Source organism: Lysinibacillus sp. NPDC093190 (assembly GCF_050280425.1).
Classification (GTDB): Bacteria; Bacillota; Bacilli; order Bacillales_A; family Planococcaceae; genus Lysinibacillus.
This window is the reverse complement of sequence record NZ_JBNNVG010000005.1, coordinates 1-115,343: the sequence shown is the minus strand read 5'-3', so window position 1 is coordinate 115,343 and position 115,343 is coordinate 1. Positions and strand designations below refer to the sequence as shown.

Below are 115,343 nucleotides of genomic sequence, written 5' to 3'. Positions count from 1 at the left end.
ATCACTGGTTTGTAAGTCGGAGATGTTTTGTCCTTCAAGAGATGGGTGAGTTTCTACTGTTCCGTCATCTTTAAATGCATAAAAGTAGAAGTTTTCACCGTATTTAACAGGGTTATCAATGGATCTTTTATTATCTTTAAGTTTATGGCCAACTATCTGTGTTCGGGCTCGTTCCTGGGCTTCTTCTAGCGTAAGTTTCCCTTGTTGAACCTCCTCATCCAATTGAGCAATTAATTGAATAATGCCTAATGTACCATTTCTAAGACTTTGTCGACCGACCTCATCAATTTCATTTTTTGCCAAAAAGTAATTGACTGTTCCGACCAGTGCTGTTGGAATCAAAATGACAATAATAGCTAGAAGGACAAGTTTGTTGCGGACTGATGATTTGATCATAGGCAAAACCTCCGTTCTTTTCTGCTTACAAAAAAAGCAAATTGTAAAGTTACTAATAGTATAATTATAATATAAAGTTTTCTAATTAAATAGAAAATTCTGAAAATAAATAGAAGATATGTCCAGTTTTTGAATGGTTTGGTTGTAGTTGGTTAGAGGTGGAATTAAGCAAAGGAATAAAATACGAATTTTTTTAGGGGAGAAAATGAACCTGCTCAGGAAGCATGAAGAAGTGATCGGAGGAGAGTCGAAACAGCTCGGGTAGCCCAAAGAATTGCTCCGCCAAGAGCCAAAATCGCCCTGATTCCCTGAAGAAACTGCTTCGCTAAGAACCACCAACACTCGATACTCTCGACCCTATATAACACCCCAAATTACTAGTAGAAAAACGGTATCAATTAAATAAGACCCAAACAAGAATTTACTCCATTCTTGTTTGGGTTTCCCTATTTTTTAGTATACTTTATCTCCATTAAAAATAGAGTTTTTTACAATTACATAATCTACATTTCGAATGGCATCTAGTTTATTGCCACCTGCATAGGAAATAGATGATTGAAGGTCTTGTTGCATTTCAACTAAAGTATCTTTGATGCTGCCTTTATGTTCAACATACATCTTTTTACCTTCAACATTTTTACGTTCGCCTTTTTGGAATTCAGAAGCAGATCCGAAGTATTCCTTCACAGTTTTACCGTCGACTTCGATTGTATTGCCAGGTGACTCTTCATGGCCTGCAAATAATGATCCAATCATCACCATTGAAGCACCAAAGCGAACAGATTTTGCAATATCACCATGTGTTCGAATACCACCATCAGCGATAATTGGCTTCGTTGCAGCTTTTGCACACCAGCGTAGTGCAGCTAGCTGCCAACCACCTGTACCAAAACCAGTTTTGATTTTAGTAATACATACTTTACCTGGTCCAATACCAACTTTTGTTGCATCTGCACCAGCGTTTTCAAGTTCACGTACGGCTTCAGGTGTACCCACATTACCAGCAATAACAAAGCTATTTGGTAAATGTTTTTTGATATGTTGAATCATACGAATGACAGCATTTGAATGACCATGTGCAATATCGATTGTAATAAAATCAGGCACTAAATTTGCAGCTGCTAATTCTTCAATAAATGTGTATTCTTCATCTTTTACACCAACGCTAATTGATGCGATTAATCCACGGCCTTGCAGATCTTTGATGAAATCGATACGTGTTTCAGGCTTAAAACGGTGCATGATATAAAAGTAACCGTTTTCAGCAAGCTTCACAGCAAGACTTTCGTCGATAATTGTTTGCATGTTTGCTGGTACAACAGGAAGTTTGAATGTATGGCCGCCTAAAGTTACAGAAGTATCACATTCTGAGCGACTTTCTACAATACATTTTGCGGGAATTAGTTGAATATCCTCATAGTCAAATACGTTATCCATTATAAACACTCCTAAAATACGAATATTTTTTAAGTTTTAATTTAAATCGTTCGTCATTTGGTAATTTACATTATTTTTGAGTAAATGTCAAAGCTTTTATCGAAATAAATAAAAAACTAGCAGGAAAGAACAGGAATTAAGTGAAATATAAAGATATACTATTTTTCCGTTATAGTATGGGAAGTAGGCTTTATGATGATTTTTTAAAAGAGGAAAAGTAGTTTTTTGATCGGTTTATCTAAAATTTGTATTATTATTTGTTACCCATGTAAAATAGAATTGTTTCGAAAAATGACAAAGGGAGTGTTGAAAATGGCAGTAGAGGTTTACTTAATTTTAAATGGAAATTGTCGAGAGGCTGTATCTTTTTATGAGAAAGTTTTTAATACGAATAAGCCTGAAATTATGACATTTGGAGATTCACCACAAAATCCAAGTTATCAATTACCGGAGGAAGCAAAAGATCTTGTGATGCATACGCGACTTTCGATTTTTGGCAGCACTGTAATGTTCTCTGATACATTTCCAGGTAACCCATTCACGATTGGAAACAATATAACGTTAGCCGTAGTCTCAGACGACGAGGCTCAGATGCGAAAAGCTTTTGACGGTCTTAAAGACGGTGGCAAAGTTAAAATGGAGCTGCAAGAAACATTTTGGAGTAAATGCTACGGCTCTCTTACTGATAAATTCGGTATTGAAGGGCAATTTAGTTATGAGGAAAATAAATAAAGATCAATTATGCCTCGGCATAATTACGTCCGGAATAAGAAGTTAATATTGAAAAGCACGATGTTTGGGAAATCTCCATTAACATCGTGCTTCTCTTTTTAGTATTTAAAACGATTCACATAGCTTTGTAATTCATCAGCCATATTGAGAAGTGCTTTTGCGGCTGTAGCCATTTCCTGCATCGAGGATAACGTTTGTTCGGTTGAAGCGGCAACTTCCTCTGACGCGGCTGCATTTAATTTAGCATGATCAGTTAGCTCGATCGCAGTTGCAGAAACTTCTTCGACTACTGCTGACATCTCCTGAGCAGATGCAGATATATCCTCCATTTTCGGAGCAATATCGTGTAGACTTTTAATAATGCTTGCAAATTTTTTGCTTGCATCTTCTGTTAGCTGTAAACCATCTTGGACATCTGTTGAAGCCTTAATCATTGTTTGAACAGATTTAGCCGTTTCTTGCTGAATGCCAGTAATGAGTGCAGCAATTTGCTCTGCTGATTGATGGGATTGCTCTGCTAACTTACGCACTTCATCAGCGACTACTGCAAAGCCTTTCCCATGCTCTCCAGCTCGCGCTGCCTCAATAGCAGCATTAAGGGCAAGCAGATTAGTTTGATCTGAAATAGCACTAATAATTTCTAAAATAGAACCAATTTCTTTTGTTCGATCATAAAGTGATTTAATCATCGTATCTGATTGTGTCACAGATTCATGAATAGAAATCATTTGATTAACAGTTTGTTCGACTGCTTGTCCGCCTTCTTCGGCCAATTTTATAGCATGGCTAGATAAATCTGAAACCTGCATAGAGCTATCAGCGACCTCGACGACTCCTTTTGCGATTTCCTCAATAGAAACAGCATTTTGATCAATACCGGTTGTTTGTTTTTCTGTACTGATAGCAACCTGTTGCATAGCTTCATTAACTTGCTCTGAAGCAGCTATATTTTGTTCGGCATTCGCAGATAATCCATGCGCCGAAGTCTGTACGTATTGGGAGCTTTGATCAACGTTACGAATAAGTTCTTTTAAGTTAGTCTTCATGGCGATAAAGGCTTCCCCAAGCTGTCCAATCTCGTCTTTAGTATGAATGTCAATAAACGCTGTTAAATCTCCCTCACTAATTTTTATAGCGCTTTGTTTAAGTCGATTGATCGGATTAACGATCGATTTCATCATGAATAGCATAAAAATAATGCCAACAATAATAGAAATAGCGATGATTAATAAGTTGATATTAAAGGTCGAAGCAGCGGCATTTGCAGCTTCGGCAGTAAACATTGTACCAACAACTTTCCAGCCTGTTAGCTTATTTGTAACAAATTGTAGCTGACGATCTTTTTCTATAATGCTACCACTATCTTGTTCATAGATTTTAGCAATATAACTTTCTGTTGCTTCAGCACCACTTTCTTTATCTGGTTGGGCGATATAAATTTTATTGCTATCTAAAAGTGAAGCAAAGCCAGTTTCTCCAATGCGTATATCATTCGTGATGGTACTTAGTGTAGATATATTTAAATCTAATCCTATTACCCCAGAGCCATCGGGTAAAGCTTGAGTAATCGTAAGAACGATATCACCTGTAGTCTGTGTAATGTATGGAGCCGTAATAGATATTTGGTTTTTGCTATCTAAAGCATGCTTATACCAAGGTCTCGTACGAGGGTCAAACCCACTAGGGTATTTTTGAGCAGGCTCATCCAGTAGTCTGCCATCAGAAGTTCCGATATAAATCAGTTCCACCTCTGGATGCATGTTCATGTATTCGTGGAAAAGAGATTTAAGTTCTGTATTTTGGGCTTCTTGTAAATAAGATTGATTGAGCTTTTTTGAAAAATATTGAATGTCCTTCACTTTTGGCTCAATCGTGTTGGTAATATTCGTATTAAGCGTGCGCACACTCTCGGTTGTACTTGCTTGTTGTTCTTTCGAAATTTGCTTTCCAGCACTTTGGTAAGACACAATTCCAATTAACAGTGTTGGGATGAGAAGTATTGCTAAAAATGAAAAAATGAGCTTTTTCCTTAAACTTAGTTGTTTCACTTGAATTATCCTCACTATAATTTAGTATTTTATACTTTGTCTTATCACCGAAAATCGAGGAAATAACGCCTTCGTGACCAACCTCCTACAGCTGCCGCTTCTCTTTCGCGCAAAAAAGATCTGCTGCCGCTTCGCTTTCGCACAGACAAAACCCGGTCGGCTGACGCTTCTCTTTCGCGTAAAAAACATCTGTCGCTACGTTAACACTACGCTTTCGCACAAAAAACATTTATTACCCTAAGAGGCTCATCGGATAATCGACACCCTATGTTATGGTGAAAAGTATATACTTTACCGATTAAGGCAAATAATAGACGACTAGGCTCATTTTATCAAAAATAAAATAAAAGTTAAGTATTTTGTAATAACTGTTCATTAATAGTAGATATCATCAACTAATACTTTTAATTTCTCCTAAAAAAGATTGACATATAAAGCTACTGTTTGATGTATACTAATGCTCAAAAGAGGAGGGAATTGCTTCATGATTCGACAAATTGGACAGGTAATGTTATATGTAAATGATCAGGATACTGCCGTGAAGTTTTGGACAGAAAAAATTGGATTTGTAGTAGTTGCTGACCAGGAAGAGGGCGGAGTACGTTGGATTGAAATTGCTCCAACTAAAGAAGCTCAAACTACCTTTGTTCTTCACAGTAAAGAAATCATTGCAAAAATGCAGCCGGAATTAAATTTAGGGACACCTTCTATTATGTTTTATGCAGATCATATAGAAAACTTATATCAGGATTTTCAAGCAAAGGGCGTAAAAGTAGGAGATTTAGTAATGATGCCAATGGGTAGGGTTTTTAATTTTGCTGATCACGAAAATAATTATTTTGCATTGGTAGAAAAATAAATCTTATAGTTACATGGATGTCTTATCAGTAGAAAAAGTTAACGGGGAATCTGTCCGATTTCAATTGTTCTGTGCTGAAATCGGGCAGATTTTTTTCTATATAAGTGCGTTGAATTGCAATTTACTTTAAATCTTCTCCAAAAATCCCTACAGTTTGACGGTCAATACTAAAGTCATTGCCATCCCATTTTAAAATATTTTCTACATAACCTAATCCATCGGCGTGAAATCTGCCTGCAATAGCCTGATACGCTAAAATCTCATATATTCCATCACGTTCATAGTCTACTGGATATAATCCGCTGATTGGATCCACCCATCCTTCAATAGGATGCTTTAGTGTACCGTCTTGATTATAAATTTCCGCTAAATAATCCGGACCCTTATATTGTAAATCGATGATGTATTGCTTTTTGGGATTCATGCTACGAACGGCTACTTTGTATTGATTTTGATAATTAACGGTGTACTTTAACTTATTATTAAATGATTCAGCATCAAAAATCGAACGTATTTTGCCGTTTATTGAGGCAAATATTTCGCCGTTAATAATACCTCCACTACCTCCTGTGTCAGAAATGGCTAAAATATCTTCTAGATGATTGCCGGTAAAGTCACTTAAAAATATAGTTGGGTTGTAGCCGACGCTTTGTTTTAACATTATTTTTTCGAATTGGTGCGATTGTCCGTAAAAAATAGCAAGCGTTAGGTTTTTCCACAAAGGGCTATCTGGCGTTTTAGTCCCCATCAGAAGAACAGTTTCAAGTAGGCCATCTCCATTAATATCTCCAAATTTCGTTTGAATAACCTGAGGGGTCATAGGTGAAATAGCCATATTATTCAAAGATGGATTCATATTATTAGTCATACATGCACCTCTTTCTTTAGTTTTAGCATATGTTGTAAACATGGCTTGGTGAAATAAAGAAGACGTGTTAGTAATGAATATAAAACTTATAAAAAAACTTATAATTAACCCATTGACATTTTTAAATGCGAAAAGTATCATAAATGTCAACGAATCAGAAAATTCAGTACCGATCATCATCTCTCTACTAAAAAGTAGGTAGAGATTTTTTTACAACATTAATTCTTAGTAAATATATATGTTTTATACATTTTGGGAAGAAGGAGATTTTCTTGAAGAATTTATTTATTAAAACAAAGCAGCAGCAGTATTGGCTAGATCAGCTAGCATCTATTTCTGAGTCAATCAAGGCTGAGGCTAAAGAGGTAGATGAACAATCTCGTTTTCCATTCGAAGCACATAAACTACTTTTGCAAATTGGTTATCCAAAACTAACTTTACCGAAAGAATATGGCGGTGAAGGATTATCAGTCTATGATATGGTACTCGTTCAAGAAACGTTAGCGAGCTATGACGAGAATGCTTCACTCTCACTAGGATGGACATTAGGCGTTGTAGGGGAACTATATGAGGAAAAGCTATGGGCAGACGATATGCTAAGTTCTTTTGCCCAGGAAATAATGAACGGTGCCATTATAAATAGGGCTGTAAGTGAAGCGGCAACTGGGAGTCCAACACGAGGAGGGCGACCAGGAACAAATGCTGTGTCAAAAGAGGCAGGTTGGCTCTTAAATGGACGTAAAATCTTTACGACAGCCTCCCCGGTACTAGATTACTTCTTAACATCAGCGTGGATTGAGGAGAAAAATCAAATTGGTTACTTCCTTATTCATAAAGATGCCCAAGGGCTTTCAATTGAAGAAAACTGGGAAATGTCTGCAATGCGAGGCACAAGCAGTCATGACCTAGTTTTAAAAGATGTGATAGTCCCTTCAAATCATTTAGTAGAGTTACCGGGTCACCCAAGTGGTGGCAAGATAAATGGTTGGATTCTACATATACCAGCAACATACTTAGGGATTGCACAGGCAGCTCGTGATTATGCACTGCATTTTGCCAATCATTATCAACCTAATAGCTTGAATGCTCCGATTAGTACTTTACCAAATGTACAGCAGCTTCTAGGTGATATTGAATTGAAGCTATATCAAGCGCGCTTTGTACTGTATGGGGTTGCCGAAGCTTATGATGACTCAGCTAGACGTGAGCTTTTGGCAAATGAAATGGCAGTTGCTAAGCATACGGTAACAAATTTGGCGATTGAAATCGTCGATAAGGCAATGCGTGTAGTAGGTGCGAAAAGTTTACAATTAACAAATTCATTGCAACGCTATTATCGAAATGTTCGTGCAGGACTTCATAATCCACCGATGGATGATATGACAATTATTAAATTGGCAAATGCCGCAATTGAACAGCAAAAATCGCATGAATAAGGGGAAATGATATATGTTTAAACATAAGAAAAAGATTTTTCAACTAGCCGCAATCGGGTTGGCTTCACTTGCTATTTTAGCGGGCTGTAATTCAGGTGAAGCTTCAGATAAAGATTCAGAGGATGGCGCGAAAGTACGTACAGTGAAGGTTGCATTTGACCAGGCATCTAAGCCAATTAGTTATCTAGATGATAACGGAAATCCAACAGGCTACGATGTGGAAGTTATGAAACTAGTGGATGTGATGTTACCTGAATATAAGTTTGAATTTGTAGGGACAACTAGTGATGATTTACTAATTGGTGTTGAGCAAGGGAAATATCAAGTAGGAATAAAAAATGCCTTTTTTACGCAAGAACGTACAGAAAAATTTATTTTCCCTAAAGAATTTTTAGGCTTAAGTAGTGCTGGTTTAGTATTACGTAAAGAAGATGAAGGTGTAAAAACATTAGCTGACTTTGCGAAAAAAGGTTATTCATTAGCACCAATCGCTGCGAATAATGCTCAATACACAATTATTGATGAATATAATAAAGCCAACCCAGACAATCAAGTGAAATTACAGGCTGGGGATGCGTTCACTGTCGATGTCGTGCAATGGGTAAATGAAAAACGTGTCGATGGCGGTATTATGATTGAAGGTCCATTTAAACAACAAGTTTTAGCAGAAGATGGCCCTTATCATAATTTAAAGGATGACGTAGTTTACAACGAATTTGCCGTTATTAAAACATGGCCGTTGTTCAATAAAAAGGAACAAGAATTTGCAGATGCTTACGATAAAGCTATAGCAAAAATTAAAGAGCAAAAGAAAACAAATGAATTAAGCACTAAGTTTTACGGTCGAGATTTATTTGAAGTGTTAGAAACTGTGAAGCGCTAATAGGCGGTAGCTGATTAAAGAAGACTCCTCTTTAGAAGAGAAAGTGTTAGCAGCTACTCCCCAATAAAAGGCTGTTGAGTCAGTATACTCAGCAGTCTTTATTAATACAGAGAGAACTATTACTTTTGCTGTAGTCCAGACATTTATATAAAAGTTGGTGAGGAAATGGAAAAGTATTTTGATGCATCATACATTTGGAACTCAATTCCTGTATTACTGCCGTTTTTAAAAGTTACCTTCTTAATTGCAGGGTCTTCCATTGTACTAGGCACAATATTTGGCTTACTATTAGCGGCTGCCAAGTTAAGTTCAATAAAATTACTGCAAACATTAGCGAATTTATATACTACGATTATGCGCTGTACGCCATCTATCGTTTTATTATTCCTCGTATATTATGGTGTTCCAGCGTTAGCGGAAAACTTCGGCATAAATCTCCATTCAATCGATACAGCCATTTTCGTAGTCGTGACGTTCACTTTACAATTTGCAGCGATTATGTCAGAGGTTATTCGTTCTGCCTATTTAGCCATAAATAAAGGGCAATTTGAAGCGGCTGTTAGTGTGGGATTGACTCCATTTCAAGCCTATCGACGTATTGTTTTCCCACAGGCACTCGTGATCGCTTTACCGAACTTTGGGAATGGAATGATTGCGTTATTACAAGAAGGGGCGCTCGCTTATACAATCGGTTTAATTGATATTGTCGGAAAGGCAAATTTAATTATCGCAAGTAATATTAATGCACATGCATTAGAAATATATATTGCTTTAGCGATTGTTTATTGGGTGCTGTCGATTATTATTGAAAAATTCTTCGCTATGTTAGAAAAGTTCTTTGGTAAGGGGAAAAAGACATTAGAAACAACGTAAGGAGGCGTAACCATGAATTATCAATTTTTAGTTGAAACATTTTTTGTTGCATTATCAGGTGTACCTATCGCACTCCTTGTGACAATTGTTGCTATGCTTGTTGCTTTACCACTTGGCTTTCTATTAGCACTAACACGGGTCAATAAAATCCCAATAATCCATCATATAGCAAAAATTTATGTCTCCTTTGTTCGAGGTACACCTATAATCATTCAAATCTTTATTATTTATAGTAGTATCCCATTACTACTTAAAATGATTTTTGAAAAATATAATATTGCCTATGATATTTATAAAATCAATCCGATTTGGTATGCATTTATCGTCTTCGCATTTAGTACAACGGCAATTTTAATAGAGGTATTTCGTTCTGCTTTAAGTACGATTGAAAAAGGTCAGCTAGAAGCTGCTCATGCAGTAGGCTTATCTACATTTCAAGCTTATCGCCGTATTATTATTCCACAGGCTTTAGTAGTAGCTATGCCTAATATTTGTACGGCTACAGTCAATCTCATTAAAGCGACGTCTTTAGGCTATGCAATGTCCTTACCTGAAATTACATTAAAGGCTAAGGTAGCTGCAAATGTTGGCTACAATTACGTAGAAGCATATATTGATATTTTCATTGTGTACTTAATTTTATGTAGTACGGTTGAATACATTTTTAAACGTTATGAAAAACATTTAAGTAAATTCAAAGTGGCAAAAGCCTAAGGGGTGAACGAGTATGTTAGAAATTAAAAATATCCATAAATCATTTGGTGACAATGAAATTTTAAAGGGTGTCGATTTAGCTATTGATAAAGGTGATGTTGTTGTTATTTTAGGTCCCAGCGGCTCAGGAAAAACAACATTATTACGTTGCATTAACTTTTTAGAGAAAGCTGACCAAGGACATGCGACATTTGGTGATATCCAAGTAGATTTTCAAAATGTGAAGAAGAAGGACGTACATTCCATTCGTCAACGAGTAGCCTTTGTATTTCAAAACTATAATCTTTTCACGAATAAAACAGCGCTAGAAAATGTGACAGAAGGGCTTATTATAGGACGTAAAATTCCAAAGGCAGAAGCGATTGAAATTGGCAAAAAGGCGCTTGATAAAGTAGGCTTATCAGAAAAATATGATGCCTATCCAAGTCAATTGTCTGGAGGTCAGCAGCAGCGAGTTGGTATTGCACGAGCAGTAGCGTTAAATCCTGATATTATTTTATTTGATGAACCGACTTCTGCACTTGATCCTGAACTAGTAGGAGAGGTCCTTCAGGTTATGAAGAACATTGCAGCAGAAGGAACAACGATGCTTGTTGTCACACATGAAATGGGCTTTGCAAAAGACGTAGCAAATCGTGTGATTTTTATGGATGGTGGTGTCGTTGTAGAGGAAGGAAGTCCTCATGATATATTTGTTAATCCGAAAGAGGAGCGCACGAAGAAATTCTTAAAACGTGTTATTCCAGAGGATTATACGTACTACATTTAAAGATAATAAAAAAACAAGAAGAGAATCTGCAATCCTACCATGGAGTGTCAATGGAAGCCTACAGATTCTCCTTTTGTAATGGTTAAAGCTTTAAAAAATGTGTTAACTCATTAATTGAGTAGATATGCAATTCGTGCATCGCTCGTGTACAAGCTGTGTAGAAATAATTACGTTCTGTTTCTCTAGAATAATTAGCTGCGGAGGCATTGTATAGCAAGACAGCATCGAATTCAATTCCTTTTGCCATATAAGCGGGTAACAGTAAAATACCTTTTTTAAATTGTGTTGTATGATGGGTAATGAGTTGGATATCTACTTGGTCTTTCATTTTATCAAAAACCTTCGTACACTCTTGCTCTGTTTTACAGATGACTGCAATCGTTTCGAAATTTTGGGACAAGTTGTTAATTTTTTCGACAAGCTGTTCAATTAAATCTATTTCATTCGGAACAATCGTGATAGTTGGTTCGGGACCAGTTCTATTAAAGGCTTCTACTTTGGCGTCCTCATGTAAAATCTTCGAAGTAAGGTGGATAATTTGTTTTGTTGAGCGATAACTTTTCGTTAATATCATTTTTTCTGCTTGTTCACCATACAATTGTGGTGTCAGCAGTGAAGGATTTTTAAATGTATGAGGATGGATAGTTTGATGTCCATCACCCAATATAGTCATACGTGCACGTGGGAATAATTGTTGTAATACAAATAGCTGAAATGGAGAATAGTCCTGTGCTTCATCAATTAAAACATGACGAATCATCGTATTTGTTCGTTGACCTTCTATCTTGTCCTGTAAGTATAAAAATGGAGCAGCATCTTCATACGAAATAATGCGCTTTGCTAAGTTAGGGAGTGTATGTTGACAGATTTCTTCCCATTGGTCGGGTAAAAAGTTCTGTAAGTACTGATGAAGAGTGTTGTTCATTTCAAACAATTGACGATAAATGCCTAACATATGAACGAACTTTAATTGTTTCACAGATTGACGAAGTGGCTTGAACTGCTTTTTGACAATTTGGATAGCTATTTTCTTACGCTCTTGCTCAAAATCATCAAAGGTGTTTTCTGTAAAACGACCTTCCTGTAAAAGCTCGCTATAGGTTTTTGTATACTCTTCAATGTCTAAAAGTTCACTAGCTTCTTCTACCCATTCTTTCGTACGTTCTGCTTTTTCAATTTTCGATAATTGTTGTAATAACCATTCTTTTACCAATTGTAGTCGATTTGGGATAGGAATTGTGGAATTGAACGAATAAAAATATTCAGCAATTTCTTGAGCGGTAATAATTCTTTCTCCGCGAAAAACAATATTTTTAAACAGCAAACCTTCATTTGCAAGATAATCAATATATTTGTCCATCAGTTCTCGATATTGGAGGCTAGCTTTAAAAGAAATAATCGTAAGCTTCGTTTGGTAGAGTGAGTCATCTTTCTCTGTTAAAAGTGACTCCAATTGTTCATAAGGATATTCCAATTGGAACTGTCGACCTAAACGTTTTGTTGCATATTCGGAGAAGGTTAATTGCTGCATATTATCTTCACCTAAATCCGGTAAAACCGTATTAACATATTGATTAAATAGCTGGTTAGGTGTAATCAATAAAATTTGATCTGCGGTAATCTGGTCTCGATAATGATACAACAAATAAGCAACACGTTGGAGAGCAACAGCCGTTTTTCCACTACCCGCGACACCCTCTACGATTAGATAAGGAGTGTTGACATGTCGAATAATTTGATTTTGCTCAGCTTGAATTGTTGCTACGATACTACGGATATGTTCGTTTGCATTTTGAGCGAGAATATCGAGTAATAAATCATCACCAATAGTTAAACCTGTATTAAACATTGATTGTAATTGACCATTTTTAATGATAAATTGCCGTTTTAAAAGCATCTCACCTTGGATTTCTTCAGTCGCCGTTTCATAAGTAGCTGGGCCAGGCGTGAAATCATAATACATACTTGATATCGGGGCTCGCCAATCATAAATTAATATGTTTTCGTTCTCTTCATCCATTAAGGTTGCTACACCAATATAAATATTTAAAGGTTCGTTATGACCATCCTGTAAAAAATCAATGCGAGCAAAATAGGGTGATTGCTGTAAACGGTCATAAATTTTTACATCCTTGATGACACGTTGCTGAGCATGCTGGGAATCAGATAAGAGCTCTGCCTGTTGTTTGATAGCATAAAAGGTTTCGTCTAGATCCTCAGGCGTATCTAAATTCACTCTAACGTCATCCCAAAAGGTTTTCTTTAACGTTAAAACATTGTCTTTAACAGTCTGTTCTTTTTGTAGTAATTCCTCTTTTTTGTGGCCAACTGTGTTTAAACAAAGAACAAGATACTGTTTTTCTTCTGTCCATTCATATTGCTTTTCCAATGTTACTCACATTCCTTTCAATATGGATTTAGAATCGGGAAATTTATCATACAGCTAGTTCAGAAAGAAGTATAGTCTAGTATTTTTGGCAAATTTATGATACAATAAACTTATAAGAGAAAATCAATTTTTTAATAAAAAAGACTGTTCCGCAAAAGGTGGAGCAGTCTTTTTTATAGTCAAATTTCCCCTTTTGAAGAATGTTGCTTTTTATGGATAGTCTCCGAAATTTTGGTATGACATCATGTATATAAGTGATCTCCGTTCCGGCCAGCGCTTTCCTTGGGCGTCCGATGAGCCACTTGGGCCGACGAGTGTTTTCTGTGCGAAAGTGTAGTGACTAACACAGCGTCAGCAGCAAATGTTTTCTCTGTGCGAAAGCAAAGCGACAGCAACACGACGATGTTGGTCACGAAGGTGTTATCGCAGGACGTGATGTTCTTAGTCTCCGTTCTAATACTCGCTCGATCCGGGGGCTCATCTGTGACCCGGGGAGATGCCTAGCCTCTGCTCCGTTTAACTTATATTCATGGTATACGTTTCAACAAATGTTATGTCCGACTTATATCATTTTAACCCTTAAAAATTAATCCCTATACTTTAGAGTTAAGTGGATGATTGATTTTTGATAAAAAACAGCTCCGCGAGTAAAAGGGATAGATGTTAATTGCTAACTAAAGAATATGTTTCTAGAAACGATATAGACACTTGAAAGGGGGTGAGAAAATGAAGGTGATATTTACGGTTGGGTTACCTGGAAGCGGCAAGAGCACGTTTGTTAGAGGGCTAGCGAAAAGCGAAAATGCAGTTGTTCTTTCAAGTGATGCCATACGTCAAGAGTTATTTGGTGACGTTTCAAGACAGAAATCGCGAATAGTATTTCGTGTTTTGTATGAGCGTTTAAATGAATTTTTGGCTAAAGGTCAATCTGTCATTGTTGATGCAACAAATATCGAACGGGAACGTAGGATATTTGCACTGGGTAAATTGTCTAGTGATGTGAAGGTGATATGCTATTATTTTGATGTACCTTATACGTTGTGTATAACAAGAAATCAACAAAGAAAGAGAAAAGTTCCGTTAGTGATAATGGATAAAATGAGGAAGAATTTAGAGTTTCCGATAGTGGGGGAAGGATTTGAAGAGGTACATATTGTACATGAAGCGAGTCCGTATGAAATCTCAAAAGAGCAATTTCTTTCACTAATCCAAAGCGAACCCACATATGATGAGCTTTTTCAAAAGTTGAGATCTGTCCAACCATTTAAAGAGGTTTATCAATTTAATCAAGAAAATCCTTATCATCAATTTTTACTTTGCCAGCATACGTATTTTGTTTATGAATATATGAACGAATACTATATGGAGAGTGACAAGTTAGCACTACAAATAGCTGCTTTATTCCATGATGTAGGCAAACCATTTTGTAAAAAATATAAAGAATTACAACAAAGATATGGATATTATGGACATGAAAATGTATCTGCTCAAATGGTATGCCATTTTTTATTAGAGCTTGGCTTTGAAGAAGACTTTGTTTTAAAGGTTGTTAATTTAGTGCAATTTCATATGTTAATTCAATATGGGGGCGATAAGGGTTCGAGTAAGATTTATCATTTATTAGATGGTGACTTATTAACAAAGCTTTATTTCTTTCGTGAAGCAGATCAATTTGCGAAGTAGACGTAAACAAAGGAAGTGAGTTTATGACCAATTTGATGAAATATCCAAGAAGCTTTCATTTGCCGTGGAGTAGAGGATATACACATGATGATAAGGTTGCTAAAAATGTTGATCATTTTATTGGAAAAGAGGTAGTTGTAACCGAAAAATTAGACGGGGAAGGAACAACACTTTATCAACACTATATGCATGCTAGAAGCTTAAATTCAGGAGATCATCCGTCGAGGCATTGGGTAAAAACGTTTCATGCTACATTTGCCTTCCAGATTCCAGAAGGTTGGAGATTATGTGGTGAAAATATTTATGCCAAGCACTCCATTTACTACAATGAGTTAACTAGTTACTTTTATTTATTTAGTATTTGGAACGAAAAAAATATTTGTTTAAGCTGGGATGAAACAGTCCGTTATGCAGCTGAATGGGGGATTGAAACGGTACCTGTATTATATCGAGGTATTTTCGATGAAGAAAAAATAAAGAAGACGTTTACAGGAAAATCGCTTCTTGGGGGTGAGCAGGAAGGGTATGTTATTAGAAACGCGGCTGCCTTCCATCATGATGATTTTCGATATAATCTAGGGAAATTTGTGAGACAGAATCATGTTCGAACAAGCGAGCACTGGTTAAATGAAGAAGTGATTCCTAATCAATTGAAATAAGCTTTATTTGAAAAGATTGAATCTACTATAAAACAAAAGGACTGAGAACAATGTAATTCTTTAACATGAAATTAATAATATATAATAAATATGAGGAAGTATGCAGTGGCAGCGAGTCCCTTTGCTGAATAGGGACTTACAGGTTCGATTCCTGTCAACCTCACTAAATGAAAAGACATAATAGAATTTATTCCCTCTAAGTAGACAATGTAAAAAGGATACTTAGGGGGTTTTTCTATGAACAGGATAGATTAACCTTCTGCTTCGTGGGGATTCGTGGGGAAGTATTACATTTTTTAAATAAATAATTTAGTATAGCTACCATCTTTTAGACTTTTTCCTCAAAAACTAAACGCACTCCCATTTGTCACTTTTATTATTTAATTTTTTTAGATCGGAATGGAGAATAGAAAAATCGTACTATACGTCATGGGAAACATGATATAAGATAAAATATAGTAATTATTATAAATAGGAGGTAAAAATGGTGAAAAATGTTTATTTGTCGATAATTAGTATTTTAGCATGCTGTTTTTTACTTCTGTTACCGTATACAGCAAGTGCCCATCCAGGCAGAACTGATAGCAATGGAGGACATACCTGTCGAACTAACTGCGCAAAATGGGGATTAAAAAATGGAGAGTATCATTATCATAATGGCGGTAGTACATCCAACGGTAGTAGTGGTGCATCCAGTGGTAGCAGTAGTACATCAAAGCCTGCCCCAACAAAATCTGTAACCTCAACGCCAGAGCCAAAAGTGGATGAGGATCAAGTGAAGGCGGAAAACTATTACACAACAGCAACGGATTTATATAATAGTGGAGATTATAAGAAAGCTATTACTGAACTTGAAAAGATTTATGAATTGAATAAAAGTAGTAGTAAGACAGATAGTCTTATTCAAAATTCTATGAATGCTATTTATCAGTTGGCTGAATCTAAGGGTAATGCAGGGGATTATTCAATCGCTAAAGATTATGCGATTTATATAAAAGAAAATCGACATGCTAGCGACGAGATAAAGCTAAAGGTTAATGGTTTATTAAAACAAATAGAAGAGAATGAGAAAATCAATGAATTGCTTAATAAAGCAACAAATGCTAGAGATGAAAAAGATTACGAAAAAACTTTCGGCTTTATCCAAGAGGCTCAGAAGATAAAAGATTTAGATAAAATTAAATCTTTTTATAATGAAACGGTAGAGTCTTTAACGAGTGATGCAGAAGAAGCATTTCACCAAAAGCAGTATGGGGATGCTAAAAAGCTTTATAAATTATTGGTCAAAAAAACAGAAACGCCAACATTAATCTCACAATATCAAAAGAAAATCCAGCGAATACAAGGCGAACAATTACTACAAAAAAGTTTTGATATTAAGACAACTGATTTTGAAGGGACGTCTCTTTTTAATTATTTAATGGAAGATGAAAACAACGCACCTTATGATGAAAATATTGTAAATATATTAAAAGACTCCTTACATGAGGGTACAGATAATACTAGGAAATTTATATTTAATGTTAACATTGAAGAATTGTTAAAGGGGGGAAAGAAAGATGCTGCATAAATCAGAGTTAAAACTTAGAACCCCGATTTTTAAAACAGCTTGGTTTATGTGGTTTTGGTTAATTATTTTTCCTCCTTTGGGTGTATTTCTTATGTGGAAACAGGGACGGCTTACTAAAATGAAACGTACTATAGCTACCGTAATAGCCGGTGTCTACTTTGTCTCTCCGATGATAATTGGAATGGCAACAACGCTGCCTCTTTATAATAATCAAGAAGAATTTATAGAGGTATTCAATAAAGAAGTAAAAAAACTAGACTTCTCATATTCTCTTGAAAATATAAAAAAAGAAGAAGAAACAATTACTTCGAAATTGGGTAAGGATATTACTTTAATTGAAAATATTGATGAAAAAGGCGCAGTACATGAGTTGGTTATGGTGGGGCAAGGCGAAGGAATGGATATCATACTTTCTATGGGATTGTTAATTGGTATGACAAACCCTGACTTAAACCCAAACGGGATAGGCGCTGTTTTGAAGGATTTACGTTTGTTTGACGAAAGTTATGAATATCAAAAGAATGAAACAACTGTAGAGAAAAATACGATTCGATATAATTTAAAATATGATCAAGCTGCTGGTGTAATATTTAGTGTTTCAAAAGTGAATTAATATATAAAACTAATGAATATTTTAGTAAAAAAAGTGCGAGCAACCAGCTCGCACTTTTTTGAAAATTATTTAGTATAGTTATCGAAATAACCTTGTATATAAATCATCGGTGTTCCTTTGTCACCTGAACCTGAAGTTAAATCTGAAAGAGAGCCAATTAGGTCTGTTAAACGACGAGGCGTTGTACCTTGAGCAGCCATTTTCCCAGTTAAATCTTCATCTTTGTTTTGGATATACTCAGAAATTGCTGCTTTTAATTCTTCGCCGCGAAGATCGGCAAAATCGTTATCTGCTAAGTATTTTAGTTTTACTTCGTTTGGCGTGCCATCTAATCCAACAGTGAAAGCGGGTGAAACAACCGGGTCAGCTAACTCCCAAATTTTACCCACTGGATCTTTGAATGCACCATCACCATAAACCATTACTTCAACTGTTTTACCAGTAGCTTCTTTGATTTTTTTTTGGATGCCATCAACAATCGGTTGGCAAGTATGTGGGAATAGTTTTACGCTATCTTCAGTAGCTTTATTTGAACCAAGTAGACCATACTCCGCATTAAAGCCAGAACCATTATTAGATTCAGATAAAATATTATCAAGACTGTATACTTTTTCAGCGCCATTTGCCATTAAAATACGTTTTGTACGTAAGCGTGTATGAATATCACAAGTTAAAACACTCTTCGTAAAAGCTAAAATTGTTTTTGGGTTATTTGAAAAAATCACTTCACAAGAAGCGCCTTCAGCTTCGATTAGTTCTTTATAATATTCAATATAATCTACACCTGTAAATGTATGTTTTTTATAGCCGAAATGCTCACGGAATTCAACCTCAGTTAAAGTATCTGTCCAAGGATTGATCCCTTTTACATCTAGCTCATCGATATCAACTAGGTGATTTCCAACCTCGTCAGATGGATAGCTAAGCATAAGAACAACTTTTTTTACGCCTTTAGCAATACCACGTAAGCAGTTAGCGAAACGATTACGGCTTAGAATTGGAAAAATAACGCCAACAGTATCGTCACCAAATTTAGCAGCTACGTCAGCTGCGATATCATCAATGGATGCATAGTTACCTTGTGCACGCGCTACGACAGATTCTGTTACTGTGACAATGTCACGATCTTCAATGGAATAACCTTCAGTCTTTGCTGCATTTAATACTGTATCAACAACGATTTGCTCAATATTATCGCCTTCGTTAATAATTGGACCACGAAGACCTCTTACTACTGTACCAACTACACGTTCCAAAATAATCTCTCCTTATTAAATAGGTAAATGTATGTTAAATAAAACCAATATGGTTTTACTATACGCTCCTTTAGTGATATAAGTAAAATTAATAGTTCGTATAATAGCTATAAGGAGTGCTTATATGATAGGGAAATTAGATTTATATCGCGTTTTTAGTATTGTTGCTAAAAATAATAGCTTTTCAAGTGCGGCTAAAGATTTATATATGACTCAACCAGCTGTTAGCCAAGCCATGATGCAATTAGAAAAGGAGCTAGGTACACGTCTCTTTAATCGCACACCTAAAGGGGTGACATTAACAACTGAGGGTAAACTTTTATATGAGTATACAAATTCAGCGTTAGGCCTTTTAGATGCTGGTGAGGAGAAGTTGCTAGAATTCAAAAATTTAACAACAGGTCAGTTGAAAATTGGGGTAGGGGACACTATTTCTCGTTTCTTTTTAATGCCTTATCTAGAGACGTTTCATACAATGTATCCAAATATAAAATTACAAATGTTAAATGGAACGACTTCGGAAATTTGTAACTTTATTAAATCTGGTGAGGTTGATATAGGACTTTGTAATTTCCCGATAGAAGATCAGACATTACAGTTAACCGCTTGCACAGAGGTTCAGGATATTTTTGTATGCGGCGAGAAGTACAAAACGTTGGCATCAAAAAGCTTAAGCTTTGAGGATCTGTTAAAGTTTCCACTTATTTTTTTAGAGAAAAAATCAAATTCAAGAAAGTATGTAGAAGATTATTTATTTGCAAGAGGGATCTTCATTGAACCTGAGTTCGAGCTTGGTTCACATGATCTAGTGCTGGAATTTGCACGCAGTAATTTAGGGATTGCTTGTGTAACGAAAGAATTTTCTAATGATTATTTGCAGCGAGGACTTTTATATGAGCTAACATTAACAGAAAATATACCAACACGAAGCATTGGCATGTGTTATTTGAAAAGCGTACCTTTATCTCGAGCAGCATTGAAATTTGTAGAAATTATTGAGCATAAGCAGGAACGTAAACGTCTAAATCCAAGAATTATAAAGTGAGCTTAGCGAGTAGTGTTGAAAACCAAAATGGTGAAGGGAATCTATGTCACATTAAATAAAGTATGGCTCTTCTGCAAAACGAGAGGTTGATTTCCGTTCCGACTGGGCGCTTTGTTGCTGCCGCTTCGCTTTCGCACAGAAAACATTTGCCGCTGACGCTTCGCTTTCGCGCAGAGCAGAGCTTCCTGGGGGCGTCCGATGAGCCGCTTCGCTTCGCTGCAGGGTCTCATCTGTGACGCTGATCCCCAAGGAGTCGCCCAGTCGCCACTCCAATCAACCACTTCACATAGTATATATCTTCTGACACATAATAGCTTTTCAACAACATGAAGCTTAGCGAATTACTAGTCGCTAAGCTTTTTTTAATAGTGCCTCTATAAGAATGTCAACATTGCGTTTATTTTTCATCGTAGGTGAGTACAAATATGAAAATGTTCGTATAAAATGCTGGTCCTCGAGAGGTAAGATTTTTATATCGCCATTTTTTAATTCACGCTCAATGACACTAGCAGACAGTAATGAAAGTCCTAGCCCTTGAATAACACTTTCTTTCACACCTTGATTACTACTAATAGTAAGAAGTGAACCTACTTGGAGCCCATTTGCTCTAAATAAATGGTCTAAATAATAACGTGTGCCAGAGCCTTCTTCACGTGCGACCCAATTTTGTTGCTGTAAGTCCGCGACCGTAATAGTTGATTCCTTTGCAAGAGAATGATTACTCGCGCTGACAATAAATAACTCATCTTGCATAAACGGTTTAATAAAAAGTTCATGGTCGTGTGCCTGTCCTTCAATAAGACCGATATCGACTTGTAACAATTTTGTATATTGAATGATTTCTTTCGTATTGCCAATAATAACTTGAAGCTCTAGCTGAGGGAATTGCTGCTGCAAGCTCGCTATGATAGGAGGCAATATATATTCGCCAATTGTAAAGCTAGCGCCAATTACAAGTGTACCTTGAATTTCATGATGATAGGTTAAAATATCTTCCTTTGCCGCCTCTGTGATTGCCATCATTTGCTTAGCTCGTTTATATAAAATTTCTCCAGTTGGTGTAATTTGTACAGATTTTGGTGAACGGATAAATAAGGTCGTTTGAAATTCTTGCTCTAAGTTTTTAATGTGTAAACTGACACTTGGCTGTGAAATATGAAGTATTTCGGAGGCCTTCGTAAAATTATTGACCTCCACCAATGTGATGAACGTTTTTAAAGCATCAAATTGCATATCATCACTCCTATTATTAGAAATATTAATAATTACGATTATATATATGTATTTTACTGATGATTAACTTTTTAATAAAGTAATAATCATCAAGGATGAAAGAAGTGAACAACATGGATAATGGCCAGCATAGGTTAAAAAGTTTCCTAACCTCAGCGTTTATGAAGGGGATATTGTTGACACTCATTATTGCCTTAGTAGCAAAGTATATTTCTACATTTCCGTTTTTCTCAATATTAGGGCAGCTTGTCATTGCAATTATATTAGGTATGGCTTGGAGAGCAGCCTTTAAGGTGCAGGATTCTTGGCAAACAGGCATAACATTTTCAAGTAAAAAATTATTACGCCTCGGCATTATTTTTCTGGGTATGCGTTTAAATTTAGCGGATATTTACAATGCTGGAGCGAGTGTCTTTCTTATTGCGTTTATTAATCTGGTATTTGCTTTAGTGGTTGTCTATGGCTTAACGAGGGTATTTCATGTTGATAAGAAGCTAGGCATATTAACAGCTTGTGGCACAGCTATTTGTGGGGCTGCTGCTGTTGTCGCTATTGCTCCTCAAATTAAAGCAAATGAAAAAGAAACGGCAGTGGGCGCAGCGATAGTCGCATTGCTAGGGACTGTATTCACATTAGTCTACACGGTGTTATACTCGGTATTTAACTTAACTCCTACTGAATATGGTATTTTTGCGGGGGGTACTCTACATGAAATTGCTCATGTCATTGCAGCGGCCTCAGCTGGTGGAAATGAAGCGATTGATATGGCAGTTATTGTTAAGCTAACACGTGTCGCATTGCTTGTACCCGTAGCTATTGTCATCGGTATTTTATATCGGAGAAATGAAAAGGAACAGGAAAAAGAAGGGTTTTCACTGTCGATAATCCCGTGGTTTATTCTTGGATTTTTAGCGATGAGTGCTATTAATTCGTTAGGGATAGTACCAGCTAATGTAGCGCAAACATTTGTAAATATCGCTTATATTTTAATTGGGATGGCGATGGCTGGACTAGGTTTAAATGTAGATATAAAAACCTTTAAACAATTAGGCGTAAAAGCGTTTATTGCAGGACTTATCGGTTCGGTTTGTTTATCAATACTTGGCTATGTTTTAGTTGTTTTCATGTAATCAAGAATAAAAAATCCTGCATTTTCGAAAATGCAGGATTTTTTTAGATAGAATCAGAAGATGTTTTAGTTTTTATCCCACTACCTCATAAATAGTGGAGTTATGGTATACAAATCGAAAGTTAGCGTGATGCTTCAATTGAAGAAGCTAATTCAGCTATTACTATTTTGCTACCAATCATTGGACTGTTTTCAGGTTTTCCTCCCTCAGAGCCTTGTCCAGGACGGTGATGAGCTGCAGCGAACGCATCGCTGTTACGCCAAGCTTGGAAATGTTCCTTAGACTCCCAGTACATATTGACGCTCATTTCGTCATAAGTCGGATCATCAGTTGAAACTAATACCTCCACTTTATGGAAGCCTTCAAACTGCTGTAGAGGTCCTGGCTTTGTAAAGTTCGGTGCCATTTTTGCAGCAAAGCCGGGTTTTACTTGAATACGATTTGTAACAATAATCATGCTTTCCCCCCCTAATCATTTTTTAGTTAACTATATGAATGAATTATCAATGATTATCATTCGCAATCAATGATAATTCGCCTAGGAAGACATTGTCAATAGAAGAACAATGTAAATTGCAAATAGCTCGATATTTAAAATGTATGAACCAAGACCTAAATAAAGAAATATACGCCACTATAAGAATGAACAGACTCATTAGGTCCTGACATTTAACTGACATAATCCGATGATATAATGAAAATACGAATGAACTGGTGACGAGGTGAAAGGCCATGGCAAAAATATTAGTAGTAGAAGACGAATATGCAATAAGCCAAGTTTTGAAGGCATATTTGAAAAAAGTAGGCTATGATGTTATGCAATGTTTTAATGGCAGTCAGGCATTGGATATATTTCAAGAGGTTCAGCCTGATTTAGTATTACTCGATATCATGTTACCAGAAAAAAACGGCTGGTTAATTTTAAAGGAAATTAGAGAAATTAGTTCTTGTCCAGTTATCATGCTAACAGCATTAGGCGATGTAAATTATCGATTAGAGGGCTTCGATCAAGGAGCAGACGATTATATTGCAAAGCCATTTATAGCTGATGAGGTAGTGGCAAGAGTAAAGGCAGTTTTAAGGCGCGCTAAAGGAAGCTATGAATCTTCAGGAATAAAACGCTTTGGTGGGCTAGAGGTTGATATGAAAGCCCATCGAGTGCTACTTAAGGGAGAAGAAATCATCTTAACGCCTAGAGATTTATCTGTACTTTTATTTTTGGCCGAACACCCAAACCAAACATTTACACGTGATCAACTTATAGATCAAGTTTGGGGCTGGGAGTATGAAGGTAGTGATAGAGCAGTGGATTTAGCAGTGAAGCGACTAAGAAGGGTACTTAAGGAATGGAATGAGGAAGAGGGAGAAATAAAGACACTACGTGGATTGGGGTATCAGCTAAGTGTTCAAAAAAAATAAGCGAATATCTTTACGCAATTATTGGACAAGCCGCTATTTATTAACTCTCTTTGTAGGTCTAGCCATTATCTCTTTTATTTCTGCTGCATGGATTCGACATACGACGTTTCAAAATCGACTTGAGATGATGGAATTTATAGCAGACGAGACTGTATTTCGCCTAACAGATACTTCTGGCCAAAATAATGGACCTATGAGCGGTATTCCGGGGTTTATTGGTAATCGTGAGCGATCTACTATGCGAGAAATTGATCCCGTTTTATATGTTGTAGATACGGCAGGCAATATAGTAAGTAGCAATCGACCGATGCCGCCAGGGAGTGAAAAAAATGTTGCCAACTTACTGGATGGAGAAGAAGGGACAAAGAAAATAACTGTAACGAGTGAGGGGCAAGAGTTAGTTCAATATGTCGTAAAAAGAAAACTTGAAAGGGACAATAAGGAAGTTGGCTGGGTGCTTGTCTTAGAGAAAAAGGAGAATTTAACGAAGGTTAACCAAGCATATGGACTACTGGCATTACTTATTGGGGCACTTGCTGTATTGGGGTGGGGTGCTATTTATTTTTTATCAAAACGTTTAGCACATCCAATAAAACAAGTCGCCGAAGCCGCAAAGCAAGTGCAAGAAGGAAACTATACAGTTGACTTGCCTCAAAATATTAAGGAAGAAGAAATTTATGAGCTCGTTACCTCCTTTAAGGAAATGGCGAATAAGCTAGAACAATTAGAAAAGACTCGAACAGAATTATTAGCAGGCGTCACCCACGAGCTAAAAACACCGGTCACGTCAATTAGTGGATTATTGCAGGCAGTAAAAGATGGAGTCGTTACAGGGCAGGATGCTAGTGAATTTATTCAAATGGCACTAGTAGAAACGACGAAAATGAAAACGATGGTTGGTGATTTGCTAGCTTTTAATCATTTTGCGGTAGATGCAATCCCAGTAAAGATTGAAACAATGAATGTTAATCAGTTAGTACGTGATGCTGCAGCACAATGGGAAGTAATGCAGGATGACGAAAATGTAAAAATACAAATGGATTTCCTCGCACAATCCGTTGAGGTTCAGGTAGATGTTGTAAGAATACAGCAAATTGTTACGAATCTATTAACGAATGCAAAGCAGGCCATGGTGGAAGGGATTGTTACCATAACGCTGAAAGAAATGGCGGATGATGTTTTAATTTCTGTGCAGGACACCGGATACGGTATCCCTCAAGAAGATCAAGCATTCATTTTTGAGCGTTTTTATAGAGGAGAAAATAAAAAATATCAGGTCCGTGGATTAGGCTTAGGATTATCACTTAGTAAAATGATGGCGCAATCTATAGGCGGTGATTTACGACTAATTGACAGTAATTCATCAGGAACATGCTTTGAAATAATACTAAAAAAGGCTACTACGCTCTAAAAGGCGTGGTAGCCTTTTTGTAAAGATTTTTTGAAGGAAATGTAAAGCTGACATCTGACTGACACATTAGGCCTTTATAGTAAGCATTGTAAACGAGAAACCAAAAGAAAGGATGGGTTCAAGGATGACCGCAAACAAAAGATTTCTCAGAACGATGGCCTTACCCGCTGCATTATTAATGCTATTAGCTGGATGTGGTGAGAGTAAAGATTATGTGGCGAAGGTTGATGGTGAAAAGATTTTACAAACAGAGTTAGATGACGCATTGCGTGAACAATACGGTACAGAGGTACTAGATACACTAATTACCAATAAAATAGTTGAGCTAGAGGCGAAGAAAGTGGGTGTTTCTGTATCTGAGGACTCTATTCAAGAAGAATATGAGAATTTAGCGGAGTCTTATGGTGGAGAGGAATTGTTAAAAACGACACTAGAGGAAAACGGACTGACGGAGCAAAGTGTGAGGGATAATATCCGTATGTATCAGCTTACAAAAAATGTAATCGCTGAAAGTATCGACATATCAGATGAGGAAGTAGCTCAATATTTTGAAGACAATAAAGATAACTATGGACAAAAAGAAGAGGTTCTAGCCAGCCATATTTTATTAGAGGATGAGGCAACAGCAAAGGATGTGCTAGCCAAAATAAAAGCTGGTGAGGATTTTAAAGAGCTAGCAAAAACATATTCAATCGATTCATCAACGAATGAGGGTGGCGGGGAAATTGGCTATATTAATCGAGGACAAATGGATGAGAAATTTGAAGAAGCCGCATTTGGCCTTGAAAAAGGTAGCATCAGTGACATTGTTCAAACGTCAGATGGTTATCACATCATTAAAGTAACTGAAAAAGTACCTGCAGAAGAGGCCGTATTCGAGGATATAAAAGATGAAGTTTATGCGACTGTACTTGAAGAACGCATAAATGACGAATACACGTCTTGGTTAGCTGAAAAACAAGAGCAATACAAAATTGAAAAAATGTAGGGAGTGAACTATATGCCTAATATTACTTCGTTTAATCCTAACGGTCGAAAGGAGATTAAACAGGCTATCTCCTATCCGGACTATGCATTACTAAAAACTAAGCTACGGCATGTAATGCAGTTAGACAAGAATGCTGGGACGAATGGTAAGTATTTAATTCGCAGCACATATTTCGATAACTTTGCAAACAAAGTTCTAAATGAAAAAAAAGAGGGTTATATCAATCGAGATAAATATCGAGTACGAATTTATGGAAAATCCACTACGACTATAAATTTGGAGCGAAAAAGTAAACGAAATAATTTAACCTTTAAAACGAAGTGTGCCATATCTCAAAAGGAATATGAAAAAATGCGTGGTGGGGATATTGCTTGGATGGAGGAAGACAAACGAGCGTTAATTCAAGATTTATATCAGGACATGAAGTATAACCAATTGAAACCAATGACAGTTGTCGATTACGAGCGGGAGGCTTACATCTATCCCTTTGGAAATGTGCGTGTCACATTTGATAGTAAAGTACAGTCGAGCCTACGTAATACAGATATGTTTAATCCGAAACTACCGATGGTTGATGTACTTGAGCCAAACTTAGTTATTTTAGAAGTGAAATATGATGAGTACTTACCGGATATTATTAAGTACTTATTACAATCAGTAGATACACGTGCTGAGGCATATTCGAAATATCAGCTTAGTCGTATGTACGGCTAATTGGCTATTTATAAAGGAGAGTTGAACAATGGATACTATAAAATATAGCGATATTTTTAAATCCAGCTTTTTAGAGAAAACAACATCATTTTCATTAATAGATTCACTGATAGGGTTAGTTGTAGCGTTCTTTGTAGGGCTGTTTATTTACGCTGTTTACAAGAAAACCTTTAACGGAGTGATTTACTCTCATTCCTTCAATATTTCACTGCTCATTATGACGATGGCAACAGCACTAGTGATTATGGGAATAAGTTCAAATGTGCTGTTATCGTTAGGTATGGTTGGTGCGCTATCAATTGTGCGTTTCCGTACACCTATTAAAGATCCTATGGATTTAGTATATATTTTCTGGGCAATAGTTTCTGGGATTCTTTGTGGTGCAGGATTTATTCCACTTGTTATAATCGGTGCCGTTCTAATTGGTCTTGTACTACTCGTGCTAGTGAACAAAATTACTGTGGAAAATCCATATTTATTAATTGTTAAATTTGAAGAAGATTTTGCTTGTGAGGAAGTGGAGCGTATTATTGCGGCACAGTCTAAAAAATTCGCTTTAAAATCAAAATCTATTATGTCGAATGTTGAAATCGAAACAACCTATGAAATTCGTGTTAAACAAAATGATACAAAGCTGATGGACAATCTTACAAAAGTACCTGGAGTAAAATCAGCAGTAATGCTTAGTTATGATGGTAATTTCACTGCTTAGTAACCACTTTAGAGGAGTTTTCTTACTATGAAGAGAGGTGCAGATAATGATTAAAACACGGGTTGTCTATATTTGTATGGCAATTCTGCTACTCCTCTTTGTTGTTGTATTTGCTGTGCTTCCAAACGCAGGCATTGAAACAAAAAATACCGAGTTTTCCTATGAGTCTATTGTGTTTAATGAAAATAAAGTAACAACGGTAGATATTGAAATAGCCGAGGAAGATTGGACAGACATGCTAGAAAGTGCAGCAGATAAGGAGTTGAAGCAAGCTAATATCACGGTAAATGGCAAGAGAATAGAGAATGTAGCTATCCGTACAAAAGGAAGTTCATCACTGAACTCGGTTGTAAATAGCGACTCGGATCGATATAGCTTAAAAATAGATTTCGATTATTACGATAATACACAAAGCTTATATGGCTTGAAAAAATTAAATTTAAACAATAATTTCAGTGATACAACATTAATGCGAGAATACATTTCTTATGAGCTCATGGAACAAATGGGATTACCTACACCCGCTCATTCATATATGTATGTCACAGTGAATGGTGAGGATCGAGGTTTATTTTTAGGGGTAGAAGCAGTGGATGAAACATTCCTGGCAAATAACTACGGCTCTAATGATGGATTTTTGTTTAAACCAGATGGGACAGGCAGTGATTTGAAATATATTAGTGATGATATTGCTGATTATACGGGAATTGGCTTAAAAACGAACGAAGGCAATGTCGATCAATCAAAATTCATTGAAATGGTTAAAGCCATCAATAATGGCGGCAATATCGAAAAATATATTGATGTCGATGAAATGCTGCGTTATTTTGCTGTAAACACGGCACTCGTAAATCTTGATAGTTATCAGGGAACTATGAAACACAATTACTATTTGTATGAGGAAAATGGTGTGTTTTCGATTATACCATGGGATTTTAATATGTCGTTTGGAGGCTTTGGCGTTGGTGGTAGAATGGGTGGCAACAATAAAATCCAAGACAATGCCGATATGAAAGCACCTAATGATGCACAGATAAATGATAAATTCGAAATGATGCCTCTGAGTAATGGTAAACAGCAACGACCAAATGCTGACCGGAATCAAGGTGGACTCGATATGGGATTTGGATTGTCAGGGGATCTGATGGATGATAGCGCTATTAACTTTAGTGTAACTACACCTGTATCTGGCACAACATTAGAGGAGCGGCCGCTATTAAACGCCTTACTTTCCAATGAAGATTATCGTGCTAAATATGAAGGCTATTTAGAAGAGGTAGCGACTAAGTACTTAACAGAAGATTACGTACAGAACATTACCAAAAAATTAGCATTGCTATTAACAACTTATGTGGAAGCAGACCCTACGAAATTTTCTACAACAGAACAGTTTATAGAAGCGGTAGAAGGGGAAAAAAGTCTTCCTGAATTTGCAAAGCAGCGCTCCGAATCTATTTTGAAGCAGCTGTCTGGGGAGCTTGTTGTGGAAGCAACAACACAAGGGAATATGGAAATGCCTAATCCAGACGAAATTGGTGACATGAATATTCCAATGCAAAGACCAGATGACTTTGATCCGAATCAAATGCCAGAGGATTTTGATCCTTCACAAGCCCCTCCATTTAATCAAAATGGCGATAATCAGGGAGAAAGACCAAATGGTGGTGGTCCAATGCAACGACCTGACCAAAATGGAGGACCTATGTGGCCTAACCAAGGCGACGAACTAAAGCAAGAAACCGTTATCGATAAAAATACAATTCTTACAGCGGTTGTTTACTTTGTCTTGTTAATAGTTGCACTACTCTTTGTTTTAAAATTCAAACGAAGAGGTCGTTAAAAAAAAAAATAACCATATCCAAAACTTTTGGGTATGGTTTTTGCTTTTCATCGTGCTAAAATTAATCATTCTTTTTTAGGAGTAATAGTATGAATGAACATCAATTTGATAAATATTTGCATATTAACACAGTCGGTGATCAATACGGCTTCCCTAAACTAGCTCATTATCATCGCTATGAGCCGACTCCGTATGTTGGCTTAGAACAATTATTTTTGGAGTATGAAATGCCTGATAATCCAGTGTTTATCGATATGGGATGTGGAAAAGGGAGAGTCCCTATTTATGTACATGATAAATTTCATATTCCGACAATTGGGGTAGAAATGGATGCAGGTTTTTATGCAGAGGCTGAGAATAATAAAAGGGGCTATCTTCAAAAAAAGAGTGCTCAAGCTCCGATTTCCTTTATTCATTCAATAGCGGAGGACTATGCTATTCAGCCATGCGACACGGTTTTCTTTTTTTTCAATCCGTTTTCAATCCATATTTTTCGGACAGTCATTCATAATATATGGGAGTCTTATGAACAGCATATGCGTGAAATTCATATTATTTTATATTACCCACCGTATGATTATTTACAGTTTTTACATCATGGGACGCCTTTTGAATTAATCCATGAGGTTCATCTTGAAAATGAAACAAATATTAACGAACGCCTCTGTGTGTTTGCATTGAAAAAAGCTTAGAGCTGTAGAAATAATCCAGCTCTAAGTTTTTTTAATAAGATTTAAAGACTAAGACAAATTAGAAAAAATAATCTTACTATGATCGAATGTTACTTTATTTACCTGGTAATAAATAGTTAATAGTAATTCCAAATTAATACTTCCCGAGAACGTTGTAGTGCCTTATATCCCAGAACTAGCAATTTTCGAAAAACGGACTTCTTGTAAGGAGATCTTATCGTAAAAAAAAAAATCGAAAATGCTAGTTTTATATTAATATTTATTTTAAATTAATAGATAATTCTTAAATTACTAATTATACAGAAAAATCACTCTAGACTAAATATAAAGAATGTTTTACAATGTAAAAGGTTTAATTGAATACTATATTGATTTAGTTATGGATACTTATAAATTATAATTTTGGATATTTTTGTTATTGAGGAAATGCCATTGATTGTTTATAATTATCAGAAATATCTAACATTTGAAAAAACTCAGGGGGAATAAAATTATGAGAGAGAACAAAAAGCTTAAAAAGTTTGGCTCACTTCTAGTTGCATCTTCACTACTTGCAGGCGTTCTTGCTGGCTGTGGTAACGGAGATAGTTCAAGTTCAGGAGGAGGATCATCATCAGGCGGTGGCGGTTCTTCTGACGGTGATACTATTAAAATCGGTGCAAACTTAGAGCTTTCAGGTAACGTAGCTTCCTATGGCTCTTCGATTGGTCTAGGTGCAGACCTTGCAGTGAAAGAAATTAATGATAAAGGCGGAATCGACGGTAAAAAAATTGATCTTATTAAAGTAGATAACAAGTCTGAAAATTCAGAGGCTACTGCAGCAGCTCTTAAACTAGCAACACAAGATAAAGTAGTAGCAATGCTAGCCCCAGCAACTTCTGGTAATACAGTTGCTACTGTTCAAATTGCGAATAAAAATAAAATCCCAATCGTTACTGGTTCTGGTACTGCTCCAAACATTACAGTGAATGATAATGGTAGCATTAATGAGTATGCATTCCGTACTTGTTTCATCGATCCATTCCAAGGGATTGTAGCAGCAAACTTCGCTTCTAATGAATTGAAAGCTAAAAATGTAGCTATTTTTGCGGACAATGCATCTGATTATGCAAAAGGTTTAGCGAAATCATTTAAAGAAACAATTACAAAAAATGGCGGGAAAGTTGTAAAGGAAGAAGCGTATGTAGCGAAGGATACTGATTTCCGTACACAGTTAACAAATATTAAAGGAGAGAAGCCAGACTTTATTTTTATCCCAGGATACTATGAAGAGGTCGGTTTAATTGTTAAACAAGCACGTGAAATGGGTATTGATGTACCACTGATGGGGGCTGACGGTTGGGATTCACCAACATTAGTAGAGTTAGCTGGTGCGAAAGCGCTAAATAACACGTACATCACCAACCACTACTCTGCAGAAGACCCAGATCAAAAAATTCAAGACTTCGTAAAGGCGTTTAAAGCAGCGAACAATGATAAAGCACCAGATGCATTCAATGCACTTGGCTATGACTCAATTTACTACATTGCTGATGCTATTAAACGTGCAGGCTCTACGGATGGGGAAGCAATTAAAAACGCATTAGCTGACACAAAAGATCTTTCTTTAGTAACAGGTACTTTCTCAGTTGACGAAAATCATAACCCAATTAAAACAGCAACAGTTCTTGAATTTGAAGACGGTAAACAGGTGTTCAACTCTAAAGTTAATCCTTAATGTTTTTTAGGCAAGGGGAGGCGGGGAAACACGCCTTCCTTTTTATGTTTTATCTTCATTCAGAAAAGACCCCACCATTGAAGGTGGTGAGATGAATGAGGATATGGTTCATCTACAGTGTCCAAACACCTACTGAAATAGAGGGACTCAGTCTAAGAGCGCCACGTCCTGTGGTGATGACTGAGTGACCAACATCATGTTGTTGCTGTCGCTTCGCTTTCGCACAAAAAACATCTGTTGGCCTATAGACTTTGGACGCAATTACGCTAAAGCGAAATTGATAGACCATGTAAAAAATTTTAAAAAAGGACACAATTTACTCAATTTTCAATAATAACATATAGAAGTAAGTCCTATTTTTGCATTTTTCAAAAAATAAAAAAGGAGTGAACGCTCATGGAATGGATACAGCAGCTTGTGAATGGTATTTCACTAGGTAGTATCTACGCATTAATAGCGCTGGGGTATACGATGGTATACGGGATTATTAAGCTGATTAACTTTGCCCATGGCGATGTCTTCATGATTGGGGCATTTATTGGCTTTTATGCAATTGCTAAATGGGAGCTTGGCTTCTTTCCAGCACTGTTATTGGCGATGGTGGTCTGTGCAATCTTTGGTGTTTTAATTGAACGTATTGCTTATAAGCGTTTGCGAAATGCCACACGTATTGCAGCTTTAATTACTGCAATCGGTGTATCACTATTAATCGAATATACTACTATTTTCTTCAGAGGTGCGCAACCGGCGGCATATCCTGATGTCATTACTAATAAATCATTTGATGTTTTCGGTGTTCAGATTAGTAGTACATCAATATTAATTTTATCTGTCGCAATTGTACTGATGGTTCTTTTACAATTCATCGTACATAAAACAAAAATCGGGAAAGCGATGCGTGCGGTTTCTCATGATGCCGATGCAGCACGTTTAATGGGCATTAATGTAGATAATACAATTTCAGCGACATTCGCAATTGGTTCTGCTCTAGCTGGTGCAGCAGGTGTTATCTTTGGTGTTTACTATACAAAAATCGATCCATTAATGGGTGTTATTCCAGGGGTTAAAGCATTCATCGCGGCAGTACTTGGCGGTATTGGTATTATTCCTGGTGCCATGGTAGGCGGCATGTTGCTCGGTGTTGTGGAATCATTAGTAAGTGCACTTGGTTTCTCTCTATGGCGTGATGCAGCGGCATTTGTTATTTTAATTTTAATTTTAATCTTCAGACCATCGGGTATCTTTGGTAAAAATGCCCGTGAGAAAGTGTAGGTGAGCGGTGATTATGAGAAAGTCTAAAGTTTTCTGGGGCTATGCCGTATTAGCGCTAGTCATCTATGCAGTTATTCAGGTGCTTATTTCAACGAACATTCTCGATATTTACTATCAAAATATGTTGATTACAATGTGTATTAACATCATGCTTGCGGTCAGCTTGCACATCGTCATTGGGATTACTGGTCAGTTCTCGATTGGGCATGCCGGTTTCCTAGCAGTTGGGGCATATATTTCAGCAATTATTACAACTAAGCTAATGCTTCCGTTCCCATTAGCTATTTTCTTAGGGGCACTGGCAGCAGCAGTAGCCGGTTTAATTGTAGGTATCCCGACGTTACGATTAAAGGGTGACTATTTAGCAATTGCAACGCTTGGTTTTGCGGAAATTATACGTATTATCTTTTTAAATACGGATTATGTTGGTGGCGCAGCAGGGATGCAGGTTGAATATTTATCTAATTGGACTTATGCATTTATAGGTGTTGTTCTAACAATTTTAGTAATCTCGAACTTTACGAATTCTCGTCATGGACGCGCATGTATTTCGATTCGTGAGGACGAAATTGCGGCAGATGCGATGGGTATTAACACAACCTACTATAAAGTTGTAGCGTTCGCAATTGGTTCCTTCTTTGCTGGTCTTGCAGGTGCCATCTTTGCACATAATTTTTACATTATTCAACCGACAACTTTTGGTTTCTTAAAATCATTTGATATTTTAATCTATGTAGTTCTTGGTGGTTTAGGAAGTCTTTCAGGATCCATTATTGCTGCGATTTTCTTAACTGTAATCTCAGCTTACCTAGCAAACTTCCCAGAAACACGTATGATTATTTACAGTTTAGTATTAATAGTCGTAATGCTGTACCGTCCAACAGGCTTGATGGGAACAAAAGAAGTTACGGATTTATTTAAGTTTGGTAAAAAAGGAGGTACAAAATAATGACTGGAAACCTTCTTATCAATGTTGAAAATATGGGCATTCAATTCGGTGGTTTAAAGGCGGTACAGGGCGTTAATATGTACCTGAATCAAGGAGAACTAGTAGGTCTTATAGGGCCTAATGGAGCTGGTAAAACAACAAGTTTTAACATGCTTACGGGAGTGTATAAGCCAACTGAAGGTACGATTATATTTGACGGTACAAAGTTGAACGGGCTTGCGCCATATCAAGTAACACAAAAAGGTATTAGCCGTACGTTCCAAAATATTCGTTTATTTAAAGAGCTATCTGTTCTAGATAATGTTAAGGTAGCGAACCATTCGCTTGCAAAGCATTCCATGTGGTCTTCCATTTTCCGCTTGCCGAATCATTTTAAAGGTGAGGCAGAAATGGAGCATCAATCTATTGATTTCCTAAAAATCTTTGGCTTAGATGTTTATAAGGATGAGCTTGCGAAAAATTTACCTTATGGGATGCAACGCCGACTAGAAATTGCTCGTGCCCTAGCTGCGAATCCTAAGCTGCTTTTATTAGATGAGCCAGCAGCAGGGATGAACCCGAAGGAAACGCATGATTTAATGGAATTAATAGCGTTGATTCGTAAAGAATTTGACTTAACAATTCTTCTAATTGAGCATGATATGAGCTTAGTTATGGGGATTTGTGAACGTATATACGTGCTCGATCACGGTCAATTAATCGCTGATGGGACACCAGAAGAAATTCGCAACAATCCAAAGGTAATTGAAGCTTACCTTGGCGAGGAGGTTATCAGCTAATGCTAAAAGTACAAAATATAGATGTATTTTACGGTAATATTCAAGCATTAAAGGGCCTCTCTTTAGAAGTAAATGAGGGTGAAATTGTAACGTTAATCGGTGCAAATGGTGCTGGTAAAAGTACATTGTTAAAAACATTGTCAGGTTTATTAAAATCAAAGGGTGGAATCATTGAATATGAAGGCTTCTCTATCGCAGGGAAGGCTGCACAGACAATTGTAAAATCAGGCATTTCACATGTTCCAGAGGGACGTCGTGTTTTTGCCAATATGTCTGTTGAAGAAAACTTAGAGCTTGGAGCATATCTCCGTAGCGATAAAGCTGGTATCAAAAAAGATCTGGATCATGTGTATGAATTATTCCCACGTCTTTTGGAGCGTCGTAAACAGCAATCAGGTACATTATCTGGTGGTGAGCAACAGATGCTAGCGATGGGGCGAGCATTAATGGCAAAACCGAAATTGTTATTAATGGATGAACCTTCAATGGGACTTGCACCACTCATGGTAAAAAATATTTTTAATATTATTGAGCAAGTCAACAAAGAGGGTACAACCGTATTGCTTGTTGAGCAAAATGCTAATATGGCCTTATCAGTAGCGAATCGTGCGTACGTACTTGAAACGGGGCGTATAGTATTATCAGGTACAGCAAAAGAGCTTCAAGAGAGTGAACAAGTAAAGGCAGCTTATTTAGGTGGTTTATAGAAGGAGAAGGCGTCTCAATTTTCGAGGCGCCTTTTTTTATATGAGCGTAGGGAGTGAACAGACGTATAGATCTGTTAAAGTGAAGGAAAGAAAGACTAGAACGACGGATCGAACAGTCAAGGTGACGGAAAGCAAGGCCAAAACGACGGAAGGAATGATCAAAGTGACGGAAAGAAGTCAAAGCGACGGATAGAAAGGCTAGAACGACGGATAGATCAGTTAAAGCGGCGGATAAAAAGGGCAAAACGACGGATACACTTATCAAAGTGACGAAATAGCAGTAGCATTCGTCGTTTATTATTTGGTAATGTGGACGAAAGGAGTGATGTTTTATGAAGTATTCAGCACAATATTTTATTGAAAAATTAAATTTAGCAGAGCATCCAGAGGGAGGGTATTATATATCCTCATTTAGAGCAGCTGAGGATATGACTGTAAGAGATGTACAGAGGCCAATTTATACGAGTATTTATTTCTTACTTCGTTCACAGGATATATCGCATTTGCATCGTTTGAAATCGGACGAGCTTTGGTATTATCATGCTGGCAGTCCGCTAACAGTCCATATGATTTTCCCAGATGGTACATATGAGGCGAAGAAGCTAGGATTAAATGTTGAGGCAGGAGAAGTACCACAAATAGCAGTACCGAAAAATACTATATTTGGCTCATCTGTAGAGGATGCAGATACATTTAGTTTAGTGGGCTGTATGGTTGCACCAGGCTTTGATTTTGAAGACTGCGAATTATTTACACAGGATGAGCTTTTAACTGACTATCCACAGCACGAGGAAGTTATTAGAAAAATGGCTTACAAGAAAATTTAACTTATTTCAACAGGCTGAAATAAGTTAGCCTCCGGCGGATGTCACGGATTCGGCTTTATGCAAGTACAAAGCCGAATCCGGACGCAATTATGCCAAGGCATAATTGATTAGAAGAAAAATAACCGTCTCAAAACTAGTTGAGACGGCACTTTCTATTTACCACAAAATAGTTTCAGGATAATTAGCTTTAATTTCAATTTCATGTAACGATTTTTTTGTAGTAATTGCCGCTTCCATGAGTTGTGATTTTAGCATTACATATTCATCGTCTTCTAACATTAATCGGAGAGCAAATGCTGCTAAATGAGCTTTACGTTCCTCCAAACTTAGTTGAATATACTCTAAGTTCAAAACATCTACATACTGTGTTGCATAACGGAATGTTAATGGACTTTTAGTGTGTAGCATTCTTAAAAATACTAAGTATCCTTCCTCATTAAGCTCCTGCTCTAAGCAATCAGCAACCGCTGCCTGGAATTTACGAATGACGGCAACATCAATATTCCAATCAGAAGAATCAATTAGCTCTTGATGTAGGCGAATGAAATCATTTAATGCGATAGCAGTAAAAATCAGCTCAGGCCAAAGAACCTCTGCTGCGAAATAAACATTTTTGTTTGGGAAAATTAGTTCATGCTGTGTCAGAACACTTTTATTGAGGCCGTTGCTAACAAACTCAAGCTGTTGCTCCCCCTTGGCAGCTTGACGTAGATTATAACAAACACTAAGAATGCGAAGGCGCGCTCCTTGATAATCATAATACTTGTTTTCATCACCAGTTATTTTGTAAATAGCATTAATAAGCTCATCTAAATCCCAAAAATCCCCGCTAATACGTGCGCCAGTTAACTGCTCAGTACTTCGAATTGACAGCATAGTTCTATCTCCTTAAAGTGCTTTATTTTGGTGTGTATTTAAGTAGTCTGAATAGTTCTGTGCGTTCTTTATCTGTTAAATCGCGCCACTGACCAACCTTTAAATTGCCAAGCTTAATATTCATAATACGAATGCGTTGTAGACGCTTAACGGAGTAGCCAAGTGCCGAACACATACGACGTATTTGACGATTTAAACCTTGCTCTAAAACGATTTTAAAGACTTTATCAGATATTTTTTCAACATAACAAGGTAGGGTTGTAGTATCTAAAATATCTACACCAGCTCCCATTTTTTTGATGAATTGCTCTGTAATAGGTTTATCAACTTGCACGATATATTCTTTTTCATGATGATTTTCCGCTCGTAAAATTTTATTGACGATGTCACCGTCATTTGTCAGTAATAATAGCCCTTCTGACTCTTTATCTAGTCGTCCAATATGAAAAATGCGAAGAGGGTGATTGACAAAATCAACGACATTTCCTTTTATATGACGTTCAGTTGTGCTTGTAATTCCTACTGGTTTGTTTAAGGCAATATATACGAGCTGTTCTTCTTTTTTTACCTCTTTTCCATCAACACAAACCCTATCACCAGCCTCAACTTGACTGCCGACTGTAGCAAGTTCACCATTAATTGTTACTTTACCTTCCTCTACCCATTTATCCGCACCGCGACGAGATACGATGCCTGTTTCACTCAAATATTTATTAATGCGCATACTGTTCTCCTATACATTTATATTATTGTTTAGTATACATTATAGTTGGTCACACCGTGAATCCTAGAAGCTTTTCTAGCAAATATAACTCACTCCAGGAAAACAATTTTCGTGTGCCTCCTCGTCGCTCATACTTCGTTTCATGTGCGTTCATAGCAACCTACTTTCTTAATCATGAACAGATTTTAGTATTAATCTAAAAAAATTTTAAAAAGTTGAAATTATTTTTCGTTTCTGACAATATATTGTGTAAGAGGGTATCTATAAAAATATTGTTATTTCGATATAAAATGACGATATTTGTAGAATATTTTCTCATTATTTTGTGTAAAGGGGAGAAGTAAGATGGTTTATGCATTTCCAAACACTGAAGGGTCGGTAGTTCAATTCAAAGAGAAATATGATAATTACATTGGTGGGGAATGGACATCTCCAGTGAAAGGACAATACTTTGACAATGTTACACCTGTTACTGGACAAGTTTTTACACAAGTAGCTCGTTCTACTGCTGAGGATATTGAACTTGCACTTGATGCAGCGCATGCCGCAAAAGATGTATGGGGAAAAACATCCGCAACAGAGCGCGCAAACATTTTACTTAAAATTGCGGACCGCATAGAACAAAACTTAGAAAAGTTAGCCGTTGCCGAAACATGGGATAACGGAAAAGCGGTACGTGAGACATTAAATGCAGATATCCCTCTTGCAGTTGATCATTTCCGTTATTTTGCAGGAGCTTTACGTGCTCAAGAAGGCGCAGTAAGCCAAATCGATAATGATACTGTCGCGTATCATTTCCATGAGCCAATTGGGGTAGTAGGTCAAATTATCCCTTGGAACTTCCCGTTATTAATGGCTGTTTGGAAGTTAGCACCTGCACTTGCAGCTGGAAACTGTGTAGTGTTAAAACCTGCAGAGCAAACACCAACTTCGATTATGGTGCTCGTTGAATTAATAGAAGATTTATTGCCAGCAGGTGTACTAAATGTTGTCAATGGCTTTGGCTTAGAGGCAGGGAAGCCGCTAGCATCGAATCCACGCATCGGTAAAATTGCCTTTACTGGTGAGACAACGACAGGTCGCTTAATTATGCAATATGCTTCACAAAACCTTATTCCAGTTACATTAGAATTGGGCGGCAAATCGCCAAACATTTTCTTTGAGGATATTATGGACGAAGATGATGCCTTTTTAGATAAAGCAGTTGAGGGCTTTGTATTATTCGCATTAAACCAAGGTGAAGTATGTACATGTCCTTCTCGTGCATTAATTCAAGAATCTATTTACGATAAATTTATGGAGCGTGCCCTACAGCGTGTTGAAGCGATTAAAGTTGGGAATCCACTTGATCCGAATACGATGATGGGTGCGCAAGCTTCAAGTGAGCAAATGGAAAAAATCCTTTCTTATTTAGATATTGGTAAGCAAGAAGGTGCCGAATGTCTAATTGGAGGAGAGAAAAATAATGTAGGATCAGGCTTTGAAAATGGTTACTACATTAAGCCAACTGTCTTCAAAGGACACAATAAAATGCGTGTTTTCCAGGAAGAAATTTTCGGGCCAGTTGTTGCTGTAACAACATTCAAAACAAAAGAAGAAGCGTTAGAAATTGCGAATGACACATTATACGGTCTTGGTGCAGGTGTATGGACACGTGATATGAATACAGCTTATCGCTTCGGTCGTGGTATTCAAGCAGGACGTGTTTGGACAAACTGCTACCATGCTTATCCTGCACATGCAGCGTTCGGTGGCTATAAAATGTCGGGTGTTGGTCGTGAAAACCATAAGATGATGTTAGCTCACTATCAACAAACGAAAAACCTATTAGTTAGCTACAGCGAAAACAAACTTGGTTTCTTCTAATCAATAGGGAGGTGCATGAGCGTGGTTGAGCGTGTTATAGCAACAGAAGAAGCGCTAGCACTAATCGAATTATTGAAAGAAAAGCATGGACCCGTAATATTTCATCAATCAGGTGGATGCTGCGACGGCTCTTCGCCGATGTGTTATCCAGAGGGCGACTTACTATTAGGTGATCAAGATGTTCGCCTAGGAGAGATTGGTGGTGCTCCCTTCTATATGCATAAAAATCAATATGACTATTGGAAGCATACACAAATAATCTTGGACGTTGTCGATGGTAGAGGTGGTATGTTTTCACTTGAAGGCGTTGAAGGTAAACGATTCTTAACAAGATCGAGAGCCTTTTCAACAGAGGAGCTAAAGGAATTAGGGTTAATTTAAAGCTTTTATGGACAGCGGCAAAAAACATTGCCGCTGTTTTTCTATGTTAATTTTTGCGAAGTTTAGCTATATTGCTGTTTGATACAAGGCTTTCGCACAAAAAACATCTGCTGCCGCTACGCTTTCGCACAGACAAAACACGCTGCTGCCGCTTCGTTAGCACTACGCTAGACGGAATGGAAATCACTCCCCGTTATGGTGATGAGCCAAAATGGATGAATCCTTTTTTTGTTTTATTACGTAAATATGGAAAAGGAGCGTGTTAAACATGGACTTTGTAATGATTGAAAATCAGTTTACAAATACGGTGGAGGATGTCTCGAAGGCTGTTGGGCGGATGGTAGATCGTAAAATTGTGTTAGCCATTGCTAGCAAATATGTGGCATCTGGAAAACTTTTTGATTCCGTTAAATATAAAGAAGTATTACAAGAAATGAAAAAGCAAACGTCATGGACATCTCCGTTAAGAACAACGGTAGGTTATAGTATTGCTGCAAATTTGATGGAGCAAGAGGATACAGAACAAGCAGTAAAAAATTTACTGAACAACGTTGACATAATGAAGGAAGCAAAATTTAGAAGTGGGAATTTTAGTTTTATTGGTGCACAGTTTTTAACGGAAGAGGAAAGTGAGAAACGTGCACATGCACAGGCAGCACGTGCATTATTTGATGCAATACGTAAACATCATAAGTTTTTAACGTCATACGATGATATTCCTTATGCAGTATTGTTAAGTAGCCCATCTGATGATGTTGAGCTACGTGCGGAAACAATGCATCGTTATTATAAAGAATTACGTACGTATAATTTTAATGCGGGTAATGAGCTTCAATGGCTATCGCAAGTACTGACTTTCTTATCACCTCAATACGATAATAAGCTAGTGCCAAATGTTGTGACAATCCGTGATACATTAAAAAATCAGGATGTAAAGGTTAAGACGATGCACTATCCATTACTTGGCTTTTTAGCAATCCTTGAAGTGAATCAAGTACAGCTTCAACAGATTGTTGATTTATATGATGAGCTAAAGGGTATGAAACTTTTAAAATGGCATCGTGAATTTGTGTTATTTATGGCCCTACAAATTACAATTTATGATATGGTGCAGGTGCAACAATCCTTATCGATGACGATCATGTCATCTATTGAATTATTGATTCAAGCACAGCAAGCGGCGATGTTCGCGGCAGTTAGTGCAGCAGCTGTAGCATCAAGCTCTTCGTGATAAAATAAAGAAGAACTTGATTTTTGGAGGTGCATTTGAAGGATGAAGGAAACAAAGCTTTGGATTAATGGCCAGTGGCAGAACGCAAAGGCAACATATGAGTTGAAATCACCCTATAGTGGTGAGGTTATTGCAAAGGTAGCTAAGGCGTCAATTTCTGACGTTGAGCAAGCAATAGAAGGTGCACAGGAGGCATTCCAAACGTTTAAAAAGACAACAGCCTACGAACGTGCCGAAATATTATATAAAGTGGTCGACATCATGCGCCAGCGTAAAGAGGAATTAGCTGAAATTTTGGCCTTAGAGGCGAGTAAGCCAATATCAGCAGGTTTAACTGAAATAGAACGCACAATAGCAACCTATCAATTTGCTGCGGAGGGTGCTAAGCAAGCAAAGGGTGAAATGGTACCGATGGATGCTGCACCCGGGGCAGGGGATCGTATTGGCTGGACAAAACGAGAACCTCTAGGTGTAATTTCAGCCATTGCACCATTTAATTTTCCATTTAATTTAGTGGCACATAAATTAGGTCCTGCTTTTGCAGTAGGAAATACAGTAGTCTTAAAGCCAGCGACGCAAACACCATTAAGTTCGATCGTGATGGCGGAAATTTTCCAGCAAGCGGGGCTACCTAAAGGTGTGCTTCAAATTATTACAGGTAGCGGTGGGGAGCTAAGTGATACACTTGTGACCCACCCGCTTGTGAAAAAGGTAACATTCACGGGAAGCGGTAAGGTTGGATTGGGCATTAAAGAAAAAGTAGGCTTGCGTAAAGTCACTTTAGAACTTGGTTCCAATGCAGCAGTAATTGTCGAGCCATCGACACCAATTGATAAAATTATTTCACGTTGTGTCGGTGGTGCCTTTAATTTTGCTGGGCAAGTTTGTATCTCCTTACAACGTATTTATGTACACTCATCTATTATTGATGAATTTACAAAGGCGTTTGTAGCTGAGACAGAGAAATTAGTGGTAGGTGATCCACTAGATACAAATACGGATGTTAGTGCAATGATTAATCCAAAAGAAGTTGAACGTATTCGTCAATGGATTGAGGAAGCAAAGTCACAAGGTGCGGTAGTTGCAACAGGAGGAATATTTACGGAACGTACTTTAACGCCAACTGTTATGACGAATGTGACAGCGGATATGAAAATTGTTTGTCAGGAAACATTCGCGCCAATCGTCTCAATTGTTTCATATGAAACATTAGACGACGCTATTCGACTAGTGAATGAGTCGGAACTTGGCTTAAATGCTGGAATTTATACGAATGTGTTACAAGATGCATTACGTGCAGCGGATGAAATACAGGCAGGTGCTGTTATTATTAATGATATTCCGACATTCAGGGTTGATAATATGCCATACGGTGGCGTAAAAATGAGTGGCTACGGACGCGAAGGTATTAAGTGGGCAATCGAGGAAATGACAGATATGAAATTTATTACAATGAAAAAATCGTTCTAATTTGCATCAGCTCTTTTTCTGCGATACGATGACGAAAGAACATTCATGAAGGGAAGTTGCAAGAACTATGACAAACAACGCAATACCGATGGGCCAGTCACGTACTGTTCAAACGCGTCTCGTATTACCGCCAGATACAAATAATCACAACTCCATTTTTGGTGGAAGAGTGTTAGCTTATATTGATGAAATTGCCGCTATTACAGCAATGAAGCATGCAAAAGGGCATGTAGTTACAGCCTCTATTGATTCGGTTGATTTTTTATCGGCAGCACATGTAGGAGATATTTTAGAAATTGAAAGTATTGTTTCGTCAACGGGACGTTCTTCAATGGAAGTTTATGTTCGAGTTATTTCGAGAAATATTGAAACTCGTGAGGAAAAATTAACGACTGAGTCCTTTGTAACGATGGTTGCAGTAGATGATGACGGTAACCCTAAGCCAGTTCCAGCAATTTATCCTGAAACAGATGCTGAAAAACGTCTGTTTGAAACCGGCCCTGCAAGAAGAGAACATCGTAAACAAAAACGTGCATTACCGCATTAAAAATGAAAAGGGAAATTGACGTATACTGTCAGTTTCCCTTTTTCGTGCTTACATTTTTAACTCATTTACCACATTAATTAGTGAATCGGAAGAAGAGGAAACTAGTGTAGCCCCTTGTGACAATTCAGTAATCAAGTTAGAGATTGCTGAAATATCTCTTGATGTATTTACATACTGCTGTTGAATTCCGGAAACAGCATCGGCGATATCATTAAATGATTTAGATAAACTGTTTTGTGTATCTACGCTATGTTGAATCTTTTGATCAACGTTAATAACTGAATTCGACATTGTTGTAATATTACTTTCTGTTTCTTTAATAAGATGAGAAACATTTTGTACCGCATTTTTTGTTTCTTCTGCAAGTTTACGAACTTCCTCCGCAACTACTGCAAAGCCTTTACCATGCTCCCCTGCACGGGCTGCCTCGATAGAAGCATTCAATGCTAATAAGTTAGTTTGATCAGCAATTCCTGTAACCAGCCCTACAATCTCTGATATTTTTTGAGAAGATGTGCGTAACTGGTTCATCGTCACTTCGAGACTGTTTACGCTTTGCAAAATAACCTGTATTAAATCATTTTGATCTTGTAGCTGCTGCTGTCCACGTCTGGATTTTTCCTGTGTATCAGCAACGAAAGTTAAGCCTTGTTTAGTAGCTACTGCGATATCATCTGTTTGAGAAGAAATGACTAATAAAGAAGCGGCTGTTTCTTCACTAATCTCATTGAGTTCCTCTGCCGTTTTTTGAATGGTAGTAACAAGTGCATGTTTTGTGTCATCAGCTGCTGCACGAATGCGTTCTTCTTCTTTTTCATAGGCTTCGATTACAAGCTGCTGCTCGAAGTTAATGATTTTGCAAAAGGCATTGATAGCGCGTATTGCATCATGTTTCGATATATCTAACTCATTTGTAAAGCGTGTAAATGTCGTTGTTAATGACTGGAATGAGGCGATATACCACTTCGATTGAAGACCAATTCGAACATGGACTTCGGCGATTGCCTTCCGTTCATCAATATAAGAGTCATTAATATGACTTTCGAAAATATCACTCAAATGCTTATGTAAAGTAACTTTTAAACGATCGATTTGTGACGTTCTGTTTATAATATCTAACAAATCTTGGCTCAAACTAATGGCTGCATAAAATTGATCCACCATTTCAGGGACTAAATCCTTAGCTAAAGGCTGTAGTTGTTTAATGATGGCTAAATCCTCAATTGTTAAATCTAAAAGTTGCAACTGTTTTTGAAGTTTTGGATGGTTTGATACATCCAATTGTACGTTGTTCTTATAATTTTCAGGTGCTAATGTAATTGAGTAGCTAGAATCGTTCTTTTTTGTAAACCAACTCATTGTTGTTTGCTCCATTCTTTATAAATGCATAGTAAGATATAAAAAATCGAATTGCTTGGTTTGTTAATTTGCGAAAAATATGGTATTTAGTCTATTCTACTATTTTTTGTAGTAAATTTGGTTAAAATTTTAGTTTATTTCTTTATTTTTTTATAGGCATTATAGAGGATTGTCGATTAAAAGTCATGAAATAGACTATTAAAAAGGTAATAGGTAAATTGAATTTGAAATTGGAAACCTGTAAAATACGAACTGTTTAGATTGAACGTAACAATAGTTTTGAGGAGGTATTACATGGAGAAGAAACGTTTCAAATTTGTTATTCCGGTTATGGTAATTGTAGCAATTGGATCGGTTTATATGTTACGAAACTACTATGCTGAAGTACCAGAATTAGATCAACTATTAATTACTATCTGTGCAACATTAGTATCTGGGGTTCTCGCATACTTTTTATTTCCACAGCAAGGCGAACATAAAATTGATGATCGCGGTCCTTACTAACAGTAAAAAGGCACCTTAGAAAAATCTCTAAGGTGCCTTCAGCTTGTCGACAAAAGAATGAATATAAGCTGATTTCCAAACCGAGTGGACGCTTTTCCACGAGCTAGGCTTCAATTTCCACATCATCTGTGACGTTGGTCCCAAAGGAATCGCTATAGCAACATCACTATTAAGGTTTAAATAAACCGAACCATCCTTTAAGTTTAAAGACTCCCAACATAAATAAAACGATAAGAATCATAATTGCGAGTACAATAAAGTAGCTATATTTTCCGTGTAGCTCTGGCATATAGTCAAAATTCATTCCATAAACACCGGCAATGAATGTTAGGGGAATGAAGATTGTTGAAACAATTGTTAAGGTCATCATGATGCCATTCATGCGACTAGAGCTCATTGCCATATAGCTATCACGCATATCAGCAGTGAGCTCACGGTTGGATTCGATCATTTCGGTGAGTTTAAGCAGATGGTCGTAAATATCTCCGAAATAAGCTCGTTCTGATTTCTTAAGTGAAAATCGGTAAGAGTTAAGGATACGATATAATAGATCACGCATTGGTAAAATGGTGCGTCGTAGATCAAGCAAATCACTACGGAATTCAAACACGACTTTCATAGCATGGGGGTTACTTTGATAGGTAAGCTCATCTTCTAGTGCATTTAAATGATCCTCAATCTTATAGACAAGAGGGAAATAGCTATCAACGATTTTATCGATTACCTGGTATGTTAAATATACTGTGCCGCGTTCCCAATTCTTTGGCTGTTTTTCTAACATCATTTGTACTCGATCTATTTCCGGAGCTATGTTTTTATGAAATGTGACAATGAATTTATTAGAAACAAAAATGTTTACTTCCTCAGCTGTTAATTCTTCGTTAACTCTTTGGATAACAAAGAAATGGAAATCATCATAAAAATCGAGCTTTGGCCGCTGTAAACGCATTAAACAATCTTCTATAGCGAGTGGATGAAAATGAAAAAATGTATCTAACAGTAGTTCTTCCTCATCGGTCGGGCAATTAAAATCAACCCAGTACCATTCAAATTCATTTTTGTGTATATCTTCAAGCGGAAAGTCCTTTATAAGCTTTTGGTCTTTTGTAATTCCAATTGTGCGTATCACAGCATTCACCTCAATTCTGTTCATCCTATCCTAACAGGTGTATATATCTTCACTAGATATGTTCTTTAAAACATATCCAACCACCAAACAAAGTAGTAGCAAAGAATCTAGATGGTTTTGTAAAGCCTGCCTGCTGTAATAGTGATAAAATGTCCTCTTCACGCATAAATGAAAGAGAACGTATGGATTTCTCCATTTCTGCTACGTCTGATGGTGATAGCTTTGTATGCTGTAGCCAATAAGCACGCCATAAATCAAATTGTAGCTCAGTTTCTAAGGAACCGGGTTGCCCGTATTTTGAGACGAGGACAAATGGGGCACCAGGCTTTAAATTATTCGCTATTTCTTTTAATGTTGCAAGCTTCTCTTGATCATCTTGTATAAAATGAAGCACTAATACACAGCTTGCTGCATCAAACTTCACTGCAGGTAGCTGAGTATCTAGTATAGTTCCTTGATATAAAGAAATATTATTAGGTATGGATTTTAAACGTTCACCAGCTATTTGTAGCATCGCTTCCGATGGATCTATGCCAACAAATGACCAATGAGGTCTTTCCTCAGCGAGCTGTAAAATTTCATTACCGCTTCCGGAGCCAACTACTAAAAATTCAGCTTTTTCATGTAACGCACATTGGTAAAAGGTTTGTGTTAAACGTAGCAATGCATCATAGCTAGGTAGCGTGCGACGAATACCTTTTTCGTATTCATTTGCAAGTTTGTTATTAAATTCCATCGAGTATCACATGCCTTTCAAAAATAATTTATAAATCCAATTTATATTTGAAACTATTTAAGGAATAAGTCCGTAAATAGTAGTACATAAAATAAAAAAATTAAATGGAAGGGTTGATATAAATGGAAACTAAATGGTCTAAGGTAATCATACACGCAAGTGCGTTTTTTGCGCCATGGTTAGTACCAATTATATTTTTCTTAATTGGTTCGGATGAAGAGGTTAAGAGTATTTCTGTGCAAGCTTTATTGTTCCAAGTTGTGATGATAGTGTTACTTACAATTTCGGGTATTTTCAGCTTCCTAATCATTGGTATACCGTTCTTGATTGTATTTGGCATTATGTATTTTATTGCACCAATTATCGGTATTGTGAAGGCTTTATCTGATGAGCCTTGGCGTTATCCAATTGTTGGTCGCTGGGTATAATTTTTATAGACGCAAGTATATGCTAGTTGCATATGCTTGCGTTTTTTCTATTGTTGAAAAGGGTATCTTATAGCTAAGGACAAACGCTTTAACTTCTTTCAGCGGAATTCTCCCACCTCTATAGGTGGTGAGATGACGCCGAGGCATAATTGATTTTTTTTCTGTGTGCGGATTAATTGCAATTATTTTCAAGCGTTTTGTATAATATACTCAAAGAAAGTCAAAGATAGTCAAAGTCAGTGGAGTAAGCGAGGTGTATTCCTAAAATGCGTAATATATCAGACATCATAGAAGGCTACTTAAAGCAAGTACTTGAATTAGGTGGAGAAGGGCATATTGAAATAAAACGTAGTGAAATTGCAGATAAATTTCAATGCGTGCCCTCACAAATAAATTATGTAATTAATACAAGATTTACTGCCGAACGAGGGTACCTTGTTGAAAGCAAACGTGGTGGTGGTGGATACATTCGAATTTTACGTGTCCGCGCGAATTCACAAATTGATCTAATCGATGATGTCCTCAGGCAAATAGACGGTGGAGCATCACAAACAATGGCAGAAGATTTAGTTTATCGACTAATTGATGAGCAGGTAATTTCAAAGCGAGAAGCGAAAATAATGTTAGCAGCAGTTGATCGCTCAACTATCGATTTGCAACTCCCGCTACGGGATAACATTCGAGCAAAAATTTTACGAGCGATGCTAACAACGATTAAATATGAACAGCAAAAATAAAAGAGGTGATGGAAATGATATGCGAACATTGTAAGCAGCGTAATGCGACAGTTACCGTAACACAAGTTCAAAGTGGTCAAAAGGTGGAGCACCATTATTGTGACGTCTGCGCCTCGCAGTTCCATCCATTTCATGCTGAATTTAAGCAAGAGCCAATATCTATTCAACAGCTATTATCCAATTGGTTTGGCTCACCTACATGGCAGCAACAAAAAGTGGGTGAAAAACAGCAAGCACAACCACAACCGCAAACATGTCCACAATGTGGATTTACGTATAAACAATTTTTAAAAGAAGGTAAATTCGGATGCCCTAGCTGCTATGACACCTTTAGTGAGCATTTACCGAAGCTATTTAACCGTATACAGGCAGGTCCTCAACATATAGGGAAAATGCCCGGTGCTCGAAATAATGTTCATGTCATCAAAAAGCAAATTGAAGATATACGTAAACGTATGAGGATTGCTGTAGATGAAGAACAATTTGAAGAGGCAGCTAAGCTTCGTGATGAAGTGAGGGAACTTGAGAAGCAGCTACAATTTGAAGGTGGTGATGTGTCGTGATGATTGAACCGTTTTTAGAGCGTGCTACACCAATGTGGATGAGTGTGGAGGACGATTATTCAGATATTGTCATTAGTACACGCATCCGTCTTGCTCGAAATTTAGATGGTTATCGTTTTCCATTAGCCTTTACAGAGGATGAAGCATTACAGGTGGAACAGGCAGTTACACATGCAATCAAGGACAGTACAGAACTTCGAGAAAATTATTCATATTTTGCTATTAAAGATTTAACGTCTTTACAGCGTCAAATACTTGTAGAAAAACATTTAATTAGTCCTCAGCTTGCAAAGAAAGAGCGAGATGGTTCCATGCTCTTATCTGATGACGAATCAACTAGCATTATGGTGAACGAAGAAGATCATTTACGCATTCAATGTATGACGGCGAGTTTTCAACTTCAAAAGGCTTACGAGCAGGCCAATAAAATAGATCGTGCCTTAGAGAAAGCTTTGCCTTATGCATTTCGAGATACATTTGGTTATTTAACAAGTTGCCCGACAAATATTGGTACTGGTTTGCGAGCATCCGTCATGATGCACCTGCCAGCCCTTACACTTACGGGTCAGATGAATCAAATTATGAATGCAATGACGCGATTAGGAATGACGGTAAGAGGAATATATGGAGAGGGTAGCGAAAATATAGGGAATGTTTACCAAGTGTCAAATCAGATTACACTAGGTAAAACAGAGGATGATATTTTAGCGGACATCCAAAGTGTCGCTGAAAAAATAATTCAAAAAGAACGGCATGCAAGAGGAAAGTTAATGGAAAAAGCAGAACTTGCCTTAGAAGACCGTGTATACCGTGCTTTAGGTACTTTAACACATGCTCGAATTTTAACGAGTGAGGAAGCTGCTACTTGTCTATCCAATGTTCGTTTAGGGGTAGATTTACAGTTAATTGAAGGTATTAAAGCGACCAAATTAAACGAATGTGTAGTCAGTATGCAGCCTGGATTTTTACAGAATTATGCAGGGGACGTTTTGCCGCCTGCTGAGCGAGATCGCGTACGAGCTGAAATGCTTCGTGAGGCACTATCTCGAGAAAATATGAGTAAGCCTATTATTCGGGGAAAAGGAGAGGATTCATTTGATGTTTAATCGTTTTACACAACGCGCGCAAAAAGTATTACAGCTTGCACAAGAAGAGGCAATTCGTTGGAAACACGAATCAATCGGAACAGAGCATATTCTATTAGGGCTTATCCGTGAAGGTGGCGGTATTGCTGCAAAAGCATTAGAAGCCATTGATATTAGTCCTCAAATGATTGAAGCAGGTATTGAAGAGCTAGTAGGGAAAGGTAAAGAGGATGTTGGTCCAATAGTCCATTACACACCTCGAGCTAAAAAAGTAATAGAACTATCAGTCGATGAATCACGTAAATTAGGTCATTCCTATATCGGCACAGAGCATTTACTATTAGCGCTTATTCGTGAAGGTGAAGGTATAGCGGCCCGTGTATTAAATAATGCTGGTGTCGGATTGAATAAGGCTCGTCAGCAAGTGCTATTGTTATTAGGCAATAACGATAATGCTCAATCTGGTCAACAAGCTGCACAGGCTGCCAATACACCAACATTAGATAGCCTTGCGCGTGATTTAACGCAAATTGCTCGTGAAGGCACTTTAGATCCGGTCATTGGTCGAAGCAAGGAAATTACACGTGTTATCGAGGTTCTATCTCGCCGTACAAAAAATAACCCTGTATTAATCGGGGAGCCAGGTGTTGGTAAAACAGCTATTGCTGAAGGCTTAGCGCAGCAAATTATTAATAATGAAGTGCCAGAAATTCTTCGTGATAAACGTGTTATGACACTTGATATGGGAACGGTTGTTGCTGGAACAAAATATCGTGGTGAGTTTGAGGATCGCTTGAAAAAAGTAATGGATGAAATCCGCCAAGCAGGAAATGTTATTTTATTTATCGATGAATTGCATACATTGATCGGTGCAGGTGGTGCCGAAGGTGCCATTGATGCGTCAAATATTTTAAAACCATCTTTAGCACGTGGCGAACTTCAATGTATTGGTGCAACGACACTAGATGAGTATCGTAAATATATTGAGAAGGATGCGGCATTAGAGCGCCGTTTCCAACCAATTCAAGTTGATGAGCCAACTGTAGAAGAAGCGATTCTAATTATTCAAGGCTTACGTGATCGTTATGAAGCACATCATCGTGTGAAAATTACAGATGAAGCAATTGAAGCGGCAGCAAAAATGAGTGATCGATATATTTCTGATCGTTTCTTACCAGATAAGGCGATTGACTTAATCGATGAGGCGGGTTCTAAAGTACGCTTACGCTCATTCGCAGTGCCACCAAACTTAAAGGCACTTGAAGATAAGCTTGAAAATGTGCGCTCTGAAAAGAATGCAGCTGTTTCAGGTCAAGAATTTGAAAAGGCAGCGTCATTAAGAGATACAGAGCAAAAGCTAAAAGATGAAATTGAAACTACGAGAAAAAATTGGAAGGAAGAACAAGGCAAAGCCGAATCAAAAGTTACAGTGGATGATGTAGCAGCGGTAGTATCTATGTGGACTGGAATTCCAGTATCAAAAATTGCTTCAGAAGAATCTTCTAAGTTATTACAGCTTGAAGAAGAGTTACACAAACGAGTTGTAGGTCAAGGAGAAGCAGTAGAGGCGATTTCTCGCGCAATTCGTCGTGCAAGAGCTGGCTTGAAAGATCCGAAACGACCAATTGGTTCATTTATTTTCTTAGGTCCTACAGGGGTTGGTAAAACAGAGCTTGCTAGAGCATTAGCTGAGGTTATGTTTGGCGATGAGGACGCAATGATTCGCGTTGATATGTCTGAGTACATGGAAAAACATTCGACTTCACGTTTAGTTGGTTCACCTCCAGGCTATGTAGGCTTTGATGATGGCGGTCAACTAACAGAAAAAGTTCGTCGTAAACCGTATTCAGTAGTATTACTAGATGAAATTGAAAAGGCTCATCCAGATGTTTTCAATATCTTACTTCAAGTACTTGAAGATGGCCGTTTAACAGATTCTAAAGGTCGAGTGGTAGATTTCCGCAACACGGTTGTTATTATGACATCAAACGTTGGTGCAGATGCTTTAAAATATCGTAAAAACCTTGGTTTCAATGTAGGTAGTACTGATACGAAGTATAAAGATATGAAAGGTACAATGCTGGAGGAATTGAAAAAAGCATTCCGCCCAGAATTCTTAAACCGTATCGACGAAATGATCGTCTTCCACTCACTAGAAAAAGAACATTTAAAAGAAATCGTAGCAATGATGGCGAATGCTTTAACAAAACGTCTAAAAGAGCAAGACATTTCGTTAGAGTTAACGGATTCGGCTCTTGAGAAAATTGCAGAGGAAGGCTACGATCCTCAATACGGTGCTCGTCCACTACGTCGTGCATTACAAAAACAAGTAGAAGACCGTTTATCGGAAGAACTGCTAAAAGGCAATGTAGAGAAGGGCAACCAAGTTATCATTGATTACGTGAATGATGAGTTTGTTGTGAAGAAAAAAGAGGGAGTTTCTACTTCTAAATAATTCTCCCACAACATGCGATTTAACTTTTTTCAGCAAAAGTCTCCCACCTCTATAGGTGGTGAGATGAATGAGGATTTAAGCTGCTTTTCAGTGGGTGTCCAAATACCCGCTGAAATATAGGAACTCAGTCTAAGAACGCCACGTCCTGTGGCAATGACTGAGTGACCAACATCGTGTTGGCCTAAAGCCTCCGGCGGATGTCATGGAATCGGAAAGGAGTGCTTAGGGGATGTTAGCCTAAAATCATCGCATCCATGCGATAACGGCTAACTGACCTGCATCGTGCAGGCCTAAGCACAAAGCCGATTCCGGACGCAATTATGCCGAGGCATAATTGATTAAGACAGCAAGGCTTTAAGTGCCAAGCTGTCTTTTTTTATGTACAATATTAAATATAAGAACAAATATTCGAGGTGGATGCAATTTGGCAAAGAAAAAAACAAAATTTGTATGCTCAAGCTGTGGCTATGAATCCGCAAAATGGATGGGAAGATGTCCAGGATGTGGAGAATGGAATAAAATGGTTGAAGAGATGGAGGTCGTTGCAAAAGGGCCACGTGGGGCATTCCAACATTCAGCTACGGTTACCCAAAAGGCTCTCCCTATTATGCAGATTGAAGCTGCTGAGGAATCACGAGTTGCAACAGAAATGGGTGAGCTTAACCGAGTGTTAGGTGGCGGCATCGTGCCGGGTTCTCTTGTGTTAATTGGGGGAGATCCTGGGATTGGGAAGTCGACGTTATTATTACAAGTATCTGCGTTGCTATCGAATAAGGGACATCGTGTGCTCTATATTTCTGGTGAGGAATCTATCCGTCAAACAAAGCTACGTGCAGAACGTTTAGGAGTGGTATCACAGGAGCTATATATATATTCTGAGACGAATTTAGAGTTTTTAAATCAGACCATTGACGATGTGCAGCCAAAGTTCGTTATTGTCGATTCTATTCAAACTGTTTTTCATCCGGAGGTAACGAGTGCACCTGGTAGTGTATCACAAGTGCGTGAATGTACCGCAGAACTTATGCGAATTGCAAAAACAAAGGGAATTGCAATTTTTTTAGTGGGACATGTAACAAAAGAGGGACAAATTGCAGGGCCACGTATTTTGGAGCATATGGTCGATACGGTATTGTATTTTGAAGGAGAACGACATCATAATCACCGTATTTTACGCAGCCAAAAAAACCGCTTTGGCTCTACGAATGAAATTGCTATCTTTGAAATGCTTCAAGGGGGCTTAAAGGAAGTGTTAAACCCGTCTGAGTTGTTCTTACAGGAGCGTTCACAGGGGGCGGCAGGGTCAACGATTGTAGCCTCGATGGAAGGTACACGGCCAATTCTAGTTGAAATTCAGTCGCTTGTAACACCAACAAGCTTTAATTATCCAAAACGAATGGCAACGGGTGTCGATCAAAATCGTGTGCAGCTGCTTATGGCAGTCCTTGAAAAGCGAATGGGCCTCATGCTACAGGCACAGGATGCATATATTAAAGTTGCTGGCGGCGTGAAGCTTGATGAGCCTGCAATTGATTTGGCTGTGTTGACAAGCATCGTTTCAAGTTTTAAGGATCAAGCTGTCAGAGCAACGGATTGCTTTATTGGGGAAGTAGGTTTGACAGGCGAGGTGCGTCGTGTATCACGTATTGAACAACGTGTGATTGAGGCAGCAAAGCTCGGATTTAAACGGGTCTTCATACCGGCCTCGAATATCGGTGGATGGGATTTTCCACAAGGTATTGAGATAGTTGGTGTAGAAACGATAAAAGATGCATTGAATGCTTGCTTTAGAGAGCAATAAAGAAGCTTGTGCATGTTGGACAATGTTCTGACATGCACTTTTAATTGCTTTTGTAATTCATAGATAGAAGGTAGGAAACTCTAAGAGGGGTAATGGCGTCTAAGATAACGTCTGTGAAAAGGCTTCTTTAATGCCTAGCAGATGCTTAAGCATTTCTAATTTGAGTGTGAGGGATTTCAATTATTGATTCTTCTCTTTCATTAGAATCGAAATGATCGATCAAAAGAAGAGATTAATGATACTTTGATGGGTTCATAAAAGATTTTCTACAGTAAACTATGTATAATTATATATTAAAAATGGGAGGTGACAGTTTATGAAAAAATTTGTTCAAATTGCTTTTTTACTGATTGGAGGAGCATTAGGCCTTGTTTTCTTACCGCCATTATACGAATTGCTTCATTTATCATCTAATCCTTGGCTGGATAATCCTTACGTATCAGTAGCTTTAGGAGCGCTTTTACTGTTTACATTATCGTTTGCCTTTTCAGATTATTTTGTAAGGCTCATTAGCTGGATGGAAGAGGTGTTATTTAAAGTACCTGTTGGGGATTTATTATTTGGTACACTTGGACTTATTATCGGATTAATCGTTGCTTATTTCTTAGGCTTTGCAATTGATAGTATTGATTTACCGATTATTACAAAGGTTATACCAATTATACTGTCATTTGTGCTTGGATATTTAGGGTTCCGTGTAGGCTTTAAAAAGCGAGATGAATTAATCCAGCTATTTACATTACGGGGTAACAATACGAAGAAAAAATTAACGGAAGGTGTAGAGCCGCAAGAAGCACGAGGAAACTATAAACTGTTAGATACTAGTGTTATTATTGATGGTCGTATTGCAGATATTTCTGAAACCGGCTTTATAGAAGGTACACTAGTTGTACCCCAATTTGTCCTTACTGAGCTCCAGCATATTGCTGATTCTTCGGATACATTAAAGCGTACAAGAGGTCGTCGTGGTTTAGATATTTTAAAGAAATTACAAGATGAGCGTTCGACGAAGGTTGAGATTACTGAAGAGGACTTTGAGGATGTGCAAGAGGTTGACTTAAAGCTAGTACGTCTTGCAAAGAAAAGGGGTAACGATACACAAATTGTTACAAACGACTTTAACCTTAACAAAGTTTGTGAGCTTCACCACGTTAAAGTACTAAACATCAATGATTTAGCAAATGCAGTAAAGCCTGTCGTTATTCCAGGTGAGGATATGCAAGTGATGGTCATTAAAGATGGCAAAGAGCATAATCAAGGGGTTGCTTATTTAGATGATGGCACAATGATTGTTGTTGAAGGTGGACGTAGCTATATAGGACAGGCAATTACGGTAACCGTAACAAGTGTTCTTCAAACATCAGCAGGTCGTATGATTTTTGCTAAACCAAAGGATGACTAGGAAGTGGGAAATGTGCAATATGAAGTAGTGTTGCCTGCTGCGGGAAGCGGAAAGCGAATGGGTGCAGGGCAAAATAAGTTATTTTTAAATCTTTTAGAAAAACCGATCCTCATACACACACTGGAGGTATTTGAACAGGACAGCCAGTGTACAGGTATTTGGCTTGCAGTGAAGCCAGAAGAGCGTGGATTTATTCAAGAAATGCTAGAGAGGTATGGAATTACTAAAGTTAAAGGTTTACCTGATGGTGGTGCAGAGCGACAGCATTCCGTCCATTCGTGCATGAAAGAAATGAAGCAGGTCGATATTGTGCTTGTGCATGATGCTGCGCGTCCATTTATTACGCATGACATTATTGCGAGTCTTGTACAAAGTGCGCATAAATTTGGCGCTGCGATTGCAGGAGTTCGTGCGAAGGATACGATGAAAAAAGTACGCAATGGTGTTATTGAAGAGACTATTGATCGAGAAAGCTTATGGATGATTCAAACTCCACAAGCATTTCAATTTGATTTAATTGTAGAGGCAGAGGATGTAGCTGAGAAGGTAGGCTTCCTTGGCACAGATGAAGCAATGCTTGTTGAACGTCTCGGTCATGAGGTGCATATTGTAGAAAGCAGCTACGAGAATGTAAAGATGACGACGCAAGAGGATTTAGTTTTTGGTGAAGCGATATTGCGTAAACGTGCTTTGAATGCGAGTAGTTGAAGTGAGACAATAGGTAAATGAAAAGGTAGCGGTTAGAGCAGCTAGACAAAATCCCGTAAAGAAGTAGCACTATAACTTCTTACGGGATTTTTATTTTAACTTCTTTCAGATTTTTTCTCTTCTTCTGCTTGACTATGGGCTGTTTCAGCAATGTTCTTAAATGCCTCAATTCCTCAAAATGTAAAGCTGTTAAGCAACTCTTTTTGCAGAGAAAATCCACTATTTCATAATACTTTTTAATTCCTCTATAAAAGCAGACCGTCTTGGGTAAGTTTGCAGTAAATCAGCAATTAACCGTTCTGCTTCTATGGCATAGCCAGCCTTACGCATAATATTGATAGAACGACAGACATCTTTATAATTTTTTCGATTAGTGGAAGATTGAGCATCGATAGTGATGGCGTCAATGAAGAGTGCACAAACTTCTTCATAGTACTGCTTTTTAATGAATTGATAATAGTCCTCTATTCGTGTTGGGTATTCTTTGCAATAGTCTAGAATACGTTTAGTTTGTTGTTCCTCTACAATAAGCCTTGCATATAAGTGCGAATTTGCAAGGCTATTTAATAATTCTTCTAGAACCTCCGGCCATTGATCAGTAGAGTGAAGAGCTTTGAATTCCTTGTAAAAATCATAATCACCCTGTTGTAATAGCGTTAAAGCTAATTCGCGCATCTCTTCTGTATGCCCTAAATGCTGATGAGCTAGAAAGGCATAGCGTTGCCACATGCTCACAATTCCTGGGAGTTGTTGATCTTGCTGAATTCCATCTGCTGTTAATTGTAATATTTTTTCATATTCACCGCGGTTAATGGCAGATTGAATAATTTGTTCACGCATATGGTAGTCCTCAATATGCTTCTCTAAAAATGCCTCTACTTCCTTACTGCTGTATTTATCCTGTAGTAAATGAAGTTCAATCTGTTTTAACTCTTTATTTATATATTGTGCATTCCAATCATCTGATGTACTTTCCATTGAATGAATAAGGGTTTTAAACTGCTCCTCAATATCATCATCCAAGCAAAGAGGAACACAGGCGTGGAGCAAATGAATTCGACAGTCTACCCAACCATCTAAATCGTGTTGCATTGCTTTTTGAATAACAAGTTCATATACTGTTTCATGCTGCTTTTTTGACCAAAGGCTTGTCCCTTCTTCAATTGCTTGATTAATTAATTCAAGACTTTCATTAATGGCATCACCGAAATGACCATCGGAGTCATCACCATATTGTAGTGCCTCTAATGCATATTGGAGGCACAGAAAACTAAGCTCAATAGCTGTAATATGATCCTCTTTGTCGATGTGTTCCTCAGCGTGCTGAAGTGTTGCGTAGACACCTTTTAGCGCTTTCGATGCCCGATGACGTGGGATAAAACCGCTACGCCCCTCTTGCTCAGCTTTTAGATGCTGGACAATTATTTTTTTAGCGGCCTTTACTATATCTGTTGGCTCCATTAGCCGCATTTCTAATTCTTGCAAAAAATTAGGGGAGTTCTTCCCAACTGTTAGAATTAGGCTTATTAAATCTTCTTTTGTTTGTGTTGTTAGCAATTGCTGTAATGTTGATTTTTTTGCTTTAGATGATTTAAATACTGATACAGGAGGATTGTTAAGCTGTTCCTTAATCGCGTATAGCACAGCGGCAATATGCTTGCAATCATCATCGTAAGGGCAGTCACAATTCGCATATGTAATATCGCCATTTGATGTGATGACGACATCTACAGTATACGGTTCAGTTCCTTCAACCTCTGCCTGCCAATTGCTATTGTCAATTTGCATAATATCAATGACATGATTTTTTACATAATAATCGTGCCCACGCTGTACAATTACTTTTTTAAACTGCTTTTCAAAAGTATTGATGTTCATTTTATTCCCGCCTTATCGTATTAGATTAATGCAAGCATAACAAAAAATACGAGGGAAATGAGAGCCCCATATTATATAGCTTTGCCGAGACACTCAATTTCCTAGGAAATATGTTAAAATGTGAGGGTATAATATAGAGTAAATATAAAAGTGAAGGAAGGTGAATGAGACTGCCTTATAAGCTGAATAGAAGCTTTTTAAGTCTGCATATTTTTTGAAGTAAATGAGCTTCAGTTGGTAGATTTTATTTATCTTATTAGACAGTCTCAAAATCATATGTTTCGAGTGGGACAAGGATTTGACGTGCATGCATTTGAAGAAGGGCGTCCATTAATTATTGGTGGTATAACAATTCCTCATGAAAAAGGGTTAGTGGGACATTCAGATGCAGATGTTTTATTACACACTGTAACAGATGCAGCGTTAGGGGCTATTGGTGAGGGAGATATCGGTCGTCATTTCCCAGATACAGACCCCGCGTTCAAGGATGCTGATTCAGCGAAATTATTAGAGCATATTTGGAAAATTGTTGAGGATAAGGGCTATGTTCTAGGTAATGTGGATTGTACGATTATGGCACAACGTCCGAAAATGGCGCCATATATTGAACAAATGCAAAATCGAATTGCAGAATTGCTTCATGCAGAGCCTTCTCAAGTTAATGTTAAAGCAACAACAACTGAGCGTTTAGGTTTTACAGGTCGCGAGGAAGGGATTGCTGCGATGGCGACAATCCTATTGAATAAGAAATAAAAGCAGGCTCTCAGTGCTTTTATTTCCTGTAACAGAGTGGTAAAATGAACAAAGTCAATTTTTTGATCGAAAATTTAGGAGGCTTTTAATTATGGCGAAAGAAGTTCGTGTTCGTTACGCGCCATCCCCTACTGGTTTCTTACATATCGGTGGAGCGCGTACAGCGTTATTTAACTATTTATATGCAAAACATCATAATGGTAAATTCATCGTACGTATTGAGGATACAGATATTGAGCGTAATGTAGAGGGCGGAGAAGCATCTCAGCTAGATAACTTAAAATGGTTAGGTATTGAATATGATGAGTCGATCGATATTGGTGGACCATATGCACCTTATCGTCAAATGGAGCGTCTTGATATTTATAAAGAGCACGCTGAAAAGCTATTAGAGCAAGGTTTAGCTTACAAATGCTTCTGTTCTTCTGAGAAATTAGAAGCGTCTCGTGAAGAACAAAAAGCTCGAGGTGTTGCAGCTCCAACTTATGATGGTACTTGTCGTCATTTATCGGCAGAGGAAGTTGCGGCTAAAGAAGCTGCTGGTGAACCATATACAATTCGTATGCGTGTACCTGAAAGTGTAACATATGAATTTGAGGATTTAGTACGTGGACAAGTATCATTTGAGTCAAAAGATATTGGTGACTGGGTTCTTGTTAAAGCAAATGGTATCCCAACGTATAACTATGCGGTAGTGCTAGATGATCACTTTATGGAAATTTCACATGTATTCCGTGGTGAAGAGCATTTATCGAATACACCAAAACAAATGATGATTTTTGATGCATTCGGATGGGAATATCCACGCTTTGGTCATATGACATTAATCATTAATGAAAACCGTAAAAAATTATCAAAACGTGATGAATCAATTATTCAATTCGTCACACAATATAAAGATTTAGGCTATCTACCTGAAGCGATGTTCAACTTCTTCGCTTTACTTGGCTGGTCTCCTGAAGGGGAAGAAGAGATTTTCTCAAAAGAAGAATTTATTAAAATCTTTGACGAAAAACGTCTTTCAAAATCACCATCTATGTTCGATAAACAAAAGCTTACTTGGATGAATAACCAATATATTAAAAAATTATCTTTAGAAGAAGTAGTGGTATTATCTTTACCGCACTTACAAAAAGCCGGTTTATTACCAGAAGAGTTAACAGAAGAAGAACGTGCATGGGCTACAGATTTAATCGCACTTTATCATGAGCAAATGAGTTTTGGTGCTGAAATTGTAGAACTATCTCGCCTATTCTTTAACGATCATATTGAATATGATGAAGAAGCAAAAGCAGTTTTAGCAGGTGAGCAGGTACCTGAGGTAATGGCTGCATTTAAAGCACAGCTTGAAGGTTTAGAGGAATTTACGCCTGATACTGTCAAAGCTGCTATTAAAGCTGTTCAAAAAGAAACAGGTCACAAAGGTAAAAATCTATTTATGCCAATTCGCGTCGTAACGACGGGTGAAACGCATGGTCCAGAACTTCCGAACGCGATTTGCTTAATTGGCAAACAGAAAATAATTGATCGTGTAGAAAAACTTGCGCAATAAGTAGAAATTGATTGACAATTTATCAGTTCGTTGTAAAATGTATTTACATTGAGAAAGCGTTGATAAGGAGAAGTAAGTGGCGCATGCTCTAAAGAGAGGACCATTACCGGCTGAAAGTGGTCTGAGCCTAGGCAAAACTGAAATGCACCTTTGAGCATAAAGCTGAACAAAAAGTAGGCTTTATCGATTCGTTCCCGTTACAGAACGTCCAGAGTGGAAGGCATTCGCCTTCAATCAGAGTGGAACCGCGCATATTTAGCGTCTCTGTCATCCCTTTTTTAGGGATGATAGAGGCGCTTTTTTTGTTTTCCAGACATGTGACTTGAAGCGATGGATGCGCCGAATTCTGCTCGACTACTCTGCGGTGAAATCAACATCAGCTATAGTATTTCAAAGGCCAGGGATGCAGTTGATTGTGTGGAATTTTCAACCAAAATGAAAAGGGGGAGCTTTTTGTGTTTAAAAGAATGAAGGAAGATGTAGAAACAATTTTTGAGAATGATCCTGCAGCGCGTAGTGTACTCGAAGTTATACTAACATACTCAGGTCTGCACGCTACTTGGTCACATCGAGTTGCCCATTGGTTCTTTAAAAAGCGTTTTTATTTTATAGCCCGTACCATTTCACAAATTAGTCGCTTCTTTACTGGAATTGAAATTCATCCGGGAGCGAAAATTGGCCGACGTTTCTTTATTGACCATGGGATGGGCGTTGTAATTGGTGAAACATGTGAGATTGGTGATAATGTAACGTTGTATCAAGGTGTAACTTTAGGTGGTACAGGAAAAGAAAAGGGAAAACGCCATCCGACATTAGAGGATAATGTACTAGTTGCAACAGGTGCAAAAGTTTTAGGTTCTATTACTATTGGTGAAAATAGTAAAATTGGTGCAGGCTCAGTTGTTTTAAAAGAAGTGCCACCAAATGCTACAGTTGTCGGTATTCCTGGTAAAATAGTGATTAAGGATGGAGTTCGTCTAGAGAAAAAACTAGACCACCAAAATATACCTGACCCTGTAGAAGAACGTTGTCAAGCTTTCGAGAAGCAGATTGCAGCATTGAATCAGGAAATCGAACGCTTACAAAAGGAGAGAGAAACACAATGAGTATTCAAATTTTCAACTCATTAACACGACAAAAGGAAACTTTCGTACCGCTGGAAGAAGGCAAAGTAAAAATATACGTTTGCGGCCCGACAGTTTATAACTACATCCATATTGGGAATTCACGTCCTGTAATTGTCTACGATACAGTGCGTCGTTATTTCCAATACAAAGGCTATGATGTGAAATTTGTTTCAAATTTCACAGATGTTGACGACAAAATTATTAAGGCTGCTAATGAACTTGGAGAAGAAGTTCATGAATTAACGGAGCGCTTTATTGCAGCGTACTTTGAAGATGTTACAGCGCTAGGCTGCAAGAAAGCAGATGTACATCCACGTGTCACAGAGCATATGGATGATATCATTCAATTCATTCAAGTTTTAATCGATAAAGGCTATGCTTATGAGTCAGCTGGTGATGTGTATTATCGAACTCGTAAATTTAATGGTTACGGTAAATTATCTCACCAATCGGTGGATGATTTAAAAATTGGTGCTCGTATAGAAGCAGGCGAGAAAAAAGATGATGCGTTAGATTTCGCTCTTTGGAAAGCTGTGAAGCCAGGTGAAATTTACTGGGAAAGTCCTTGGGGCAAAGGACGTCCAGGTTGGCATATTGAATGCTCTGTAATGGCACGTGAGCATTTAGGAGATACTATTGATATTCATGCTGGTGGGCAAGATTTAACATTCCCGCATCATGAAAATGAAATTGCACAATCTGAAGCTCATAATGATAAAACATTTGCGCGTTATTGGATGCACAATGGGTATATTAATATTGATAATGAAAAAATGTCCAAATCCCTTGGTAATTTTATACTCGTTAATGATATTCGTAAACAAATTGACCCACAAGTTTTACGCTTCTTTATGCTTTCTGTGCATTATCGTCATCCGATTAACTTTGCGAAGGATTTAGTAGATGCAGCCGCAAATGGGTTAGAACGAATTCGTACTGCCTACAACAATGCGAAACACCGTTTAACAGCAACTGCGAGCTTAGGCGATCACTCAGAAGAATGGCTTAAAAAAATTGCTGAACAAAAAGCTTATTTTGAAGAAGCAATGGATGATGACTTTAATACAGCCAATGCCATTTCTGTATTATTTGAATTAGCACGTATCGCAAATATTTATCTAAACGAAACGAATACTGATGAAAAGGTACTATTAAGTTTTACTGAAACTTTTGAGGTGTTAGGTGACGTCTTAGGTATTGAATTTGCAAAAGAAGAAGAGCTATTAGACGAAGAAATTGAAGCACTTTTACAGGAACGTGTAGAAGCACGTAAAAATCGTGATTTTGCTCGTTCGGATGAAATTCGTGACCATTTGCAAGCGCAAGGTATCATTTTAGAAGATACGCGACAAGGAACTAGATGGAAACGAGGGTAAGTAACTTGGATAAACTCCGCAACGAAGATGTTAAGCAATTAAATGCATTAGCGTTAGCCTATATGGGAGACGCAGTTTTAGAACAAAAGATACGAGAGCATTTGCTACGTGCCGGCCGTGTCAAACCTAACACGCTTCATAGAGAAGCGACACGTTACGTATCAGCGAAAGCGCAATCTATGATTGTACATCGAATGATGGATGAAGGTTTTTTAACAGAGGAGGAGTTGGCTGTGTTCCGGCGTGGACGTAATGCCAAATCCGGCTCTGTGCCAAAAAATACAGATGTTCAAACATATCGTAATAGCTCAGGTTTTGAGGCAGTGCTTGGTAGTTTATATTTATTAAATGAATTAGAACGCGTTTATGCAATCATTGCATACGCTATTCAAATCATCGAGGAATCGAAAGGAGTGTCGAATTAATGGCAGAGCAAAATGGTGAAATTATTGCCGGTAAAAACCCAGTGTTAGAAGCACTTCGTTCAGGCCGCGATATGAATAAAGTATGGATTGCAGAAGGTGTGAAAAAATCAGGGGTTAATGAACTTCTAGATTTAGCACGAGAACGTGGAATCATCGTTCAATTTGTCCCGAAAAAAAAGGTGGATCAATTATCAGATGCCAATCACCAAGGAATAGTTGCCTCTGTTGCAGCATATAGATATGCAGAGCTAGAGGATTTATTTGCTGCAGCGGCAAAAAAACAAGAAGATCCATTCTTCTTAATTTTAGATGAGCTAGAGGACCCGCATAATCTGGGCTCTATAATGCGAACTGCTGATGCGATAGGTGCGCATGGTATTATTATTCCGAAGCGCCGTTCTGTGAGTTTGACAGCTGTAGTGGCAAAGGCATCAACTGGCGCGATTGAGCATGTACCTGTTGTGCGTGTAAATAACCTAGCGCAGACGGTAGATGAGCTAAAAGAACGAGGGGTATGGATTGCAGGTACAGACGCCAAAGGTTCTGCAGACTATCGTAAAATGGATGCAACATTGCCACTTGCGATTATTATTGGTAGTGAAGGTAAAGGAATGGGCCGCTTATTAAAAGAGAAATGTGACTTTTTATATCATTTACCGATGGTTGGGCATGTCACATCACTAAATGCATCGGTAGCTGCTGCACTTTTAATGTACGAAGTGTATCGTAAACGTCAAGAAGCGAATGATTGACAATGAACAACATTCTGCTTGTTGATGGCTATAATATGATAGGAGCTTGGAAAGAGCTACGGCCATTACGAGATACGAATTTTGAAGATGCCCGTAGAAGATTAATTGAGCTTATGGCTGAGTATAAGGCAGCTATCGGGTGGCGCGTAATTATAGTTTTTGACGCCCATCTTGTATCGGGTGTGGAGCAAACTTATTTAGAAAATGATGTCGAAGTCATTTATACACGGAAAAACGAAACAGCAGATGAACGTATTGAAAAAATGACACACGAACTAAAAGCTAGAAATGTACAGATTCACGTAGCAACCTCTGATATGGCAGAGCAAAATGTTATTTTCGGTAATGGTGCTCTGCGAAAATCGGCAAGAGAGCTAGAAATTGATATGGGTATTATCCAGCATAAAATTTCTCATGATGTGAAACGAAAACAGGATAGCAAGCCGCCTTCTCGCATAGAGCTAAAGCCCGATGTTGCTTTGGCTTTCGAAAAATGGCGGCGTGGTTTGAAATGATTGATTGACGCGTATTTTCCAATTCCGTTATACTGTTCCTAATTATCTGTTGTGGCTGAGGTGATACCATGTTTAAAAATAGTATTGTACAAGTGACACAAGATTTTGAACGATTCAATGATGAAGAGCTTATTGAAATGGTGCATCAAGGTAATACAGATGCGTTGGATTATTTAATTACGAAATACCGTTTGTTAGTGAGAGCAAAGGCTAGATCTTATTTTTTAATTGGTGCAGATAAGGAAGACATTGTCCAGGAGGGCATGATTGGTTTATATAAAGCCATTCGCGATTTTAAGGGAGATAAGCTTGCTTCTTTTCGAGCTTTTGCTGAACTCTGTATTACAAGACAGATTATTACGGCTATTAAAACAGCTACAAGACAAAAGCATATACCACTAAATTCTTACGTTTCTTTGGACAAGCCTATTTTTGATGAGGAGTCAGATCGTACATTAATGGATGTGTTAACCGGAGCTATTATGGATGATCCGGAAGAATTAATGATTCATAGAGAAGAATTTGACTACTTAGAAGAAAAGATGGGTGAGATTTTAAGTGAATTGGAGCTACAAGTGTTAGCTCTTTATTTAGATGGACAGTCTTATCATGAAATTTCCGCGAAATTAAATCGTCATGTGAAGTCTATTGACAATGCTTTGCAACGAGTAAAGCGTAAATTAGAGCGACATTTAGTTCTTGAAGAAATGTCTTAGCGGTTGTATGCCTTTATTGACATTGACAAATATAGGTGTTAGTCTTGAAAAGACAAAGTGCCGAAAAGGTGATTATATGGCAAAAAAAGTCGTTCTAAATTGCGAAAAATGCGGATCGAGAAATTATACGTTTCCAACTAAGGGAGATTCAACCGTACGCCTGGAATTAAAGAAATTTTGCTCGCATTGCAATGAACATACAGTGCATAAACAAACGCTATAAAATAATTTGTAAATAGACAGATATGATTGATTCGGAGGTTAGGCTAGAATGGGCAAGATTAAAGGCTTTTTCAGCAATGTAATGTCGGAAATGCGCAAAACAAGCTGGCCAAAAAGTAAAGAACTGACGAAATATACAGTCGTTGTAATTTCAACTGTTGTAATTATGGCTTTATTTTTTGTGGTAGCAGACTTAGGCATTTCATCATTATTCCGCTGGTATTTAGATCTATAATTTAGTAAATAGCATGTTAATACTTCTGAAATAGCCCGTCATTACAATAAACGGGTTTTTTCGTTTGTTTTATCTTCATTCAGCAGATGTTTCTTGTAGTGAAAGCAAAGCGTCAGCTACAGGAGACTCCCATCTCAATAGGTGGTAAGATGAATGCAGTTATAGTTCCTTTATGGTGGGCTGTCCAAACACCTACTGAAATAGAGGAACTCAGTCTAAGAACGCCACGTCGTGTGGCAACGACTGAGTGACCAACATCGTGTTGGCCTAAAGCCTCCGGCGGATGTCACGGATTTTTAAAGGAATGAATTGTGCAGGCACAATTCAAAATCCGGACACAATTACGCCAAGGCGAAATTGAAGAAGTAATCAGCAGTAAAATATTCTCAATATGATAAGTATGCTACTAGAGATAGTATGAGGGTAGCGATAGATGACTATGCTAGATTTGGTATATATCATCAGGCTTTTGCTAGCTATTAGCGAAAGCTACGTTTTTCTAATGAGCAGTTTGTGAAAAGAGTAAAGAATGCACTTAGCATATCCGAGTCATTTCACTTTTATTTGTAAGGGAGGGACGGACGAGAAGTCCTAGTAGTTATGGAGAAAAATTGGTATGTTGTTCATACGTATTCAGGATATGAGAACCGTGTAAAAGCAAACCTAGAGAAACGTGTAGAAACAATGGGTATGCAAGATAAGATTTTCCGTGTTATTGTGCCTGAACATGAAGAAACAGAAATGAAGGATGGGAAAAAGCGTACTATGATGCGTAAAGTTTTCCCTGGTTATGTTTTAGTTGAGCTAATTATGACAGATGATTCGTGGTATGTTGTACGTAATACGCCAGGTGTCACTGGCTTTATCGGTTCATCTGGTGGTGGTGCAAAGCCGACACCTTTGTTACCTGAAGAAGCGGATCGTCTACTTCAGCAAATGGGAATGACGGATACAATTGTCGAGATTGATATTTCTATTGGAGAAGCAGTAGAAGTATTAGAAGGGCCTTTTGCTCACTTCCAAGGACGTGTTGAAGAGATTGATACTGAAAAAGGAAAAGTGAAAGTTTCTGTCGATATGTTTGGTCGCGAAACAATTATGGAACTAGATTTTGAGCAAATACAAAAAATGTAGTTCTAGTAACTAAAGTGACTATGTCTAAGACGTATGTCGCAGATTTTATTAATTACTACTTGCTTAAAAAAATTAAAAGTGGTATCATTTCTAGGTCAGATTGTCATACTTTGGTTTGACGTCTGTATTGATAATTTTAATGTTATCGGCACTTAGCTGACAGACAGATATTGAGTGGGAGGGGCAACCCAATTACCACATCACGGACTTAAGGAGGTGTGTCTCGTGGCTAAAAAAGTTATTAAAGTTGTTAAACTTCAAATCCCTGCTGGTAAAGCAAACCCAGCACCACCGGTTGGTCCTGCATTAGGTCAAGCGGGTGTGAACATCATGGGATTCTGTAAAGAATTCAATGCGCGTACTGCAGACCAAGCTGGTCTTATTATTCCAGTTGAAATTTCAGTATTCGAGGATCGTTCATTCACTTTCATTACAAAAACTCCACCTGCAGCAGTACTACTTAAAGTAGCAGCTGGTATCCAATCTGGATCTGGTGAACCAAATCGTAAAAAAGTGGCAACGGTTAAACGTGATAAAGTTCGCGAAATCGCTGAAACTAAAATGCCAGACCTTAACGCTGCTTCAGTAGAAGCTGCTATGTTAATGGTTGAAGGTACTGCACGAAGCATGGGTATTGTTATCGAAGACTAATCCCATTACTTGATGATGTATTTGTTTTTTGGAAGGTTGCGGAGTTTCTTTGTGAACGCGCAACCTTTATTCGTGGGAGGTAAAATCCGCTATAACCACAATCAAGGAGGAATTATATAATGGCTAAAAAAGGTAAAAAACTGCAAGATGCAGCAAAATTAATCGACCGTAACGCATTATACGGCGCTCAAGAAGCAATCGAACTTGCTCAAAAAACTAGCACAGTGAACTTCGACGCTACTGTAGAAGTTGCTTTCCGTCTAGGAATCGATACTCGTAAAAACGACCAACAAATCCGTGGTGCAGTAGTGTTACCAAACGGTACTGGTAAAACTCAACGCGTATTAGTATTCGCTAAAGGTGAAAAACTTAAAGAAGCTGAAGCTGCTGGTGCTGACTATGTAGGCGATGCGGAATACATCCAAAAAATCCAACAAGGTTGGTTCGATTTCGATGTAATCGTTGCAACTCCTGACATGATGGGTGAAGTTGGTAAACTTGGTCGTGTATTAGGACCTAAAGGTTTAATGCCAAACCCTAAAACTGGTACAGTTACTTTCGATGTAACAAAAGCTATCGCAGAAATTAAAGCTGGTAAAGTAGAATACCGTGCTGATAAAGCTGGTATCATCCACGCACCTATCGGTAAAGTTTCTTTCTCTACAGAAAAATTAGTAGAAAACTTCTTAACTGTATTTGATGTAGTGCAAAAAGCAAAACCTGCTGCAGCTAAAGGTACTTACATGAAATCTGTAAACGTTACAACTACAATGGGTCCAGCTCTTAAAGTTGACGCTTCAAGCGTAGTAGTAAAATAATAAAGTTTTTATGTAAATCTGTTGACGGCACTGTCTATCTATGATAAGATGGTTGCTGTTGTGAATCATCCATTTGTACCGTAGACAGTAGGAGTGACTTGTCACTTAATGATCCTACCGAGGACATCGGAATTCGGATTCTTATTTTAAAGATGATGACTTTCAGCCTCTGTGTCTATATGACCCAGAGGCTTTTCTTTTGTCGGTATAAATGACCCATTCTAATAGGAGGTGTCATCATGAGCAAAGTTATCGAAAACAAACAAGCACAAGTTCAAGAGATTACTGAGAAATTCCAAAATGCTGCTTCTGTAGTAGTTGTGGATTACCGTGGTCTTAACGTTGCGCAAGTAACTGAACTTCGTAAACAACTTCGTGAAGCTGGTGTTGAGTTCAAAGTTTACAAAAACACTTTAACACGTCGTGCTACTGAAGCTGTTGGTCTTGAAGGAATCAATGACGTATTAGTTGGTCCTAACGCAATTGCGTTCTCAAATGAAGATGTTGTAGCTCCTGCTAAAATCATCAACGAGTTCGCTAAGCAAAATGAAGCTTTAGAAATTAAAGCAGGCATTATTGAAGGTACAATCTCTTCTGTTGAAGATGTTAAAGCACTTGCAGAACTTCCATCACGCGAAGGTCTTCTTTCTATGCTTTTATCTGTACTTCAAGCTCCAGTGCGCAACTTCGCACTTGCAACAAAAGCTGTTGCAGAACAAAAAGAAGAACAAGGCGCGTAATTTCGTACGTACTATAACTTCTGCGGCATGATCCGCAACAATAAAACATTATCCAATTAGGAGGAAATTATAATGAATAAAGAGCAAATCTTAGAAGCAATCAAAGCTATGACAGTTCTTGAATTAAACGATTTAGTAAAAGCTATCGAAGAAGAATTCGGTGTAACAGCTGCTGCTCCTGTAGCAGTAGTAGGTGCTGCTGCTGGCGCTGCTGAAGAAAAAACAGAGTTTGACGTAGTATTAGCATCAGCTGGTGCTGAAAAAATCAAAGTAATCAAAGTGGTTCGTGAAATCACTGGTTTAGGTCTTAAAGAAGCTAAAGAAGTAGTAGATAACGCTCCTAAAGCTCTTAAAGAAGGCGTTTCTAAAGATGAAGCTGAACAAATCAAAGCTAAACTTGAAGAAGTTGGCGCATCTGTAGAAGTTAAGTAATCTCGCGTTACTTTTAAACAAAAGGAAAGCTCGTCATTGTGGCGAGCTTTTTTTCTTCATTCTGAGGAGGCGTGAAAATGTCAGATCACTATTATACGAGTAAGCCTCAAACTGAGAGTAAACCTCGTCACTGGACATTCAAGTTGTTAGGGCATACGTTTTCCTTTGAAACGGATGCAGGTGTATTTAGTAAAAGCGAAGTAGATTTTGGATCCCGTGTTTTAATAGATGCTTTTCAAATGCCTGATATTGATGGTGCGATTTTTGATGTGGGGTGTGGGTACGGACCAATCGGATTATCGATTGCCAAAACAAACCCAGACCGTACCGTTTTAATGATGGATATCAATGAACGTGCTGTTGCACTCTCGCAAAAAAATGCGCAAGTAAACGGTGTTCAAAATGTACGGATATTTGTGAGTGACGGACTATCGATGGTTGACAATGATGTAAACGCCGCAGCTATTTTAACCAATCCTCCAATTCGCGCAGGAAAGGAAACAATTTTCCGCTTTTACGATGGAGCTTATGATAAGTTAGTGTCATCTGGTGAGCTGTGGGTAGTAATACAGAAGAAGCAGGGTGCACCATCAACGGTAAGTTACTTAGAAGAAAAATTTTCTGAAGTCGATGTTGTGGAGAAGAAAAAAGGGTACTGGATAGTACGTGCGAAAAAATAAGTGAAATATGCATAAATTATTGACTTGACAAATCGGCTATGATAACATGATACAATGCAAAAATATTATTTTGAGGTCGTATGCCCTTTTGTATATGATTGTTATAATGTGGGTATACTTGCCAAGATAAGTTTAGTTAACCGAAAATGAGATCTTTTTGAAGACTCGTTTTCTTTTTGTCTTTCGAAATCATACACTATTTGTATGATTTTGCAAAGACCTAATATCGCTTTATTGAGGGGTGAATGAGTTGACAGGTCAACTAGTTCAGTATGGACAACACCGCCAGCGTAGAAGCTTTGCGCGTATTAACGAGGTGCTTGAGCTTCCAAATCTGATTGAGATTCAAACGGCGTCTTACGAGTGGTTCCTTGAAGAAGGTTTACGTGAAATGTTCCGTGACATTTCGCCGATCGAGGACTTTACAGGCAATCTTTCATTAGAATTCATCGATTATTCGTTAGGAGATCCTAAGTATGATGTCGATGAGTGTAAAGAGCGAGATGTTACTTACGCAGCTCCATTACGTGTGAAAGTACGTCTTTACAACAAAGAAACAGACGAAGTGAAGGAACAGGATGTCTTTATGGGTGACTTCCCATTAATGACAGAGACAGGTACGTTCATTATCAATGGTGCTGAACGTGTTATCGTTTCACAATTAGTCCGTTCACCAAGTGTGTATTTCCATGATAAAACTGATAAAAACGGTAAGAAAGGTTTCGGAGCGACAGTTATTCCAAACCGTGGTGCATGGTTAGAATATGAAACTGATGCGAAAGATGTAGTATATGTGCGTATTGACCGTACTCGTAAGCTACCAGTAACAGTGTTACTTCGTGCGTTAGGCTTCGGTTCAGACCAAGAAATTATCGATATTATCGGTGATAATGAATATTTACGTAATACATTAGAAAAGGATAACTCTGAAAGTACTGAAAAAGCACTTTTAGAAATCTATGAACGTTTACGTCCAGGTGAGCCACCAACAGTTGAAAGTGCGAAGAGTTTATTATACTCTCGTTTCTTCGATGCAAAACGCTATGATTTAGCGAATGTTGGTCGCTATAAAATGAATAAAAAGCTTCATATCAAAAATCGTTTATTTAACCAAACGATTGCTGAAACGCTTGTAGACCCAGAGACAGGCGAAATTTTAGTAGAGAAGGGTACACTTCTTGACCGTCGTACTTTAGATAAAATCTTACCGTATCTAGAAGATACATCAAAAGGTATCGGTTACCGCACTTTATCACAAGTAGGTGGAGTGCTTGAGGATGATGTAACAATCCAGTCTATTAAAATTTATGCACCGAAAGATGAAGCGCAAAAAGAAATCAATATTATTAGTAATGCGTACATTGATGAAGAAGTGAAGAATGTTACGCCTGCTGACGTATTATCTTCAGTAAGTTATTTCTTCAACTTACTTTACCAAGTAGGGGCAACAGATGATATCGACCATTTAGGTAACCGTCGTCTACGCTCTGTTGGTGAACTTTTACAAAACCAATTCCGTATCGGTTTATCTCGTATGGAACGTGTAGTACGTGAGCGTATGTCTATTAACGATACAGCTGCTATCGTACCACAGCAATTAATTAATATTCGTCCGGTAATTGCGTCAATTAAAGAGTTCTTTGGTAGCTCTCAATTATCACAATTCATGGACCAAACAAACCCATTGGCAGAGTTAACGCATAAACGTCGTCTATCTGCATTAGGACCTGGTGGTTTAACACGTGAGCGTGCTGGTTTCGAAGTACGTGACGTTCACTATTCTCACTATGGTCGTATGTGTCCAATCGAGACACCAGAGGGTCCAAACATTGGTTTAATCAACTCATTATCTTCATTTGCCAAAGTAAATAAATTCGGATTCATTGAAACACCTTATCGTCGTATCGACCATGAAACAGGTAAAGTAACGGATCAAATTGATTATTTAACAGCTGATGAAGAAGATAACTACTATGTAGCACAAGCGAACTCACTATTAAATCCTGATGGTACATTTGCTAAAGAAGAAGTAGTAGGTCGTTTCCGTGGGGATAATACAGTATTTAATAAATCGCAAATGGACTACATGGACGTATCTCCTAAACAAGTAGTTTCAGCAGCGACGGCATGTATCCCGTTCTTAGAAAACGATGACTCGAACCGTGCGCTTATGGGTGCCAACATGCAACGTCAAGCAGTTCCTCTTCTTAACCCAGAAGCACCATTTGTTGGTACTGGTATGGAACACGTTGATGCGCGTGACTCAGGTGCGGCTGTAGTAGCGAAATATGATGGTATTGTTGAGCACGTTGAAGCTCGCTCTATCCATGTTCGCCGTATTGAAGTTGTAGACGGTAAAGAGGTTAAAGGCGATTTAACGAAATATAAATTACAAAAATTCATTCGTTCTAACCAAGGTACTTCATACAACCAACGTCCACTTGTAAAAGTTGGCGAACGTGTGAAACCTCGTGACATTTTAGCAGATGGTCCATCTATGGAAAATGGTGAACTTGCTCTTGGTCGTAACGTACTTGTTGCGTTCATGACTTGGAACGGCTTTAACTATGAGGATGCTGTTATCATGAGCGAACGCCTTGTTAAAGACGATGTTTATACATCTGTTCATATTGAAGAATATGAATCAGAGTCTCGTGATACAAAATTAGGACCTGAAGAAATCACTCGTGATATTCCAAACGTTGGGGAAGATGCGCTTCGTAACTTAGACGAACGTGGTATCATCCGCATCGGTGCAGAAGTCCGTGATGGTGACATTCTTGTAGGTAAAGTAACACCTAAAGGAGTAACAGAATTAACTGCTGAAGAACGCCTATTACATGCTATCTTCGGTGAAAAAGCTCGTGAAGTTCGCGATACTTCATTACGTGTACCACATGGTGCAGGCGGTATTATTCTTGACGTGAAAGTATTTAACCGTGAAGATGGCGATGAGTTGCCACCAGGTGTTAACCAATTAGTTCGTGCTTACATTGTTCAAAAACGTAAAATTCGCGTAGGAGACAAAATGGCCGGACGTCATGGTAACAAAGGGGTTATCTCTCGTATCTTACCGGAAGAGGATATGCCATTTATGCCAGACGGTACTCCTGTTGATATCATGTTAAACCCACTTGGCGTACCTTCTCGTATGAACATCGGACAAGTTTTAGAATTACACTTAGGTATGGCTTCTCGTTACCTAGGCGTTCATATGGCAACTCCAGTATTTGATGGTGCCAACGAGGAAGATGTTTGGGAAACGATGGAAGAAGCAGGTATGAACCGTGATGGTAAAACAATCCTGTATGATGGACGTTCAGGTGAACCATTCGATAACCGTGTATCAGTAGGGATTATGTACATGATCAAACTTGCTCACATGGTTGATGATAAACTTCATGCACGTTCAACGGGTCCTTATTCACTTGTTACTCAACAGCCACTTGGTGGTAAAGCACAGTTCGGTGGACAACGCTTTGGTGAGATGGAGGTATGGGCACTTGAAGCATACGGTGCTGCTTATACACTTCAAGAAATCTTAACGGTTAAATCCGATGACGTTGTTGGTCGTGTGAAAACATACGAAGCAATCGTTAAAGGTGAAAGTGTACCAGAGCCAGGCGTTCCTGAATCATTCAAAGTATTGATTAAAGAACTTCAATCTCTTGGTATGGATGTAAAAATGTTAACAGTCAATGATGAAGAGGTAGAGCTTCGCGACTTAGACGAAGAAGAAGATCTACAACCAGCTGACGCACTTAACATTGCACCACAGCAAGAAAAAGAAGAAGAGCCAGTAGAGTCTTTTGAATAATGGGAAACGTTAGTTCACACTTTTGTGAACACGGTCAAAGTTATTTTTCAAATTAGTCGGGCAGGATTTAACGCCCTGTCCGGCTTTTTCTTTTAACTTCTTTCAGCAGAAGTCTCCCACCTCTATAGGTGGTGAGATGAATGCGGATTTAAGCTTCTTTCAGCGAGTGTCCAAACACCCGCCGAAAGAAGTTAAAGCCTCCGGCGGATGTCACGGAATCGGCAAGGAATGCTTTGTGCAAACACAAAGCCGATTCCGGACACAATTATGCCGAGGCATAATTGATTAAATCATTCTATTTTTAATCTTTTGCCAAAGAGACATGATTCTTGCAAACGATTATCGAGCTGCGTAAAAGAGTCTTTATAAAGACCTATACTAGAGGGAGGTAGGCTCCTTGATAGACGTTAATGAATTTGAATATATGAAAATCGGTTTAGCTTCTCCTGACAAGATTCGTTCTTGGTCATACGGTGAAGTCAAAAAACCTGAAACGATTAACTATCGTACTTTAAAACCAGAAAAAGATGGTTTATTCTGTGAGCGTATTTTTGGTCCAACTAAGGACTGGGAGTGTCATTGTGGTAAATATAAACGTGTACGCTATAAAGGCGTAGTTTGTGATCGTTGTGGAGTTGAAGTAACACGCGCTAAGGTTCGTCGTGAACGTATGGGCCACATCGAATTAGCAGCACCAGTATCTCATATCTGGTACTTCAAAGGTATTCCTAGCCGTATGGGCCTTATTTTAGATATGTCCCCACGTGCACTAGAAGAAGTAATTTACTTTGCTTCTTACGTTGTAATCGAGCCAGGTGCTACAAACTTAGAAAGTAAGCAACTGCTTTCTGAAAAAGAGTACCGTGCATATCGTGAAAAATTCGGCAACACATTCGAAGCAGCTATGGGTGCGGAAGCAATTAAGAAATTGCTAGGCAAAATTGATCTTGAAGATGAAACTCATTCTTTAAAAGAAGAGTTGAAATCAGCACAAGGTCAACGTCGTACACGTGCAATTAAACGTCTTGAAGTTGTTGAATCATTCCGTAATTCAGGTAACTCTCCTGAATGGATGATTTTAGATGTACTACCGGTTATTCCACCAGAGCTTCGTCCGATGGTGCAATTAGATGGTGGTCGTTTTGCAACTTCTGACTTAAACGATTTATATCGTCGTGTAATCAACCGTAATAACCGTTTAAAACGTTTATTAGACCTTGGTGCTCCAAGTATCATCGTACAAAACGAAAAACGTATGTTACAAGAAGCTGTTGATGCATTAATCGATAACGGTCGTCGTGGTCGTCCTGTAACAGGTCCTGGTAACCGTCCATTAAAATCACTTTCACATATGCTGAAAGGTAAACAAGGTCGTTTCCGTCAAAACTTACTTGGTAAACGTGTTGACTATTCTGGTCGTTCGGTTATCGTAGTAGGTCCAAACTTAAAAATGTACCAATGCGGTCTGCCAAAAGAAATGGCAATTGAGTTATTCAAGCCTTTCGTAATGAAAGAGTTAGTAGAACGTGGTCTTGCTCATAATATTAAGTCTGCTAAACGTAAAATCGAGCGTTTAAACAACGATGTATGGGACGTTTTAGAAGATGTAATTCGTGAGCATCCAGTATTACTAAACCGTGCACCTACGCTTCACCGTCTTGGTATTCAAGCGTTTGAACCAACACTAGTTGAGGGTCGTGCTATTCGTCTTCACCCATTAGTATGTACAGCTTATAACGCTGACTTCGATGGTGACCAAATGGCGGTTCACGTACCATTATCAGCAGAAGCACAAGCAGAAGCTCGTCTTCTAATGCTTGCTGCACAAAATATCCTGAACCCGAAAGACGGTAAACCAGTTGTAACACCATCTCAAGATATGGTATTAGGTAACTACTACTTAACACTTGAGCGTGAAGCAGCTCGCGGCGAAGGAACAATTTTCTATGGACCAAACGAAGTATTAATTGCATATGATACAGGTAATGTTCACTTGCATACTCGTATTGCGATTAAAGCAAGTTCGTTAAATAACCCAACATTTACTGAGGAACAAAATAATATGTTCCTATTAACGACTGTTGGTAAAGTAATCTTTAACGAAATCTTGCCTAAATCATTCCCATACATTAATGAGCCAACTGCATTCAACTTAGAAGAAGAAACACCAGACAAGTACTTTGTTAAGTTAACAATTGATGAAGAAACGTTAAAAGAGCTTGAGGCAGATGCTGCTTATAATGGACTTGATGAAAAAGGTAAAGTTGATGCACAACGTACAGCTGTACTGCGCAAACACTTTGTATCAGTACCAGTCGTAAATCCATTCCGTAAAAAATTCTTAGGTAATATCATTGCTGAAGTATTTAAACGTTTCCACATCACTGAAACATCTAAAATGCTTGACCGCATGAAGAACCTAGGATTCAAATATTCAACACGTGCTGGTATTACTGTAGGTGTATCTGACATCGTCGTATTACCAGACAAAGGCGAAATTTTAGCGGTAGCTCAAGAAAAAGTAGATAAAGTTCAAGCGCAATTCCGTCGTGGTTTCATCACGGAAGATGAGCGTTATGATCGCGTTATCTCAAGTTGGAGTGCTGCGAAAGATGAAATTCAATCGAAGCTGATGAAGTCGCTTGAGAAAACAAACCCAATCTTTATGATGTCTGACTCAGGTGCCCGTGGTAACGCATCTAACTTTACACAGTTAGCAGGTATGCGTGGTCTGATGGCCAACCCGGCTGGTCGTATCATCGAACTTCCAATTAAATCTTCATTCCGTGAAGGTTTAACGGTATTAGAGTACTTCATCTCAACTCACGGTGCTCGTAAAGGTCTTGCCGATACAGCCCTAAAAACTGCCGATTCAGGTTACTTAACACGTCGTCTTGTTGACGTTGCACAAGATGTTATCGTTCGTGAGGATGACTGTGGAACTGACCGTGGTTTAACAATTGGTGCGTTAATGGAAGGCACAGAGCTAATTGAAGCGTTAGATGAACGTATTATCGGTCGTCATACGAAGAAAACAATCATGCATCCAGAAACAGGTGAAGTTATCTTAGAAAAAGATGGCTTAATCGATCAAGATATTGCTCGTGCAGTTATCGAGGCTGGTATCGAGGAAGTAACAATCCGTTCAGCATTCACATGTAATACAAAACATGGTGTATGTAAAAAATGTTACGGCATGAACTTAGCAACAGGTGAAGAGGTTGAAGTTGGAGAAGCAGTTGGAATTATTGCGGCTCAATCAATCGGTGAACCAGGTACACAATTAACAATGCGTACATTCCATACAGGTGGGGTTGCCGGGGATGATATTACACAAGGACTTCCACGTATCCAAGAGATTTTTGAAGCACGTAATCCTAAAGGTCAATCAGTTATTTCTGATATCGCAGGTACTGTTTCAGACATCACTGAAATCCGTGAAGGTCTAAAAGAGATTACAATTGAAGGTGAAGTAGAAACACGTAAATACGCAGCACCTTACAATGCTCGTCTAAAAGTACAAGAAGGCGACTTTGTAGAACGTGGTCAAGTATTAACAGAAGGTTCTATCGATCCAAAACAATTGTTAAAAGTTAAAGACGTTTCAACAGTTCAAGAATACCTGTTAAAAGAAGTACAAAAAGTATACCGTATGCAAGGGGTAGAAATTGGAGACAAACATATCGAGGTAATGGTTCGCCAAATGCTTCGTAAAGTACGTGTAATCGAAGCTGGTGATACAGAATTATTACCAGGCTCATTACTAGATATTCACCAATTCTCAGAAGCAAATGCAGATGCTGTGCTAAATGGCAAAAACCCTGCAACTTGTCGTCCTGTTATCCTAGGTATTACAAAAGCGTCTCTTGAAACAGAATCATTCTTATCCGCTGCATCATTCCAAGAAACAACTCGTGTGTTAACGGATGCTGCTATTAAAGGAAAACGTGATGAACTTCTTGGTCTGAAGGAAAACGTAATTATCGGTAAACTTGTTCCTGCAGGTACTGGTATGCAACGTTACCGTCAAATTCGTATTGAAAAAGATGAGCTTGACACAGAAGACCTAGTTTCTGCTGAATAATCATTAAAATAAGTGCCGAAGAGATGTGTTTTTATCATCTCTTCGGGCTTTTTAAAGATATTAGTTGACAGTCGAAATTGATAATGATAATATATTGAAGGTTGATAGTTAACTGTCTGTACTTCGGAGGATATGAAAATGTCTTATGATAGAGTAAGGGATAGTCAAACAATCATAGGTACAAAGCAAGCAGTAAAAGCAATGCGAGCCGGTTCAGTGAAAGAACTTTTTGTGGCACTCGATACAGACGATTGGGTAACCGATTCGGCCATATCTTTCGCGAGAGAAAACGGTATACCAGTTATTCTTGTTGAGTCAAAAAAGGAACTGGGCAAGGCCTGTGGAATCCATGTTGGAGCTGCAGTAGTTGCGATTACTGTAGAGTAGTTTTTGTGTATTAAACACAAAGACTTTGTTTTTACCCAAAAAATGAACCACCTGGATGTGTGGTATTAACAAGGAATACATGAAGGGAGGAAATACCGATGCCTACAATTAACCAATTAGTACGTAAGCCTCGTCAATCTAAAAGCACGAAATCAAAATCACCAGCGTTAAACAAAGGATATAACTCATTTAAAAAATCTTTAACTGATGTTAAATCTCCACAAAAACGCGGAGTTTGTACTCGTGTAGGTACAATGACACCTCGTAAACCAAACTCAGCGTTACGTAAATACGCTCGTGTACGTTTAACTAACCAAATCGAGGTTACAGCTTATATCCCAGGTGAAGGCCACAACTTACAAGAGCACAGTGTTGTTCTTATCCGTGGCGGACGCGTAAAAGACTTAGCGGGTGTTCGTTACCATATCGTACGTGGAGCTCTAGATACAGCTGGTGTAAACGGTCGTTTACAATCACGTTCTAAATACGGAACAAAGCGCCCTAAAGAAAAAAAATAATTTAACATTATTGAGCGTTGCTTAATAATGAGCCTAAGTAGTTGTCGCAAATTTCTAATCTCGCTAGCAGATTGGGAATTTGCGCGACAAATATGACAAGACAATTCTTATAAAATAAATCGATAACTATTCGAAAGGAGGAAAACACATGCCTCGTAAAGGTCCTGTTTCCAAACGTGACGTGTTACCAGATCCAATTTATAGTTCAAAACTAGTAACTCGTTTAATTAATAAAATGATGGTTGATGGTAAAAGAGGTACTTCTCAAAAGATTTTATACGGTGCGTTCGAACTTGTTAAAGAACGTTCTGGTGAAAATCCAATTGAAGTATTCGAAGCTGCTCTAAATAACGTAATGCCAGTTCTTGAAGTACGCGCTCGCCGTGTTGGTGGTTCTAACTACCAAGTGCCAGTAGAAGTACGTCCAGAACGTCGTACAACTTTAGGTCTTCGTTACCTAGTTAACTATGCTCGTCTTCGTGGTGAAAAAACGATGGAAGAACGTTTAGCTAACGAAATCCTTGATGCTTCTAACAACACAGGTGCATCAGTTAAAAAACGTGAAGATATGCACAAAATGGCAGAAGCGAACAAAGCATTCGCTCACTACCGTTGGTAATCTAAACATCGCATAAGCCCAATATGGAAGGAGAAATACCTTATGAAACGCGAATTCTCTCTAGAGAATACTCGTAATATTGGGATCATGGCTCACATTGATGCTGGTAAAACAACAACTACTGAGCGTATCCTTTATTACACAGGTAAGATTCACAAAATCGGTGAAACTCACGAAGGCGCTTCTCAAATGGACTGGATGGAACAAGAGCAAGAACGTGGTATCACAATCACTTCTGCTGCGACAACAGCTCAATGGAACGGCAACCGTGTAAACATCATCGATACTCCTGGACACGTAGACTTCACTGTAGAAGTTGAACGTTCACTACGCGTACTTGATGGTGCTGTAACAGTTCTTGATGCTCAATCTGGTGTTGAACCTCAAACTGAAACAGTATGGCGTCAAGCTACAACTTACGGCGTTCCACGTATCGTGTTCATTAACAAAATGGATAAAACAGGTGCAGATTTCCTATATTCCGTAGGAACTCTACACGAGCGTTTACAAGCTAACGCTCACCCTATCCAATTACCTATCGGAGCTGAAGATCAGTTCTCAGCAATCATTGACTTAGTTGAAATGAAAGCTACTTTCTACGGCGACGAAAAAGGTACTGCAGTAACTGAAGGTGAAATTCCTGAAGAACACCGCGCACAAGCTGAAGAATATCGTGAAAAATTAATCGATGCTGTTGCAAGTGTTGATGAAGAAATCATGGAAAAATATTTAGAAGGCGAAGAAATTTCTGTTGCTGAACTTAAAGCGGCTATCCGTCGTGCTACGATCGCAGTAGAATTTTACCCAGTAATCTGTGGTACAGCATTCAAACACAAAGGCGTACGCCCAATGTTAAATGCAGTTGTTGATTACTTACCATCTCCATTAGATGTACCAGCAATTAAAGGTACTGATGTTGATGGTGACGAGGAATTAGAACGTCATTCTTCTGATGAAGAGCCATTCTCAGCTCTTGCATTCAAAGTTATGACTGACCCATTCGTAGGTAAATTAACTTTCTTCCGTGTGTATTCTGGAACTTTAGAATCAGGTTCATACGTACAAAACTCTTCTAAGGGTAAACGTGAACGTGTAGGCCGTATCCTACAAATGCACGCAAACTCTCGTGAAGAGATTTCTAAAGTATTTGCTGGGGACATCGCAGCAGCAGTAGGTCTTAAAGATACTACTACTGGTGATACTCTATGTGACGAGAAAAACCTAGTTATTCTTGAATCAATGGAGTTCCCTGAGCCAGTAATTTCTCTTTCTGTAGAACCAAAGTCAAAAGCTGACCAAGATAAAATGGGTCAAGCTTTACAAAAACTTCAAGAAGAGGATCCAACTTTCCGTGCTCACACTGACACAGAAACTGGACAAACAATCATCTCAGGTATGGGTGAGCTTCACCTTGATATCTTAGTTGACCGTATGCGCCGTGAATTTAAAGTAGAAGCTAACGTAGGTGCTCCAATGGTATCTTACCGTGAAACATTCCGTAGCTCTGCAAAAGTTCAAGGTAAATTCACTCGCCAATCTGGTGGTCGTGGACAATACGGAGACGTAACGATTGAGTTCTCTCCAAATGAAGAAGGTAAAGGCTTTGAATTCGAAAACGCTATCGTTGGTGGTGTAGTACCTCGTGAATACATTCCTGCAGTAGAAGCTGGTCTTCGTGACTCTCTTGACCGCGGTGTAGTAGCTGGTTACCCACTAATCGACATTAAAGCGAAATTAGTATTCGGTTCTTACCATGACGTTGACTCGAATGAGATGGCGTTCAAAATTGCTGCATCTATGGCTCTTAAAGAAGCTTCGAAACAATGTGATGCAGTTATTTTAGAACCAATGATGAAAGTTGAAGTTGTAATTCCAGAAGAATACCTTGGTGATATCATGGGTAACATTACTTCTCGTCGCGGACGCGTTGAGGGTATGGAAGCTCGCGGTAACTCTCAAGTTGTTCGTGCAATGGTTCCTTTAGCGGAAATGTTTGGTTATGCAACAACTCTTCGTTCAGCAACGCAAGGACGTGGTGTATTCTCAATGACATTCGATCATTATGAAGAAGTACCAAAATCAATTGCTGCTGAAATCATCAAAAAAAATAAAGGTGAATAATTGAATTTTCATCTTGCATAAAGTATAACTAATTTGTAAGCTATGATTGTGGGATGGTGGATGGGCCCGTTCGCCATCAGCAATCATTCTATAAATTTTTTAAAAATATAAACATATAATTTTGAGGAGGCAATCTCTAATGGCTAAAGAAAAATTCGACCGTTCAAAAACGCATGCTAACATTGGTACAATCGGACACGTTGACCATGGTAAAACAACTTTAACTGCTGCAATCGCAACAGTTCTTTCTAAAAAAATGGGTGGAGAAGCTAAATCATACGCTGATATCGATAACGCTCCAGAAGAAAAAGAACGTGGTATCACAATCAATACTTCTCACGTAGAATACGAAACTGATACTCGTCACTATGCACACGTTGACTGCCCAGGACACGCTGACTATGTTAAAAACATGATCACTGGTGCTGCTCAAATGGACGGCGGTATCTTAGTAGTATCTGCTGCTGACGGCCCAATGCCACAAACTCGTGAACACATCCTTTTATCTCGTCAAGTAGGTGTTCCATACTTAGTAGTATTCATGAACAAATGTGATATGGTAGACGACGAAGAATTATTAGAATTAGTAGAAATGGAAATCCGTGACCTACTTTCTGAATATGACTTCCCAGGTGACGATCTTCCTGTAATCAAAGGTTCTGCTCTTAAAGCTCTTGAAGGTGAAGCAGAATGGGAAGAAAAAATCGTTGAATTAATGGACGCTGTAGATTCTTACATCCCAACTCCAGAACGTCAAACTGACAAACCATTCATGATGCCAATCGAGGACGTATTCTCTATCACTGGTCGTGGTACAGTTGCAACTGGCCGTGTTGAACGTGGTCAAGTTAAAGTTGGTGACGTTGTTGAAATCATCGGTATCACTGAAGAAGCTAAATCTACAACTGTAACTGGTGTAGAAATGTTCCGTAAATTATTAGACTATGCTGAAGCTGGTGACAACATCGGTGCTTTACTTCGTGGTGTAGCTCGTGAAGAAATCCAACGTGGTCAAGTATTAGCTAAACCAGGCTCAATCACTCCACACACTAACTTCAAAGCTGAAGTTTATGTTTTATCAAAAGAAGAGGGTGGCCGTCATACTCCATTCTTCTCTAACTACCGTCCTCAGTTCTACTTCCGTACAACTGACGTAACAGGTATCTGTAACTTACCAGAAGGCGTTGAAATGGTAATGCCTGGCGATAACATTGAAATGACAGTAGAACTTATCGCTCCAATCGCTCTTGAAGAAGGTACTAAATTCTCTATCCGTGAGGGTGGCCGTACTGTAGGCGCTGGCGTAGTTGCTTCTATCCAAAAATAATTTTAGCGCAAGCTAATTTTCCAAACCAATCTGTAGGGACGCTTACAGATTGGTTTTTTATGTTAAAATAAGAATATAATTATGGGTAATCTAGGATTAATTAGATTATTTTATGTATACATAATAGGTGAAATACCAAGAAAGTAGAAATATCCCAACACGATAACAGTGAGAATAGAAAGGAGAATTTGCAAATGGAGATGAAAATATTGCTGATTGAAGATGATTCATCGATTTTCGAAGTGATTCAGACACGTTTTGCACAATGGTCGCTTCAAGTTGTAGGTCCTAAAGATTTTCAAAAGGTGATGGATGATTTTATTGAACAAAAGCCGCAGCTTGTATTGATTGACATTCAGCTTCCGGCCTATGATGGCTTTCATTGGTGTCGTGAAATACGTCATATCTCAAAGGTGCCAATTCTCTTTCTATCTTCACGAGACCACCCAATGGATATGGTAATGGCAATGCAAATGGGTGCGGATGACTTTGTACAAAAGCCTTTCCATATGGAAGTATTACTAGCAAAGGTACAAGCAATTTTACGCCGTACATATGATTATATAGAAGAATCAATGGATGTTACACGGTTTAATAGTGCAGTTATTGACTATGCACGCAGTGAGATTATGTATGAGGGTAACTTTGCTTCGTTAACTAAAAATGAACTTTTTATTTTACGCATTTTAGTGGAGAAGGCCAATCAAATAGTTTCTAGAGATGATTTAATGAGAAAGTTATGGGATGATGAGCGCTTTGTTAATGATAATACATTGTCAGTAAATGTTAATCGATTACGTACGAAGCTTGAGGATATAGGTTTACAAGAAGTGATTTTAACTAAAAAGGGACTTGGTTATATGGCTGTAACACAAGGGACGTGAGTGACAGTGTTAATTTTGTTTTTAAGAGAACGCCTCGCATGGGTAGGCTTTGTCGTTTTTATCATGGTTATTATCAATGTTTTATTTTCTTTAGATGCTGGATTAGAGGGAATATCTATTGGGTATATGAATATTAGCGTGCTTATTAGTTTTATGATCTTTCTAATTTGGCGATATGTAGTAGAAGTAAGACAGCTAAATGATTTCCTGGGAAATGTGGAAAGCCAACTTGATGATGTGCATAGCAAAAATTTGACTTTATCACCTTTTCAAACGGCATACCTTACGAAAATTGAAGATGTTTTTTATGATAAGAACACAGAGTTAAATCAAGCAAAGGTACAGCTGCAGGAATATTCGGATGAACTCCTAGCGTGGGTTCATGAAGTAAAGGCACCTTTAACTTCAATTAATTTAATGCTGGATCACATAGAAGATTTGACACTACGTCGTAAATTAGAGACTGAGTGGCTAAGACTACATTTATTAGTTGATCAGCAGCTACACCAAACACGTTTAGCTTCTATTGAAAAAGATAATTATCTGACAGAGATCGAGCTAAAGACTGTGGTCTATAAGGAAATAAGAGCTATGCAGGCATGGTGTATTGAAAAAGGTATTGGTTTCGATGTTGCAGAGTTAACAGAGGCAGTGATGACGGATGGTAAATGGTTAGCCTTTATAATCCGACAAATTCTGTCTAATGCCATTAAATATAGTCCTACAAACTCAGAGGTATCGATTTTTACGGAAGTAGATGTAACTGGAGCAACACTACTACATATAAAAGATGCAGGTGTTGGCATTCGTAAGGAGGATCTACCTCGAATTTTTTATAAATCGTATACTGGGACAGCCGGAAGAGAATCAGCGCAATCGACAGGTATGGGCTTATATTTAGCCTATAATGTGGCGCAGAAAATCGGTGTTCGTATTACTGTTCAATCCAGTGTTGGTGAAGGCTCGATATTTACATTGCGTTTTCCATTGCAAAATGAATATGTCAAACTAACAGGTAGATGACGAAATTGTCACCTACCTTTTTATATTGTCATGTAAAACGCACGAATTAACGACATAGACAGGGTACACTTGAACTATAGAAAGGGGCGTTTACAAGTGGCGGTTTTAATTGGTCGTAAAGTAAAAAAAGTATATGGTAAAAAATCAACAGCCCAAGAGGTGTTAAAGGGTATTGATGTAGAAGTGAATCAAGGTGAATTTGTTGGCATTATGGGACCTTCAGGCTCTGGGAAGACAACACTCTTAAATGTTCTGTGTTCAATTGACTTTGCAACTGAAGGTGTTATTGAAATAAATGGTCAAAACTTACGTGGTATGAAGGAGAAGGCGTTAGCTAATTTCCGTCGTGAACAATTGGGATTCATTTTCCAAGATTATAATTTATTAGATACACTAACGGTGAAAGAAAATATTTTACTACCATTAGCTATTGGGAGGCTACCAAAGGCTGTTGCAGAGAGCCGTGTAAAGGAGCTTACACATTTATTAGGTATTGCTGAGATTTTAAATAAATATCCAAACGAAATATCAGGTGGTCAAAAGCAACGTACATCAGCGGCTCGGGCACTAATTACAAATCCTTCGCTTGTATTTGCTGATGAACCTACAGGCGCACTTGATTCAAAATCAGCTACTGCACTTTTAAAAAATCTACAAAGTATTAATGAGTCAAAAAAAGCAACGATTATGATGGTTACGCATGATGCAGTAGCAGCGAGTTTTTGTACACGTGTTTTATTTTTGAAGGACGGGCTTATTTATAGTGAGCTATATAAAGGAGATAAAACGAGACAAGCATTTTTTCAAGAGATCATGCATACGCAAAGTGTGCTAGGCGGTGACGGCTATGAGTCTTAGTAAACTCGTACTACGCAGTATGAAGAAAAATATGAAGCATTATTATTTATATTTTTTCGCACTTATTTTTAGTGTTACTTTATATTTTTCCTTTGTGACATTGCAAAATAATGCTGAAGTGTTGGCTACAGTAGACAAGAGCGGTACCGCCAAAGCGGGATTTGCTGCGGCAACCTATATGCTGTACTTTATTGTCTTGTTTTTCGTCCTATATGCCAACCATCTATTTATGAAGCGTCGCAGTAAGGAAATAGGCTTGTATCAGCTAATAGGGATGACAAAGGGGCTCATCGTACGCTTATTAGCGGTAGAAAGTATCCTCTTATTTGTAGGAGCAATCGTTTTAGGGATGCTTGCAGGGTTCTTTAGTTCGCGCTTATTTGCAATGATATTACTGCGGGTACTCGAAAAAGAGGCGCTTGTGACGATGACATTTAGTACAGAGGCATTACAGCAGTCTATCGTAGTATTTGCCATTCTGCTAGTAATTGTACTTGTGCAAATGGCTTGGATGATTTATCGCGTATCATTACTATCATTATTCAGTGCTTCCAAGCAAGCCGATGAGCGCGTAAAGCGTTTCAACCCATTACAAATGGTTATTGGTTTTTTAGGACTTGTATTTATTGCATATGGCTACTATGCATCAACGAAGCTTTTCGATATTAACTCTCAGGGTAATTTAACGCTTAATATGATTATTATTTTAACAACTACCATTGGTGGAACATTCCTTGTTTTCCGTTTCTCTGTAGCATTTATTATAAATTCAATTCGTCTTAAGAAAAATGGACATTTAACTGTCCGTGATGTATTAGCATTAACACCGATTATGCATCGTATGAAAGGCAATGCGAAATCCTTAACGCTTATTACGGTTTTAACGGGTTTTTCACTTGGGCTTACAACTTTAGCATATATTTCGTATTATTCATCAGAATCGTCGGCATATAGCCAAGTGCCTGGTGATTATGTATTACTTGAAGATAAGGGCCAGGAATTTTTAAAGAAGCTAGAAGAAAATAATATTGCTTTTGATAAAAGAGATTACCGATTACAGAGTGTTTCAGCTTCGTTTACACAATTATTATCTGATAGTCAGCAAAATGAGGATAATCCCCTTTTTGGTTTAGATGGAATCATTTATACAATTCCACTTTCTGATTATCAACAATTAGTTCCTGAAGCTTCCGTTTCGGATAATGATGTTATATTAACAAACTATGGTGGTTATATGGCAGAGATGTTTCCGCTTGAAAAGGATCGTGATGTAGTTGTCACACCAAGAGGTCCAGAGGGGACTAAGGAAGAAACGCTTCATGTTAAAGAGGTTCGAGATGAAAGTATTATAAGTGGTACTGTGACTTCTGGGCCGGGGGGGCCAATTTTTGTAGTTCCAGATGCACTGTTTGAAAAGTTAGCTGCTCATGATGTACCTGATATGTGGCAAAATCAAACTACTATAAATCTAAAGAATAAAAGTGATTTAGCTCTAGCAGAGAAATTATATATGCAATCAAATGGCGAAAACTTTATACAATCCTATGAAGAAGAGCGTAAGGTGAATATCGAAACGTTAGGAATAACGATATTTACAGTAGCATTTTTAGGCTTAGCGTTTTTAATGACAACAGGTAGTATTTTATACTTTAAACAAATGTCTGAGGCTGAAGAGGAGCGAGGTTCTTATACGGTATTAAGAAAGATTGGCTTCGCTGAAAAAGATATTATGAAAGGCATCTATATGAAACAAGCCTTTAATTTTGGTGTTCCATTAATAATAGGGCTGCTCCATAGTTACTTTGCTGTAAAGTCGGGCTGGTTTTTATTCGGCTCAGAGTTAACTGCGCCATTGTGGATTGCTATGAGCTGCTATATAGCGTTATACGCTATCTTCGCTATACTTTCCGTTGGCTATTATAAAAAAGTCATTCGTGAATCATTATAATAGGAAGAAACCTAAAAGCAGTATGATTATTTAAGATCATACTGTTTTTTTGTCGTTTAAATTAGGAAGATTATTATAGGGGCATAAAAATATCTTGACTTTCAATTATTAGACGGTTAAAGTTTAACGTATTAGTAATCTAGTGTACGAAAGTGAAGTGTTGGAATGAACGCAGTAATTGTGGCAGTAGCTGTCATGTTAATATTAAGCTTGCTCCGTATCAATGTTGTTCTTTCTCTTGTGTTGGGGGCCTTTGCGGGAGGTCTAACAAGTGGCATGGGCATTGAAGCAACTGTAAAATCATTTACAGAAGGATTAGGAGCAGGGGCAACTATTGCTTTAAGCTATGGGTTGCTTGGTGGTTTTGCTATCGCCATTTCAAAAACAGGAATTCCTGAATTAATGATTGCAGGGATTTTAAAGATATTAAATAAAAACGGTACAAGTAATCGAAAAGGTTTAGTAAAGGTTTTAATTTTCCTACTGATCTTTATGATGTCTATTTTCTCACAAAACTTAATTCCAATTCATATAGCCTTTATCCCATTATTGATACCTCCAATCTTGAAGGTTTTAAATATGCTAGAGGTTGACCGACGAATTATCGCAACATTAATTGCTGTTGGTTTAATAGGGACATATAGTTTCGTTCCTGCTGGCTTCGGAGCTATATTCCAAGATATCGTTTCTACGCAAGTATCTAAGGCAGGGATGGAGGCATCTTCACGTGATGTACCAGTAGCGATGGCTATACCTGTTCTGGGGATGTTAATTGGATTATGTGTAGCCTTTTTCGTTTACCGGAAACCTCGACAATATAAAAATAATGATGTAGAGACAGAATCTTTAAATGTTAATGTCAGTAAGTTCGTGATTTTTTCTACGACCGCGGCTTTAATTGTCTCTCTATGCGCACAAATTTATACTGATTCGATGATTGTAGGTGCTTTTGCAGGCATTATGATTATGTATTTTACTGGTGCACTTAATTGGAAAGAGGCAGATGAGATTCTTTCTGAGGGAATGAAGATGATGGCCTTTATTGGTTTTGTGATGATTGCTGCAAATGGTTTTGCATCTGTTATTAACGCTACGGGTCATGTAGATAGCTTAATCTCGAACTCATTAGCAATTCTTCAAGGAAATAAGAGTCTAGCTATATTTATTATGTTGGTCATTGGTTTAATAGTGACGATGGGGATTGGTTCATCCTTTGCGACAGTACCTATCATTGCAACTTTATTTGTTCCTCTTGCACAAGGGTTAGGAATGAGTCCTTTGGCGATTATTTGTCTTATAGGTACAGCAGGTGCTTTAGGTGATGCAGGCTCTCCTGCTTCAGATTCTACTCTTGGACCAACTGCGGGTTTAAATGTAGATGGACAGCATAATCACATTTGGGATACATGTGTGCCAACGTTTATTTTTATTAACATCCCACTTATTATATTTGGCTGGGTTGCATGTGTGTTCTTCTTATAAACTGATAGAATGAGCGGTTTCTAAAATATTAGAGGCTGCTTTTTTTACTGTTAAATATAATTGCCGCAAAAACTGAGGGCATTGTGTTTTTGTCTAGAATAAAGTGTTACAACCTCGAAGTGAGTGCACCAGCGCTTTAGTGAACTCTTTTTTTTGATCAACTAATTGTTTGAAATATTCAAAAACGTTGATATAGCAGTCTTAAGTGTTGCAATGTGCACGGGAATTTTATATACTAGTAAACGGCTTAGATAAGCGAGAAATATTAGTAGTAAGAATATCTGCAACATTTAAAAGAATTTAGCGAAAAGACTTGCTTATTCTTTTTTTATTGTGTATAATGTTGAATGTTGGTCTTTGACTGCGATGAAACGAGAGGTTGCCGACACACCCGGCCGCTTTGCCATGGCGGTGTGTAGGAGAATTTTCGTGGAGAATGTCTAGAAAATAGGCGAGAAGGAGGGAAAATAATGGCAAAACAAAAGATTCGTATTCGTTTAAAAGCGTATGATCACCGTATTTTAGATCAGTCTGCTGAAAAAATTGTGGAAACTGCAAAACGTTCAGGTGCAAGTGTATCAGGTCCGATTCCACTTCCAACTGAGAAGTCTGTGTACACAATTCTTCGTGCTGTTCACAAGTACAAAGATTCTCGTGAACAATTCGAAATGCGTACGCATAAACGTCTGATCGATATCGTTAACCCAACACCACAAACTGTTGATGCGTTAATGAAACTTGATTTACCATCTGGCGTTGATATCGAAATCAAACTTTAATGGTAAAAAATATAACTTTTTTAAAACTTACAGGAGGTGTGACAAATGGCTAAAGGAATCTTAGGTAGAAAAATTGGTATGACACAAGTTTTCGCTGAAAACGGCGATTTAATTCCAGTAACAGTTATCGAAGCTACTCCAAACGTAGTACTTCAAAAGAAAACTGCTGAAACAGACGGCTACGAAGCGATCCAAGTTGGTTTCGAAGACAAGCGTGTTAAGCTTTCTAACAAACCAGAACAAGGTCACGTAGCAAAAGCGAACACTGCTCCTAAGCGCTTCATTCGTGAATTCCGCAACGTAAACGTTGGAGAATACGAAGTTGGTCAAGAAGTCAAAGTAGAAATTTTCGCAGAAGGCGATGTAATTGATGTAACAGGTGTTACTAAAGGTAAAGGTTTCCAAGGTGTAATTAAACGCCATGGTCAATCTCGTGGTCCTATGGCCCACGGTTCTCGTTACCACCGTCGTCCTGGTTCAATGGGTCCAGTTGCTCCGAACCGCGTATTCAAACAAAAGAAATTACCTGGTCAAATGGGTGGCACTGTAGTTACAATCCAAAACTTAGAAATCGTGAAAGTTGATGCGGAACGTAACTTACTACTTGTTAAAGGTAATGTTCCTGGTTCTAAAAAAGCTCTAGTTACAGTTAAAACTGCAATTAAAGCTAAGTAATCACCTAAGGAAAGGAGGAAACAGGAATGACAAAAGTATCTGTACTTAGTCAAACAGGTGCTTCAGTTGGTGAAATCGAATTAAACGATGCGATTTTTGGAATCGAGCCAAATGAAGCAGTATTATTCGACGCTGTAGTAGCACAACGCGCTTCTCTTCGTCAAGGTAATCACAAAGTTAAAAACCGTTCTGAAGTTGCTGGTGGTGGTCGTAAGCCATGGCGTCAAAAAGGAACTGGTCGTGCTCGTCAAGGTTCTATCCGTTCTCCACAATGGCGCGGTGGTGGTATCGTATTCGGTCCAACTCCACGTAGCTACTCTTACAAATTACCTAAAAAAGTTCGTCGCTTAGCTCTTAAATCTGCTTTATCAGCTAAAGTAGTAGAACAGAACTTCTTAGTTCTTGATGCTCTTTCTCTAGCAGCACCAAAAACAAAAGAATTCACAAAAATCCTTAAAGATCTTTCTTTAGAGAAAAAATCTTTATTCGTTACTGCTGACCTAGATGAAAATGTAGCATTATCTGCTCGTAACATCCCTGGTGTAACAGTTTTAACTGCAAATGGAATTAACGTTCTTGATCTATTAGGTCATGATAAAGTTGTATTCACAAAATCTGCAGTAGAAAAAGTTGAGGAGGTGCTTGGATAATGGAAGCACGTGATATTTTAAAACGTCCAGTCATTACTGAGCGTTCTTCAGAGCTTATGGCAGAGAAAAAGTATACTTTCGAAGTAGACACTCGCGCTAACAAAACTCAAGTAAAAGACGCTGTAGAAGAAATCTTTGGCGTAACAGTTGAGAAAGTAAATGTTCTTAACTACAAAGGTAAATTCAAACGCGTAGGCCGTTACGGTGGTTACACTAACAAACGTCGTAAAGCGATTGTTAAATTAACTGCTGATAGCAAAGAAATCGAATTATTCGAAGTGTAATCCTTTATGGATTTATGATTTGAACACTCAAGAAGGAGGGAAACACAATGGCGATTAAAAAGTATAAACCTACCTCTAATGGTCGTCGTAATATGACGTCTTTAGACTTTGCGGAAATTACAACTAACAAGCCTGAGAAATCATTGCTTGAACCAACTAAACGCAAAGCTGGTCGTAACAACCAAGGTAAAATCACTGTTCGTCATCATGGCGGTGGACATAAGAAGCAATACCGTGTTATCGATTTCAAACGTGTAAAAGATGGCATTCCGGCTAAAGTTGCTACTATCGAATATGATCCAAACCGTTCTGCGAATATCGCATTAATCAACTACGCTGATGGAGCAAAAGCTTACATCTTAGCACCAAAAGGTCTAGAGGTTGGTCAAACAATCGTATCTGGTCCAGATGCTGATATTAAAGTAGGTAACACATTACCATTAGCAAACATTCCAATGGGTACTACAATCCATAACATCGAGTTAAAACCTGGTAAAGGTGGACAATTAGTACGTTCTGCCGGTACTTCTGCTCAAGTACTTGGTCGTGAAGACAAATACGTAATCGTTCGTCTACAATCTGGTGAAGTACGTTTAGTGTTAGCTACTTGCCGTGCTACAATCGGTCAAGTTGGTAACGAACAACACGAACTAGTACACATCGGTAAAGCAGGTCGTAGCCGTTGGTTAGGTAAACGCCCAGAAGTTCGTGGTTCTGTAATGAACCCTAACGATCACCCACACGGCGGTGGTGAAGGACGCTCTCCAATCGGACGTAAATCACCAATGACTCCTTGGGGTAAACCAGCACTTGGTTACAAAACTCGCAAGAAGAAAAACAAATCGGATAAATTCATCATCCGTAGTCGTAAAAAATAAAGTGGTTAAACTACGGTTCTATGTGAGAGCCGTGGTGGAATCACGAAGGGAGGTTCCTACATGGGTCGCAGCTTGAAAAAAGGACCTTTTGTTGATGACCACTTAATGAAAAAAGTGGAAGCACAAGAGGCTTCTGAGAAAAAACAAGTTATTAAAACTTGGTCACGCCGTTCTACAATCTTCCCGAACTTCATCGGTTTAACGATTGCTGTTTATGATGGACGTAAACACGTTCCTGTATACGTAACAGAAGATATGGTTGGCCATAAACTTGGTGAGTTCGCACCGACACGTGCTTACAAAGGTCACGGTGCAGACGACAAGAAAACAAGACGCTAATTTTGAGAGGAGGTAAATCCTAATGACACAAGCTAAAGCTATCGCTCGTACTGTTCGCATTGCTCCTCGTAAAGTCCGTCTAGTAGTAGACTTAATCCGAGGCAAGCAAGTTGGTGAGGCAGTTGCAATTTTACGTCATACTCCAAAAGCGGCGTCTCCAGTCGTTGAAAAAGTATTAAAATCTGCAGTTGCTAACGCTGAACACAACTACGATCTTGACATCAACTCTTTAGTAGTTTCTGAAGTTTTCGTTGATGAAGGTCCAACATTAAAACGTTTCCGTCCACGTGCACAAGGACGTGCAAGCGCAATTAACAAACGCACAAGCCACATTACTCTAGTGGTATCTGAGAAGAAGGAGGGTTAATCCGTGGGTCAAAAAGTACATCCAATAGGACTACGCGTTGGTATTATTCGTGACTGGGAGTCAAAATGGTACGCTGAAAAAGACTATGCAACTCTACTTCACGAAGACATTAAAGTGCGTAAATATATTGAAACGGCTCTTAAAGACGCTTCTGTTTCTAAAGTTGAAATTGAACGCGCTGCAAACCGTGTAAACATTACAATTCACACTGCGAAACCAGGTATGGTAATCGGTAAAGGTGGTTCTGAAGTTGAGAATCTTCGTAAATACCTTAGCGATTTAACTGGTAAACGTGTACACATCAACATTATCGAAATCAAACGTGCTGATCTTGACGCTCGTCTAGTAGCTGAAAATATCGCTCGTCAATTAGAAAATCGTGTATCATTCCGTCGTGCGCAAAAGCAAGCGATCCAACGCACAATTCGTGCTGGTGCAAAAGGAATTAAAACACAAGTATCTGGTCGTTTAGGTGGCGCTGATATCGCGCGTGCTGAACACTATAGTGAAGGAACTGTTCCACTTCATACTCTACGTGCTGACATCGACTATGCACACGCAGAAGCTGACACTACTTACGGTAAATTAGGCGTTAAAGTATGGATCTACCGTGGTGAAGTTCTTCCTACGAAGAAATCTGTGGAAGGAGGCAAATAATATGTTATTGCCTAAACGCGTAAAATACCGTCGTGAACACCGCGGAAACATGCGTGGCGAAGCGAAAGGCGGTAAAGAAGTATCTTTCGGCGAATGGGGCTTACAAGCTCAAACAGCTAGCTGGATTACTAACCGTCAAATCGAATCTGCCCGTATCGCGATGACTCGTTACATGAAACGTGGCGGTAAAGTTTGGATTAAAATCTTCCCGCACAAACCTTACACTAAAAAACCTCTAGAAGTCCGCATGGGTTCTGGTAAAGGTTCTCCTGAAGGTTGGGTTGCAGTAGTAAAACCAGGAAAAGTAATGTTCGAAATCGCTGGCGTATCTGAAGAGATCGCACGTGAAGCACTTCGTTTAGCATCACATAAGCTTCCTGTTAAATGTAAGATCGTAAAACGTCAAGAAACTGGTGGTGAATCTAATGAAAGCTAATGAAATCCGTGACCTTGCCACTTCTGAATTAGAATTGAAAGTGAAATCACTGAAAGAAGAGCTTTTCAACCTTCGCTTCCAATTGGCGACTGGTCAATTAGAAAACACAGCTCGTATTCGCGAAGTGCGTAAAGCAATCGCGCGTATGAAAACTGTTATTCGTGAAAGAGAAATCAGTGCAAATAACTGATAAAGGAGGTTTTCAAGTATGACTGAGCGTAATCAACGCAAAGTTTACACGGGCCGCGTCGTTTCAGATAAAATGGACAAAACTATTTCTGTTTTAGTTGAAACTCACAAAAAGCACAAGCTTTATGGTAAACGTGTAAAATACTCTAAAAAGTTTAAGGCTCATGACGAGTTAAACACAGCGAAAATCGGTGATATCGTACGTATCATGGAAACTCGCCCGCTATCAGCAACTAAACGTTTCCGTCTAGTTGAAGTTGTAGAAAAAGCGGTTATTATTTAATAACTATTTCGGAACAACCAATTTCCGAAGGGAGGTAACCTAAGTGATCCAACAAGAAAGTCGTATGAAAGTTGCTGACAACTCAGGTGCACGTGAAGTTCTTACAATTAAAGTCCTTGGTGGCTCTGGCCGTAAAACTGCTAACATCGGTGATATCGTTGTTTGTACAGTTAAGAAAGCAACACCAGGTGGCGTTGTTAAGAAGGGTGACGTTGTTAAGGCTGTTATCGTTCGTACTAAATCAGGCGTACGTCGTAAAGATGGTACGTACATCAAATTTGATGAAAATGCTTGTGTAATTATTCGTGATGATAAATCACCACGCGGAACTCGTATTTTCGGACCTGTTGCACGTGAATTACGTGACAGCAACTTCATGAAAATCGTTTCTCTAGCTCCAGAAGTTCTTTAATTTCATGATAGTGCCAATCAAGGAGGTGCGACAGCATGCATGTAAAAAAAGGTGACAAGGTTAAGGTTATCACTGGTAAGGATAAAGGCAAAGAAGGCGTTATTCTTGCTGCTTACCCTAAACAAGATCGCGTTCTTGTTGAAGGTGTGAACATCGTGAAAAAACACGTAAAACCTAACCAATTGAATCCACAAGGTGGAATTGTAAGCCAAGAGGCTGCAATTCACGTTTCGAACGTAATGCTAATCGATCCTAAATCTGGCGAGCCGACTCGTGTAGGTTATAAAATCGAAAACGGTAAAAAAGTTCGTGTTGCAAAAAAATCAGGTGCAGTAATCGACTAATTTCTATAAAAGAAGGGAGGTACACAAATGAGCCGCCTAAAAGAAAAATATTTAAATGAAGTTTCTCCTGCTCTTATGAGCAAGTTTGGATATAAATCAGTTATGCAATTGCCGAAAGTTGACAAAATCGTTATCAACATGGGTGTTGGTGATGCTGTTCAAAACTCAAAAGCATTAGATGCAGCTGTAGAAGAATTAACAATTATCACTGGTCAAAAACCAGTTGTAACTAAAGCGAAAAAATCGATCGCAGGTTTCCGTCTACGTGAAGGTATGCCTATCGGTGCTAAAGTTACATTACGCGGTGAGCGTATGTATGAATTCTTGGATAAATTAATCTCAATTTCACTACCACGTGTACGTGACTTCCGTGGTGTTTCTAAAAAAGCATTCGACGGTCGCGGTAACTACACTTTAGGTGTTAAAGAGCAATTAATTTTCCCAGAAATCGATTACGATAAAGTTTCAAAAGTACGCGGTATGGACATCGTGATCGTAACGACAGCGAATTCTGATGAAGAAGCTCGCGAGTTATTGACACAATTCGGTATGCCGTTCCAAAAGTAATTAAACAAGGAGGGCGAAAACGTGGCTAAAAAATCTATGATCGTTAAACAACAACGTAAGCAAAAGTTTAAAGTGCAAGAATATACACGTTGTGAACGCTGTGGCCGTCCACACTCTGTATATCGCAAATTCAAACTTTGCCGTATTTGTTTCCGAGAACTTGCATATAAGGGACAAATTCCTGGCGTGAAAAAAGCCAGCTGGTAATCCCCTAATTTGGGAAGGAGGTAAATGTAATGACAATGACTGATCCGATTGCAGATATGCTTACTCGCATTCGTAATGCGAACATGGTTCGTCACGAGAAGTTAGAAGTACCAGCTTCCAACGTGAAAAAAGAAATCGCTGAAATTTTAAAGCGTGAAGGTTTCGTACGTGACGTAGAATACGTGGAAGACAACAAACAAGGTATCATCCGTATCTTCTTAAAATACGGTAAAGATAACGAGCGCGTTATCACTGGTTTAAAACGTATTTCTAAACCTGGTCTACGAGTATATGCTAAAACAAATGAAGTGCCTAAAGTACTGAACGGTCTTGGTATCGCTTTAGTGTCAACTTCACAAGGTTTATTAACAGATAAAGAAGCTCGCGCTAAACAAGTTGGCGGCGAAGTTCTAGCATACGTTTGGTAATTAGCAATAAATGAATGGAGGTGCAACTAAATGTCTCGTGTAGGTAAAAAAATTATCGAGGTACCAGCTAACGTAACTGTTACTGTTGCAGCTGACAACTCAGTTACCGTTAAAGGTCCTAAAGGCGAACTTGTTCGTTCTTTCCACCAAGATATGAAAATTGAGCAAGAAGGTAACGTACTTTCTGTATCTCGTCCTTCTGACTCAAAAGAACACCGCACAAACCACGGTACAACTCGTGCGCTATTAGCGAACATGGTTACTGGTGTTTCTGCAGGTTTCGAAAAATCATTAGAACTTATCGGTGTCGGTTACCGTGCGCAATTACAAGGTAAAAAACTTGTTCTTAACGTAGGTTATTCACATCCAGTTGAGTTCACACCTGAAGATGGTCTAGAAGTTGAAGTTCCTTCAAACACTAAAATCATCGTTAAAGGTATCAGCAAAGAACGTGTTGGTGCTCTTGCATCTAACATCCGTGACGTGCGTCCACCAGAGCCTTACAAAGGTAAAGGTATCCGCTATGAAGGCGAATATGTTCGTCGTAAAGAAGGTAAAACAGGTAAATAATGCTGCCTAGGCATTAGAAAGGAGTGACCCTTGTGATTACGAAACAAGATAAAAATCAGGTTCGTAAAAAACGTCATGCACGCGTACGTTCTAAAATTTCGGGTACTGCTGAGCGTCCACGCTTAAACGTATTCCGTTCAAACAAGAACGTTTACGCTCAACTTATCGATGACGTAGCAGGCGTAACAATTGTTAGCGCATCTTCTCAAGAAAATGGTTTTGAAGGTGCTGGTAGTAATGTTGATGCTGCAACTAAAGTCGGTGAAACAATCGCAAAACGCGCTACGGAAAAAAATATTACTGCTGTAGTATTTGACCGTGGTGGTTACTTATATCATGGACGCGTGAAAGCTTTAGCTGAAGCTGCACGTGAGAACGGTTTAGAATTTTAATAAAAAGGAGGGACACATTTCATGAGTCGAATTGACGCAAACAAACTTGGAGAACTTGAAGAACGCGTAGTTACTATTAACCGTGTTGCTAAAGTTGTTAAAGGTGGACGTCGCTTCCGCTTCACAGCATTAGTTGTAGTTGGCGATAAAAACGGTCATGTTGGTTTCGGTACTGGTAAAGCTCAAGAGGTGCCAGATGCTATCCGTAAAGCTGTTGAAGATGCGAAGAAAAACTTAATCGAAGTGCCACGCGTAGGTGGAACAACTCCACACTTAGTGCAAGGGCGCTTTGGTGCAGGAGAAATCCTAATTAAACCTGCTGCTCCTGGTACAGGGGTTATCGCTGGTGGTCCAGTACGTGCCGTACTAGAACTTGCTGGTATTACTGATATTCTTTCAAAATCTCTTGGAACTAACACACCAATCAATATGGTGCGTGCAACAGTTCAAGGTTTAACTGAATTAAAACGCGTAGAGGACGTAGCTAAATTACGTGGTAAATCAGTGGAAGAAATATTAGGATAAGGGGGGAAAGATAATGGCTAACAAATTAGAAATCACCCTTACAAAATCTGTGATTGGTTCTAAACCTGCGCAACGTAAAACAATCGAAGCTCTAGGTTTACGCAAATTACACCAAACTGTTGAGAAAGCTGATAATGCAGCAACTCGCGGTATGATTGATGTAGTAGCTCACTTAGTTACTGTAAAAGAAAACTAATTTTTAATTAACGAACAAGGAGGTGCCATCCAATATGAAACTTCATGAGTTAAAACCAGCAGAAGGTTCCCGTAAAGTACGTAACCGCGTAGGTCGCGGTATCGGTTCTGGTAACGGTAAAACTGCAGGTAGAGGTCATAAAGGTCAAAACTCTCGTTCTGGCGGCGGTGTACGCCCAGGATTCGAAGGTGGTCAAAACCCTTTATTCCGTCGTTTACCGAAACGCGGCTTTACTAACATTAACCGTAAAGAGTACGCGATCGTTAATCTTGACACATTAAACCGTTTTGAAGATGGTGCAGAGGTAACAACTGCATTATTACTTGAAACAGGTTTAGTGAGCAATGAAAAAGCTGGAATTAAAGTTCTTGGAAACGGAACTCTTAACAAAAAGCTTACTGTAAAAGCTCATAAATTCTCAGCTTCGGCTAAAGAAGCAATTGAAAATGCCGGCGGAACTACTGAGGTGATTTAATGTTTCAGACGATCTCTAACTTTATGCGTGTTCGAGATATACGAAATAAAATCATTTTTACTCTTTTAATGTTAATCGTTTTCCGTATTGGTACGTTTGTACCAGTACCAAACGTTGACGCTAATGTATTAAAGGCAACTGATGAGTTCAATCTCGTTGGTTTCCTGAATACTTTTGGCGGTGGTGCTTTAAAGAACTTCTCTATCTTTGCAATGGGAATTATGCCTTACATCACTGCTTCAATCATTGTTCAGTTATTGCAGATGGACGTAGTGCCGAAATTTGCTGAGTGGGCAAAGCAAGGTGAAGTCGGAAGACGTAAACTTGCTCAATTTACTCGTTACTTTACAATTGTTCTTGCCTTTATCCAATCATTCGCGATGTCATTTGGTTTTAATAGAATGTATGGTGGATCTTTGATTAAAGAAGAAGGAATTTTAACATATGTTACGATTTCTATTGTATTAACAGCGGGTACAGCATTCCTAGTATGGCTTGCTGAACAAATTACTGCGCATGGTGTTGGGAATGGTATTTCTGTTGTAATTTTCGCAGGTATTGTTGCGGCATTACCGAATGGCATTAACCAAATCTATGCACAGCAAATCGAGGGTGCTGGTGATAAACTATTTATCAATCTAGTGATTCTCGGATTGCTTGTTTTAGTTCTGCTTGCAGTTGTTGTTGGAGTTATCTACGTGCAACAAGCACTACGTAAAATTCCAATTCAATATGCAAAACGAGTTACTGGACGCAACCAACAAACAGGTGCTCAACAAACGCATTTACCGTTAAAAGTAAATGCTGCAGGGGTTATTCCGGTAATCTTTGCATCAGCGTTTCTGATGACACCTCGTACGTTAGTTCCGTTCTTTGGTGATGGTGCTGTATCAACATTCATTCAAAACACGTTTGATTATACAAAACCTGTTGGGATGATTGTTTATGTTGTATTGATCGTCGCATTCACATATTTCTATGCATTCGTACAAGTGAATCCAGAAAATGTGGCAGATAACTTGAAAAAGCAAGGTGCTTACATTCCGGGTATTCGTCCGGGTGAAAGTACTCAAACGTATTTAACAAGCGTGTTATATCGTCTGACATTTGTCGGTGCGATTTTCTTAACTGTTATTTCAGTAATGCCGATTATTATCATAAACTTTATGAATCTACCTGCCACAGTGCAGATCGGTGGTACTAGTATTATTATCGTAGTCGGCGTAGCGCTGGAAACGATGAAACAGCTAGAATCTCAACTTGTTAAACGTCACTACAAAGGCTTTATGAAATAATGTTGGTTTTTAGGGAACGTTCTATCGTTTCCTGAAATCAGCAAACCTTTTGTGGGAGGAATATTTCCGTATGAATATCGTTTTAATGGGTCTGCCAGGTGCTGGTAAAGGCACACAGGCAGATAAAATTGTTGAGAAGTACGCGATTCCTCATATTTCTACAGGCGATATGTTCCGTGCTGCTATTAAAGATGGTACAGAACTAGGCTTGCAAGCTAAATCGTTTATGGATCAAGGTGCTCTAGTACCGGATGAAGTAACGATTGGTATTGTTCGTGAACGACTTGCTAAACCTGATTGTGAAAAGGGCTTCTTATTAGATGGATTCCCACGTACTGTTCCTCAAGCTGAAGCTTTAGACAGCATCCTTGCTGATCTTGGTAAAGCTATTGAACATACAATTAACATCCAAGTTGAAAAAGATGAGCTAGTTGCTCGTCTATCAGGTCGTCGTATTTGTAAAGCTTGTGGTACTTCTTATCATCTAATTTTCAATCCTCCAGCTGAGGAAGGAATATGTGATAAAGATGGTGGCGAGCTTTATACACGTGCGGACGATAATCCTGAAACGGTTGCAAACCGTCTGGAAGTAAATATGAAACAAGCACAACCTTTACTTAACTACTATGAAGTAAAAGGTGTGTTAACAAATATAGATGGACAGCAAGATATTAACAAAGTGTTTGCTGATCTTGATGCTCTATTACAGGGCAGCCGCAGCTGATACCCGGCTCCGGGCGCAGAATACTGTTTCCGCGGGAGGCATGCGGGAGCAACAACGAAACATAATTTTTTTGAGAGTTGCAAAAGCATATTGTGCCCGGTATATATTTCTTTTAAAAAGTGCAACATTACTTTTGAAAGAGTATAATGGGTTTCGTGGAAGCATCTGTGTAACGGGTATGAATATCTCATCCAAGACATTCCGGTATTCGTGTAAACATCGGAGGTTCAGTCCCCTTAATGGTTCTGTATATTCCGTGGATTGTGTGAAGCGAAACCAGACGAGCGTCATTCAAACATCTCTCATACAATCCAAACATATGTTGAAACGAGGTTGCTTCTATAGTTGCAGCAGATATCCGTTTGATGTAACGATGAGAACTTTAATTTGCATATAGAGAGGAGACAGAGTAGATGGCGAAAGATGATGTAATTGAAGTCGAAGGAACAGTTGTTGAGACTTTGCCAAACGCGATGTTTAAGGTAGAATTAGAAAATGGACATGTGATTTTAGCACACGTATCTGGTAAGATTCGTATGCACTTTATCCGCATTCTACCTGGAGATAAGGTTACTATCGAGTTATCTCCTTATGATTTAACTCGCGGTCGTATCACATACCGTTTTAAATAATCTTTTGCGCTCCGGACTACTAAGGAGGTTAGGTTAGATGAAAGTGAGACCATCTGTGAAACCGATCTGCGAAAAATGTAAAGTAATTCGCCGACGCGGTAAAGTAATGGTAATCTGTGAAAATCCTAAACACAAACAAAAACAAGGATAATTCTAAAGGAGGTGCACAACGTACATGGCACGTATTGCTGGTGTTGACATTCCTCGCGACAAACGCGTGGTAATTTCATTAACTTACATTTACGGTATTGGTAAAACTACAGCTCAGAAAGTATTAGCTGACGCAGGTATTTCAGAAGATACACGCGTACGCGACTTAACTGAAGATGAGTTAAACAAAATCCGTGAACAATTAGACTCATACAAACTTGAAGGTGACTTACGTCGCGAAACTTCATTAAATATTAAACGTCTGATGGAAATCGGTTCATTCCGTGGTATCCGTCACCGTCGTGGTTTACCTGTTCGTGGCCAAAATACGAAGAACAATGCGCGTACGCGTAAAGGTCCTCGTAAAACAGTAGCGAACAAGAAAAAATAATCAGTAAAGGAGGTTCCTTCTTAACATGGCTCGTAAACAACAAACTCGTAAACGTCGTGTGAAAAAGAATATCGAATCTGGTATTGCACACATTCGTTCTACATTCAACAATACAATCGTAACGATTACAGATATGCAAGGTAACGCTGTATCTTGGTCAAGTGCTGGTGCTCTTGGTTTCCGTGGTTCACGTAAATCTACACCATTCGCTGCTCAAATGGCTGCAGAAACTGCTGCTAAAGCATCCCTTGAACATGGTCTGAAAACGTTGGAAGTAACTGTTAAAGGTCCTGGTGCAGGTCGTGAAGCTGCAATTCGTGCACTTCAAGCTGCTGGTTTAGATGTAACTGCTATTAAAGACGTTACTCCAGTTCCTCATAATGGTTGCCGCCCGCCAAAACGTCGTCGCGTGTAATGGGTGCGTCTCATATTGTATGAGAACATCATTTTTTGTACAGACTGTCTTGTGCAGATAATAAACGATACGTCAATGACGATCGAATCTATGATGGAAAGAACCTATACATTCGATGTTTTGAAGGAGGGTAAATAAAATGATCGAAATTGAAAAACCAAAGATTGAAACGGTGGAGATCAGCGAAGATTCCAAATATGGAAAGTTTGTTGTAGAACCGCTTGAACGCGGATATGGAAACACTTTGGGTAATTCTTTACGTCGTATCCTTCTGTCTTCATTACCAGGAGCTGCTGTCACTTCAATTCAAATTGACGGTGTTCTTCACGAATTCTCAACTGTAGAAGGCGTTGTAGAGGATGTAGCTTCAATTATTTTGAACGTGAAAAAACTAGCTCTTAAAATCTACTCTGACGAAGAAAAAGTTATTGAGATTGATGTAAAAGGCGATGGTACAGTTACAGCTGCTGACATTACACATGACAGTGATGTAGAAATTTTAAACCCGGATCTATATATTGCAACAATCGCTAAAAACGGTCATTTACGTATGCGTATGTACGCTCAACGCGGCCGTGGTTACACTCCTGCTGATCAAAACAAACGTGAGGATCTTCCTATCGGCGTGATCCCGATCGACTCTATTTACACTCCAGTATCACGCGTCAATTTCCAAGTGGAAAATACTCGTGTAGGTCAGTCTTCTGACTACGATAAACTTTCTCTTGATGTGTGGACAGATGGTAGCATCGGTCCGAAAGAGGCGATTTCGCTCGGAGCAAAAATTTTAACCGAGCATCTAAACATCTTCGTTGGCATGACAGATGAGGCACAAACTGCTGAAATCATGGTCGAAAAAGAAGAAGATCAAAAAGAAAAAGTTTTAGAGATGACTATCGAAGAACTTGATCTTTCTGTTCGTTCTTATAACTGCTTAAAACGCGCTGGTATTAACACAGTACTAGAACTTGCGAATAAGTCAGAAGACGACATGATGAAAGTTCGTAACCTTGGACGTAAGTCACTAGAAGAAGTAAAAGCGAAGTTAGAAGAGCTTGGTTTAGGATTACGCAAAGAAGACTAAGCGATTTAAACAAAACTTATAAGATCAGATATTTTTTTATAAAGGAGGGAAACATCCATGGGTTACAGAAAACTTGGTCGTACAAGTTCTCAACGTAAAGCGATGTTACGTGACTTAGCTACTGATTTAATCATCAACGAGCGTATCGAAACTACTGAGGCTCGCGCTAAAGAAGTACGTAAAGCTGTTGAAAAAATGATTACTTTAGGTAAACGCGGTGATTTACACGCACGCCGACAAGCTGCTGCATTCATCCGTCGTGAACTAGTAACAACTACTGATGCAGAAGGTAACGAAACAACTTCATTTGCACTTCAAAAGTTATTTGACGATGTTGCACCACGTTATGCAGAGCGTCAAGGTGGTTACACTCGTATTCTTAAAGTAGGTCCTCGTCGTGGTGACGGTGCACCTGTTGTTGTGATTGAATTAGTTTAATCATAAGAGAAGACAAGTGGTGAAGAGGGTGGAATCACCACCCTCTTTCTTTATAAACGATTTATACGACAAATAATTAAGCTGAGCGTTATGATGAGCGGACACTGTTGTGTGGCGTCTCGTTTAGCTCTCCGCACCTCATTCAGAGGGAACAGGGGCTTGAGCACCCGTGTTTCTTGAAAATGTAACGACTAGCGCATTTCTATCGAATGAGGTGCGCGCTTTTTTATTTTTTAGGGAAGTATGATAGCGCCAATTTAGTGGTGCTTTTTTTTATATTCTCGTTTTATATTAGCACTCGTCAGAATATTTGGGATGCCTCACTCCAATATTTGATGTATTCTTGAAGAAATATCCTATAAATCATATTAGTTCCTATATATTCTAAATGAAAAAATGAAAAGTGATTTTAGCACTTTTCTTTTATCGACATACTGATTGTAGTAGAATTCATACATAAAAAAGTGTAAGTTAGTTAGTAGAGCTGAGCATGTAGAGAGGAGTTCTAGAAATGCCAGAAATTTTATCATTAAATAATGTGACATTTTCATATACACCAGAAGAAAAAGGAAATCGTAATGCTGTTGAAAATGTAAGCTTTGCGGTACAGGAAGGGGAATGGATTGCCATTGTTGGCCATAACGGTTCTGGTAAATCCACCATTGCAAAGCTTATGAATGGTTTGCTTTACCCACAACAGGGTGATGTACGTATATTACGTGAACCATTAAATGAAGAAAACCTATGGGCAAGCCGCTCACAGATGGGCATGGTTTTTCAAAATCCAGACAATCAATTTGTTGGAGCGACAGTGCAGGATGATGTTGCTTTTGCTCTTGAAAATAACGGAGTACCGTTTGAAGAGATGGTAGAACGTGTACATGCAGCACTAGAACAAGTAAAAATGAGTGATTTTTTAGATCATGAGCCACATCATTTATCAGGTGGGCAAAAGCAGCGTGTTGCCATTGCAGGCGCACTCGCATTGAAGCCAAAGCTCCTTATTTTAGATGAGGCAACGTCTATGCTAGATCCCCAGGGGCGTGCTGAGGTATTACAAACAGTTCAAACTTTGCGTGCTGAAACAGGGTTAACGGTAATATCTATTACACATGATTTAGAGGAAGCAATGCTTGCAGATCGTGTTCTCTTCATGAATGATGGAAAGAAATTTGCTGAGGGTACACCTGCTGAAATTTTTGCACTTGGGGACAAGCTAGTTGAGTTTGGGCTAGACTTGCCATTTGCCATGAAGTTATCAAAGTTATTGCAAAAGGAAGGTGTTCCGTTAATGGGGCAACATATGACAGAAGAAGAGTTGGTGAATGATTTATGGACATCAAACTTCAACAAGTAAGCTATGCCTATTCACAAGGTACACCTTTTGAAAAACGTGCATTATTCGATGTAGATTTTGAAATTCCTTCACATACGTATCAGGCAATCATTGGGCATACCGGTTCCGGTAAATCGACAATTCTTCAGCATTTTAATGCACTTCTAAGACCAACTTCTGGGGAAGTATATATTGGAGATCGCATTGTTGTAGCTGGAAAAAAGGCGAAGAATTTAAAGGCTGTACGTCAAAAGGTTGGTATTGTGTTTCAATTCCCGGAGCATCAGCTATTTGAAGAAACCGTATTAAAGGATATCATGTTTGGTCCTATGAACTTTGGTGTATCAGAGCAAGAGGCTGAAGCGCGAGCAAAAGAGCTTGTAGGCTTAGTAGGCTTACCAGAGAACGTACTTGAAAAATCACCTTTTGATTTATCGGGTGGACAAATGCGCAGGGTAGCAATTGCTGGCGTTTTAGCGATGGAACCGGAAGTTATTGTTTTAGATGAACCAACTGCAGGGCTTGATCCACGCGGTCAGAAAGAGATTATGGATATGTTTTATAGGCTACACAAGGAACGTGGCCTAACGACGATACTCGTTACGCACAGTATGGAGGACGCAGCTCGTTATGCAGACAATATTGTCATTATGCATGAAGGGAAAAATGTACTAAGTGGCACACCACAAGAAATTTTCAAAGATGTAGAGACATTAAAAAATTTCCGCTTAGAACCACCTCGTATCGTACGCTTTCAACAAAAAATCGAAAAAATGATAAACAAAACCTTCTCAAAGATATGCTTAACCGAAGAAGAGCTGGCAACTGAAATTGCTCGAATGCTAAGAGAGGAGCGTGGACAGTCATGATGGAGAAAATGATATTTGGGCGCTTCCTTCCAGGGAATTCTCCAGTTCATAAGCTCGATCCACGATCAAAGCTTATATTTGTGTTTGCTTTCATTATTATTGTTTTTTTAGCAAACAACACAGTGACATATGCCTTGCTATTGGCTTTTACCTTACTTATTGTGCTAGTATCACGTATTCGTCTGTATTTTTTAATTAATGGTCTAAAGCCAGTACTTTTTTTAATGGCATTTACCTTTTTGATTCATATATTTATGACGAAAGAAGGTGCCCCAGTATTTGAGTGGAAGTTTATCACTATCTATGAAGAAGGTATCCGACAAGGGATATTTATTTCGATACGTTTCCTAGTTCTAGTGTTTATGACATCTATCTTAACGCTTACAACGTCACCGATTTCCATTACCGATGGCATTGAAGTACTGCTAAATCCATTAAAAGCTGTGAAAGTGCCTGTACATGAGTTAGCTCTGATGATGTCTATTTCATTGCGCTTTATTCCAACGTTAATGGATGAAACAGATAAAATTATGAAAGCACAAATGGCACGTGGTTCGGATTTATCTTCTGGCCTAATAAAGGATCGTATTAAAGCGGTTGTGCCATTACTGGTACCTCTCTTTGTAAGTGCTTTTAAACGAGCCGAGGATTTAGCAACAGCTATGGAAGTAAGGGGCTACCGTGGAGGCGAAGGGCGTACAAGATATCGCAAGCTAAAGTGGGATATGAGTGATACATTTTCACTTGTGTTATTAGTAGCGATGGCCGTATTACTATTCTTCTATAGAAGCTAAAAGGAGTAGGCTTTATGCGACGATTAAAAGCAATTATAAGTTATGATGGAACGCAATTTTCTGGCTATCAAGTACAGCCTGGCGAGCGCACAGTACAGGCAGAGCTTGAGCGTGTTCTAGCCATTATGCATAAAGGGGAAAAGATAAAGGTAACAGCTAGTGGACGTACAGATGCAAGGGTGCATGCAACAGGTCAAACATTGCATTTTGATTCACCACTCGCGATTCCAGTGGATAAATACATGAAGGCATTGAATGTTCAACTGCCAAGAGATATTCGGGTAATGTCGATTGAAGAAGTTGCTGCAGACTTTCATGCGCGCTACAGTGTAACAGGGAAGCGGTACCGATATATATGGTCATGTGAGCCTGTACAGAGTCCATTCCGTAGACAATACACTGTAGAGACAAATGGTGTGAAACCAAATGTTGAGGCAATGCAGGAGGCAGCAAAGGCTATTATCGGTACCCATGATTTTTCATGCTTTTGTGCAGCCAATACAAGTGTCAAAGATAAGGTGCGCACAGTAACTTCACTACAATTTGAATGGTATGGTGAAGAGCTTCATATGGTGATTGAAGGAAATGGCTTCTTATATAATATGGTACGTATTATCGCAGGCACGCTTTGGGAAGTTGGTATAGGGCGTCGTGACATTGAGAATGTGGAGTTAGTCGTTCAATCTATGAATCGCGATAAAGCAGGCAAAACTGCACCTCCTCATGGTCTGTATCTTGAGAAAGTCTTCTATTAAAAGACTCATCACCAAAAGTCTAGATGCCATTTGTTAAAACGCTATGTATATAAGTTGATTGGAGTGAAGCGGGAGAGGAACGAAGGCTAAAAGCATCACGTCCTGTGATAACACCTTCGTGACCAACATCCTTTCGCTGTCGCTTCGCTTTCGCACAAAAAACATCTGTAGCTGTCGCTATGTTAGCACTACGCTTTCGACAAAAAACATCTGTTGCCCCGACGCCCCCAGGAAAGCGCCCAGCAGGAACGGAAATCACCCCCACGTTATGGTGACGAATCATTAAGAAGTTTATAGAATTTTTGACGTGAAATATCATTGTACTTTTATAAAATTAAGGCTCATAAATGCCCTAATTTTAACAATCAATGAATCTGAACAACTTCTCCAGGTGTTTATTGAAATTGCTTGACTTTAAAAGTCATTCATTATATGATAACAGATGGTATTTTCATTACCACCACAAATAAGCCCCGAAAACTTATAGTGTAGTTTAATGAAAAATAACGGTAATCGAATCGATTAGGAGGATATATACATGCGTACAACATTCATGGCTAAAGGTCACGAAGTAGACCGTAAATGGCTAGTAGTTGATGCAGAAGGCCAAACTCTTGGACGTTTAGCTTCTGAAGTAGCTGCAATCTTACGTGGTAAACATAAACCAACATTCACACCAAACGTTGACACAGGTGATCACGTAATCATCATCAACGCTGACAAAATCCATTTAACTGGTAACAAATTAGAGGGTAAACTTTACCGTCACCATACTCAATTTGCGGGTGGTTTAAAAACTCGTACTGCTGGTGAAATGCTAGATAAGTACCCAACAAGAATGATCGAATTAGCAATTAAAGGGATGCTTCCTAAAAACTCTTTAGGTCGCAAAATGTTCACTAAACTTAACGTTTACACTGGAACAGAGCATCCACATGCTGCACAAAAACCAGAAGCTTACGAGCTTCGCGGATAATATAAATTAAGAGGAGGATATTACTTTGGCACAAGTTCAATACATCGGCACTGGTCGCCGTAAAAGCTCTGTAGCTCGCGTACGTTTAGTACCAGGTACAGGTAAAATTGTTATCAACAAACGTGAAATCGAAGAATACGTACCATTCGCTGCTTTACGTGAAGTAATTAAACAACCATTAGTAGCTACTGAAACTACAGGAAGCTATGATATCCACGTAAACGTTAACGGTGGTGGATACACTGGTCAAGCTGGTGCAGTACGTCACGGTATCGCTCGTGCTCTACTTCAAGTAGACCCAGATTTCCGTGCTGCATTAAAATCTGCTGGATTACTTACTCGTGATTCACGCATGAAAGAACGTAAAAAACCAGGTCTACGCGGCGCTCGTCGTGCACCTCAGTTCTCAAAACGTTAATATCGTTGTTATATCAACGTTTCCAAACCCTTTCTCGAATTTTCGAGAAAGGGTTTTTTTGTGCGGAAAATACTTCAATCCTAAGGCACTGCTGCTGTCTGGAATATTAATAGCAACTGTGATGTGTATTTTAGATAGAAATGGCTGATACTACTTTTAGGTTGTTTATTCTGAAAATGGAGGTCAATATATGAAAAGGCTATTAATATTATCACTGGCAGCAGTTGCACTTCTTGGCGCATGTGGTAATAAAACTGACGTAAAAAAAACTGAAGAAGTAAGAACAGGAAATAATGTAGATCAAAGACAGGTAGAAATAACAGAAGGTCAAGCGAATGCCAAAATTCTCAGTAGTACAGATTGGCAAGCCACAAAAGTTTACGATAAAAATAATAAAGATTTAACAGCAGAGAATTCAAATTTAATGGGCCTTGCGAAATATGACGGTGATTCAGGACGCTATGAATTCTTCGATCCAAATACAGCTGGAAGCATCGACGATAAAGGGATTTTCTTTATTACGAATGATGGAAAGCATAGAGTATTGATTTCAGAAACGAAAAATTATCAAGCGATTGTGGAGATTACTAAGCTAAAAAATAATATGTTTACTTATAAACAGACGGGGAAAGATGCAAATGGGAACGATGTAGAGGTATTCGTTGAGCATATTCCTTATAAGGAAAAAAACCTAACATTTACGGCACCAGATAAAACATTAAATGAATCTACAGGCTCTATTGTTAAGGACATGGATGGAGACAAAATTTTAGCTGGTACGCTTTGGCAAGGAACGGTTGTATTAGATGTAAATAAAAATGATGTAACACAATATAATACAAATTTTATTAGTATTGCGAAATATGATGCTAATACGAATAAATATGAATTTTTCAATCCTGAAACAGGTAAAAGCCGCGGTGACTATGGTTACTTTAATGTGATCAATGGAAATAAATTAAGAGCTCATGTTTCAATTGGCGACAATAAATATGGGGCTGTACTAGAAATTACTGAGCTAAATAATAAGAAATTCACATATAAAAGAACTGGTAAAGATAAAGACGGTAAGGATATAACAGTATTCGTTGAGCATGAACCTTATACAGGTAAGTTTAAACCAGAATTTACACTAAAATAAAAAATTAACGGCTTTAGTCCTTGTATTATAAAAGGATTAACGCCGTTTTATCATTATTAAAAAGTATTTTTTACAAACTCCTACTTTTAATACTTGAGAGTTTTTTTTACTTTCTGGCATAGTTCAATCACTAACTTCGTACACTATATGTAAAAGGGTGGTGGATATGGGTGAAGCGCTGGCTTGCACTAGGAGTAATTATGCTAATGAGTATAGTGGTCGTGGCATATGAAACGAATGCTTCGAACCGTAACTTCTTCTTACCGGACCCACTTGGTGGCATAAAAATTGTCATTGATGCGGGACACGGAGGTCAGGATGGAGGTGCTTCAAAGGGCGAAGTAATTGAAAAGGATATTACACTTGCAATTGCTCAGCATGTGGAGAAGCAATTAAAGAAAAAAGGCGCAACAGTCGTAATGACACGAACAAAAGATGGAGATGTTATTGATGAGCACGCGTCGTCAGAAAAGTTTGGAACATTGAGAGAACGAAAAAAGCAGGACATCTTTTTAAGAAAAGACATAGTAGAAAAAGAAAAACCGGATCTTTTTATTACAATTCATGCAAATGCCATTCCTGAAACAAAGTGGCGTGGCGCACAGGTGTTTTATCATAAAGAAGGACATGCTGAAAGTGAATTACTAGCAAAGAGCATTCAAGATTCCATTCGTGCTAATTTGAAAAATACTGATCGGGAAGCAATGTCTATAAAACAAATTTATTTACTGAAAAAAGCTGAGGTACCTGCTGCACTAGTAGAAACAGGGTTTATAAGTAATGATGAGGAACGCGCACTATTAACCGATAAGAAATACCAAGAAAAAATGGGAGATGCCATTGTTGAAGGTATAGAAGAGTATTTATTAGCTAAAATTGAATAGAGCAACTACACAACGTAAATCAAGTCATTATGATATACTAACATTGAGATAATATAAGGGGAGTGTTCGTCGTGATAAATGAACAACAAGTACGAGAAATACTAGAACAACTACAAGATCCATTTTTACATAAATCATTTGCAGAAACAGACGGTATTATAAATGTAGCGATAAAAGAAGAGAAGAATCATGTCAGTGTAAAAATTGCGATTGCTAAAACAAATACACCTGAACAATTACAGCTACAAATGAAAATTGTTGAAGTTTTGAAGGAAGCGGGTGCAAATACAGTTGGTATTCGTTTCGAAGAGCTGTCAGCAGAAAAACTACAGAGCTTCCGTGGCGTAGCAACTGAGGCTGAGGCGCAAGATATTTTATCTCCACTTAGCACAGTACAAGTTATTTCAATTGCCTCTGGTAAAGGCGGTGTAGGGAAATCTACAGTATCAGTTAACTTAGCTGTTGCATTAGCGCGTTTAGGTAAGAAGGTTGGCTTAATTGATGCGGATATTTATGGATTCAGTGTGCCTGATATGATGGGTGTTACAGATATGCCTAAAGTGGTAGATAATCGAATTTTCCCTGTTGATCGTTTAGGTGTGAAAATGATTTCAATGGGCTTCTTTGTTGAAAATAACGCACCGATTGTATGGCGTGGACCAATGTTAGGTAAAGTGTTAGATCAGTTCTTCCGTGATGTAGAATGGGGTGAACTAGACTATCTACTATTGGATTTACCACCAGGTACAGGTGACGTTGCATTAGATATCCACCAAATGCTTCCTTCATCAAAAGAAATTGTCGTAACAACACCACATCCAACAGCAGCGTTCGTTGCAGCTCGTGCAGGTGCGATGGCTTTACAAACAGACCATGAAATTTTAGGTGTTATTGAAAATATGGCATGGTATGAATCGAAATCAGGTGACCGTGAATTCGTATTCGGTCAAGGTGGAGGTCCAAAGTTAGCAGAAGAACTACGTACAGAGCTACTTGGTCAAATTCCTCTTGGTCAGCCTGACTGGTCAGAAGAAGATTTTGCACCTTCTGTTTATGCTGAAAAACACACAACAGGACAAATTTATTTAGATATCGCGACGAACATCATTAATAAATTAAATAAATTAAATAAATAAATGAATGAATAATGAAAACGGATTTCCTCGAACAATGGAGGAAATCCGTTTTTCATATGTGAGTGGTTACTCAGAGCCTTTTTGCTCATTACCTTCACCGCCGCCGCCAGCTTCTTTTTTACCGCCGCCAGCTTTACCTGTCTCGCCACCGCTCTTCCTAATAAGCTCCTGCCATTTTGTTTGCATAAGCGGACTTTCAATCGTTTCCTTGACGATTTCCTCCGTTTGTTTTCTCATATTGGAGGATTTTAGAATAGTCTCTAACTGCTTTTGCATATCTGGCTGGCCAAAGAAAGCCTCCATATCTTTTTGGAAAGAGGGGTCTTTTATTAATTCCTTCATAATATCCTGTTGTTGCTTTTGCATACTTTTAGCTACAGTTTCCTTAAACTTTGGATCTTCGAATGTTTTCTTCCAAAAGTCTTCTGCTTCTTTTGAAAGCAAGGTAGCTTCGGTAGCTTTCTTCACTTCATCATGCTCCAAAACTAATAATTCACGGAAACTTGGTTCCTCTAAAAGCTTTCGCAACGCCTTTTTACCATCCTCGGTTTGTAAAGAGTCGATCATTATTTTTTTTATTTCATCATAGGACATGGTAGAGGCTTTATCTTGTGAACAGGCAGAAAGAAAAAGCATTAGGATTAGTAGTAAGAAGAATTTTCGCATCAATCATCAGTCCTTTCTATAAATAGACTCTTTCAATTATTGTTCACATTTATGATGACTTTATGTATTGGTTACGATGAGAAATAGCTTTTTTAACAATGCATTGTTAAAATAAGTACAGATGTATATTGAGAAATTGGGGGACTTTTAGTTGTGACGATACGAAATTGGGCAAAGTTTTTCTTCTTTGCAATGCTCGTTGGTGGCGCAGTCAACGGAATTTGCAGTTTATTTATTCGATGGGATTTCTTTCAACCATACATAACAAACGGTCACTGGGGTGAATTTTTGGCCGGGCTTTTATGGATGGTTTTCTTAGGATTTACAATGAGTGTTATTGCACAAGCGGGCTTTTTTGCTTATTTAACGCTTCATCAAGTGGGAGTTAATATTTTTAGAACACTTACATTATGGAATTGGGTACAGCTGTTATTAATTGCTTTTACTATTTTTGATATTATATTCTTCCGCTTTATACCAGGTGTAAAAGATGGACAAAGCTGGTTGTTCTATGTTGGTTTGTTAATTGTATTACTATTAGGTGCTATATTAACAGCCATTCAAAAAGTGAAATTAACAGGAAAAAAACATGTTTTCATTTCGGCATTATTTTTTATGATTGTTGTTACGACACTGGAATGGACAATTGCATTAATGGGTCGCGATGAAAATATTAACGAGTATGTTGCATTACTACTATTCCCACTACTCGCTGTAAACGCTTATCAATTATTAGTATTACCAAAATATAATGCAAAATCCGAAGAAGATCGTCAAAGATTAGAAGCACGCCGTAAAGCGCGTCGTGAACAAGCTAAAAATGCATAATAATTAACAAAAGAAGTTGCCTCTATTAGTTGGAGGCAACTTCTTTGTTATCCCGGGATTAACGGGCGTGCAGTAATTGCCGAAAGTCTGGGAGATCAACTGTCCGTAAAAGCTCGATTGGTGAAGACTAATAATCAGTGGGGATGAAGAAAACCCCCACTGATTAAAGTTTCACTTTATGGTGATTTTTTAGTTTGAACTTTATAGCCGAATATATTTTCCTCAATCGACATAAATTTATTTTGTTGTAGAAATGTATTCAGCTCTTTAATCGAGATTTTATTATTTTGGTGTAAAGAGATAAAAACAAAATCTCCCTTTTGTAATTTAGGTGTTTTTTCACCTTTCCAGATTAGAGAGGGAGAAAGTATATTCATCTGCTGTTGAAATAAGTTATTTTGTAAATCCTGCGAATACTGGTGATTTTGTGTTGCAAACCAAAGTGGGGTTTCTTGAAAATGCTTTTCGTAAGTATTAATATCTTTTTGAACGACGGCAAGATCAATCGGCTTATCTACGGAATCCTCAGGCCCTAATAATCCTGTAGGTAGTTTTCGTTCTTGAATGACTTTTAGGTGCTCGGGTGAACGTTCAATCCATGCAGCATCTAACAAAAGAAGCGGATAAGGTTCTTTTATAGTTTTAAGCCAATTCAACAGGGTTTCATCAGAGAAAGAAATTTCGACAATAAGTGATGTACCATAATGTCCTTTTGTTACAACTGCTGGAGCATCAGCGATATTAAATACAGAAATCATAGTAGAATTTATCGGCTTTATAAAGACAAATAGTATTACGATGAAAATCAGTGAAATCAACGTTTTACGAACCATCATAACAACCTCGTTTCTATATTTTTAAACAAAAAAATAAAGTTCTTAAAAAAACTTATGATTTAGTGTTGACTTTCATGAATAATCGATGTTATTATGTATAAGTCGCCAAGAGGTGACGCAGTAAACGAAAAAATGAACCTTGAAAACTGAACAAGCAAAACGTAATCAATAAAGTTTTTAGTAACTAACCTTGAGTTGGTGAACGAAACAAAATTTTGGACATCAA

124 protein-coding genes and 2 other annotated features (1 of these 126 running past the window's edge) are annotated in these 115,343 nt (G+C 38.3%); of the genes, 108 read left to right on the top strand and 16 right to left on the bottom strand.

Translation table 11 applies throughout. The features are described from left to right. Together ACQKOF_RS06265 and guaC are read right to left on the bottom strand one after the other, a co-directional pair. Window positions 1-396, bottom strand: the start of a protein-coding gene (locus ACQKOF_RS06265; protein ID WP_427554653.1) for a methyl-accepting chemotaxis protein. It extends 1,341 nt beyond the left edge of the window; 396 of the gene's 1,737 nt are visible here — the first part of the coding sequence; it begins with the start codon at window positions 394-396; the stop codon falls past the left edge of the window. A 453-nt stretch (window positions 397-849) separates the two neighbouring features. Beyond that, window positions 850-1,833 (bottom strand): GMP reductase, encoded by a 984-nt coding sequence (gene guaC / locus ACQKOF_RS06260; protein ID WP_427554651.1) that lies wholly within the window; start codon window positions 1,831-1,833, stop codon window positions 850-852. 312 nt (window positions 1,834-2,145) lie between these two features. Here guaC and ACQKOF_RS06255 point away from each other — a divergent pair, with 312 nt between their 5' ends. After that, window positions 2,146-2,565, top strand: a complete 420-nt coding sequence (locus ACQKOF_RS06255) for a VOC family protein (protein ID WP_427554649.1) — start codon at window positions 2,146-2,148, stop codon at window positions 2,563-2,565. A gap of 98 nt (window positions 2,566-2,663) precedes the next feature. Here the strand turns inward: ACQKOF_RS06255 and ACQKOF_RS06250 are convergent, their stop codons facing one another. Then, window positions 2,664-4,613, bottom strand: a complete 1,950-nt coding sequence (locus ACQKOF_RS06250) for a methyl-accepting chemotaxis protein (protein WP_427554647.1) — start codon at window positions 4,611-4,613, stop codon at window positions 2,664-2,666. Window positions 4,614-5,097: 484 nt separating this feature from the next. Between ACQKOF_RS06250 and ACQKOF_RS06245 the strand changes: the two genes are divergently transcribed. Next, on the top strand, window positions 5,098-5,472 hold the full coding sequence (locus tag ACQKOF_RS06245) for a VOC family protein (RefSeq protein ID WP_370043940.1): 375 nt from the start codon (window positions 5,098-5,100) through the stop codon (window positions 5,470-5,472). A 121-nt stretch (window positions 5,473-5,593) separates the two neighbouring features. On the opposite strand, the gene ACQKOF_RS06240 is transcribed toward ACQKOF_RS06245, so the two are convergent. Then, the gene (locus ACQKOF_RS06240; protein WP_427554645.1) at window positions 5,594-6,340 is read right to left on the bottom strand and encodes a hypothetical protein; all 747 of its coding nucleotides are present in this window, start codon (window positions 6,338-6,340) and stop codon (window positions 5,594-5,596) included. A gap of 272 nt (window positions 6,341-6,612) precedes the next feature. Here ACQKOF_RS06240 and ACQKOF_RS06235 point away from each other — a divergent pair, with 272 nt between their 5' ends. From ACQKOF_RS06235 to ACQKOF_RS06215, 5 genes are all read left to right on the top strand, one after another. Beyond that, the gene (locus tag ACQKOF_RS06235; RefSeq protein ID WP_427554643.1) at window positions 6,613-7,776 is read left to right on the top strand and encodes an acyl-CoA dehydrogenase family protein; all 1,164 of its coding nucleotides are present in this window, start codon (window positions 6,613-6,615) and stop codon (window positions 7,774-7,776) included. A gap of 13 nt (window positions 7,777-7,789) precedes the next feature. Continuing rightward, window positions 7,790-8,659, top strand: coding sequence for a transporter substrate-binding domain-containing protein (locus tag ACQKOF_RS06230; RefSeq protein WP_427554641.1), 870 nt, complete (start codon window positions 7,790-7,792; stop codon window positions 8,657-8,659). A 165-nt stretch (window positions 8,660-8,824) separates the two neighbouring features. Further along, entirely contained in the window at window positions 8,825-9,532 is a 708-nt protein-coding gene (locus tag ACQKOF_RS06225) for an amino acid ABC transporter permease (RefSeq protein ID WP_427554639.1), read from the top strand. A gap of 12 nt (window positions 9,533-9,544) precedes the next feature. Continuing rightward, a complete protein-coding gene (locus ACQKOF_RS06220) occupies window positions 9,545-10,246 on the top strand; it encodes an amino acid ABC transporter permease (RefSeq protein ID WP_427554637.1) in 702 nt (233 codons plus the stop codon). Window positions 10,247-10,259: 13 nt separating this feature from the next. Further along, window positions 10,260-11,015, top strand: a complete 756-nt coding sequence (locus tag ACQKOF_RS06215; protein ID WP_387084875.1) for an amino acid ABC transporter ATP-binding protein — start codon at window positions 10,260-10,262, stop codon at window positions 11,013-11,015. A gap of 82 nt (window positions 11,016-11,097) precedes the next feature. Here the strand turns inward: ACQKOF_RS06215 and helD are convergent, their stop codons facing one another. Continuing rightward, window positions 11,098-13,404, bottom strand: coding sequence for an RNA polymerase recycling motor HelD (gene helD, locus ACQKOF_RS06210; protein WP_427554635.1), 2,307 nt, complete (start codon window positions 13,402-13,404; stop codon window positions 11,098-11,100). Window positions 13,405-14,130: 726 nt separating this feature from the next. On the opposite strand from helD, the gene ACQKOF_RS06205 reads away from it, so the two are divergent. From ACQKOF_RS06205 to ACQKOF_RS06190, 4 genes are all read left to right on the top strand, one after another. Beyond that, window positions 14,131-15,087, top strand: a complete 957-nt coding sequence (locus tag ACQKOF_RS06205) for an AAA family ATPase (RefSeq protein ID WP_427554633.1) — start codon at window positions 14,131-14,133, stop codon at window positions 15,085-15,087. A 23-nt stretch (window positions 15,088-15,110) separates the two neighbouring features. Then, on the top strand, window positions 15,111-15,746 hold the full coding sequence (locus ACQKOF_RS06200) for an RNA ligase family protein (protein ID WP_427554631.1): 636 nt from the start codon (window positions 15,111-15,113) through the stop codon (window positions 15,744-15,746). Between the two features lie 484 nt (window positions 15,747-16,230). After that, on the top strand, window positions 16,231-17,316 hold the full coding sequence (locus ACQKOF_RS06195; RefSeq protein ID WP_427554629.1) for a YHYH domain-containing protein: 1,086 nt from the start codon (window positions 16,231-16,233) through the stop codon (window positions 17,314-17,316). Continuing rightward, complete coding sequence (locus tag ACQKOF_RS06190; RefSeq protein ID WP_427554627.1) at window positions 17,306-17,929, top strand: hypothetical protein; 624 nt, start codon at window positions 17,306-17,308, stop codon at window positions 17,927-17,929. Before ACQKOF_RS06195 ends, ACQKOF_RS06190 begins: the two co-directional genes overlap by 11 nt. 65 nt (window positions 17,930-17,994) lie before the next feature. Here the strand turns inward: ACQKOF_RS06190 and ACQKOF_RS06185 are convergent, their stop codons facing one another. Then, window positions 17,995-19,185 carry a coenzyme F420-0:L-glutamate ligase gene (locus ACQKOF_RS06185; RefSeq protein WP_427554625.1) on the bottom strand — a complete coding sequence of 397 codons (1,191 nt, stop codon included), beginning with the start codon at window positions 19,183-19,185 and terminating at the stop codon, window positions 17,995-17,997. Between the two features lie 124 nt (window positions 19,186-19,309). Between ACQKOF_RS06185 and ACQKOF_RS06180 the strand changes: the two genes are divergently transcribed. Then, on the top strand, window positions 19,310-20,230 hold the full coding sequence (locus tag ACQKOF_RS06180) for a LysR family transcriptional regulator (RefSeq protein WP_427554623.1): 921 nt from the start codon (window positions 19,310-19,312) through the stop codon (window positions 20,228-20,230). A gap of 351 nt (window positions 20,231-20,581) precedes the next feature. Here ACQKOF_RS06180 and ACQKOF_RS06175 read toward each other — a convergent pair whose 3' ends face one another. Then, window positions 20,582-21,463 (bottom strand): LysR family transcriptional regulator, encoded by an 882-nt coding sequence (locus ACQKOF_RS06175; RefSeq protein ID WP_427554621.1) that lies wholly within the window; start codon window positions 21,461-21,463, stop codon window positions 20,582-20,584. 113 nt (window positions 21,464-21,576) lie between these two features. On the opposite strand from ACQKOF_RS06175, the gene ACQKOF_RS06170 reads away from it, so the two are divergent. Next, the gene (locus tag ACQKOF_RS06170) at window positions 21,577-22,593 is read left to right on the top strand and encodes a YeiH family protein (protein WP_427554777.1); all 1,017 of its coding nucleotides are present in this window, start codon (window positions 21,577-21,579) and stop codon (window positions 22,591-22,593) included. Between the two features lie 121 nt (window positions 22,594-22,714). Here the strand turns inward: ACQKOF_RS06170 and ACQKOF_RS06165 are convergent, their stop codons facing one another. Then, window positions 22,715-23,050, bottom strand: a complete 336-nt coding sequence (locus ACQKOF_RS06165) for a heme oxygenase (protein WP_053482858.1) — start codon at window positions 23,048-23,050, stop codon at window positions 22,715-22,717. 275 nt (window positions 23,051-23,325) lie between these two features. Here ACQKOF_RS06165 and ACQKOF_RS06160 point away from each other — a divergent pair, with 275 nt between their 5' ends. The 13 genes from ACQKOF_RS06160 to ACQKOF_RS06100 all read left to right on the top strand — a co-directional run bounded on the left by ACQKOF_RS06160 (window position 23,326) and on the right by ACQKOF_RS06100 (window position 36,620). Further along, the gene (locus tag ACQKOF_RS06160; RefSeq protein WP_427554619.1) at window positions 23,326-24,012 is read left to right on the top strand and encodes a response regulator transcription factor; all 687 of its coding nucleotides are present in this window, start codon (window positions 23,326-23,328) and stop codon (window positions 24,010-24,012) included. Next, the gene (locus ACQKOF_RS06155; RefSeq protein WP_427554617.1) at window positions 23,996-25,423 is read left to right on the top strand and encodes a HAMP domain-containing sensor histidine kinase; all 1,428 of its coding nucleotides are present in this window, start codon (window positions 23,996-23,998) and stop codon (window positions 25,421-25,423) included. The genes ACQKOF_RS06160 and ACQKOF_RS06155 overlap by 17 nt, the downstream gene beginning before the upstream one ends. A 124-nt stretch (window positions 25,424-25,547) precedes the next feature. Further along, window positions 25,548-26,411 (top strand): peptidylprolyl isomerase, encoded by an 864-nt coding sequence (locus ACQKOF_RS06150; RefSeq protein ID WP_427554615.1) that lies wholly within the window; start codon window positions 25,548-25,550, stop codon window positions 26,409-26,411. Window positions 26,412-26,423: 12 nt separating this feature from the next. After that, window positions 26,424-27,125, top strand: coding sequence for a polyphosphate polymerase domain-containing protein (locus ACQKOF_RS06145; RefSeq protein ID WP_427554613.1), 702 nt, complete (start codon window positions 26,424-26,426; stop codon window positions 27,123-27,125). Between the two features lie 28 nt (window positions 27,126-27,153). Next, window positions 27,154-27,837 (top strand): DUF4956 domain-containing protein, encoded by a 684-nt coding sequence (locus ACQKOF_RS06140; protein ID WP_370043922.1) that lies wholly within the window; start codon window positions 27,154-27,156, stop codon window positions 27,835-27,837. A 46-nt stretch (window positions 27,838-27,883) separates the two neighbouring features. Continuing rightward, window positions 27,884-29,677, top strand: coding sequence for a CotH kinase family protein (locus tag ACQKOF_RS06135; protein ID WP_427554611.1), 1,794 nt, complete (start codon window positions 27,884-27,886; stop codon window positions 29,675-29,677). Between the two features lie 89 nt (window positions 29,678-29,766). Then, window positions 29,767-30,369 carry a class I SAM-dependent methyltransferase gene (locus ACQKOF_RS06130; RefSeq protein ID WP_427554609.1) on the top strand — a complete coding sequence of 201 codons (603 nt, stop codon included), beginning with the start codon at window positions 29,767-29,769 and terminating at the stop codon, window positions 30,367-30,369. 493 nt (window positions 30,370-30,862) lie between these two features. Beyond that, window positions 30,863-32,086 (top strand): ABC transporter substrate-binding protein, encoded by a 1,224-nt coding sequence (locus tag ACQKOF_RS06125; protein WP_427554607.1) that lies wholly within the window; start codon window positions 30,863-30,865, stop codon window positions 32,084-32,086. Window positions 32,087-32,482: 396 nt separating this feature from the next. Then, window positions 32,483-33,358 carry a branched-chain amino acid ABC transporter permease gene (locus tag ACQKOF_RS06120; protein ID WP_053482855.1) on the top strand — a complete coding sequence of 292 codons (876 nt, stop codon included), beginning with the start codon at window positions 32,483-32,485 and terminating at the stop codon, window positions 33,356-33,358. Window positions 33,359-33,371: 13 nt separating this feature from the next. Beyond that, the gene (locus ACQKOF_RS06115) at window positions 33,372-34,307 is read left to right on the top strand and encodes a branched-chain amino acid ABC transporter permease (protein ID WP_427554605.1); all 936 of its coding nucleotides are present in this window, start codon (window positions 33,372-33,374) and stop codon (window positions 34,305-34,307) included. Next, a complete protein-coding gene (locus tag ACQKOF_RS06110; protein ID WP_427554603.1) occupies window positions 34,307-35,086 on the top strand; it encodes an ABC transporter ATP-binding protein in 780 nt (259 codons plus the stop codon). The genes ACQKOF_RS06115 and ACQKOF_RS06110 overlap by 1 nt, the downstream gene beginning before the upstream one ends. Further along, the gene (locus ACQKOF_RS06105; RefSeq protein WP_427554601.1) at window positions 35,086-35,793 is read left to right on the top strand and encodes an ABC transporter ATP-binding protein; all 708 of its coding nucleotides are present in this window, start codon (window positions 35,086-35,088) and stop codon (window positions 35,791-35,793) included. Before ACQKOF_RS06110 ends, ACQKOF_RS06105 begins: the two co-directional genes overlap by 1 nt. A 332-nt stretch (window positions 35,794-36,125) precedes the next feature. After that, window positions 36,126-36,620, top strand: coding sequence for a cupin domain-containing protein (locus ACQKOF_RS06100; protein WP_427554599.1), 495 nt, complete (start codon window positions 36,126-36,128; stop codon window positions 36,618-36,620). Between the two features lie 156 nt (window positions 36,621-36,776). Here ACQKOF_RS06100 and ACQKOF_RS06095 read toward each other — a convergent pair whose 3' ends face one another. Together ACQKOF_RS06095 and rluF are read right to left on the bottom strand one after the other, a co-directional pair. Beyond that, window positions 36,777-37,496, bottom strand: a complete 720-nt coding sequence (locus ACQKOF_RS06095; RefSeq protein WP_427554597.1) for a DUF6904 family protein — start codon at window positions 37,494-37,496, stop codon at window positions 36,777-36,779. A gap of 22 nt (window positions 37,497-37,518) precedes the next feature. Further along, the gene (gene rluF / locus ACQKOF_RS06090; RefSeq protein ID WP_427554595.1) at window positions 37,519-38,220 is read right to left on the bottom strand and encodes a 23S rRNA pseudouridine(2604) synthase RluF; all 702 of its coding nucleotides are present in this window, start codon (window positions 38,218-38,220) and stop codon (window positions 37,519-37,521) included. Window positions 38,221-38,565: 345 nt separating this feature from the next. On the opposite strand from rluF, the gene adh reads away from it, so the two are divergent. From adh to ACQKOF_RS06065, 5 genes are all read left to right on the top strand, one after another. Next, entirely contained in the window at window positions 38,566-40,086 is a 1,521-nt protein-coding gene (adh, locus tag ACQKOF_RS06085) for an aldehyde dehydrogenase (RefSeq protein WP_427554593.1), read from the top strand. A 21-nt stretch (window positions 40,087-40,107) separates the two neighbouring features. Beyond that, window positions 40,108-40,467, top strand: a complete 360-nt coding sequence (locus ACQKOF_RS06080) for a DUF779 domain-containing protein (RefSeq protein ID WP_370043911.1) — start codon at window positions 40,108-40,110, stop codon at window positions 40,465-40,467. A gap of 268 nt (window positions 40,468-40,735) precedes the next feature. Continuing rightward, on the top strand, window positions 40,736-41,698 hold the full coding sequence (locus tag ACQKOF_RS06075; protein WP_427554591.1) for a DUF4003 family protein: 963 nt from the start codon (window positions 40,736-40,738) through the stop codon (window positions 41,696-41,698). Window positions 41,699-41,740: 42 nt separating this feature from the next. Further along, window positions 41,741-43,168 carry an aldehyde dehydrogenase family protein gene (locus ACQKOF_RS06070; RefSeq protein ID WP_427554589.1) on the top strand — a complete coding sequence of 476 codons (1,428 nt, stop codon included), beginning with the start codon at window positions 41,741-41,743 and terminating at the stop codon, window positions 43,166-43,168. 67 nt (window positions 43,169-43,235) lie between these two features. Then, window positions 43,236-43,715 (top strand): acyl-CoA thioesterase, encoded by a 480-nt coding sequence (locus ACQKOF_RS06065; RefSeq protein ID WP_427554587.1) that lies wholly within the window; start codon window positions 43,236-43,238, stop codon window positions 43,713-43,715. Window positions 43,716-43,763: 48 nt separating this feature from the next. Here ACQKOF_RS06065 and ACQKOF_RS06060 read toward each other — a convergent pair whose 3' ends face one another. Continuing rightward, window positions 43,764-45,074: a protoglobin domain-containing protein gene (locus ACQKOF_RS06060; RefSeq protein WP_427554585.1), complete on the bottom strand. Its 1,311-nt coding sequence runs from the start codon at window positions 45,072-45,074 to the stop codon at window positions 43,764-43,766. Between the two features lie 294 nt (window positions 45,075-45,368). On the opposite strand from ACQKOF_RS06060, the gene ACQKOF_RS06055 reads away from it, so the two are divergent. Beyond that, on the top strand, window positions 45,369-45,578 hold the full coding sequence (locus tag ACQKOF_RS06055) for a hypothetical protein (protein WP_427554583.1): 210 nt from the start codon (window positions 45,369-45,371) through the stop codon (window positions 45,576-45,578). 169 nt (window positions 45,579-45,747) lie between these two features. On the opposite strand, the gene corA is transcribed toward ACQKOF_RS06055, so the two are convergent. After that, window positions 45,748-46,707, bottom strand: a complete 960-nt coding sequence (corA, locus tag ACQKOF_RS06050; RefSeq protein ID WP_427554581.1) for a magnesium/cobalt transporter CorA — start codon at window positions 46,705-46,707, stop codon at window positions 45,748-45,750. 52 nt (window positions 46,708-46,759) lie between these two features. Next, a complete protein-coding gene (locus tag ACQKOF_RS06045) occupies window positions 46,760-47,443 on the bottom strand; it encodes a class I SAM-dependent methyltransferase (RefSeq protein ID WP_427554579.1) in 684 nt (227 codons plus the stop codon). A 122-nt stretch (window positions 47,444-47,565) separates the two neighbouring features. Here ACQKOF_RS06045 and ACQKOF_RS06040 point away from each other — a divergent pair, with 122 nt between their 5' ends. From ACQKOF_RS06040 to ispD, 8 genes are all read left to right on the top strand, one after another. Next, on the top strand, window positions 47,566-47,871 hold the full coding sequence (locus tag ACQKOF_RS06040; RefSeq protein WP_427554577.1) for a DUF4870 domain-containing protein: 306 nt from the start codon (window positions 47,566-47,568) through the stop codon (window positions 47,869-47,871). A gap of 266 nt (window positions 47,872-48,137) precedes the next feature. Beyond that, a complete protein-coding gene (locus ACQKOF_RS06035; protein ID WP_053482840.1) occupies window positions 48,138-48,608 on the top strand; it encodes a CtsR family transcriptional regulator in 471 nt (156 codons plus the stop codon). 14 nt (window positions 48,609-48,622) lie between these two features. Further along, complete coding sequence (locus ACQKOF_RS06030) at window positions 48,623-49,171, top strand: UvrB/UvrC motif-containing protein (RefSeq protein ID WP_370043903.1); 549 nt, start codon at window positions 48,623-48,625, stop codon at window positions 49,169-49,171. Continuing rightward, window positions 49,168-50,277, top strand: coding sequence for a protein arginine kinase (locus tag ACQKOF_RS06025; RefSeq protein ID WP_427554574.1), 1,110 nt, complete (start codon window positions 49,168-49,170; stop codon window positions 50,275-50,277). The genes ACQKOF_RS06030 and ACQKOF_RS06025 overlap by 4 nt, the downstream gene beginning before the upstream one ends. Beyond that, window positions 50,267-52,711 (top strand): ATP-dependent Clp protease ATP-binding subunit, encoded by a 2,445-nt coding sequence (locus tag ACQKOF_RS06020; RefSeq protein ID WP_400726432.1) that lies wholly within the window; start codon window positions 50,267-50,269, stop codon window positions 52,709-52,711. The genes ACQKOF_RS06025 and ACQKOF_RS06020 overlap by 11 nt, the downstream gene beginning before the upstream one ends. A 424-nt stretch (window positions 52,712-53,135) precedes the next feature. Next, window positions 53,136-54,512, top strand: a complete 1,377-nt coding sequence (radA, locus tag ACQKOF_RS06015) for a DNA repair protein RadA (protein WP_427554571.1) — start codon at window positions 53,136-53,138, stop codon at window positions 54,510-54,512. 316 nt (window positions 54,513-54,828) lie between these two features. Then, entirely contained in the window at window positions 54,829-55,914 is a 1,086-nt protein-coding gene (locus ACQKOF_RS06010) for a PIN/TRAM domain-containing protein (protein ID WP_427554569.1), read from the top strand. A 12-nt stretch (window positions 55,915-55,926) separates the two neighbouring features. Continuing rightward, window positions 55,927-56,622: a 2-C-methyl-D-erythritol 4-phosphate cytidylyltransferase gene (gene ispD, locus ACQKOF_RS06005; RefSeq protein ID WP_427554775.1), complete on the top strand. Its 696-nt coding sequence runs from the start codon at window positions 55,927-55,929 to the stop codon at window positions 56,620-56,622. A 219-nt stretch (window positions 56,623-56,841) separates the two neighbouring features. On the opposite strand, the gene ACQKOF_RS06000 is transcribed toward ispD, so the two are convergent. Continuing rightward, window positions 56,842-58,500 (bottom strand): SWIM zinc finger family protein, encoded by a 1,659-nt coding sequence (locus ACQKOF_RS06000; protein WP_427554567.1) that lies wholly within the window; start codon window positions 58,498-58,500, stop codon window positions 56,842-56,844. A gap of 276 nt (window positions 58,501-58,776) precedes the next feature. On the opposite strand from ACQKOF_RS06000, the gene ispF reads away from it, so the two are divergent. From ispF to ACQKOF_RS05665, 67 genes are all read left to right on the top strand, one after another. Further along, window positions 58,777-59,253, top strand: coding sequence for a 2-C-methyl-D-erythritol 2,4-cyclodiphosphate synthase (ispF, locus tag ACQKOF_RS05995; RefSeq protein WP_427554773.1), 477 nt, complete (start codon window positions 58,777-58,779; stop codon window positions 59,251-59,253). 91 nt (window positions 59,254-59,344) lie between these two features. Beyond that, window positions 59,345-60,805: a glutamate--tRNA ligase gene (gene gltX, locus ACQKOF_RS05990; RefSeq protein ID WP_427554565.1), complete on the top strand. Its 1,461-nt coding sequence runs from the start codon at window positions 59,345-59,347 to the stop codon at window positions 60,803-60,805. 50 nt (window positions 60,806-60,855) lie between these two features. Then, window positions 60,856-61,074: a binding site (T-box leader), on the top strand. Between the two features lie 186 nt (window positions 61,075-61,260). Then, complete coding sequence (gene epsC / locus ACQKOF_RS05985) at window positions 61,261-61,911, top strand: serine O-acetyltransferase EpsC (RefSeq protein WP_370043896.1); 651 nt, start codon at window positions 61,261-61,263, stop codon at window positions 61,909-61,911. Beyond that, window positions 61,908-63,308, top strand: a complete 1,401-nt coding sequence (gene cysS / locus ACQKOF_RS05980; protein WP_427554563.1) for a cysteine--tRNA ligase — start codon at window positions 61,908-61,910, stop codon at window positions 63,306-63,308. Before epsC ends, cysS begins: the two co-directional genes overlap by 4 nt. Before the next feature lie 5 nt (window positions 63,309-63,313). Next, the gene (locus ACQKOF_RS05975; RefSeq protein WP_053482829.1) at window positions 63,314-63,733 is read left to right on the top strand and encodes a Mini-ribonuclease 3; all 420 of its coding nucleotides are present in this window, start codon (window positions 63,314-63,316) and stop codon (window positions 63,731-63,733) included. Next, on the top strand, window positions 63,733-64,485 hold the full coding sequence (gene rlmB / locus ACQKOF_RS05970) for a 23S rRNA (guanosine(2251)-2'-O)-methyltransferase RlmB (protein ID WP_427554561.1): 753 nt from the start codon (window positions 63,733-63,735) through the stop codon (window positions 64,483-64,485). The genes ACQKOF_RS05975 and rlmB overlap by 1 nt, the downstream gene beginning before the upstream one ends. 2 nt (window positions 64,486-64,487) lie before the next feature. After that, window positions 64,488-65,000, top strand: a complete 513-nt coding sequence (locus tag ACQKOF_RS05965; RefSeq protein WP_427554771.1) for an NYN domain-containing protein — start codon at window positions 64,488-64,490, stop codon at window positions 64,998-65,000. Window positions 65,001-65,068: 68 nt separating this feature from the next. Beyond that, window positions 65,069-65,716, top strand: coding sequence for an RNA polymerase sporulation sigma factor SigH (gene sigH / locus ACQKOF_RS05960; protein WP_370043893.1), 648 nt, complete (start codon window positions 65,069-65,071; stop codon window positions 65,714-65,716). A 7-nt stretch (window positions 65,717-65,723) separates the two neighbouring features. Beyond that, entirely contained in the window at window positions 65,724-65,939 is a 216-nt protein-coding gene (gene rpmG / locus ACQKOF_RS05955) for a 50S ribosomal protein L33 (RefSeq protein WP_427554558.1), read from the top strand. Between the two features lie 48 nt (window positions 65,940-65,987). Next, the gene (gene secE, locus ACQKOF_RS05950) at window positions 65,988-66,173 is read left to right on the top strand and encodes a preprotein translocase subunit SecE (RefSeq protein WP_427554557.1); all 186 of its coding nucleotides are present in this window, start codon (window positions 65,988-65,990) and stop codon (window positions 66,171-66,173) included. A gap of 98 nt (window positions 66,174-66,271) precedes the next feature. Next, window positions 66,272-66,424, top strand: a complete 153-nt coding sequence (locus tag ACQKOF_RS05945; RefSeq protein WP_427554555.1) for a hypothetical protein — start codon at window positions 66,272-66,274, stop codon at window positions 66,422-66,424. 349 nt (window positions 66,425-66,773) lie between these two features. Then, window positions 66,774-67,307, top strand: coding sequence for a transcription termination/antitermination protein NusG (nusG, locus tag ACQKOF_RS05940; RefSeq protein WP_427554553.1), 534 nt, complete (start codon window positions 66,774-66,776; stop codon window positions 67,305-67,307). A gap of 225 nt (window positions 67,308-67,532) precedes the next feature. Further along, window positions 67,533-67,958 (top strand): 50S ribosomal protein L11, encoded by a 426-nt coding sequence (gene rplK / locus ACQKOF_RS05935; RefSeq protein WP_004233593.1) that lies wholly within the window; start codon window positions 67,533-67,535, stop codon window positions 67,956-67,958. A gap of 119 nt (window positions 67,959-68,077) precedes the next feature. Further along, a complete protein-coding gene (gene rplA / locus ACQKOF_RS05930) occupies window positions 68,078-68,776 on the top strand; it encodes a 50S ribosomal protein L1 (RefSeq protein WP_400726404.1) in 699 nt (232 codons plus the stop codon). 60 nt (window positions 68,777-68,836) lie between these two features. Then, window positions 68,837-68,983, top strand: a sequence feature (ribosomal protein L10 leader region). Between the two features lie 32 nt (window positions 68,984-69,015). Next, a complete protein-coding gene (gene rplJ / locus ACQKOF_RS05925; RefSeq protein ID WP_427554551.1) occupies window positions 69,016-69,516 on the top strand; it encodes a 50S ribosomal protein L10 in 501 nt (166 codons plus the stop codon). Window positions 69,517-69,588: 72 nt separating this feature from the next. Then, complete coding sequence (gene rplL / locus ACQKOF_RS05920; RefSeq protein WP_132362671.1) at window positions 69,589-69,948, top strand: 50S ribosomal protein L7/L12; 360 nt, start codon at window positions 69,589-69,591, stop codon at window positions 69,946-69,948. 77 nt (window positions 69,949-70,025) lie between these two features. Continuing rightward, the gene (locus ACQKOF_RS05915) at window positions 70,026-70,628 is read left to right on the top strand and encodes a class I SAM-dependent methyltransferase (protein WP_370077741.1); all 603 of its coding nucleotides are present in this window, start codon (window positions 70,026-70,028) and stop codon (window positions 70,626-70,628) included. Between the two features lie 241 nt (window positions 70,629-70,869). After that, the gene (gene rpoB, locus ACQKOF_RS05910; RefSeq protein ID WP_427554549.1) at window positions 70,870-74,445 is read left to right on the top strand and encodes a DNA-directed RNA polymerase subunit beta; all 3,576 of its coding nucleotides are present in this window, start codon (window positions 70,870-70,872) and stop codon (window positions 74,443-74,445) included. 397 nt (window positions 74,446-74,842) lie between these two features. Beyond that, window positions 74,843-78,529, top strand: a complete 3,687-nt coding sequence (rpoC, locus tag ACQKOF_RS05905; protein ID WP_427554547.1) for a DNA-directed RNA polymerase subunit beta' — start codon at window positions 74,843-74,845, stop codon at window positions 78,527-78,529. Window positions 78,530-78,667: 138 nt separating this feature from the next. Next, entirely contained in the window at window positions 78,668-78,916 is a 249-nt protein-coding gene (locus ACQKOF_RS05900) for a ribosomal L7Ae/L30e/S12e/Gadd45 family protein (protein ID WP_427554545.1), read from the top strand. A gap of 98 nt (window positions 78,917-79,014) precedes the next feature. Further along, window positions 79,015-79,434, top strand: a complete 420-nt coding sequence (rpsL, locus tag ACQKOF_RS05895; RefSeq protein ID WP_008181595.1) for a 30S ribosomal protein S12 — start codon at window positions 79,015-79,017, stop codon at window positions 79,432-79,434. 148 nt (window positions 79,435-79,582) lie between these two features. Beyond that, window positions 79,583-80,053, top strand: a complete 471-nt coding sequence (gene rpsG, locus ACQKOF_RS05890; protein WP_036123710.1) for a 30S ribosomal protein S7 — start codon at window positions 79,583-79,585, stop codon at window positions 80,051-80,053. Between the two features lie 42 nt (window positions 80,054-80,095). After that, complete coding sequence (gene fusA, locus ACQKOF_RS05885; protein WP_427554543.1) at window positions 80,096-82,174, top strand: elongation factor G; 2,079 nt, start codon at window positions 80,096-80,098, stop codon at window positions 82,172-82,174. A 139-nt stretch (window positions 82,175-82,313) separates the two neighbouring features. Further along, the gene (gene tuf / locus ACQKOF_RS05880) at window positions 82,314-83,501 is read left to right on the top strand and encodes an elongation factor Tu (RefSeq protein ID WP_427554541.1); all 1,188 of its coding nucleotides are present in this window, start codon (window positions 82,314-82,316) and stop codon (window positions 83,499-83,501) included. 194 nt (window positions 83,502-83,695) lie between these two features. After that, window positions 83,696-84,385 carry a response regulator gene (locus ACQKOF_RS05875; protein WP_427554539.1) on the top strand — a complete coding sequence of 230 codons (690 nt, stop codon included), beginning with the start codon at window positions 83,696-83,698 and terminating at the stop codon, window positions 84,383-84,385. Further along, complete coding sequence (locus tag ACQKOF_RS05870; protein ID WP_427554537.1) at window positions 84,386-85,408, top strand: sensor histidine kinase; 1,023 nt, start codon at window positions 84,386-84,388, stop codon at window positions 85,406-85,408. It begins immediately after the preceding gene. Window positions 85,409-85,504: 96 nt separating this feature from the next. Continuing rightward, on the top strand, window positions 85,505-86,266 hold the full coding sequence (locus ACQKOF_RS05865) for an ABC transporter ATP-binding protein (RefSeq protein WP_370077728.1): 762 nt from the start codon (window positions 85,505-85,507) through the stop codon (window positions 86,264-86,266). Then, window positions 86,256-88,214 (top strand): FtsX-like permease family protein, encoded by a 1,959-nt coding sequence (locus tag ACQKOF_RS05860; RefSeq protein WP_427554535.1) that lies wholly within the window; start codon window positions 86,256-86,258, stop codon window positions 88,212-88,214. Before ACQKOF_RS05865 ends, ACQKOF_RS05860 begins: the two co-directional genes overlap by 11 nt. 165 nt (window positions 88,215-88,379) lie before the next feature. Then, on the top strand, window positions 88,380-89,696 hold the full coding sequence (locus ACQKOF_RS05855) for a Na+/H+ antiporter family protein (protein WP_427554533.1): 1,317 nt from the start codon (window positions 88,380-88,382) through the stop codon (window positions 89,694-89,696). Window positions 89,697-90,166: 470 nt separating this feature from the next. Beyond that, window positions 90,167-90,475 (top strand): 30S ribosomal protein S10, encoded by a 309-nt coding sequence (gene rpsJ / locus ACQKOF_RS05850; RefSeq protein WP_004233624.1) that lies wholly within the window; start codon window positions 90,167-90,169, stop codon window positions 90,473-90,475. 45 nt (window positions 90,476-90,520) lie between these two features. Further along, the gene (gene rplC, locus ACQKOF_RS05845) at window positions 90,521-91,150 is read left to right on the top strand and encodes a 50S ribosomal protein L3 (protein ID WP_053482813.1); all 630 of its coding nucleotides are present in this window, start codon (window positions 90,521-90,523) and stop codon (window positions 91,148-91,150) included. Window positions 91,151-91,176: 26 nt separating this feature from the next. Further along, on the top strand, window positions 91,177-91,800 hold the full coding sequence (rplD, locus tag ACQKOF_RS05840) for a 50S ribosomal protein L4 (protein WP_053482812.1): 624 nt from the start codon (window positions 91,177-91,179) through the stop codon (window positions 91,798-91,800). Further along, the gene (gene rplW / locus ACQKOF_RS05835) at window positions 91,800-92,084 is read left to right on the top strand and encodes a 50S ribosomal protein L23 (protein WP_370043879.1); all 285 of its coding nucleotides are present in this window, start codon (window positions 91,800-91,802) and stop codon (window positions 92,082-92,084) included. Before rplD ends, rplW begins: the two co-directional genes overlap by 1 nt. A 47-nt stretch (window positions 92,085-92,131) precedes the next feature. After that, window positions 92,132-92,962: a 50S ribosomal protein L2 gene (gene rplB, locus ACQKOF_RS05830; protein WP_009373990.1), complete on the top strand. Its 831-nt coding sequence runs from the start codon at window positions 92,132-92,134 to the stop codon at window positions 92,960-92,962. A gap of 60 nt (window positions 92,963-93,022) precedes the next feature. Next, entirely contained in the window at window positions 93,023-93,301 is a 279-nt protein-coding gene (rpsS, locus tag ACQKOF_RS05825) for a 30S ribosomal protein S19 (RefSeq protein ID WP_036151954.1), read from the top strand. Window positions 93,302-93,323: 22 nt separating this feature from the next. Continuing rightward, a complete protein-coding gene (rplV, locus tag ACQKOF_RS05820; RefSeq protein WP_004233639.1) occupies window positions 93,324-93,668 on the top strand; it encodes a 50S ribosomal protein L22 in 345 nt (114 codons plus the stop codon). A gap of 3 nt (window positions 93,669-93,671) precedes the next feature. Beyond that, window positions 93,672-94,325, top strand: coding sequence for a 30S ribosomal protein S3 (gene rpsC, locus ACQKOF_RS05815; RefSeq protein WP_049662850.1), 654 nt, complete (start codon window positions 93,672-93,674; stop codon window positions 94,323-94,325). 1 nt (window position 94,326) lies between these two features. Continuing rightward, window positions 94,327-94,761, top strand: coding sequence for a 50S ribosomal protein L16 (rplP, locus tag ACQKOF_RS05810; RefSeq protein ID WP_010860599.1), 435 nt, complete (start codon window positions 94,327-94,329; stop codon window positions 94,759-94,761). Further along, the gene (gene rpmC, locus ACQKOF_RS05805; protein ID WP_049662852.1) at window positions 94,751-94,951 is read left to right on the top strand and encodes a 50S ribosomal protein L29; all 201 of its coding nucleotides are present in this window, start codon (window positions 94,751-94,753) and stop codon (window positions 94,949-94,951) included. Before rplP ends, rpmC begins: the two co-directional genes overlap by 11 nt. An 18-nt stretch (window positions 94,952-94,969) precedes the next feature. Beyond that, a complete protein-coding gene (gene rpsQ / locus ACQKOF_RS05800) occupies window positions 94,970-95,233 on the top strand; it encodes a 30S ribosomal protein S17 (protein ID WP_053482810.1) in 264 nt (87 codons plus the stop codon). Window positions 95,234-95,276: 43 nt separating this feature from the next. Beyond that, on the top strand, window positions 95,277-95,645 hold the full coding sequence (rplN, locus tag ACQKOF_RS05795; protein WP_004233650.1) for a 50S ribosomal protein L14: 369 nt from the start codon (window positions 95,277-95,279) through the stop codon (window positions 95,643-95,645). Window positions 95,646-95,680: 35 nt separating this feature from the next. Continuing rightward, entirely contained in the window at window positions 95,681-95,989 is a 309-nt protein-coding gene (gene rplX / locus ACQKOF_RS05790; protein ID WP_053482809.1) for a 50S ribosomal protein L24, read from the top strand. 27 nt (window positions 95,990-96,016) lie between these two features. Beyond that, on the top strand, window positions 96,017-96,556 hold the full coding sequence (gene rplE / locus ACQKOF_RS05785; protein WP_008181719.1) for a 50S ribosomal protein L5: 540 nt from the start codon (window positions 96,017-96,019) through the stop codon (window positions 96,554-96,556). Between the two features lie 21 nt (window positions 96,557-96,577). After that, entirely contained in the window at window positions 96,578-96,763 is a 186-nt protein-coding gene (locus tag ACQKOF_RS05780; RefSeq protein ID WP_004233656.1) for a type Z 30S ribosomal protein S14, read from the top strand. Between the two features lie 29 nt (window positions 96,764-96,792). Beyond that, a complete protein-coding gene (rpsH, locus tag ACQKOF_RS05775; RefSeq protein WP_008181717.1) occupies window positions 96,793-97,191 on the top strand; it encodes a 30S ribosomal protein S8 in 399 nt (132 codons plus the stop codon). A 30-nt stretch (window positions 97,192-97,221) separates the two neighbouring features. Continuing rightward, the gene (gene rplF / locus ACQKOF_RS05770; RefSeq protein WP_427554530.1) at window positions 97,222-97,761 is read left to right on the top strand and encodes a 50S ribosomal protein L6; all 540 of its coding nucleotides are present in this window, start codon (window positions 97,222-97,224) and stop codon (window positions 97,759-97,761) included. Between the two features lie 32 nt (window positions 97,762-97,793). Further along, the gene (rplR, locus tag ACQKOF_RS05765) at window positions 97,794-98,153 is read left to right on the top strand and encodes a 50S ribosomal protein L18 (RefSeq protein ID WP_427554528.1); all 360 of its coding nucleotides are present in this window, start codon (window positions 97,794-97,796) and stop codon (window positions 98,151-98,153) included. A 21-nt stretch (window positions 98,154-98,174) separates the two neighbouring features. Then, entirely contained in the window at window positions 98,175-98,678 is a 504-nt protein-coding gene (gene rpsE / locus ACQKOF_RS05760; protein ID WP_049662867.1) for a 30S ribosomal protein S5, read from the top strand. Window positions 98,679-98,691: 13 nt separating this feature from the next. Continuing rightward, window positions 98,692-98,874, top strand: a complete 183-nt coding sequence (gene rpmD, locus ACQKOF_RS05755) for a 50S ribosomal protein L30 (RefSeq protein ID WP_053482805.1) — start codon at window positions 98,692-98,694, stop codon at window positions 98,872-98,874. Between the two features lie 34 nt (window positions 98,875-98,908). Then, window positions 98,909-99,349, top strand: a complete 441-nt coding sequence (gene rplO / locus ACQKOF_RS05750; RefSeq protein WP_010860592.1) for a 50S ribosomal protein L15 — start codon at window positions 98,909-98,911, stop codon at window positions 99,347-99,349. Beyond that, window positions 99,349-100,644: a preprotein translocase subunit SecY gene (gene secY / locus ACQKOF_RS05745; protein WP_370043871.1), complete on the top strand. Its 1,296-nt coding sequence runs from the start codon at window positions 99,349-99,351 to the stop codon at window positions 100,642-100,644. Before rplO ends, secY begins: the two co-directional genes overlap by 1 nt. A gap of 70 nt (window positions 100,645-100,714) precedes the next feature. Beyond that, window positions 100,715-101,368, top strand: coding sequence for an adenylate kinase (locus tag ACQKOF_RS05740; RefSeq protein ID WP_427554527.1), 654 nt, complete (start codon window positions 100,715-100,717; stop codon window positions 101,366-101,368). Between the two features lie 413 nt (window positions 101,369-101,781). After that, on the top strand, window positions 101,782-102,000 hold the full coding sequence (gene infA, locus ACQKOF_RS05735; RefSeq protein WP_004233690.1) for a translation initiation factor IF-1: 219 nt from the start codon (window positions 101,782-101,784) through the stop codon (window positions 101,998-102,000). Between the two features lie 37 nt (window positions 102,001-102,037). After that, window positions 102,038-102,151 carry a 50S ribosomal protein L36 gene (gene rpmJ / locus ACQKOF_RS05730; protein ID WP_000868344.1) on the top strand — a complete coding sequence of 38 codons (114 nt, stop codon included), beginning with the start codon at window positions 102,038-102,040 and terminating at the stop codon, window positions 102,149-102,151. Window positions 102,152-102,175: 24 nt separating this feature from the next. Further along, window positions 102,176-102,541, top strand: a complete 366-nt coding sequence (gene rpsM, locus ACQKOF_RS05725) for a 30S ribosomal protein S13 (RefSeq protein WP_049662875.1) — start codon at window positions 102,176-102,178, stop codon at window positions 102,539-102,541. A gap of 25 nt (window positions 102,542-102,566) precedes the next feature. Further along, window positions 102,567-102,956, top strand: coding sequence for a 30S ribosomal protein S11 (rpsK, locus tag ACQKOF_RS05720; RefSeq protein ID WP_053482801.1), 390 nt, complete (start codon window positions 102,567-102,569; stop codon window positions 102,954-102,956). A 139-nt stretch (window positions 102,957-103,095) separates the two neighbouring features. After that, window positions 103,096-104,040: a DNA-directed RNA polymerase subunit alpha gene (locus ACQKOF_RS05715; protein WP_004233733.1), complete on the top strand. Its 945-nt coding sequence runs from the start codon at window positions 103,096-103,098 to the stop codon at window positions 104,038-104,040. A gap of 57 nt (window positions 104,041-104,097) precedes the next feature. After that, window positions 104,098-104,478: a 50S ribosomal protein L17 gene (gene rplQ / locus ACQKOF_RS05710; RefSeq protein WP_012296051.1), complete on the top strand. Its 381-nt coding sequence runs from the start codon at window positions 104,098-104,100 to the stop codon at window positions 104,476-104,478. 511 nt (window positions 104,479-104,989) lie between these two features. Then, window positions 104,990-105,835 (top strand): energy-coupling factor ABC transporter ATP-binding protein, encoded by an 846-nt coding sequence (locus ACQKOF_RS05705; protein ID WP_427554526.1) that lies wholly within the window; start codon window positions 104,990-104,992, stop codon window positions 105,833-105,835. Beyond that, window positions 105,811-106,683 (top strand): energy-coupling factor ABC transporter ATP-binding protein, encoded by an 873-nt coding sequence (locus ACQKOF_RS05700; protein ID WP_427554524.1) that lies wholly within the window; start codon window positions 105,811-105,813, stop codon window positions 106,681-106,683. Before ACQKOF_RS05705 ends, ACQKOF_RS05700 begins: the two co-directional genes overlap by 25 nt. Continuing rightward, window positions 106,680-107,477 carry an energy-coupling factor transporter transmembrane component T family protein gene (locus tag ACQKOF_RS05695; protein ID WP_427554522.1) on the top strand — a complete coding sequence of 266 codons (798 nt, stop codon included), beginning with the start codon at window positions 106,680-106,682 and terminating at the stop codon, window positions 107,475-107,477. Before ACQKOF_RS05700 ends, ACQKOF_RS05695 begins: the two co-directional genes overlap by 4 nt. Before the next feature lie 14 nt (window positions 107,478-107,491). Continuing rightward, on the top strand, window positions 107,492-108,232 hold the full coding sequence (gene truA, locus ACQKOF_RS05690) for a tRNA pseudouridine(38-40) synthase TruA (protein WP_427554520.1): 741 nt from the start codon (window positions 107,492-107,494) through the stop codon (window positions 108,230-108,232). Window positions 108,233-108,770: 538 nt separating this feature from the next. Next, window positions 108,771-109,208 carry a 50S ribosomal protein L13 gene (rplM, locus tag ACQKOF_RS05685; RefSeq protein ID WP_049662886.1) on the top strand — a complete coding sequence of 146 codons (438 nt, stop codon included), beginning with the start codon at window positions 108,771-108,773 and terminating at the stop codon, window positions 109,206-109,208. A gap of 25 nt (window positions 109,209-109,233) precedes the next feature. Continuing rightward, complete coding sequence (rpsI, locus tag ACQKOF_RS05680; protein ID WP_004233744.1) at window positions 109,234-109,626, top strand: 30S ribosomal protein S9; 393 nt, start codon at window positions 109,234-109,236, stop codon at window positions 109,624-109,626. A gap of 190 nt (window positions 109,627-109,816) precedes the next feature. After that, on the top strand, window positions 109,817-110,767 hold the full coding sequence (locus ACQKOF_RS05675; protein ID WP_427554519.1) for a DUF4822 domain-containing protein: 951 nt from the start codon (window positions 109,817-109,819) through the stop codon (window positions 110,765-110,767). A gap of 170 nt (window positions 110,768-110,937) precedes the next feature. After that, a complete protein-coding gene (locus ACQKOF_RS05670) occupies window positions 110,938-111,651 on the top strand; it encodes an N-acetylmuramoyl-L-alanine amidase (protein ID WP_427554517.1) in 714 nt (237 codons plus the stop codon). A gap of 71 nt (window positions 111,652-111,722) precedes the next feature. Then, complete coding sequence (locus ACQKOF_RS05665; RefSeq protein ID WP_427554515.1) at window positions 111,723-112,787, top strand: P-loop NTPase; 1,065 nt, start codon at window positions 111,723-111,725, stop codon at window positions 112,785-112,787. 66 nt (window positions 112,788-112,853) lie between these two features. Here the strand turns inward: ACQKOF_RS05665 and gerD are convergent, their stop codons facing one another. Next, window positions 112,854-113,453 (bottom strand): spore germination lipoprotein GerD, encoded by a 600-nt coding sequence (gerD, locus tag ACQKOF_RS05660; RefSeq protein WP_370043860.1) that lies wholly within the window; start codon window positions 113,451-113,453, stop codon window positions 112,854-112,856. Between the two features lie 153 nt (window positions 113,454-113,606). Between gerD and ACQKOF_RS05655 the strand changes: the two genes are divergently transcribed. Then, window positions 113,607-114,281: a KinB-signaling pathway activation protein gene (locus ACQKOF_RS05655; RefSeq protein ID WP_427554512.1), complete on the top strand. Its 675-nt coding sequence runs from the start codon at window positions 113,607-113,609 to the stop codon at window positions 114,279-114,281. 176 nt (window positions 114,282-114,457) lie between these two features. Here ACQKOF_RS05655 and ACQKOF_RS05650 read toward each other — a convergent pair whose 3' ends face one another. Continuing rightward, window positions 114,458-115,117: a hypothetical protein gene (locus ACQKOF_RS05650; protein WP_427554510.1), complete on the bottom strand. Its 660-nt coding sequence runs from the start codon at window positions 115,115-115,117 to the stop codon at window positions 114,458-114,460. Window positions 115,118-115,343: the final 226 nt, after the last annotated feature.

Bases quoted from the DNA above. Each gene is read 5' to 3' on its own strand.
- rpmJ (WP_000868344.1), top strand. From the start codon at position 102,038: ATGAAAGTGAGACCATCTGTGAAACCGATCTGCGAAAAATGTAAAGTA.
- gltX (WP_427554565.1), top strand. From the start codon at position 59,345: ATGGCGAAAGAAGTTCGTGTTCGTTACGCGCCATCCCCTACTGGTTTC.
- rplE (WP_008181719.1), top strand. From the start codon at position 96,017: ATGAGCCGCCTAAAAGAAAAATATTTAAATGAAGTTTCTCCTGCTCTT.
- ACQKOF_RS05965 (WP_427554771.1), top strand. From the start codon at position 64,488: ATGAACAACATTCTGCTTGTTGATGGCTATAATATGATAGGAGCTTGG.
- ACQKOF_RS06220 (WP_427554637.1), top strand. From the start codon at position 9,545: ATGAATTATCAATTTTTAGTTGAAACATTTTTTGTTGCATTATCAGGT.
- ACQKOF_RS06100 (WP_427554599.1), top strand. From the start codon at position 36,126: ATGAAGTATTCAGCACAATATTTTATTGAAAAATTAAATTTAGCAGAG.
- ACQKOF_RS06130 (WP_427554609.1), top strand. From the start codon at position 29,767: ATGAATGAACATCAATTTGATAAATATTTGCATATTAACACAGTCGGT.
- rplO (WP_010860592.1), top strand. From the start codon at position 98,909: ATGAAACTTCATGAGTTAAAACCAGCAGAAGGTTCCCGTAAAGTACGT.
- ACQKOF_RS06065 (WP_427554587.1), top strand. From the start codon at position 43,236: ATGACAAACAACGCAATACCGATGGGCCAGTCACGTACTGTTCAAACG.
- ACQKOF_RS05915 (WP_370077741.1), top strand. From the start codon at position 70,026: ATGTCAGATCACTATTATACGAGTAAGCCTCAAACTGAGAGTAAACCT.
- infA (WP_004233690.1), top strand. From the start codon at position 101,782: ATGGCGAAAGATGATGTAATTGAAGTCGAAGGAACAGTTGTTGAGACT.
- secY (WP_370043871.1), top strand. From the start codon at position 99,349: ATGTTTCAGACGATCTCTAACTTTATGCGTGTTCGAGATATACGAAAT.
- rplB (WP_009373990.1), top strand. From the start codon at position 92,132: ATGGCGATTAAAAAGTATAAACCTACCTCTAATGGTCGTCGTAATATG.
- rpsK (WP_053482801.1), top strand. From the start codon at position 102,567: ATGGCTCGTAAACAACAAACTCGTAAACGTCGTGTGAAAAAGAATATC.
- rplV (WP_004233639.1), top strand. From the start codon at position 93,324: ATGACACAAGCTAAAGCTATCGCTCGTACTGTTCGCATTGCTCCTCGT.
- ACQKOF_RS06165 (WP_053482858.1), bottom strand. From the start codon at position 23,050: ATGATTATTGTTACAAATCGTATTCAAGTAAAACCCGGCTTTGCTGCA.
- rplP (WP_010860599.1), top strand. From the start codon at position 94,327: ATGTTATTGCCTAAACGCGTAAAATACCGTCGTGAACACCGCGGAAAC.
- ACQKOF_RS06230 (WP_427554641.1), top strand. From the start codon at position 7,790: ATGTTTAAACATAAGAAAAAGATTTTTCAACTAGCCGCAATCGGGTTG.
- ACQKOF_RS06045 (WP_427554579.1), bottom strand. From the start codon at position 47,443: ATGGAATTTAATAACAAACTTGCAAATGAATACGAAAAAGGTATTCGT.
- rpsE (WP_049662867.1), top strand. From the start codon at position 98,175: ATGAGTCGAATTGACGCAAACAAACTTGGAGAACTTGAAGAACGCGTA.
- rplD (WP_053482812.1), top strand. From the start codon at position 91,177: ATGACAAAAGTATCTGTACTTAGTCAAACAGGTGCTTCAGTTGGTGAA.
- ACQKOF_RS06060 (WP_427554585.1), bottom strand. From the start codon at position 45,074: ATGAGTTGGTTTACAAAAAAGAACGATTCTAGCTACTCAATTACATTA.
- ACQKOF_RS06225 (WP_427554639.1), top strand. From the start codon at position 8,825: ATGGAAAAGTATTTTGATGCATCATACATTTGGAACTCAATTCCTGTA.
- ACQKOF_RS06010 (WP_427554569.1), top strand. From the start codon at position 54,829: ATGAAAAAATTTGTTCAAATTGCTTTTTTACTGATTGGAGGAGCATTA.
- rplF (WP_427554530.1), top strand. From the start codon at position 97,222: ATGTCTCGTGTAGGTAAAAAAATTATCGAGGTACCAGCTAACGTAACT.
- ACQKOF_RS06095 (WP_427554597.1), bottom strand. From the start codon at position 37,496: ATGCTGTCAATTCGAAGTACTGAGCAGTTAACTGGCGCACGTATTAGC.
- sigH (WP_370043893.1), top strand. From the start codon at position 65,069: ATGTTTAAAAATAGTATTGTACAAGTGACACAAGATTTTGAACGATTC.
- guaC (WP_427554651.1), bottom strand. From the start codon at position 1,833: ATGGATAACGTATTTGACTATGAGGATATTCAACTAATTCCCGCAAAA.
- ACQKOF_RS05740 (WP_427554527.1), top strand. From the start codon at position 100,715: ATGAATATCGTTTTAATGGGTCTGCCAGGTGCTGGTAAAGGCACACAG.
- gerD (WP_370043860.1), bottom strand. From the start codon at position 113,453: ATGCGAAAATTCTTCTTACTACTAATCCTAATGCTTTTTCTTTCTGCC.
- ACQKOF_RS06125 (WP_427554607.1), top strand. From the start codon at position 30,863: ATGAGAGAGAACAAAAAGCTTAAAAAGTTTGGCTCACTTCTAGTTGCA.
- ACQKOF_RS06215 (WP_387084875.1), top strand. From the start codon at position 10,260: ATGTTAGAAATTAAAAATATCCATAAATCATTTGGTGACAATGAAATT.
- ACQKOF_RS05650 (WP_427554510.1), bottom strand. From the start codon at position 115,117: ATGATGGTTCGTAAAACGTTGATTTCACTGATTTTCATCGTAATACTA.
- ACQKOF_RS06110 (WP_427554603.1), top strand. From the start codon at position 34,307: ATGACTGGAAACCTTCTTATCAATGTTGAAAATATGGGCATTCAATTC.
- ACQKOF_RS05855 (WP_427554533.1), top strand. From the start codon at position 88,380: ATGAACGCAGTAATTGTGGCAGTAGCTGTCATGTTAATATTAAGCTTG.
- ACQKOF_RS06240 (WP_427554645.1), bottom strand. From the start codon at position 6,340: ATGACTAATAATATGAATCCATCTTTGAATAATATGGCTATTTCACCT.
- ACQKOF_RS06105 (WP_427554601.1), top strand. From the start codon at position 35,086: ATGCTAAAAGTACAAAATATAGATGTATTTTACGGTAATATTCAAGCA.
- truA (WP_427554520.1), top strand. From the start codon at position 107,492: ATGCGACGATTAAAAGCAATTATAAGTTATGATGGAACGCAATTTTCT.
- ACQKOF_RS06120 (WP_053482855.1), top strand. From the start codon at position 32,483: ATGGAATGGATACAGCAGCTTGTGAATGGTATTTCACTAGGTAGTATC.
- ACQKOF_RS06205 (WP_427554633.1), top strand. From the start codon at position 14,131: ATGAAGGTGATATTTACGGTTGGGTTACCTGGAAGCGGCAAGAGCACG.
- rplJ (WP_427554551.1), top strand. From the start codon at position 69,016: ATGAGCAAAGTTATCGAAAACAAACAAGCACAAGTTCAAGAGATTACT.
- ACQKOF_RS06170 (WP_427554777.1), top strand. From the start codon at position 21,577: ATGGATAATGGCCAGCATAGGTTAAAAAGTTTCCTAACCTCAGCGTTT.
- ACQKOF_RS06075 (WP_427554591.1), top strand. From the start codon at position 40,736: ATGGACTTTGTAATGATTGAAAATCAGTTTACAAATACGGTGGAGGAT.
- ACQKOF_RS06195 (WP_427554629.1), top strand. From the start codon at position 16,231: ATGGTGAAAAATGTTTATTTGTCGATAATTAGTATTTTAGCATGCTGT.
- ACQKOF_RS06055 (WP_427554583.1), top strand. From the start codon at position 45,369: ATGGAGAAGAAACGTTTCAAATTTGTTATTCCGGTTATGGTAATTGTA.
- rpsH (WP_008181717.1), top strand. From the start codon at position 96,793: ATGACAATGACTGATCCGATTGCAGATATGCTTACTCGCATTCGTAAT.
- ACQKOF_RS06245 (WP_370043940.1), top strand. From the start codon at position 5,098: ATGATTCGACAAATTGGACAGGTAATGTTATATGTAAATGATCAGGAT.
- rplQ (WP_012296051.1), top strand. From the start codon at position 104,098: ATGGGTTACAGAAAACTTGGTCGTACAAGTTCTCAACGTAAAGCGATG.
- rplW (WP_370043879.1), top strand. From the start codon at position 91,800: ATGGAAGCACGTGATATTTTAAAACGTCCAGTCATTACTGAGCGTTCT.
- ACQKOF_RS06070 (WP_427554589.1), top strand. From the start codon at position 41,741: ATGAAGGAAACAAAGCTTTGGATTAATGGCCAGTGGCAGAACGCAAAG.
- ACQKOF_RS06000 (WP_427554567.1), bottom strand. From the start codon at position 58,500: ATGAACATCAATACTTTTGAAAAGCAGTTTAAAAAAGTAATTGTACAG.
- ACQKOF_RS06200 (WP_427554631.1), top strand. From the start codon at position 15,111: ATGACCAATTTGATGAAATATCCAAGAAGCTTTCATTTGCCGTGGAGT.
- ACQKOF_RS06160 (WP_427554619.1), top strand. From the start codon at position 23,326: ATGGCAAAAATATTAGTAGTAGAAGACGAATATGCAATAAGCCAAGTT.
- ACQKOF_RS06140 (WP_370043922.1), top strand. From the start codon at position 27,154: ATGGATACTATAAAATATAGCGATATTTTTAAATCCAGCTTTTTAGAG.
- ACQKOF_RS05860 (WP_427554535.1), top strand. From the start codon at position 86,256: ATGAGTCTTAGTAAACTCGTACTACGCAGTATGAAGAAAAATATGAAG.
- rplX (WP_053482809.1), top strand. From the start codon at position 95,681: ATGCATGTAAAAAAAGGTGACAAGGTTAAGGTTATCACTGGTAAGGAT.
- adh (WP_427554593.1), top strand. From the start codon at position 38,566: ATGGTTTATGCATTTCCAAACACTGAAGGGTCGGTAGTTCAATTCAAA.
- ACQKOF_RS05695 (WP_427554522.1), top strand. From the start codon at position 106,680: ATGATGGAGAAAATGATATTTGGGCGCTTCCTTCCAGGGAATTCTCCA.
- rpsQ (WP_053482810.1), top strand. From the start codon at position 94,970: ATGACTGAGCGTAATCAACGCAAAGTTTACACGGGCCGCGTCGTTTCA.
- ACQKOF_RS06180 (WP_427554623.1), top strand. From the start codon at position 19,310: ATGATAGGGAAATTAGATTTATATCGCGTTTTTAGTATTGTTGCTAAA.
- rpsM (WP_049662875.1), top strand. From the start codon at position 102,176: ATGGCACGTATTGCTGGTGTTGACATTCCTCGCGACAAACGCGTGGTA.
- ACQKOF_RS06145 (WP_427554613.1), top strand. From the start codon at position 26,424: ATGCCTAATATTACTTCGTTTAATCCTAACGGTCGAAAGGAGATTAAA.
- ACQKOF_RS05705 (WP_427554526.1), top strand. From the start codon at position 104,990: ATGCCAGAAATTTTATCATTAAATAATGTGACATTTTCATATACACCA.
- ACQKOF_RS06135 (WP_427554611.1), top strand. From the start codon at position 27,884: ATGATTAAAACACGGGTTGTCTATATTTGTATGGCAATTCTGCTACTC.
- ACQKOF_RS06175 (WP_427554621.1), bottom strand. From the start codon at position 21,463: ATGCAATTTGATGCTTTAAAAACGTTCATCACATTGGTGGAGGTCAAT.
- tuf (WP_427554541.1), top strand. From the start codon at position 82,314: ATGGCTAAAGAAAAATTCGACCGTTCAAAAACGCATGCTAACATTGGT.
- ACQKOF_RS05875 (WP_427554539.1), top strand. From the start codon at position 83,696: ATGGAGATGAAAATATTGCTGATTGAAGATGATTCATCGATTTTCGAA.
- rpsS (WP_036151954.1), top strand. From the start codon at position 93,023: ATGGGTCGCAGCTTGAAAAAAGGACCTTTTGTTGATGACCACTTAATG.
- rplA (WP_400726404.1), top strand. From the start codon at position 68,078: ATGGCTAAAAAAGGTAAAAAACTGCAAGATGCAGCAAAATTAATCGAC.
- rplM (WP_049662886.1), top strand. From the start codon at position 108,771: ATGCGTACAACATTCATGGCTAAAGGTCACGAAGTAGACCGTAAATGG.
- rpmG (WP_427554558.1), top strand. From the start codon at position 65,724: ATGCCTTTATTGACATTGACAAATATAGGTGTTAGTCTTGAAAAGACA.
- rplL (WP_132362671.1), top strand. From the start codon at position 69,589: ATGAATAAAGAGCAAATCTTAGAAGCAATCAAAGCTATGACAGTTCTT.
- ACQKOF_RS06150 (WP_427554615.1), top strand. From the start codon at position 25,548: ATGACCGCAAACAAAAGATTTCTCAGAACGATGGCCTTACCCGCTGCA.
- rplC (WP_053482813.1), top strand. From the start codon at position 90,521: ATGGCTAAAGGAATCTTAGGTAGAAAAATTGGTATGACACAAGTTTTC.
- secE (WP_427554557.1), top strand. From the start codon at position 65,988: ATGGGCAAGATTAAAGGCTTTTTCAGCAATGTAATGTCGGAAATGCGC.
- ACQKOF_RS06190 (WP_427554627.1), top strand. From the start codon at position 17,306: ATGCTGCATAAATCAGAGTTAAAACTTAGAACCCCGATTTTTAAAACA.
- ACQKOF_RS05900 (WP_427554545.1), top strand. From the start codon at position 78,668: ATGTCTTATGATAGAGTAAGGGATAGTCAAACAATCATAGGTACAAAG.
- ACQKOF_RS05715 (WP_004233733.1), top strand. From the start codon at position 103,096: ATGATCGAAATTGAAAAACCAAAGATTGAAACGGTGGAGATCAGCGAA.
- ACQKOF_RS06115 (WP_427554605.1), top strand. From the start codon at position 33,372: ATGAGAAAGTCTAAAGTTTTCTGGGGCTATGCCGTATTAGCGCTAGTC.
- ACQKOF_RS05675 (WP_427554519.1), top strand. From the start codon at position 109,817: ATGAAAAGGCTATTAATATTATCACTGGCAGCAGTTGCACTTCTTGGC.
- ACQKOF_RS06255 (WP_427554649.1), top strand. From the start codon at position 2,146: ATGGCAGTAGAGGTTTACTTAATTTTAAATGGAAATTGTCGAGAGGCT.
- ispF (WP_427554773.1), top strand. From the start codon at position 58,777: ATGTTTCGAGTGGGACAAGGATTTGACGTGCATGCATTTGAAGAAGGG.
- rlmB (WP_427554561.1), top strand. From the start codon at position 63,733: ATGGCAGAGCAAAATGGTGAAATTATTGCCGGTAAAAACCCAGTGTTA.
- nusG (WP_427554553.1), top strand. From the start codon at position 66,774: ATGGAGAAAAATTGGTATGTTGTTCATACGTATTCAGGATATGAGAAC.
- rpmD (WP_053482805.1), top strand. From the start codon at position 98,692: ATGGCTAACAAATTAGAAATCACCCTTACAAAATCTGTGATTGGTTCT.
- cysS (WP_427554563.1), top strand. From the start codon at position 61,908: ATGAGTATTCAAATTTTCAACTCATTAACACGACAAAAGGAAACTTTC.
- ACQKOF_RS06035 (WP_053482840.1), top strand. From the start codon at position 48,138: ATGCGTAATATATCAGACATCATAGAAGGCTACTTAAAGCAAGTACTT.
- ACQKOF_RS06040 (WP_427554577.1), top strand. From the start codon at position 47,566: ATGGAAACTAAATGGTCTAAGGTAATCATACACGCAAGTGCGTTTTTT.
- rluF (WP_427554595.1), bottom strand. From the start codon at position 38,220: ATGCGCATTAATAAATATTTGAGTGAAACAGGCATCGTATCTCGTCGC.
- rpmC (WP_049662852.1), top strand. From the start codon at position 94,751: ATGAAAGCTAATGAAATCCGTGACCTTGCCACTTCTGAATTAGAATTG.
- fusA (WP_427554543.1), top strand. From the start codon at position 80,096: ATGAAACGCGAATTCTCTCTAGAGAATACTCGTAATATTGGGATCATG.
- ACQKOF_RS06030 (WP_370043903.1), top strand. From the start codon at position 48,623: ATGATATGCGAACATTGTAAGCAGCGTAATGCGACAGTTACCGTAACA.
- rpsG (WP_036123710.1), top strand. From the start codon at position 79,583: ATGCCTCGTAAAGGTCCTGTTTCCAAACGTGACGTGTTACCAGATCCA.
- ACQKOF_RS05700 (WP_427554524.1), top strand. From the start codon at position 105,811: ATGGACATCAAACTTCAACAAGTAAGCTATGCCTATTCACAAGGTACA.
- rpsJ (WP_004233624.1), top strand. From the start codon at position 90,167: ATGGCAAAACAAAAGATTCGTATTCGTTTAAAAGCGTATGATCACCGT.
- rpsL (WP_008181595.1), top strand. From the start codon at position 79,015: ATGCCTACAATTAACCAATTAGTACGTAAGCCTCGTCAATCTAAAAGC.